Source organism: Leifsonia sp. NPDC102414 (assembly GCF_044765685.1).
In the GTDB taxonomy this organism is placed as follows: Bacteria; Actinomycetota; Actinomycetes; order Actinomycetales; family Microbacteriaceae; genus Leifsonia.
In genome coordinates, this window is sequence record NZ_JBIWKN010000001.1 from 112959 (window position 1) to 228301 (window position 115343).

105 protein-coding genes, 1 tRNA gene and 1 riboswitch (2 of these 107 cut by a window edge) are annotated in these 115343 nt (G+C 68.7%); of the genes, 69 read left to right on the forward strand and 37 right to left on the reverse strand.

Features of this window, described 5'->3' with window-relative positions; translation table 11 throughout:
• The 7 genes from ACIRCZ_RS00500 to ACIRCZ_RS00530 form a co-directional block, all read right to left on the reverse strand.
• On the reverse strand, positions 1-531 hold the 5' portion of the coding sequence (locus tag ACIRCZ_RS00500; RefSeq protein ID WP_402851589.1) for a protein-L-isoaspartate(D-aspartate) O-methyltransferase. 150 nt of this gene lie to the left of the window's left edge; the window shows 531 of its 681 coding nt (coding positions 1-531); the start codon lies at positions 529-531; its stop codon lies beyond the left edge, outside the window.
• A gap of 68 nt (positions 532-599) precedes the next feature.
• Complete coding sequence (locus ACIRCZ_RS00505) at positions 600-1634, reverse strand: N-acetylglucosamine kinase (protein ID WP_402848475.1); 1035 nt, start codon at positions 1632-1634, stop codon at positions 600-602.
• Complete coding sequence (locus ACIRCZ_RS00510; RefSeq protein WP_402848478.1) at positions 1622-2893, reverse strand: 6-phospho-beta-glucosidase; 1272 nt, start codon at positions 2891-2893, stop codon at positions 1622-1624. The genes ACIRCZ_RS00505 and ACIRCZ_RS00510 overlap by 13 nt, the downstream gene beginning before the upstream one ends.
• A gap of 2 nt (positions 2894-2895) precedes the next feature.
• A complete protein-coding gene (locus ACIRCZ_RS00515) occupies positions 2896-3798 on the reverse strand; it encodes a carbohydrate ABC transporter permease (protein WP_402848480.1) in 903 nt (300 codons plus the stop codon).
• The gene (locus ACIRCZ_RS00520) at positions 3795-4772 is read right to left on the reverse strand and encodes a carbohydrate ABC transporter permease (RefSeq protein WP_055891947.1); all 978 of its coding nucleotides are present in this window, start codon (positions 4770-4772) and stop codon (positions 3795-3797) included. Before ACIRCZ_RS00520 ends, ACIRCZ_RS00515 begins: the two co-directional genes overlap by 4 nt.
• Positions 4773-4776: 4 nt before the next feature.
• Positions 4777-6114 carry an ABC transporter substrate-binding protein gene (locus ACIRCZ_RS00525; protein ID WP_055891950.1) on the reverse strand — a complete coding sequence of 446 codons (1338 nt, stop codon included), beginning with the start codon at positions 6112-6114 and terminating at the stop codon, positions 4777-4779.
• A 95-nt stretch (positions 6115-6209) separates the two neighbouring features.
• Positions 6210-7391, reverse strand: coding sequence for an ROK family transcriptional regulator (locus tag ACIRCZ_RS00530; protein ID WP_055891953.1), 1182 nt, complete (start codon positions 7389-7391; stop codon positions 6210-6212).
• Positions 7392-7538: 147 nt separating this feature from the next.
• Here ACIRCZ_RS00530 and ACIRCZ_RS00535 point away from each other — a divergent pair, with 147 nt between their 5' ends.
• Complete coding sequence (locus ACIRCZ_RS00535; protein ID WP_402848485.1) at positions 7539-7928, forward strand: RidA family protein; 390 nt, start codon at positions 7539-7541, stop codon at positions 7926-7928.
• Positions 7929-8006: 78 nt separating this feature from the next.
• On the opposite strand, the gene ACIRCZ_RS00540 is transcribed toward ACIRCZ_RS00535, so the two are convergent.
• Positions 8007-9002 (reverse strand): SDR family oxidoreductase, encoded by a 996-nt coding sequence (locus ACIRCZ_RS00540; RefSeq protein ID WP_055891959.1) that lies wholly within the window; start codon positions 9000-9002, stop codon positions 8007-8009.
• A 96-nt stretch (positions 9003-9098) separates the two neighbouring features.
• On the opposite strand from ACIRCZ_RS00540, the gene ACIRCZ_RS00545 reads away from it, so the two are divergent.
• A complete protein-coding gene (locus ACIRCZ_RS00545) occupies positions 9099-10286 on the forward strand; it encodes a mechanosensitive ion channel family protein (RefSeq protein WP_402848489.1) in 1188 nt (395 codons plus the stop codon).
• Between the two features lie 22 nt (positions 10287-10308).
• Here the strand turns inward: ACIRCZ_RS00545 and ACIRCZ_RS00550 are convergent, their stop codons facing one another.
• The gene (locus ACIRCZ_RS00550) at positions 10309-11037 is read right to left on the reverse strand and encodes an alpha/beta fold hydrolase (RefSeq protein ID WP_402848492.1); all 729 of its coding nucleotides are present in this window, start codon (positions 11035-11037) and stop codon (positions 10309-10311) included.
• Between the two features lie 236 nt (positions 11038-11273).
• On the opposite strand from ACIRCZ_RS00550, the gene msrB reads away from it, so the two are divergent.
• Positions 11274-11735, forward strand: a complete 462-nt coding sequence (gene msrB / locus ACIRCZ_RS00555; protein WP_055891965.1) for a peptide-methionine (R)-S-oxide reductase MsrB — start codon at positions 11274-11276, stop codon at positions 11733-11735.
• Positions 11732-12268 (forward strand): peptide-methionine (S)-S-oxide reductase MsrA, encoded by a 537-nt coding sequence (gene msrA, locus ACIRCZ_RS00560; RefSeq protein ID WP_055891968.1) that lies wholly within the window; start codon positions 11732-11734, stop codon positions 12266-12268. The genes msrB and msrA overlap by 4 nt, the downstream gene beginning before the upstream one ends.
• 59 nt (positions 12269-12327) lie before the next feature.
• On the opposite strand, the gene ACIRCZ_RS00565 is transcribed toward msrA, so the two are convergent.
• Together ACIRCZ_RS00565 and ACIRCZ_RS00570 are read right to left on the reverse strand one after the other, a co-directional pair.
• Positions 12328-12403 (reverse strand) — tRNA-Arg (locus ACIRCZ_RS00565).
• Positions 12404-12462: 59 nt separating this feature from the next.
• Positions 12463-13083, reverse strand: a complete 621-nt coding sequence (locus tag ACIRCZ_RS00570) for a hypothetical protein (protein ID WP_055891971.1) — start codon at positions 13081-13083, stop codon at positions 12463-12465.
• Positions 13084-13240: 157 nt separating this feature from the next.
• On the opposite strand from ACIRCZ_RS00570, the gene argS reads away from it, so the two are divergent.
• The 8 genes from argS (at position 13241) to prfA (ending at position 24362) form a co-directional block, all read left to right on the forward strand.
• Positions 13241-14920, forward strand: coding sequence for an arginine--tRNA ligase (argS, locus tag ACIRCZ_RS00575; protein ID WP_402848497.1), 1680 nt, complete (start codon positions 13241-13243; stop codon positions 14918-14920).
• Positions 14921-14929: 9 nt separating this feature from the next.
• A complete protein-coding gene (locus ACIRCZ_RS00580) occupies positions 14930-15721 on the forward strand; it encodes a DUF2993 domain-containing protein (protein ID WP_402848500.1) in 792 nt (263 codons plus the stop codon).
• Between the two features lie 173 nt (positions 15722-15894).
• Positions 15895-17310 (forward strand): diaminopimelate decarboxylase, encoded by a 1416-nt coding sequence (lysA, locus tag ACIRCZ_RS00585; RefSeq protein WP_402848503.1) that lies wholly within the window; start codon positions 15895-15897, stop codon positions 17308-17310.
• Positions 17307-18680 (forward strand): homoserine dehydrogenase, encoded by a 1374-nt coding sequence (locus ACIRCZ_RS00590; protein ID WP_055891983.1) that lies wholly within the window; start codon positions 17307-17309, stop codon positions 18678-18680. The genes lysA and ACIRCZ_RS00590 overlap by 4 nt, the downstream gene beginning before the upstream one ends.
• Positions 18680-19786: a threonine synthase gene (gene thrC / locus ACIRCZ_RS00595; RefSeq protein WP_402848506.1), complete on the forward strand. Its 1107-nt coding sequence runs from the start codon at positions 18680-18682 to the stop codon at positions 19784-19786. The genes ACIRCZ_RS00590 and thrC overlap by 1 nt, the downstream gene beginning before the upstream one ends.
• Positions 19783-20742, forward strand: a complete 960-nt coding sequence (thrB, locus tag ACIRCZ_RS00600) for a homoserine kinase (protein WP_055891991.1) — start codon at positions 19783-19785, stop codon at positions 20740-20742. Before thrC ends, thrB begins: the two co-directional genes overlap by 4 nt.
• 219 nt (positions 20743-20961) lie before the next feature.
• Positions 20962-23175 carry a transcription termination factor Rho gene (gene rho / locus ACIRCZ_RS00605; protein WP_402848509.1) on the forward strand — a complete coding sequence of 738 codons (2214 nt, stop codon included), beginning with the start codon at positions 20962-20964 and terminating at the stop codon, positions 23173-23175.
• 110 nt (positions 23176-23285) lie between these two features.
• Positions 23286-24362 carry a peptide chain release factor 1 gene (prfA, locus tag ACIRCZ_RS00610; RefSeq protein WP_055891997.1) on the forward strand — a complete coding sequence of 359 codons (1077 nt, stop codon included), beginning with the start codon at positions 23286-23288 and terminating at the stop codon, positions 24360-24362.
• A gap of 84 nt (positions 24363-24446) precedes the next feature.
• On the opposite strand, the gene epsC is transcribed toward prfA, so the two are convergent.
• Both epsC and cysK read right to left on the reverse strand, forming a co-directional pair.
• Complete coding sequence (gene epsC / locus ACIRCZ_RS00615) at positions 24447-25019, reverse strand: serine O-acetyltransferase EpsC (protein ID WP_402848513.1); 573 nt, start codon at positions 25017-25019, stop codon at positions 24447-24449.
• A gap of 6 nt (positions 25020-25025) precedes the next feature.
• Entirely contained in the window at positions 25026-25964 is a 939-nt protein-coding gene (gene cysK, locus ACIRCZ_RS00620; protein WP_402848516.1) for a cysteine synthase A, read from the reverse strand.
• Positions 25965-26076: 112 nt separating this feature from the next.
• Between cysK and prmC the strand changes: the two genes are divergently transcribed.
• Positions 26077-26955, forward strand: a complete 879-nt coding sequence (gene prmC, locus ACIRCZ_RS00625) for a peptide chain release factor N(5)-glutamine methyltransferase (protein WP_402848519.1) — start codon at positions 26077-26079, stop codon at positions 26953-26955.
• A 12-nt stretch (positions 26956-26967) separates the two neighbouring features.
• On the opposite strand, the gene ACIRCZ_RS00630 is transcribed toward prmC, so the two are convergent.
• Positions 26968-27912 (reverse strand): TetR/AcrR family transcriptional regulator, encoded by a 945-nt coding sequence (locus tag ACIRCZ_RS00630; RefSeq protein WP_402848522.1) that lies wholly within the window; start codon positions 27910-27912, stop codon positions 26968-26970.
• A 120-nt stretch (positions 27913-28032) separates the two neighbouring features.
• On the opposite strand from ACIRCZ_RS00630, the gene ACIRCZ_RS00635 reads away from it, so the two are divergent.
• Both ACIRCZ_RS00635 and ACIRCZ_RS00640 read left to right on the forward strand, forming a co-directional pair.
• A complete protein-coding gene (locus ACIRCZ_RS00635) occupies positions 28033-28965 on the forward strand; it encodes an ATP-binding cassette domain-containing protein (protein WP_402848525.1) in 933 nt (310 codons plus the stop codon).
• Complete coding sequence (locus ACIRCZ_RS00640) at positions 28962-29780, forward strand: ABC transporter permease (RefSeq protein ID WP_055892016.1); 819 nt, start codon at positions 28962-28964, stop codon at positions 29778-29780. Before ACIRCZ_RS00635 ends, ACIRCZ_RS00640 begins: the two co-directional genes overlap by 4 nt.
• An 80-nt stretch (positions 29781-29860) precedes the next feature.
• Here ACIRCZ_RS00640 and ACIRCZ_RS00645 read toward each other — a convergent pair whose 3' ends face one another.
• Positions 29861-30502, reverse strand: a complete 642-nt coding sequence (locus ACIRCZ_RS00645; protein WP_402848529.1) for an HAD family hydrolase — start codon at positions 30500-30502, stop codon at positions 29861-29863.
• 62 nt (positions 30503-30564) lie between these two features.
• On the opposite strand from ACIRCZ_RS00645, the gene ACIRCZ_RS00650 reads away from it, so the two are divergent.
• The 13 genes from ACIRCZ_RS00650 (at position 30565) to ACIRCZ_RS00710 (ending at position 41457) form a co-directional block, all read left to right on the forward strand.
• Positions 30565-31287, forward strand: coding sequence for an L-threonylcarbamoyladenylate synthase (locus ACIRCZ_RS00650; RefSeq protein WP_055892026.1), 723 nt, complete (start codon positions 30565-30567; stop codon positions 31285-31287).
• Between the two features lie 3 nt (positions 31288-31290).
• Positions 31291-32559: an MraY family glycosyltransferase gene (locus ACIRCZ_RS00655; RefSeq protein ID WP_055892030.1), complete on the forward strand. Its 1269-nt coding sequence runs from the start codon at positions 31291-31293 to the stop codon at positions 32557-32559.
• Positions 32556-33086, forward strand: coding sequence for a hypothetical protein (locus ACIRCZ_RS00660; RefSeq protein ID WP_402848534.1), 531 nt, complete (start codon positions 32556-32558; stop codon positions 33084-33086). Before ACIRCZ_RS00655 ends, ACIRCZ_RS00660 begins: the two co-directional genes overlap by 4 nt.
• Before the next feature lie 172 nt (positions 33087-33258).
• Positions 33259-34056: a F0F1 ATP synthase subunit A gene (atpB, locus tag ACIRCZ_RS00665; protein ID WP_055892038.1), complete on the forward strand. Its 798-nt coding sequence runs from the start codon at positions 33259-33261 to the stop codon at positions 34054-34056.
• Between the two features lie 51 nt (positions 34057-34107).
• Complete coding sequence (gene atpE, locus ACIRCZ_RS00670; protein WP_055892042.1) at positions 34108-34332, forward strand: ATP synthase F0 subunit C; 225 nt, start codon at positions 34108-34110, stop codon at positions 34330-34332.
• A gap of 35 nt (positions 34333-34367) precedes the next feature.
• The gene (locus ACIRCZ_RS00675; RefSeq protein ID WP_055894311.1) at positions 34368-34922 is read left to right on the forward strand and encodes a F0F1 ATP synthase subunit B; all 555 of its coding nucleotides are present in this window, start codon (positions 34368-34370) and stop codon (positions 34920-34922) included.
• Positions 34922-35716 carry a F0F1 ATP synthase subunit delta gene (locus ACIRCZ_RS00680; RefSeq protein WP_402848537.1) on the forward strand — a complete coding sequence of 265 codons (795 nt, stop codon included), beginning with the start codon at positions 34922-34924 and terminating at the stop codon, positions 35714-35716. The genes ACIRCZ_RS00675 and ACIRCZ_RS00680 overlap by 1 nt, the downstream gene beginning before the upstream one ends.
• 23 nt (positions 35717-35739) lie before the next feature.
• Entirely contained in the window at positions 35740-37377 is a 1638-nt protein-coding gene (gene atpA / locus ACIRCZ_RS00685; protein ID WP_055892049.1) for a F0F1 ATP synthase subunit alpha, read from the forward strand.
• A gap of 45 nt (positions 37378-37422) precedes the next feature.
• Positions 37423-38322 (forward strand): F0F1 ATP synthase subunit gamma, encoded by a 900-nt coding sequence (locus tag ACIRCZ_RS00690; protein ID WP_055892052.1) that lies wholly within the window; start codon positions 37423-37425, stop codon positions 38320-38322.
• Between the two features lie 41 nt (positions 38323-38363).
• A complete protein-coding gene (atpD, locus tag ACIRCZ_RS00695) occupies positions 38364-39827 on the forward strand; it encodes a F0F1 ATP synthase subunit beta (protein WP_055892055.1) in 1464 nt (487 codons plus the stop codon).
• A gap of 2 nt (positions 39828-39829) precedes the next feature.
• On the forward strand, positions 39830-40090 hold the full coding sequence (locus ACIRCZ_RS00700; protein ID WP_055892062.1) for a F0F1 ATP synthase subunit epsilon: 261 nt from the start codon (positions 39830-39832) through the stop codon (positions 40088-40090).
• A gap of 1 nt (position 40091) precedes the next feature.
• Complete coding sequence (locus ACIRCZ_RS00705; protein WP_055892065.1) at positions 40092-40649, forward strand: ATP-binding protein; 558 nt, start codon at positions 40092-40094, stop codon at positions 40647-40649.
• A gap of 1 nt (position 40650) precedes the next feature.
• Positions 40651-41457 carry a YaaA family protein gene (locus ACIRCZ_RS00710; protein WP_402848544.1) on the forward strand — a complete coding sequence of 269 codons (807 nt, stop codon included), beginning with the start codon at positions 40651-40653 and terminating at the stop codon, positions 41455-41457.
• Positions 41458-41998: 541 nt separating this feature from the next.
• On the opposite strand, the gene ACIRCZ_RS00715 is transcribed toward ACIRCZ_RS00710, so the two are convergent.
• Both ACIRCZ_RS00715 and ACIRCZ_RS00720 read right to left on the reverse strand, forming a co-directional pair.
• Complete coding sequence (locus ACIRCZ_RS00715; protein WP_402848547.1) at positions 41999-42652, reverse strand: DNA-3-methyladenine glycosylase I; 654 nt, start codon at positions 42650-42652, stop codon at positions 41999-42001.
• Positions 42649-43146 carry a methylated-DNA--[protein]-cysteine S-methyltransferase gene (locus ACIRCZ_RS00720; RefSeq protein ID WP_055892072.1) on the reverse strand — a complete coding sequence of 166 codons (498 nt, stop codon included), beginning with the start codon at positions 43144-43146 and terminating at the stop codon, positions 42649-42651. The genes ACIRCZ_RS00715 and ACIRCZ_RS00720 overlap by 4 nt, the downstream gene beginning before the upstream one ends.
• 114 nt (positions 43147-43260) lie before the next feature.
• Between ACIRCZ_RS00720 and ACIRCZ_RS00725 the strand changes: the two genes are divergently transcribed.
• The 4 genes from ACIRCZ_RS00725 (at position 43261) to ACIRCZ_RS00740 (ending at position 48800) form a co-directional block, all read left to right on the forward strand.
• Positions 43261-44232, forward strand: a complete 972-nt coding sequence (locus ACIRCZ_RS00725; protein ID WP_055892075.1) for an aldo/keto reductase — start codon at positions 43261-43263, stop codon at positions 44230-44232.
• A 145-nt stretch (positions 44233-44377) separates the two neighbouring features.
• The gene (locus tag ACIRCZ_RS00730) at positions 44378-45079 is read left to right on the forward strand and encodes a TetR/AcrR family transcriptional regulator (RefSeq protein WP_402848552.1); all 702 of its coding nucleotides are present in this window, start codon (positions 44378-44380) and stop codon (positions 45077-45079) included.
• Positions 45080-45087: 8 nt separating this feature from the next.
• Positions 45088-46821: an ABC transporter ATP-binding protein gene (locus tag ACIRCZ_RS00735; RefSeq protein WP_402848555.1), complete on the forward strand. Its 1734-nt coding sequence runs from the start codon at positions 45088-45090 to the stop codon at positions 46819-46821.
• Entirely contained in the window at positions 46818-48800 is a 1983-nt protein-coding gene (locus tag ACIRCZ_RS00740; protein ID WP_055892081.1) for an ABC transporter ATP-binding protein, read from the forward strand. The genes ACIRCZ_RS00735 and ACIRCZ_RS00740 overlap by 4 nt, the downstream gene beginning before the upstream one ends.
• Before the next feature lie 29 nt (positions 48801-48829).
• Here the strand turns inward: ACIRCZ_RS00740 and ACIRCZ_RS00745 are convergent, their stop codons facing one another.
• The 3 genes from ACIRCZ_RS00745 to ACIRCZ_RS00755 form a co-directional block, all read right to left on the reverse strand.
• Entirely contained in the window at positions 48830-50218 is a 1389-nt protein-coding gene (locus ACIRCZ_RS00745; RefSeq protein ID WP_402848559.1) for an NAD(P)/FAD-dependent oxidoreductase, read from the reverse strand.
• A 106-nt stretch (positions 50219-50324) separates the two neighbouring features.
• Positions 50325-51737 carry an aspartate aminotransferase family protein gene (locus ACIRCZ_RS00750; RefSeq protein WP_402848562.1) on the reverse strand — a complete coding sequence of 471 codons (1413 nt, stop codon included), beginning with the start codon at positions 51735-51737 and terminating at the stop codon, positions 50325-50327.
• Positions 51734-52216 (reverse strand): Lrp/AsnC family transcriptional regulator, encoded by a 483-nt coding sequence (locus ACIRCZ_RS00755; RefSeq protein WP_055892090.1) that lies wholly within the window; start codon positions 52214-52216, stop codon positions 51734-51736. The genes ACIRCZ_RS00750 and ACIRCZ_RS00755 overlap by 4 nt, the downstream gene beginning before the upstream one ends.
• Before the next feature lie 88 nt (positions 52217-52304).
• On the opposite strand from ACIRCZ_RS00755, the gene ACIRCZ_RS00760 reads away from it, so the two are divergent.
• The 10 genes from ACIRCZ_RS00760 to ACIRCZ_RS00805 all read left to right on the forward strand — a co-directional run bounded on the left by ACIRCZ_RS00760 (position 52305) and on the right by ACIRCZ_RS00805 (position 70242).
• Positions 52305-53738 (forward strand): gamma-aminobutyraldehyde dehydrogenase, encoded by a 1434-nt coding sequence (locus ACIRCZ_RS00760; protein WP_402848566.1) that lies wholly within the window; start codon positions 52305-52307, stop codon positions 53736-53738.
• A gap of 118 nt (positions 53739-53856) precedes the next feature.
• Positions 53857-55293, forward strand: coding sequence for a gamma-aminobutyraldehyde dehydrogenase (locus tag ACIRCZ_RS00765; protein WP_402848569.1), 1437 nt, complete (start codon positions 53857-53859; stop codon positions 55291-55293).
• Positions 55294-55326: 33 nt separating this feature from the next.
• Positions 55327-56547 carry an FHA domain-containing protein gene (locus ACIRCZ_RS00770; protein ID WP_402848572.1) on the forward strand — a complete coding sequence of 407 codons (1221 nt, stop codon included), beginning with the start codon at positions 55327-55329 and terminating at the stop codon, positions 56545-56547.
• Positions 56544-57380, forward strand: a complete 837-nt coding sequence (locus ACIRCZ_RS00775; protein ID WP_055892103.1) for a protein phosphatase 2C domain-containing protein — start codon at positions 56544-56546, stop codon at positions 57378-57380. The genes ACIRCZ_RS00770 and ACIRCZ_RS00775 overlap by 4 nt, the downstream gene beginning before the upstream one ends.
• Before the next feature lie 144 nt (positions 57381-57524).
• Complete coding sequence (locus ACIRCZ_RS00780) at positions 57525-58952, forward strand: serine/threonine-protein kinase (protein ID WP_055892108.1); 1428 nt, start codon at positions 57525-57527, stop codon at positions 58950-58952.
• Entirely contained in the window at positions 58925-64906 is a 5982-nt protein-coding gene (locus tag ACIRCZ_RS00785) for an Ig-like domain-containing protein (protein WP_402848577.1), read from the forward strand. Before ACIRCZ_RS00780 ends, ACIRCZ_RS00785 begins: the two co-directional genes overlap by 28 nt.
• 110 nt (positions 64907-65016) lie before the next feature.
• Positions 65017-65988, forward strand: a complete 972-nt coding sequence (locus ACIRCZ_RS00790) for an AAA family ATPase (RefSeq protein WP_402848580.1) — start codon at positions 65017-65019, stop codon at positions 65986-65988.
• Positions 65985-67328, forward strand: a complete 1344-nt coding sequence (locus ACIRCZ_RS00795; RefSeq protein ID WP_055892117.1) for a DUF58 domain-containing protein — start codon at positions 65985-65987, stop codon at positions 67326-67328. The genes ACIRCZ_RS00790 and ACIRCZ_RS00795 overlap by 4 nt, the downstream gene beginning before the upstream one ends.
• Positions 67328-69664 carry a transglutaminase domain-containing protein gene (locus ACIRCZ_RS00800; protein WP_055892120.1) on the forward strand — a complete coding sequence of 779 codons (2337 nt, stop codon included), beginning with the start codon at positions 67328-67330 and terminating at the stop codon, positions 69662-69664. Before ACIRCZ_RS00795 ends, ACIRCZ_RS00800 begins: the two co-directional genes overlap by 1 nt.
• A 23-nt stretch (positions 69665-69687) precedes the next feature.
• Positions 69688-70242, forward strand: coding sequence for a hypothetical protein (locus ACIRCZ_RS00805; RefSeq protein WP_235500386.1), 555 nt, complete (start codon positions 69688-69690; stop codon positions 70240-70242).
• A 259-nt stretch (positions 70243-70501) separates the two neighbouring features.
• On the opposite strand, the gene ald is transcribed toward ACIRCZ_RS00805, so the two are convergent.
• Complete coding sequence (ald, locus tag ACIRCZ_RS00810) at positions 70502-71617, reverse strand: alanine dehydrogenase (RefSeq protein ID WP_402848585.1); 1116 nt, start codon at positions 71615-71617, stop codon at positions 70502-70504.
• 380 nt (positions 71618-71997) lie between these two features.
• Here ald and ACIRCZ_RS00815 point away from each other — a divergent pair, with 380 nt between their 5' ends.
• The 4 genes from ACIRCZ_RS00815 (at position 71998) to ACIRCZ_RS00830 (ending at position 76179) form a co-directional block, all read left to right on the forward strand.
• Positions 71998-73182 (forward strand): PotD/PotF family extracellular solute-binding protein, encoded by a 1185-nt coding sequence (locus tag ACIRCZ_RS00815; RefSeq protein WP_402851592.1) that lies wholly within the window; start codon positions 71998-72000, stop codon positions 73180-73182.
• Positions 73182-74381: an ABC transporter ATP-binding protein gene (locus ACIRCZ_RS00820; RefSeq protein ID WP_402848588.1), complete on the forward strand. Its 1200-nt coding sequence runs from the start codon at positions 73182-73184 to the stop codon at positions 74379-74381. Before ACIRCZ_RS00815 ends, ACIRCZ_RS00820 begins: the two co-directional genes overlap by 1 nt.
• On the forward strand, positions 74381-75304 hold the full coding sequence (locus ACIRCZ_RS00825) for an ABC transporter permease (protein ID WP_402848591.1): 924 nt from the start codon (positions 74381-74383) through the stop codon (positions 75302-75304). The genes ACIRCZ_RS00820 and ACIRCZ_RS00825 overlap by 1 nt, the downstream gene beginning before the upstream one ends.
• 122 nt (positions 75305-75426) lie before the next feature.
• On the forward strand, positions 75427-76179 hold the full coding sequence (locus ACIRCZ_RS00830; protein ID WP_402851595.1) for an ABC transporter permease: 753 nt from the start codon (positions 75427-75429) through the stop codon (positions 76177-76179).
• A gap of 81 nt (positions 76180-76260) precedes the next feature.
• Here ACIRCZ_RS00830 and ACIRCZ_RS00835 read toward each other — a convergent pair whose 3' ends face one another.
• From ACIRCZ_RS00835 to gabT, 6 genes are all read right to left on the reverse strand, one after another.
• Entirely contained in the window at positions 76261-77061 is an 801-nt protein-coding gene (locus ACIRCZ_RS00835; protein ID WP_402848594.1) for an energy-coupling factor transporter transmembrane component T family protein, read from the reverse strand.
• Positions 77058-78704 carry an ABC transporter ATP-binding protein gene (locus ACIRCZ_RS00840; protein ID WP_402848597.1) on the reverse strand — a complete coding sequence of 549 codons (1647 nt, stop codon included), beginning with the start codon at positions 78702-78704 and terminating at the stop codon, positions 77058-77060. Before ACIRCZ_RS00840 ends, ACIRCZ_RS00835 begins: the two co-directional genes overlap by 4 nt.
• Complete coding sequence (locus ACIRCZ_RS00845; protein WP_402848600.1) at positions 78701-79339, reverse strand: ECF transporter S component; 639 nt, start codon at positions 79337-79339, stop codon at positions 78701-78703. The genes ACIRCZ_RS00840 and ACIRCZ_RS00845 overlap by 4 nt, the downstream gene beginning before the upstream one ends.
• Positions 79336-79980 carry a YkoF family thiamine/hydroxymethylpyrimidine-binding protein gene (locus ACIRCZ_RS00850; protein WP_402848603.1) on the reverse strand — a complete coding sequence of 215 codons (645 nt, stop codon included), beginning with the start codon at positions 79978-79980 and terminating at the stop codon, positions 79336-79338. Before ACIRCZ_RS00850 ends, ACIRCZ_RS00845 begins: the two co-directional genes overlap by 4 nt.
• A 61-nt stretch (positions 79981-80041) precedes the next feature.
• A riboswitch (TPP riboswitch) is annotated at positions 80042-80151 on the reverse strand.
• A 65-nt stretch (positions 80152-80216) separates the two neighbouring features.
• Positions 80217-81212, reverse strand: coding sequence for an asparaginase (locus tag ACIRCZ_RS00855; RefSeq protein WP_402848606.1), 996 nt, complete (start codon positions 81210-81212; stop codon positions 80217-80219).
• Positions 81209-82570, reverse strand: coding sequence for a 4-aminobutyrate--2-oxoglutarate transaminase (gene gabT / locus ACIRCZ_RS00860; protein ID WP_402848609.1), 1362 nt, complete (start codon positions 82568-82570; stop codon positions 81209-81211). The genes ACIRCZ_RS00855 and gabT overlap by 4 nt, the downstream gene beginning before the upstream one ends.
• A gap of 37 nt (positions 82571-82607) precedes the next feature.
• Between gabT and ACIRCZ_RS00865 the strand changes: the two genes are divergently transcribed.
• Entirely contained in the window at positions 82608-83081 is a 474-nt protein-coding gene (locus ACIRCZ_RS00865) for an OsmC family protein (protein ID WP_402848612.1), read from the forward strand.
• A 95-nt stretch (positions 83082-83176) separates the two neighbouring features.
• Here the strand turns inward: ACIRCZ_RS00865 and ACIRCZ_RS00870 are convergent, their stop codons facing one another.
• The gene (locus ACIRCZ_RS00870; RefSeq protein WP_402848615.1) at positions 83177-83422 is read right to left on the reverse strand and encodes a hypothetical protein; all 246 of its coding nucleotides are present in this window, start codon (positions 83420-83422) and stop codon (positions 83177-83179) included.
• A 67-nt stretch (positions 83423-83489) separates the two neighbouring features.
• On the opposite strand from ACIRCZ_RS00870, the gene ACIRCZ_RS00875 reads away from it, so the two are divergent.
• Positions 83490-84005 (forward strand): CGNR zinc finger domain-containing protein, encoded by a 516-nt coding sequence (locus tag ACIRCZ_RS00875; RefSeq protein WP_055892156.1) that lies wholly within the window; start codon positions 83490-83492, stop codon positions 84003-84005.
• Here the strand turns inward: ACIRCZ_RS00875 and ACIRCZ_RS00880 are convergent.
• From ACIRCZ_RS00880 to ACIRCZ_RS00890, 3 genes are read right to left on the reverse strand one after another with little or no spacing between them, the layout of a single operon-like run.
• A complete protein-coding gene (locus ACIRCZ_RS00880; RefSeq protein ID WP_055892159.1) occupies positions 83974-84732 on the reverse strand; it encodes a 1-acyl-sn-glycerol-3-phosphate acyltransferase in 759 nt (252 codons plus the stop codon). The two genes, ACIRCZ_RS00875 and ACIRCZ_RS00880, sit on opposite strands and share 32 nt — an antisense overlap.
• Before the next feature lie 59 nt (positions 84733-84791).
• Positions 84792-85658, reverse strand: a complete 867-nt coding sequence (locus tag ACIRCZ_RS00885; RefSeq protein ID WP_055892162.1) for a hypothetical protein — start codon at positions 85656-85658, stop codon at positions 84792-84794.
• A gap of 8 nt (positions 85659-85666) precedes the next feature.
• A complete protein-coding gene (locus ACIRCZ_RS00890) occupies positions 85667-87013 on the reverse strand; it encodes an aminotransferase class III-fold pyridoxal phosphate-dependent enzyme (RefSeq protein ID WP_402848620.1) in 1347 nt (448 codons plus the stop codon).
• Between the two features lie 83 nt (positions 87014-87096).
• On the opposite strand from ACIRCZ_RS00890, the gene ACIRCZ_RS00895 reads away from it, so the two are divergent.
• The 5 genes from ACIRCZ_RS00895 (at position 87097) to ACIRCZ_RS00915 (ending at position 92555) form a co-directional block, all read left to right on the forward strand.
• A complete protein-coding gene (locus tag ACIRCZ_RS00895) occupies positions 87097-88062 on the forward strand; it encodes an FKBP-type peptidyl-prolyl cis-trans isomerase (RefSeq protein ID WP_402848623.1) in 966 nt (321 codons plus the stop codon).
• 45 nt (positions 88063-88107) lie between these two features.
• Positions 88108-89190, forward strand: coding sequence for a 1-deoxy-D-xylulose-5-phosphate reductoisomerase (locus ACIRCZ_RS00900; RefSeq protein WP_402848626.1), 1083 nt, complete (start codon positions 88108-88110; stop codon positions 89188-89190).
• A 76-nt stretch (positions 89191-89266) separates the two neighbouring features.
• Positions 89267-90598, forward strand: coding sequence for an RIP metalloprotease (locus tag ACIRCZ_RS00905; RefSeq protein WP_055892173.1), 1332 nt, complete (start codon positions 89267-89269; stop codon positions 90596-90598).
• Between the two features lie 55 nt (positions 90599-90653).
• Positions 90654-91808 carry a flavodoxin-dependent (E)-4-hydroxy-3-methylbut-2-enyl-diphosphate synthase gene (gene ispG, locus ACIRCZ_RS00910; protein WP_200949579.1) on the forward strand — a complete coding sequence of 385 codons (1155 nt, stop codon included), beginning with the start codon at positions 90654-90656 and terminating at the stop codon, positions 91806-91808.
• A gap of 69 nt (positions 91809-91877) precedes the next feature.
• A complete protein-coding gene (locus ACIRCZ_RS00915; RefSeq protein WP_402848632.1) occupies positions 91878-92555 on the forward strand; it encodes an SGNH/GDSL hydrolase family protein in 678 nt (225 codons plus the stop codon).
• 38 nt (positions 92556-92593) lie between these two features.
• Here ACIRCZ_RS00915 and ACIRCZ_RS00920 read toward each other — a convergent pair whose 3' ends face one another.
• The gene (locus ACIRCZ_RS00920) at positions 92594-94021 is read right to left on the reverse strand and encodes an RNB domain-containing ribonuclease (protein WP_402848635.1); all 1428 of its coding nucleotides are present in this window, start codon (positions 94019-94021) and stop codon (positions 92594-92596) included.
• Positions 94022-94114: 93 nt separating this feature from the next.
• On the opposite strand from ACIRCZ_RS00920, the gene ACIRCZ_RS00925 reads away from it, so the two are divergent.
• Both ACIRCZ_RS00925 and ACIRCZ_RS00930 read left to right on the forward strand, forming a co-directional pair.
• The gene (locus ACIRCZ_RS00925; protein ID WP_402848638.1) at positions 94115-95881 is read left to right on the forward strand and encodes a proline--tRNA ligase; all 1767 of its coding nucleotides are present in this window, start codon (positions 94115-94117) and stop codon (positions 95879-95881) included.
• Between the two features lie 130 nt (positions 95882-96011).
• Complete coding sequence (locus ACIRCZ_RS00930; RefSeq protein WP_402848641.1) at positions 96012-96989, forward strand: endonuclease domain-containing protein; 978 nt, start codon at positions 96012-96014, stop codon at positions 96987-96989.
• Here ACIRCZ_RS00930 and ACIRCZ_RS00935 read toward each other — a convergent pair.
• Positions 96986-97774: a DUF1206 domain-containing protein gene (locus ACIRCZ_RS00935; protein WP_055892195.1), complete on the reverse strand. Its 789-nt coding sequence runs from the start codon at positions 97772-97774 to the stop codon at positions 96986-96988. The genes ACIRCZ_RS00930 and ACIRCZ_RS00935 overlap by 4 nt on opposite strands.
• Before the next feature lie 106 nt (positions 97775-97880).
• Between ACIRCZ_RS00935 and nusA the strand changes: the two genes are divergently transcribed.
• The 4 genes from nusA (at position 97881) to rbfA (ending at position 102782) form a co-directional block, all read left to right on the forward strand.
• On the forward strand, positions 97881-98888 hold the full coding sequence (gene nusA, locus ACIRCZ_RS00940; RefSeq protein WP_055892198.1) for a transcription termination factor NusA: 1008 nt from the start codon (positions 97881-97883) through the stop codon (positions 98886-98888).
• A gap of 149 nt (positions 98889-99037) precedes the next feature.
• The gene (locus tag ACIRCZ_RS00945; RefSeq protein ID WP_402848645.1) at positions 99038-99316 is read left to right on the forward strand and encodes a YlxR family protein; all 279 of its coding nucleotides are present in this window, start codon (positions 99038-99040) and stop codon (positions 99314-99316) included.
• Between the two features lie 83 nt (positions 99317-99399).
• On the forward strand, positions 99400-102243 hold the full coding sequence (gene infB / locus ACIRCZ_RS00950) for a translation initiation factor IF-2 (protein ID WP_402848648.1): 2844 nt from the start codon (positions 99400-99402) through the stop codon (positions 102241-102243).
• 101 nt (positions 102244-102344) lie between these two features.
• On the forward strand, positions 102345-102782 hold the full coding sequence (gene rbfA / locus ACIRCZ_RS00955; RefSeq protein WP_055892204.1) for a 30S ribosome-binding factor RbfA: 438 nt from the start codon (positions 102345-102347) through the stop codon (positions 102780-102782).
• 75 nt (positions 102783-102857) lie between these two features.
• Here rbfA and ACIRCZ_RS00960 read toward each other — a convergent pair whose 3' ends face one another.
• Entirely contained in the window at positions 102858-103736 is an 879-nt protein-coding gene (locus tag ACIRCZ_RS00960) for an A/G-specific adenine glycosylase (RefSeq protein WP_402848652.1), read from the reverse strand.
• A 56-nt stretch (positions 103737-103792) separates the two neighbouring features.
• On the opposite strand from ACIRCZ_RS00960, the gene ACIRCZ_RS00965 reads away from it, so the two are divergent.
• Positions 103793-104380 (forward strand): hypothetical protein, encoded by a 588-nt coding sequence (locus ACIRCZ_RS00965; RefSeq protein ID WP_402848655.1) that lies wholly within the window; start codon positions 103793-103795, stop codon positions 104378-104380.
• Positions 104381-104404: 24 nt separating this feature from the next.
• Here ACIRCZ_RS00965 and ACIRCZ_RS00970 read toward each other — a convergent pair whose 3' ends face one another.
• Positions 104405-105406, reverse strand: a complete 1002-nt coding sequence (locus ACIRCZ_RS00970; protein ID WP_402848658.1) for a ketopantoate reductase family protein — start codon at positions 105404-105406, stop codon at positions 104405-104407.
• A gap of 69 nt (positions 105407-105475) precedes the next feature.
• Positions 105476-106951: a DHA2 family efflux MFS transporter permease subunit gene (locus tag ACIRCZ_RS00975; RefSeq protein WP_402848661.1), complete on the reverse strand. Its 1476-nt coding sequence runs from the start codon at positions 106949-106951 to the stop codon at positions 105476-105478.
• An 80-nt stretch (positions 106952-107031) separates the two neighbouring features.
• Here ACIRCZ_RS00975 and ACIRCZ_RS00980 point away from each other — a divergent pair, with 80 nt between their 5' ends.
• The 6 genes from ACIRCZ_RS00980 to ACIRCZ_RS01005 are packed head-to-tail and all read left to right on the forward strand — an operon-like array spanning position 107032 to position 111610.
• Complete coding sequence (locus ACIRCZ_RS00980; protein WP_055892218.1) at positions 107032-107646, forward strand: TetR/AcrR family transcriptional regulator; 615 nt, start codon at positions 107032-107034, stop codon at positions 107644-107646.
• A complete protein-coding gene (gene truB, locus ACIRCZ_RS00985; RefSeq protein WP_402848665.1) occupies positions 107643-108551 on the forward strand; it encodes a tRNA pseudouridine(55) synthase TruB in 909 nt (302 codons plus the stop codon). The genes ACIRCZ_RS00980 and truB overlap by 4 nt, the downstream gene beginning before the upstream one ends.
• Positions 108548-108916 (forward strand): hypothetical protein, encoded by a 369-nt coding sequence (locus ACIRCZ_RS00990; RefSeq protein WP_055892223.1) that lies wholly within the window; start codon positions 108548-108550, stop codon positions 108914-108916. The genes truB and ACIRCZ_RS00990 overlap by 4 nt, the downstream gene beginning before the upstream one ends.
• A 59-nt stretch (positions 108917-108975) precedes the next feature.
• Positions 108976-109452 carry a hypothetical protein gene (locus ACIRCZ_RS00995; protein WP_055892226.1) on the forward strand — a complete coding sequence of 159 codons (477 nt, stop codon included), beginning with the start codon at positions 108976-108978 and terminating at the stop codon, positions 109450-109452.
• Positions 109449-110393, forward strand: coding sequence for a bifunctional riboflavin kinase/FAD synthetase (locus tag ACIRCZ_RS01000; RefSeq protein WP_055892229.1), 945 nt, complete (start codon positions 109449-109451; stop codon positions 110391-110393). The genes ACIRCZ_RS00995 and ACIRCZ_RS01000 overlap by 4 nt, the downstream gene beginning before the upstream one ends.
• On the forward strand, positions 110393-111610 hold the full coding sequence (locus tag ACIRCZ_RS01005) for an MFS transporter (RefSeq protein WP_402848671.1): 1218 nt from the start codon (positions 110393-110395) through the stop codon (positions 111608-111610). The genes ACIRCZ_RS01000 and ACIRCZ_RS01005 overlap by 1 nt, the downstream gene beginning before the upstream one ends.
• Positions 111611-111694: 84 nt before the next feature.
• On the opposite strand, the gene ACIRCZ_RS01010 is transcribed toward ACIRCZ_RS01005, so the two are convergent.
• The gene (locus tag ACIRCZ_RS01010) at positions 111695-112636 is read right to left on the reverse strand and encodes an ROK family protein (protein WP_402848674.1); all 942 of its coding nucleotides are present in this window, start codon (positions 112634-112636) and stop codon (positions 111695-111697) included.
• A gap of 98 nt (positions 112637-112734) precedes the next feature.
• Here ACIRCZ_RS01010 and ACIRCZ_RS01015 point away from each other — a divergent pair, with 98 nt between their 5' ends.
• The 3 genes in view from ACIRCZ_RS01015 to ACIRCZ_RS01025 are tightly spaced (at most 23 nt apart) and all read left to right on the forward strand, a layout consistent with a single transcriptional unit that may run on beyond the window.
• Entirely contained in the window at positions 112735-113685 is a 951-nt protein-coding gene (locus ACIRCZ_RS01015) for a sugar-binding transcriptional regulator (protein ID WP_055892237.1), read from the forward strand.
• Positions 113686-113698: 13 nt separating this feature from the next.
• Positions 113699-114730 carry a deoxyribose-phosphate aldolase gene (gene deoC, locus ACIRCZ_RS01020; RefSeq protein WP_055892240.1) on the forward strand — a complete coding sequence of 344 codons (1032 nt, stop codon included), beginning with the start codon at positions 113699-113701 and terminating at the stop codon, positions 114728-114730.
• Between the two features lie 23 nt (positions 114731-114753).
• Positions 114754-115343, forward strand: the start of a protein-coding gene (locus ACIRCZ_RS01025) for an aldehyde dehydrogenase family protein (RefSeq protein ID WP_402848679.1). Its footprint extends 919 nt past the window's final position; 590 of the gene's 1509 nt are visible here — the first part of the coding sequence; it begins with the start codon at positions 114754-114756; its stop codon lies beyond the right edge, outside the window.

Below are 115343 nucleotides of genomic sequence, written 5' to 3' on the forward strand. Positions count from 1 at the left end.
GAGCTGGTCGAGCCAGGCCAGCGGCACGGACGGGCCTGTCGCCGCGGCGACGATGGCGTCGTACGGAGCGCCTTCTGCCCAGCCGAGCGTGCCGTCGCCGGTGACGACGTTCACCCGGTAGCCGAGCGCTTCGAGCGTCGCCGCCGCGGTGACGGCGAGGTCGGGGTGCCGTTCGACGCTGACGACGCGGTGTCCGAGTTCGGCGGCGACGGCGGCCGCGTATCCGGAGCCGGTGCCGATGTCGAGCACGGCGTCCTCCGGCCCGATCCGTGCCGCCTCGAGCATCAGTGCCACGATGTACGGCTGCGAGATGGTCTGGCCGTCGCCGATCGGGAGCGGGTGGTCGTCGTAGGCGTACCGTGCCTGCTCGTCCGGCACGAACAGGTGCCGCGGCACGCGTCGCATCGCGTCGAGGACCCGCTGGTCTTCGATCCCGCGGGGGACGAGTTGCTGCTCGACCATCCGCCTGCGTTCGTCGGCGAATTCGGTGTTCGTACCGCTATTGAACCACCGCGGGCACGGCGGCGACAGGCGCGGCGGCGACAGGCACGGCGGCGACAGGCGCGCCCAGCGCGCCCGCCGACGCCGTCGTCATCCGTTCAGCCCGCGACCGGCAGCGCGGCCTGCCGCGACGCCAACTGCTCGCGTGCCGCCGTCAGCGCCGCCGCGTCCGCGCCCGCCGCCTCCAGGGCGAGCAGCCCGGCTCCGAGGATCGGCGCAGCCGTCACCAGCTCGATGTGGGCGAGCGGCGCCCGCTCGGCCAGCCCGGCCTCGACCGCGTTCAGCAGTCTGGCGTCCCGTGCGCCGATCACTCCGCCGCCGAGCACCACGGGCACCGGCCGGTCGAGCAGGTCCAGTCTGCGCAGCGTCGTGGCCGCGAACACGACGATCTCTTCCGCCTGCCGGTCGACGAGCGCGCCGGCCACCGCATCCCCTGCCCGCGCAGCGTCGAGCACGGAGGGCGCGATGCGGGAGAGGTCGCTGTTCGGGATGCGCCCGAAGTGCAGCGCCTCGATGACCTCCGTGACGCCGCCCAGCCCGTACACCGCCGGGATGTCCGTGGTCAGCCTGGTCGCCAGACCCCGCCCGTCCACCGCGCGGGCGGCGTGCCACAGCGCCTGCTCTCCGAGGTGCCAGCCGCCTCCCCAGTCGCCGGACATGATGCCGAGCGACGGATACCGCACCACCTCGCCGTCGGCGCGGACGCCGACGCAGTTGATGCCGGTGCCGCAGACCACGGCCACCGCATCCTGTTCGCTGGTCCCTGCGCGCAGCAGCGCGAACAGGTCGTTGTCGACCACCGCGTCCGCCCAGGCGAATCCCGCGATGCCCTCTCGGAACGCTGCGACCTCGGCGGGGAGGTCGAGGCCGGACAGGTAGATGTTCGCGGCGGCGATCGGGCGGACCCCTGTTTGCGCAAGCAGGTCATCGATCAGCCCGTCGACCAGGACGGCCGCCTCCGACATCCCGATGATGTGCGGGCTCGACGTCGTTCCGCGCGCGCTCGCGATCACGGTGCCGTCGAGCTCGATCGCGACCGCGTCCGTCTTCGACCCTCCACCGTCGACCGCGATGGCGATGGGCAGCGCAGCGCTCGCGCCGCGCTCGTCGTCCGCCCGGCTCACTTCGCCCACGACAGGTGGTCCCTGTTCCTGGCGATGAGCAGGTCGGTGAGCTTCTCCGCCTTCTCGTACTGTCCGACCAGTGGATGCGCGAGCATCGCCCGCACCACCCGCTCGCGCCCGCCGTGCACTGCCGCGTCCAGCGCCAGCCGCTCGTACCCGGCGACGTGCGAGATGAGCCCGCGCAGGTCGTCGGGCAGCGGGTCGATCGGCAGCGCTGTCACGCCGCCGGCGCCGACGGTGGCCGACACCTCGATCACGTGGTCGTCCGGCAGGAACGGCAGGGAGCCGTCGTTGCGCAGGTTGACCACCTGCGTGTCCCCGCGGTCGCTGGTGAGCGACGCGATCAGGTCGACGGCGGCCTCCGAGTAGAAGGCGCCTCCGCGCTTCGCGAGCTGCTCCGGCTTGGTGTCGACGGACGGGTCGGCGTAGAGCTCCAGCAGCGCGCGCTCCACCTCCTGCACGGCCTCGGCGCGGGTGGGGGAGCCGAGCTGTTCGCGCAGCACCTCGTCGTGGGCGTAGTAGTAGCGCAGATAGTAGCTGGGCACCGTGCCGAGCATCGAGATCAGGGAGGCAGGCAGCTCGATCTCGGAGGCGAGCTCGTCGAGGTGGGTCGCCAGGAGGCCGGGGAGCGCATCCTTGGTGCCCGACGAGTCCGTCACGAATGCCGCGCGCTCCCAGGTGAGGTGGTTGAGCCCCACGTGGCCGAGCGTGACCTGAGTGTGGTCGACGCCGAGCAGGTTCGCGAAGCGGCGCTGGAAGCCGATGGCAACGTTGCAGAGGCCGACAGCGCGGTGGCCCTCCTGCAGCAGGGCGCGGGTGACGATGCCGACGGGGTTGGTGAAGTCGACGATCCACGCATCCGGTTTGGCGTGGGCGCGCACGGCGTCCGCGACGCGCAGCACGACAGGGACCGTGCGCAGCGCCTTGGCGAAGCCGCCGGGCCCCGTGGTCTCCTGCCCGATGCAGCCGCACTCGTGCGGGAACGTCTCGTCCCCGTGGCGCGCTGCCTGACCGCCGACACGGAGCTGGATCAGCACGGCGTCCGCGTCGGAGACCCCGGCGACGAGGTCGCTCGTCGGCACGATGCGTCCGGTGTGCCCTGCCGCGCGGAACATCCGCTCGCTCATCCCGCCGACCAGCCGCAGCCTGTCGGGGTCGGTGTCGACGAGCCACAGCTCTTCGATGGGGAGGATGTCGCGCATCCTGGCGAACCCGTCGATGAGTTCTGGAGTGTAGGTGGATCCTCCACCGACGACTGCGAGTTTCACTGCTATCCCTTCACGCCTGTGAGTGTGATGCCCTCCACGAATACGCGTTGGGCGAAGAAGAAGATGAGGACGACGGGGATGGTGACGAGCATCGTCATGGCCATCGTGAGCCCCCAGTCGGTGCCGTGCACCCCGCGGAACGACGCCAGGCCGTACGCGACGGGCCAGGCCGCCGGGTTCTCCGACGTGTAGAGCAGGGGGCCGTAGTAGTCGTTCCACGAGTTGAAGAACATGAAGATCGCCGTCGCCGCGATGCCGGGCTTCGCCATCGGAAGCACCACCCGCCAGAGCACGCCGAACTCGCCGTTGCCGTCGATCCGTGCTGCGTCGGCGTACTCGCTCGGGATGGTGAGGAAGAACTGGCGAAGCAGGAAGATCGAGAACGCGTCGCCGAGAAGGTTCGGCAGGATGAGCGGCCAGAGCGTTCCGGTCAGGTTGAGCTGCGACCACATCACATAGATCGGGATAGCCGTGACCTGCGGAGGGAGCAGCATCGCGATGATGATCACGGTGAACAGCACGCCCGAACCGCAGAACTTGATCTTGGCGAGGGCGTACGCGGCAGGAACGCTCGACACCAGCATGAAGACGGTGGCGAGGATCGCGTACAGGGCGGAGTTGCCGAACCACTGCAGCAGCGGCACGGTCGTGAACACCTTCACGTAGTTGTCCCACTGGAACGGCTGCGGCCAGATGGATGCGGTCAGCGTCTGCTCGCTCGACATCAGCGAGGTGAGGAACACGAACACGATCGGGGCGGCGAACAGGATGCCGAGCGCGACCAGCACGATGTGCTCTGCGATCCAGGCGAGCACCCTGCGGCTGCGAAGTGACCGAGGGGTCGGGATTCGCCCCTGCCGCTTGGCGGGCGCCGCTGGCGGCTTGGTCAGGGTTGCGGAGGTCATTGTGCGCCTTCCGGGGTGAACGCCTTGAACCGGCGAAGCAGGAGGATGAGGATGACGGCGGCCACGACGAACAGGAGCACCGCGAGGGCGGAGGCGTAGCCGAGCTGGTACGTGCCGAAGCCGCGGACGTAGAGCCACTGGGTGTACGTCAGCAGGGAGCCGTCCGGATAGCCGAGGTTGTTGCTGATGCCCTCGCCGATCACCGCCTTGCCTGAGGCGACCCCGGAGGCGACCGCCGCCTCCGTGAAGTACTGGATCGCCGCGATCACCCCGGTGACCACCGAGAACAGCAGGACGGGCGCGATGCTCGGCATCGTCACGTAGCGCACCTTCTGCAGGCCGTTGGCCCCGTCCAGGGATGCTGCTTCGTACTGCTCCTTCGACACGTCGAGCAGGGCGGCGAGGAAGATGATCATGATGTCGCCCATCACCCACACCCCGAGGAGCACGAGCGACGGCTTCGACCAGGCAGGGTCGTTGAACCACAGCGGACCCTGGATGCCGAAGAACTTCAGCACCTGGTTCACCGGGCCGGTGCCGGGGTTGAACAGGAACACGAACGCCACGACGCTCGCGACGGGCGGAACGAGAGCTGGGAGATAGAACAGCGTGCGCCAGAACCCGGATGCGCGCTTCGCCCTGGCGAGGAGCCCGGCGATCAGCAACGCGAAGGCCACCTTCACCGGCACCCAGATCACCACGAACCAGAGCGTGTTGAGGGTGGCCTGCCAGACGTTCGGGTCCTGCGTGAAGAGGTACTGGTAGTTGCGCAGGCCGATCCACTGCGGAGACGACACGAGGTCGAACCGGGTGAACGAGTAGTAGACGGACGCGATCAGCGGGTACACGAAGAAGATCACGAGGCCGAGGAGCGCTGGCGCGAGCAGCGCCAGCGTGACGAGCTTGCGCTTGGTGCGTGCCCGCGAGGGGCGGACGCGTGCCGCCCGCCCCTCGCGGATTGCCGTTGACGTCATGACCTTACGGACCCGTCGTCAGCGCGAGAGCGTCGTTGATCTGCTTGTCGACGTTCTTGAGACCCGCCTGCAGGTCGCCGCCCTGGCTCTGGTACTTGTTCCAGAAGTCCTGGAACGACTGCTGGTATCCGGCGCCGAGCGGGCTGGCGGGGGTGGTGGCCACGTTCGGGCTGGATGCGACGTCGAGGAACGTCTTGTACTGGTCGGAGACCTCGAGCTTCGGCGAGTTGAGCGCGTCCTTCGTGGTCGGCACGTTCTTGAGGCCGTTGGCGAGCTTGACGACCGCATCCGTGTCGGTGGTGAGGTACTTCAGCAGCGCCCAGGCGAGCTCCGGGTTCTTGGAGCCCTTCGAGATGCCGATGATGTTGCCCGTCATGTATCCGCCGCCGTACAGCTCGGTGTGGTCGTCGGCGGTCGGGAACGGAGCAGTGCCGTAGTTCAGCTTCTTCGCCTGGTCGGCGATGAACGCCGTGCGGTACTCACCGTCCATGTTCATGGCCACCTGGCCGGTCTGGAAGGCGTTGTCCGCTGAGAACTCCTGGCCGAGACCGGAGGTGAAGGTGTTCAGCTTGTCCCAGCCGATCTTGTCGACGTATGCCTTCTGCCACTCCATCAGCTCTGTCCAGCCCGTGCTGGAGCTGATCGCGCTCGTGCCGTCGGACTTGAGCCAGTCGGCTCCCGCCGCTGGGCCGTAGTGCGCCGCCGCGTTCTCGTACCAGCCCATGGTCGGGTTGAAGCCCAGGGTCTTGATCGAGCCGTCCGGGTTGAACGTGGTCAGCTTGTCCGCCATCGTCTCCAGCTCGGACAGGGTCTTCGGCGGAGCGGTGAAGCCGGCAGCGGAGAGCAGATCCTTGTTGTAGTAGAGGCCGTAGACGTCGGCGAGCATCGGCATCGCGCAGCGAGTGCCCTTGAACTCGGTGTACGACTTCACGGTGTCGGAGAACTGGCTCATGTCGACGCCGTCGCGCTCGATCACCTTGTTGAGGCTGCGGAAGGCGCCGTTGGAGCAGAAGTTGCCGACGATGTCCGTCGAGTACGACAGGCCGACATCCACCTTGCTGCCGGTGGCGATGGCCTTCTGCAGCTTTTCGTCGTCCTGGCCGGAGTGCACCTCGACTTTGATCTTCGGGTTCTTCTTCTCGAAGTCGTCGACGACCGACTGGATGACCTTGGCCTCTCGGTCGGAGAAGAAGTGCCAGAACGAGACGGTGCCGGACAGCTCCTTCGGGGTGTTCGCCTCGAAGGAGGCGCTGCTGCCTCCGCCGGAGCACCCGGCGAGGGCCAGGGCCGCCGCCGCGGCGACCGCGACGGTGGCGATGATGTGACGTTGACGGTGTTTCACGGGTGGTTCCTCACTGATTCCGGTTCGTGATGCGTTCGATGGACGGGTGATGCAGTGGTGCGGGTGCTGCGGTGGAGCGTTGCCGGTGCTCCGCGCTAGGCGGAGATCCTCGACACTTCGGCGAAGAGCGCGTTGCGCACCTCCGCGAGCAGGTGTTCCCGCGCGCCGCGGAGCACGGGGTGCGCAGGCACCCCTGTCGCGACGACGGTGGACGACCCCCAGGAGGCGCGGAGCTCTGCGCTGACGAGCTCGGCGAGCGCGTCGCCGCCCGCACGTCCTGTCGGGCCGCCGAGCACGACCAGCTCTGGATCGAGCAGGGCGAGCACGGGGACCACCCCGACGGCGATGCGCGGCGCCAGTTCGGCGAGCAGCGCATCCCTGGCGGGGGAGGAGGGGATGGCCTCGACGGCGGCGGTGTAGTCGGCGGCGCGCATCCCGTGGCGTTCGGCGAGGCGGGCGACGGTCGGCCCGCCGATCAGGTCCTGCAGGTCCTGGGCGTCCTGGTCGAGCTCCGCGGCGGCGCGGGGGATCGGAAGGTAGCCGATTTCGCCCGCCCCTCCCGACGCTCCGCGGTGGACGGAGCCGCCCTGGTCGACGGAGAGGCCGAGACCGTCTCCCATCCAGAGCAGCGCGAAGCCGCCGGTGTCTCGGCCGACGCCGTCCGTCCGCTCGGCGATGGCGGCGAGGTTCACGTCGTTGTCGATGTGGACGGTGATGCCGAGCGCTGCTTCGAGGTGCGCTGTGATGCCCTGCATGGGCCAGCCTGGAAGCGTCTCGATGAAGGTCAGCTCGTCCGTGCGCGGATCGAGCGCGCCCTGCACGCCGATGCAGACAGCGCTGACGCTCTCGCCGGCGACCCCTGCCGCCTGGCAGGCGCCGTCGATCGCCTCGCGAACGTCGGACTCCGGAGTGCGGTCGGCGTCGGAGACCCGAAGCGGCGTCTCGGCGATGGGATGCTCTGTTCCGCTGGCATCGACGACCGTCGACCGGATGGTGGTGGCGTCGATGTCGATGGCGACGCCGAGCACGCGATCGGTGCGGACGGCGTAGCTGGCCGCGTTCGGGCCGCGTCCACCTGACACTTCGCCGACGGCGTGGATGAGTCCCGCCGTCTCCAGCCGGGAGACCATCTGGGCCGCTGTCGGCTTCGAGAGGCCGGAGAGCTCGCCGATCCTGTTGCGGGTGAGCACACCGTGCTCGAGTAGCAGGGACAGGGCTGTGCGGTCATTGGTCTCGCGGAGCCAGGACGGGGTCCCCGGCACAGGTCTGGTGGCCATCGCGCACATCCCTTCGTTGGAACAATCGTGCGTGGTGAATGTATCAGGAAAGTTTCTTAATAGTAAAGAGGCTGTTTCGATGTCGGCGGTCTCCGCCACGATGGATGCACGTCCAGATGGATGCACGCAGCTGTGAGGGGAGCCGTCATGACCGCACGACCAACGCCGATCGACCCGCCGGGCCTGCACGCCAGTCCGGCCTTCGCCCAGGGGATGCTCGCCCAGACAGGGCCGACGCTCTACGTCGGAGGGCAGAACGGCACAGACGCCGAAGGCACCCTGCTCGACGGCCTCCAGGCGCAGACCGAGCAGGCGCTCCGCAACGTCCTGGCCGTGCTCGCAGAGGCCGGCACGGGGCCGGAGCACGTGGTCAAGCTCACGATCTACCTGGCCGTCGGCATCGACCCCGGCGAGGCGTACGCGGCGACCGGCGCGGTGTGGGGAGCGCACCGCACCGCAGTGACGGTGCTCGCAGTCACGCCGGCGCGACCTGGCGCACTCGTGGAGATCGAAGCGGTGGCTGTGCTGCCCGACTGATCGGCATCGCCCGACGGAGCCGGGTCACCGGACGGAGCCGGCTCACCGGCCCGAGCCGGTTCACCGGCCCGAGCCGGCTCACCCGAAGGCGCGGGCGTGCTCCACGAGACGGTCGAACGACGCATCCAGATCGGGGTCGAGACGCTGCCTCGACGCGTCGGCGAGGAACCACTCGACGATCTCGCCTGCACCCGTCGCGAACGGCACGCGCGCCCGGAACTCCGGCACGAGCGCCTTCACCTTGCTGTTGTCGAAGACCATCGAGTTGGCCTTGTCGCCGATGAGCCCAGGACCCAGCTCCGGCACGACGGCGGCGATCGACGCGCTGGAGACGTGCACCAGCTCCGCCTCGACGCCGAGGCCCTCCGCCAGATAGCAGTAGATCTGGTTCCAGGTCGGCGCCTCGTCGGACGTGATGTGGAACGCCTCACCGACCGCCTCCGGGCGCCCGAGCAGGCCGACGTACGCCACCGCGAAGTCGGTGTTGTGCGTGATGGTCCACAGGCTGGTGCCGTCGCCGTGCACCACGACGGGCGCTCCGCGACGCATCCTGGCCAGATCGGTCCAGTGCCCGCTGGTCGGGATGGAGGTGCGGTCGTAGGTGTGCGACGGACGAACGATCGTGACGGGGAATGCGCGCTCGCGGTACGCCTCGACCAGCAGGTCCTCGCAGGCGATCTTGTCGCGCGAGTACTGCCAGAACGGGTTGCGCAGCGGCGTCGACTCCGTGACGGGCAGGCGAGACGGTGGCGTCTGGTACGCAGACGCCGAACTGATGAACACGTACTGCCCGACTCTGCCCTCGAACAGCCGGAAGTCGGTCTGGATGTGCTCTGGCGTGAACGCCAAAAACTCCGACACAACGTCGAAGCTGCGCTCGCCGAGCACGGCGTGAACGCTCTCCGGCTCGCGGATGTCCGCGTGCAGCACTTCCACCCCATCCGGCAGCGGCCGCACCCCGGAACTGCCGCGGTTGATGACGGTCACCTCGTGTCCCGCCTCGAGCGATCGGGCGACACAGGCGGAGCTGATGACCCCCGTACCGCCGATGAAGAGTGACCGTGTCGCTGCCATGCGTGCTCCTCGCTTCGTCGTCGATTTCCCCCAGAGGTCTCAGCGTAGCCCGCGCGTACACTCCGGGGCACACCCGATCCTCCGAAGGGAGCACCCGTGTTCGTCCTGCGTTCCTGGCCAGGTCTCGCCATCGCCTGCGTCGCCGCGATCATCGCCGCCGTGCTGGTCACCGCCGTCGTCGGAGGCATCTTCCGCGCCATCGCGCGGCGGAAGGGGTGGGCTGCCATGCTGATCGCGCGGGCGCGCATCCCGTTCGGCATCCTGCTGATGGTGATCGTGCTGTGGATCGCGGTGGCCATCACCCTGCCCGCCGATGTTCCTGCGGGGTGGAGGGACGCGATCCACCACACCTTCCTCATCCTCACCATCGCCGCGGGCGTCTGGTTCGCGGCGGCGCTCGCGGTCTACGTCGAGGATCTGGGGCTCGCCCGCTATCGGCTGGATGTGCCGGACAACCGCTACGCGAGGAAGGTGCGCACGCAGGTGCTCATCATCCGGCGGCTCACCATCGTGGCGGCGGTCGTCGTCGGTCTCGGCGCGATCCTGCTGACCTTCCCCGCTCTGCAGGCGGCGGGGGCGAGCATCCTGGCCTCTGCCGGCGTCATCGGGATCATCGCCGGTGTCGCAGCCCAGTCGACGCTCGCGAACCTGTTCGCCGGGCTGCAGCTCGCGTTCAGCGACGCCATCCGGATCGACGACGTGGTGGTGGTGGAGCAGCAGTGGGGGACCATCGAGGAGATCACCCTCACCTACGTGGTCGTGCACATCTGGGACGACCGCAGGCTGGTGCTGCCCTCCAGCTACTTCACCACCAAGCCGTTCGAGAACTGGACGAGGCAGCACAGCGAACTGCTGGGCTCCGTCGAGTTCGACCTCGACTGGCGGGTGTCGCCAGGCGGGATGCGCGCTGAGCTCAACCGGGTGCTCGCCACGACCGATCTGTGGGACGGCCGCACCGGGGTGCTGCAGGTGACGGATGCGGTCTCCGGCTGGGTGCGCGTGCGCGTTCTGGTGACGGCGCGGGATGCTCCGACCCTGTTCGACCTGCGCTGCCTGGTGCGCGAACGCCTCATCGACTGGATGCAGCGCTACAGTTCAGCATCGCTCCCGCGCACCCGCGTGGAGATGGTGGAGCCGCCGGAGCAGCAGACCCCTCCGCCACGCGCCAGAGCGCAGCAGGAGGCCCGCCTCTTCAGCGGCACCCCGGACGGGGAGCAGCGGGCGGCGCAGTTCACCGAGTCCATCCCGATCCTCCGCGAGGAGGACCTGGACGGCACCCGATGACCAGCGCGCCGTCGCCTCCTGCTCAGCTCACCGCATCCACGGCGGCGAGGATCGCGTCGAGCGCCGCCTGCGGCTGCGACACCATCGACACGTGCGACGCGGCCACCTCAGTGATGGTCGAGCCTGCACGTTCGGCCATGCTGCGCTGGGTCGCGGGCGGGATCACCTTGTCCTCGGTGCCGACGACGGCCCAGCTCGGCAGGCTGCGCCAGGCCGGCGCTCCGACAGGCGTGGTGTTCGCGCCGAGGGTGATCGGGCGCTGGCCGGCGACGATGAGCAGCCTGTCGGCCTCCGGAAGGTCCTGCGCGAACGCGGTGTGCACTGTCGCCGGCTTGAGGAACGCCTCGGCGTCGCCGTCCGGCGAGCCTGGGTAGCCCGCGATGTCGAGCACCGCCGTCGGGTCGGGCACGTCGAGCGCGGAGCCGGAGCCGCCGAGGATCGAGAACACGGTCTCGCCCTCCTCGGGGATGAACGCATCCACGTAGACGAGTGCCTTCACGTCGCCTCCGCCGAGCCCTGCGCCGCTGATCACCACGCCGCCGTACGAGTGGCCGACGAGCACCACCGGCCCCGTCGTGCGCTGGGCGACGAACGAGGCGACGTACGCGGAGTCGCTGATCGGGTTGCGCAGGAGGTTGGTGGGCGCGAGCACGTCGAAGCCCTGCTGCTGCAGGGACGTGGCGACGGCGTTCCAGCTGGAGGCGTCGGCCCAGGCGCCGTGGACGAGGACGATGGTGGGTTTCGCGGACATGGAAGTTCCTTCGTTCGTGCCGGTCCGCGGCCGCTCCGATCGGGCTACCGCGTCGTCAGCGGTGGGTGTGATGGTGATGGAACGTGCACAGACTAGCCCCGCGGGATGAACGCCTGGTAGAGCATCCATTGCCAGCAAACCCACAGTTTCACCGGGACCAACCGCGCGGCGGTCCGTGTTCTATCCACTGACGGCCCAGCAGCCAGCTGCGCCGGAACCCCGTCGAGGAGGACCACGTGTCACACGATTACCGCAAGACCCAGGATGCCGTCTCCCGCCTGACCCCCGAGCAGTACGCCGTCACGCAGCAGGAGGCCACGGAGCCCGCTTTCCGCAACGAGTTCTGGAACAACAAGGAGGCAGGTCTCTACGTCGACATCGTCTCCGGTGAGCCGCTGTTCGCCTCGGTGAACAAGTACGACAGCCGTTCCGGCTGGCCGAGCTTCACTGTGCCTGTCGACCCGGCCAACATCGTCGAGAAGCGCGACAGGACCTTCGGCATGGTCCGCACAGAGGTCCGCTCGGCCCACGGAGACAGCCATCTCGGCCACCTGTTCGACGATGGCCCAGCAGAAGAGGGAGGATTGCGGTACTGCATCAACTCCGCCGCCCTCCGTTTCATCCCGCTCGCCGACCTCGACACCGAGGGATACGGCGACTACCGTCACCTGTTCGAGAATGAGGAGGTCACCCGATGACCGACGCAACACCCACAACGCCTCGCACCGAGAAGGCCGTCCTCGCAGGCGGCTGTTTCTGGGGAGTGGAGGACCTGATCCGCAAGCGCCCCGGCGTGCTCGACACCCGCGTCGGCTACACAGGCGGCGACGTGCCGAACGCGACGTACCGCAACCACGGCACCCACGCCGAGGCCCTGGAGATCATCTTCGACCCGTCGAAGATCAGCTACCGCGACCTGCTGGAGTTCTTCTTCCAGATCCACGATCCGTCGACGAAGAACCGCCAGGGCAACGACGTGGGCACCAGCTACCGCTCGGCGATCTTCTACGAGAACGACGAGCAGCGCCGCATCGCTGAGGACACCATCGCCGACGTCGACGCCTCCGGTCTCTGGCCCGGCCCCGTCGTCACCGAGGTCGAGCCCGCCGGCCCGTTCTGGGAGGCGGAGCCTGAGCACCAGGACTACCTGGAGCGCATCCCGTGGGGGTACACCTGCCACTACGTGCGCCCGGACTGGAAGCTCCCGCGCCGCGAGGACGTCGCGTCGTAGCGCGCACCGCGTCGCACGCACAGAGGCCGCCCCGGAATCGGGACGGCCTCTGTGGTTTCTGGTGCCCCCAGTAGGATTTGAACCTACGGCCTTCTGCTCCGGAGGCAGACGCTCTATCCCCTGAGCTATGGGGGCCAGGGAGTGCCCATCCAGGCTAGCATCCCGCACGCGCGCCCTGTGACGCGCTCCCGCGCCTACTTCGGCACGTTGGCGAGGATGTCCTGCAGCAGGGGAGCGGCGTCGCCAGGTTCGAAGAATGCCGTCGACTCGGCGACGATCCAGTATGCGCCGCGGAAGACCTGCACCTGGCCGGCGGTTCCCTGCTTGAAGTAGCCCTCGACCTCCGGGGGAACGCCGTACGTCGGCACGGGGGTCGCGGCGGTGACCGCGGCGTTCTTCAGGCCTTCGAGCTCGCTCGCAGGCGGCTGCGCGATCGCGACCTCGATCACATCGCCGCTGGTCTGGTTCTGCCACGCGCAGGTGGCGCCCTTCCAATCGGCGATCTGTTTCTCGAGGCTGCCGTCCTTGGGCTGGTAGCCGGGGTCTGCGCCGAAGTTGGGGTTGTACGCGTACAGCTGGTCGGCCGTGACGATCTGGTCGCAGGTGAGCGTCACCGGCGTCGGCGGGTCGGTCGGCTTCTGTGTCGGCGTCGCGCTCGGCGCCGACGTACCCCCTGCGTTGTTCTGCGCCGGTGGCGTCGTCGCGTCGCCCGAGCTCTTCGACGGGGCGGCGCACGCGCTCAGCGCCAGCGTGCAGGCGAGGATCACCGCGACGGGCGCGGCGGCTCGGAGGGCGGTGCGGTGGTGCTTGGCCATGCGGTTTCGTTCTCCGTCGGATGGTCGGGATTCGATGAGAGAGGATGCGCGGCGGCGCACATCGCGACGACCCTATCAAGCCTCCTGGTGAGGACCGGCCGCCGTGGCCTGTTCGTTAGGCAATCGATGCAGCCGGTGCCCGGTAGAATCGTTCACCGTGACTCCTGCTGACCTCTCCGCCGCCCTGCTCGACATCGTGACCTCCGTTGTCGACGCGCGACGACAGGGAGCCGGCGACGACGCGGCGCCCGTCGTCGTCACCATCGACGACGTTCCCCTGGAGCGCCCGAAGAACCGCGACCACGGCGACTGGGCGTCCAACGTGGCCATGCGTCTCGCCAAGAAGGTGGGCGCCAACCCGCGCGAACTCGCCACCGAGATCGCCGAGGCCGCCGCATCCATCGACGGTGTCGCCTCCGCGGAGGTCGCCGGTCCAGGGTTCATCAACTTCCGGTTGGATGCTGCTGCCGCCGGTCTGCTCGCGAAGACCATCGTCGAGGCCGGTGACGAGTACGGCAACGGCCACCTCTACGACGGCCTGCTGGTCAACCTGGAGTTCGTCTCCGCCAACCCGACCGGCCCCATCCACATGGGCGGCGTGCGCTGGGCGGCCGTCGGGGACAGCCTCGCCCGCATCCTGCAGGCCGAGGGCGCGGACGTCACCCGCGAGTACTACTTCAACGACCACGGCTCGCAGATCGACCGGTTCGCCCGCAGCCTGCTCGCCGCATACCTCGGAGAGCCGACCCCGGAGGACGGCTACGGCGGAGCGTACATCGGCGACATCGCAGCGCAGGTGGTCGAGCGCTTCGACGGCGACCTCTCCGCTCTGTCGCGCGAGGAGCAGCAGGAGGTGTTCCGCTCCGTCGGCACCGAGCTGATGTTCGCCGAGATCAAGGAGAAGCTGCACGGCTTCGGCGTCGACTTCGACGTCTACTTCCACGAGGACTCGCTGCACGAGTCCGGCGCCGTCGAGCGCGCGATCGAGCGCCTGCGCGAGCAGGGTCACATCTTCGAGGAGGACGGCGCCGTCTGGCTCCGCACCACCACGTTCGGCGACGACCGCGACCGCGTCATCATCCGTTCCAACGGCGAGCCCGCGTATATCTCCGGCGACCTCGGCTACTACCTGAACAAGCGCGAGCGCGGCTTCGAGCAGAACCTCATCATGCTCGGCGCAGACCACCACGGTTACATCGGCCGCCTGATGGCCGCCGTCGAGGCGTTCGGCGACGTCCCCAACGTCAACCTGCAGATCCTGATCGGCCAGATGGTCAACCTGGTGCGCGACGGCGAGCCTGTCAAGATGTCCAAGCGCGCGGGCACCATCGTCACCCTCGACGACCTGGTGGATGCGGTGGGCGTGGATGCCGGCCGTTACGCCCTCGTGCGCTCCTCCAGCGACTCGCAGCTCGACATCGACCTCGACCTGCTGAGCAAGCGCAGCAACGAGAATCCCGTCTTCTACGTGCAGTACGCGCACGCCCGCACCCGCTCCGTCGCCACCAACGCGGCAGCAGCGGGCGTGGACCGCAGCGCGTTCGCGCCGGAGCTGCTCACGCACGAGAGCGAGTCCGCCCTGCTCGGGGGTCTGCAGGAGTTCCCGCGGATCGTCGCCCAGGCGGCCGAGCTGCGCGAGCCGCACCGGGTCGCCCGCTACATCGAGGAGCTCGCCGGGCTGTACCACACCTGGTATGCCGCGACCCGCGTCATCCCGCTCGGCGACGAGCCCGTCACCGACCTGCACCGCACCCGCCTGTGGCTGAACGACGCCACCGGCCAGGTGATCCGCAACGGCCTCGGACTGCTCGGGGTCTCCGCTCCGGACAGAATGTAGCTCCGAACGATGACAGACGTGCAGTCCACCGACGTGATCGCCGGCACCGTCCCGCCGCCCAAGCGGCGGCGTACGCTGCGCCTGGTGCTCTGGATCCTCATCCCGATCGTCGCGCTCGTCGCACTGTTCTTCATCGCGGACGCCATCGTGCGCTCTGTGGCTGAGCAGCGCATCTCCGCCGAGGTGGAGAAGAGCCTGCCCGCAGAGGTGAAGGGCGACGTCTCGACGCACATCGGCGGCGTCTCGGTGCTGCAGCAGTATCTGAGCGGCCGGTTCGAGAAGGTCGTGCTCGACGCCCCGAAGCTGGCGGTCAACGGTTCGCCTATCGACGCGACGATCACGGCCACCGGCGTCCCGTCCGACTTCTCCAAGCCCGTCCAGTCGATCGCTGGCTCCCTGACGATCTCGCAGACCTCGCTCAACAAGCTCGTCACCGTCCCCGGCGTCGACGGCGACCTCGCCCTCGGCAATGGAACGCTGAGCTACGACGGCACCGCGTCGCTCCTCGGCCTGCCGATCGGCTACCAGGTCACCGTCGCCCCGGAGGCGGCGGGCAAGACCGTGAACCTGCAACCGGTGGATGCGAAAGTCACCACGGGCGGCTCAGGCGCCCTCGACCTCTCCACGCTGGTCAAGGCGCTGACCAACCGCGGCCCGATCCCGGTCTGCGTCGCCCAGTACCTCCCGGACGGCGTCCTGGTGAACGACATCGCGATCACGAAGGGCTCTGCCACCGTGACGCTGAACGCCGAGCAGTTCGTGGTGAACGAGAAGTCACTGAAGAGCAAGGGGAGCTGCTGAGGCGGTTCAGCCGGTCTGCTCATCTGCACGTCTGCCGCACGGTCGTAACACGGACGAACCCACCGTCCTGCCCCCGATAGACTTCCGGTACTTCTCCACCGGCTTCAGGGACCAATCCGGGTCCGCTCGCCTCCGAGAGATCCCCACTCGATTCATTCCGTGAGGTTTTCCCTGTGGCTTCTGTGTCCAATCCACTCGCCCCCGGCTGGCTCGCCGTGCCCGGCGACGCCAACGACCTGCATCCCGGCCTGTGGTCGCGCACCGTGGCCAGACAGGACGGGGAGCTCGTCGTCGGCGGTGTCATCGCCACCGAGCTGGCCGCCAGGTACGGTACCCCCGTCTACATCGTCGACGAGGTGGATGCGCGGGAGCGCGCCGCCGAGGTCCGTTCCGCTCTCGCCGGCGCCTTCGAGCGCGTCGGCGGCTCTGCGAAGGTGTACTACGCGGGCAAGGCGTTCCTCAGCATCGAGGTCGCCCGCTGGATGGCGGACGCAGGGCTCAACATCGACGTGTGCAGCGGAGGGGAGCTCGCCGTCGCGCTCGCAGCCGGAGTCGCCCCCGAGCGGCTCGGCTTCCACGGCAACAACAAGTCGCTCGCCGAGATCGACAGGGCCGTCTCGATCGGGGTCGGAGCGATCATCATCGACAGCCTGCAGGAGATCGACAGGGTCGCGGACGCCGCAGACAGACACGGGCGCATCCAGTCGGTGCGGCTGCGGGTCAACAGCGGGGTGCACGCTCACACGCACGCGTTCCTCGCTACCGCTCACGAGGATCAGAAGTTCGGGATCGGTCTTGCGGCAGCGCCGGACGCGGTCGCGCGCATCCGGAGCCGTGGCTCGCTGGACTTCCTCGGGCTGCACTGTCACATCGGCTCGCAGATCTTCGGGTCGGACGGCTTCGCGGAGTCCGCCGCGCGGCTCCTCGCCGTGCACACCGAACTGCTCGCGGACGGACCGGTGCCCGAGCTCAACCTCGGCGGCGGGTTCGGCATCGCGTACACCTCCGTCGACGACCCTGCGCCGATCGGGGAGCTCGCGGAGACCATCGCCCAGACCGTCGCATCGCGCTGCGCAGAGCTGGGCATCCCGCTGCCCGTCGTCGCGTTCGAGCCCGGCCGGTCGATCATCGGCACGGCGGGGCTCACGCTCTACACCGCTGGGACCACCAAGGATGTGCCCGTCGCGTTCCAGGACGACGGGGAGACCGCGATCCGCCGCTACGTGAGCGTCGACGGTGGCATGAGCGACAACGCGCGCCCAGCGCTCTACGGCGCGGACTACTCCGTGCGCATCGCCGACCGGGTGTCGGACGCGCCGGCCGAACTGGTGCGCATCGCGGGCAAGCACTGCGAGAGCGGCGACATCGTCGTGGACGCCGACTACCTGCCCGGCGACGTCGCCCCAGGCGACCTGCTCGCCGTACCGGCGACCGGCGCATACTGCTGGTCGCTCGCAAGCAACTACAACTATCTCGGCAGACCGGCCGTGATCGCCGTCCGCGACGGAGCGTCGCGGGTGATCGTGCGGGCGGAGACCGAAGCCGACCTGCTGTCGAGAGACGCCGCGTACGAAGGAGCACAGGCATGATCGAGTACCGCAACCTCCGGGTGGCCCTGCTTGGCGCGGGCTCCGTCGGCTCGCAGGTGGCGCGGCTGCTGCTCGAGCAGGGCGACGAGTTCGCCTCCCGGATCGGGGCGAAGCTCGAACTGGTGGGCATCGCCGTGCGCGACCTGGATGCGCAGCGCGACGTCGACCTGCCGCGCGAGCTGTTCACCACGGACGCGTCGTCGCTCATCCTCGGCGCCGACATCGTCGTGGAGCTGATGGGCGGGGTCGAACCTGCCCGGGGCTACGTGCTCCAGGCGCTCAACTCCGGCGCGGACGTCATCACCGCCAACAAGGCGCTGCTCGCCACCCACGGCCCCGAGCTGTTCGAGGCGGCGGAGCAGGTCGGCGCCCAGCTCTACTACGAGGCCGCCGTCGCCGGCGCCATCCCGATCATCCGCCCGCTGCGCGACAGCCTCGCCGGCGACAGGGTCAACCGCATCCTCGGCATCGTCAACGGCACCACCAACTTCATCCTCGACCGCATGGATGTGCACGGAGAGTCCCTGGCGGACGCCCTCGCCACCGCCACCGACCGCGGATACGCCGAGGCCGACCCCACAGCGGACATCGGCGGCTACGACGCGGCGCAGAAGGCGGCGATCCTCGCCAGCCTCGCGTTCCACACCACCGTGCCGCTGGAATCGGTCTACCGCGAGGGCATCACCTCCGTCACCACCGCGCAGGTGGACGCCGCCAGGGAGGCGGGCTCCGTCATCAAGCTGCTCGCGATCTGCGAGCGCCTGACCGACCCCGAGACGGGAGAAGAGGGCGTCTCCGCCCGCGTGTATCCCGCGCTGATCAGCCGCGACCATCCACTGGCCGCCGTGCACGGGGCGCACAACGCGGTGTTCGTCCAGGCCGCCGCCGCAGGCGACCTCATGTTCTACGGCGCGGGAGCAGGGGGAGTGGAGACGGCGTCCGCCGTGCTCGGCGACCTGGTCTCCGCCGCGCGCCGGCACGTCGTCGGTGGCCCGGGCGTCGCGGAGTCGACGCACGCGCAACTGCCCGTGCTCGACATCGGCCGCGTCGTCACCCGCTACCAGATCACTCTGGATGTGGCCGACCAGCCCGGCGTGCTCGCCGCCGTCGCGCGCATCCTGAGCGACGGCGGGGTGAGCGTCGAGACGGTGCAGCAGTCGGTGCCGAGCACCACGGGACCTGTTCCGCTCCCCGGCGCCGTCGTCATCGCGGGCAACGCTCCGGTTCACGGCAACGGCGCACCCACCGCTACCCTGGTTATCGGCACCCACGAGGCCGAGGAGGCCGCACTCGCGGCCACCGTGGAGGCTCTCGCGGCGAGCGACGCCGTGACAGCCATCTCATCCGTACTCCGAGTCGAAGGATCGTAATGCCCGAGAAAGCGAATAGTCGTCAGTGGCGGGGCGTCCTGCGTGAATACGCGGACCGCCTGAACATCACAGAGGCCACTCCGATCGTGACGCTCGGCGAAGGCGGCACTCCGCTCCTTCCCGCTCCCGCGCTCTCCGCGCGCACGGGTGCGAACGTGTTCGTCAAGTTCGAGGGCATGAACCCGACTGGTTCCTTCAAGGACCGCGGCATGACGATGGCCATCTCGAAGGCCGTCGAGCACGGTGCGAAGGCCGTGATCTGCGCATCCACAGGCAACACCTCTGCGTCGGCGGCCGCGTACGCGACGCACGCGGGCATCCAGGCCGTCGTGCTCGTGCCGGAGGGCAAGATCGCGATGGGCAAGCTCAGCCAGGCCATCGCGCACAACGCGCAGCTGCTGCAGGTGCAGGGCAACTTCGACGACTGCCTCGACATCGCCCGCGACCTCGCCACCAACTACCCCGTCCACCTCGTCAACTCGGTCAACCCCGACCGCATCGAGGGCCAGAAGACGGCGGCCTTCGAGGTCGTCGAGGTCCTGGGAGACGCACCGGACTTCCACATCGTCCCCGTCGGCAACGCGGGCAACTACACGGCGTACCACCGCGGATACACCGAGGAGCTGCAGCGCGGAGAGGCCACCAAGCTGCCCAGGATGTTCGGCTTCCAGGCAGCGGGCAGCGCCCCGATCGTCCTCGGCCAGCCGGTGAAGAACCCGGACACCATCGCCACCGCCATCCGCATCGGCAACCCGGCTTCGTGGGAGCTCGCGCTCAACGCCCGCGACGACAGCGACGGCTACTTCGGCGCGATCTCGGACGAGCACATCCTCGAGGCGCAGCGCATCCTGTCTGCCGAGGTCGGCATCTTCGTCGAGCCGGCGTCGGCGATCAGCGTCGCCGGACTGCTCGAGCGCTCAGCGGCCGGTGTGATCCCGGCCGGAGCGACGGTCGTCCTCACGGTGACCGGCCACGGTCTGAAGGACCCGCAGTGGGCGCTGCGCACGGCGGACGGCTCCGACGTGCAGCCGACCGTCGTCCCGGTCGACACCACCACCATCGCCGACGTGCTCGGTCTGGTGGCGGCCGAGAAGGCGAACGCGTGACCTTCCAGGCCGCCGACCTGAGCGGCCGTGCCGTCACGGTCAAGGTCCCGGCGACCAGCGCCAACCTGGGCCCAGGCTTCGACACCCTCGGCCTCGCGCTCGCGCTCTACGACGAGCTGCGGGTGTCCGTCCGCGACGAGCCTGGCGCGACCGTCGAGGTCATCGGCGTCGGTGCAGGCGAGGTGCCGACGGACGAGACGAACCTCGTCGTCCGCGCCATCGCGCACACCTTCGAGTCGGTCGGGCTCCCCATGCCCGGCCTCGACCTGGTCGCCCGCAACAGCATCCCGCACGGCAGGGGGATGGGGTCGTCCGGAGCGGCGATCGTGTCCGGCATCATGGCGGCCAAGGGGCTGCTGGAGGGCGTCGTCGACATCGACGCCCAGGGCCTCCTCGCCCTCGCCAACGACATGGAGGGCCACCCGGACAACGTCGCGCCTGCGCTCTTCGGTGGCCTGACGATCGCGTGGGTCACCCCGGAGGGTCCCCGGTTCAAGAAGCTGATCGTGCACCGCGGCGTCTCGCCGCTCGTGCTGGTTCCGCAGCACGTGATGTCGACGGCGCTCGCCCGCAGCCTGCAGCCGCAGTCGGTGCCCCACGAGGATGCGGTCTTCAACGTCTCGCGCTCCGCCCTGCTCGTCGCGGCCCTCATCCAGAGCCCAGAGCTGCTGCACGCAGCAACGGAGGACAAGCTCCACCAGAGCTACCGTGCCTCCGCGATGCCGGAGACCGACCGGCTGATCACGCTGCTGCGCGAGAACGGCTTCGCCGCCGTCGTCTCCGGCGCCGGCCCGTCCGTCCTCGTGCTCTGCAGCGACCCGAGCCAGCGGCTCGCCGCCGCGGAGCTCGCCGCCGCGCACTCGGAGACGCCGTGGCAGGCGCTCATGCTCGCGGTCGACTTCAAGGGCGCGACGGTGACGCAGTTCGCGAAACAAGCGGACACGCCGGCCGCCTAGCGTCAAGAGCAGCCCGGCAACAGTGGTAAACTGTGCGTGCACCCGCAGAAACCTCTCCATGAGCGAATCTGATCTTCGGGTGATTTCTAGCAATCATGCCGTCACTCCTACCTGTGCACCCGAGTACCTTTCGGTGACACCACAGAAGCGGTAGTTCATGTGACGAGTGCTCCAGAACGACGGCGAGAATCGCGCGTCGGGGGAAAGGAATCCTCTTCAGTGACTGATGTCGAACTCCACGCCGGGGGCGTGGACACCAGCGACCTGACCTCCCTCAAGGTGGCAGAGCTTCAGGCTCTCGCCGCCCAGTTGGGACTTCAGGGAGCGACCAAGCTTCGCAAGGGCGAGCTCGTTGCGGCCATCGCCGCAGCGCGCACGGAGGCCGCGGGTTCCGCGACCGCCGACGCCCCTGCTGCCGACTCCGCGGACGCACCCGTGGCCGGGCAGGAGAATGCACGCGCAGCATCCCAGGTGCTCATCGAGCCGCTCATCGCAGAGCCGGTCTCCGCTGAGCCGCACGTCGGCGAGGCCGTCCTGCCGGACGCAGCGCCCGCCGAGCAGGCGCCGCGTCGCCGTGGCTCCCGCCGCGCATCCAGTGCGGACGGAACGGGCATCGCAGCAGCGACGCACGTCAACACCGGCGCCACCGGCGTCGAGTCGCTCATCCCCGATGTGGATGCGCTGCTCGACTCCGCGCTCGCCAATCGCGAGTCCGCTGCTCAGCAGGCGACGGCTGGCGCAGAGGGCGACAAGCAGGCGGAGCAGGGCCAGGGTCAGGGGCGCAACCGCCGCCGCGGACGGGGTCAGGCCGGCGACCAGAACGCCCAGCAGGACCAGGGCGAGAAGGCCGAGAACGGTGCAGCCGCGCAGGACGCTGCTGACACGCAGGCCCAGGGCGACGCCCAGGGCGAAGGCGACCAGCAGCCCCGCCAGGGCCGCAACCGCAATCGGAACCGGAACAAGAACTCCCAGAACCAGGGCGGCCAGAACGGTCAGAACCAGGGCGGCCAGCAGGGCGGAGACGGCCAGCAGGCGCAGAACCAGCAGAGCCAGGGTCAGCAGGCCGACCGCGACGACCAGAAGCAGGGCGGCCAGAACGGCCAGCAGAACCGCAACGGTCAGCAGAACCGCAACGGCGGCCAGGACGCGAACCAGGCGGACGACCGCTCCGGCCGCAGCCGCTACCGCGACCGCAAGCGTCGCGGCGGCGTCGGCGCGGACGACTTCGAGCCGGAGATCAGCGATGACGACGTCCTCATCCCCGTCGCCGGCATCCTGGACGTGCTCGACAACTACGCCTTCGTCCGCACCTCCGGCTACCTGCCTGGCGCGAGCGACGTCTACGTCTCCCTCGGCCAGGTCAAGAAGTACAACCTGCGCAAGGGCGACGCCGTGGTCGGTGCAATCCGCCAGCCGCGCGAGGGCGAGAACAACGCCCGCCAGAAGTACAACGCGATCGTCAAGGTCGACTCGATCAACGGCCAGACCATCGAAGAGGCCGCCGGTCGCGTCGAGTTCGGCAAGCTGACCCCGCTCTACCCGCAGGAGCGCCTGCGCCTCGAGACGGAGCCCGGCAAGCTGACCCAGCGCATCATCGACCTCGTCGCCCCGATCGGCAAGGGCCAGCGCGGCCTCATCGTCGCGCCCCCGAAGGCCGGCAAGACGATCGTCATGCAGCAGATCGCGAACGCCATCACCACGAACAACCCAGAGGTGCACCTCATGGTCGTCCTGGTGGACGAGCGTCCCGAAGAGGTCACCGACATGCAGCGCACGGTGAAGGGCGAGGTCATCGCCTCCACCTTCGACCGCCCTGCGGAGGACCACACCACGGTCGCCGAGCTCGCCATCGAGCGCGCGAAGCGTCTGGTGGAGCTCGGTCACGACGTCGTCGTGCTGCTCGACTCGATCACCCGCCTGGGACGCGCATACAACCTGGCTGCTCCGGCATCCGGTCGCATCCTCTCCGGTGGTGTCGACGCCTCGGCGCTGTACCCGCCGAAGCGCTTCTTCGGCGCGGCCCGCAACATCGAGCACGGCGGATCGCTCACGATCCTCGCCTCTGCTCTCGTGGAGACCGGGTCCAAGATGGACGAGGTCATCTTCGAGGAGTTCAAGGGCACCGGCAACATGGAGCTCCGCCTCTCGCGTCAGCTCGCCGACAAGCGGATCTTCCCCGCTGTCGACGTCAACGCATCCGGCACCCGCCGCGAAGAGATGCTGATGGGCGCCGACGAGGTCAAGATCACCTGGAAGCTGCGTCGTGCCCTCGCCGGCCTCGACCAGCAGCAGGCGCTCGAGATCGTGCTCGGCCGCCTCAAGGAGACCTCGAGCAACGTCGAGTTCCTGATGCAGGTGCAGAAGTCGATGCCGGCGCCGGCCAACGGTCACGGCACCGCGCACTCGCACGGCCACGAGAACGACCACCGCTAGCTGAGGAGTGCCCGCCGACGTCGCCGCGCGCGATTGTCGACGGGCACTTTTCCGTTCCCGGACACGCTCGTCCCCCTCCAGAAAGCCCGACCCTTCCAGAAAGAAGTCCCATGTTCGAATCGGTGAACAGCCTGATCGCCGAGCACGACGACCTGCAGGAGCAGCTCGCCGACCCTGAACTGCACAGCGACCCCGTGCGCTCCAAGAAGGTCAACCGGCGCTACGCAGAGCTCAGCCGCATCGTCGCCGCGTACCACCAGTGGAAGCAGCTCGAGGACGACCTCGCCGCTGCCAAGGAGCTCGCGGCGGAGGATGAGGCGTTCGCCGAGGAGGTCCCAGGACTCGAGGCGAGCCTGGAGGAGTCGGGGGAGAAGCTGCGCAGGCTCCTCATCCCGCGCGACCCCAACGACAGCCGCGACGTCATCATGGAGATCAAGATGGGCGAAGGCGGGGCGGAGTCCGCGCTGTTCGCGGCCGATCTTCTCCGGATGTATCTGCACTACGCGGAGTCCAAGAAGTGGAAGACCGAGATCCTGGAGCAGACCTCCAGCGACCTCGGCGGCATCAAGGACGTCCAGCTCGCGATCAAGGGCTCGTCCAGCGATCCGGCGGAGGGGGTCTGGGCGCACCTCAAGTACGAGGGCGGCGTGCACCGTGTGCAGCGTGTCCCGGCGACCGAGTCGCAGGGGCGCATCCACACGTCGGCAGCCGGCGTGCTCGTCTTCCCCGAGGTGGACGAGCCGGAGGAGGTCGAGATCAACCAGAACGACCTCAAGATCGACGTCTACCGGTCGAGCGGCCCCGGCGGCCAGTCGGTGAACACCACGGACTCCGCCGTGCGCATCACGCACCTTCCGACGGGCATCGTCGTCGCCATGCAGAACGAGAAGAGCCAGCTGCAGAACCGCGAGGCAGGGATGCGCGTGCTGCGCGCCCGCGTGCTCGCCCGCCAGCAGGAGGAACTGGATGCGGAGGCCGCCGCCGTCCGCAAGAGCCAGATCCGCACGATGGACCGTTCGGAGCGCATCCGCACGTACAACTTCCCGGAGAACCGCATCGCGGACCACCGCACCGGGTACAAGGCGTACAACCTCGACGCCGTCATGAACGGCGCCCTGGAGCCCGTCATCGACTCCTGCATCGCCGCCGACGAGGAATCCCGCCTCGCCGACCTCGCCACCGACTAAAGAATCGACTCCGAAGTTGTTCAGGCGACACGCCGATGGCGAGCCTGAACAACCTCGGAGTCGATTGCGTGGGGACGGGCCTGGTCAGATGTAGATGGCCGGGTCGATCCAGTCGTCGCCGGGGATCTGCTCATGGCCCGTTCGCGGGCGCGCGCGGGCGGGGACGCCGGTGAGGACGGAGCCCTCAGGGGCGTCGTGGATGACGACGGCGTTCGCGCCGACGACACTGTGCGCCCCGAGCGTGATCGCGCCGAGCACCTTCGCACCGGCTCCGACGATCACGCCATTGCCGATGGTGGGATGCCGCTTGCCGTGACCTCTGCCCTTCCCGCCCAGCGTGACGCCGTGGTAGAGCATTACGTCGTCGCCGACGAACGTGGTCTCGCCGATCACCACGCCCATCCCGTGGTCGATGAAGAAGCGTCGGCCGATCGTCGCGCCCGGGTGGATCTCGATGCCGGTCAGGAACCGGGTGAACTGCGAGAGGAACCTGGCCGGCATCTTCAGGCCGGACCGCCACATCCGGTGCGCCAGACGGTACGACCAGATCGCGTGCAGCCCGGAGTACGCCGTGAAGACCTCGAAGCCGCTGCGCGCCGCAGGGTCGTGCTTGCGCGCGTTCGCGATGTCCTCACGGACGCGGGAGATGAACGCCAACGCCGGTCAGTCCAGCAGGTCGGCCCAGAGCGGGGTCGAGATGTAGCGCTCACCGGTGTCGCACACGACGGCGACGATGGTCTTGCCCGCGTTCTCCGGCCGCTTGGCCAGCTCGAGCGCCGCCCAGACGATCGCGCCCGACGAGATCCCGGCGAGGATGCCCTCCTCGCTGGCGAGCTTCTTGGCGATGTCGATCGCGTCGTCGAACGACGCGTCGATGACCTCGTCGTAGACGGTCGTGTCGAGGATCTCCGGCACGAAGTTGGCGCCGATGCCCTGGATCTTGTGCGGTCCGGGCTTGCCGCCGTTCAGGATGGGGGAGTCGATCGGCTCGACGGCGACCACCTGCACACCGGGCTTGCGCTCCTTGAGCACCTGGCCGACGCCGGTGATGGTGCCGCCCGTTCCGACTCCGGCGACGAAGATGTCGACGCCGCCGTCGGTGTCCTCCCAGATCTCCTCGGCCGTCGTCGCGCGGTGGATGGCCGGGTTGGCCTCGTTCGCGAACTGCTGCGCCCAGATGGCGTTCTCGGTGGTCGCGACGATTTCCTTGGCCTTCTCGACCGCTCCGCGCATCCCGTCGGGACCGGGGGTGAGGACGATCTGTGCACCGAACGCGCGCAACAGCACGCGGCGCTCCTTGCTCATCGTCTCCGGCATCGTGAGGATGACCGTGTATCCGCGGGCAGCGCCGACCATCGCGAGCGCGATGCCGGTGTTGCCGCTCGTGCCCTCCACGATCGTGCCGCCGGGGCGCAGCGCCCCTGCCTTCTCCGCCGCGTCGATGATGGCGACGCCGATGCGGTCCTTGACGCTGCCGGCCGGGTTGTAGAACTCCAGCTTGGCGAGCACGGTCGCCCCCGTGCCCTCCGCGATGCGATTGAGCTTGACGAGCGGGGTCTTCCCGACCGCTTCGGTGATGTTGTCGTAGACGTGACCTGTCATGGCTCTTCCTCGTTGACGCTGGTGGACGGTGTGAAAGCCTTACAACTCTATTCCGTCCGGGAGGGCAGCGGCCTGTGTGACGCCGCCTGACGTGCCGTAGGCTCGATGGGCCATGTCATCCGCAGCGCCAGCAGAGCCCACCGTCCGCGCCGTCCGCGACGAGGTCGTCGCGCTCCTCTCTCGCGCGGGCGTCCCCGACCCCGAGGTGGACGCCGACCTGCTGGTCGGCCACGTGCTCGGAGAGGGGCGCGGGAGGGTGCAGGCCCTCATCCACCTGGATGCGACGGTCGGGGATGCGGACGCGTCGCGCATCAGGGAACTGGCACAACGCCGCGCCACCAGGGAGCCGCTGCAGCACATCACAGGGAAGGCGCCGTTCCGCTCGCTGGAGCTCGCCGTCGGCCCCGGCGTGTTCGTGCCGCGACCGGAGACCGAGCATGTCGTGCAGTTCGCGATCGACGCGCTGCGCGCCGTGCCGAGTCCTGAGCCGATCGGCGTCGACCTCGGCACCGGAAGCGGGGCGATCGCGCTGGCGATGGCGACGGAGGTGCCGCACGCGCGCATCCACGCTGTCGAGAACTCGCCGGAGGCCTTCATCTGGGCGAAGCGCAACGTCGAGGAGTCCGGCGCGACCAACGCCCGTGTCGTGTTCATCGACCTGGCGGACGCGCTGCCGGAGCTCGACGGGACAGTCGACGTCGTCATCTCGAACCCGCCGTACATCCCCGCGGAGGCCATCCCGCGCGACCCGGAGGTGCGGCTGTACGACCCGCCTGCCGCGCTCTACGGCGGACAGGACGGGCTGGATGTGGTGCGCACGATCTCGCGCGTCGCCCGGCGCCTACTGCACGAGGGAGGGACGCTCGTGCTGGAGCACGGGGAACTGCAGGGCGCGGAGATCCGCGAACTGCTCACCGCGGACGGCTGGCGCGCCGCCGCGACGCACCGCGACCTCACCACGCGCGACCGCACCACGACGGCAGTCCGCTAGCGCTCCGCTCCGCTAGCCGCGGTCGCGCGCTCGGCGCTCCTCCTCCTTGGCCAGCCGCTCGCGCACCTTCGCGATGACCTCGCGCTCGCGCTTGCGCGCCTCCCGCAGCCGGGATTCCGCCTCTCTGCGCGCCTTGGCCGCCTCGCGGATCGCCTTGTCGTTCGGCACCGGCTCCGGGCGCGGCTCGTACGCCACGACCTCTTCGCCGCTGCGCCGCGACGCCACGTAGTGCTCGATGCCGTCCAGGATGCGTTCGAGCCCGAACGCGAAGTCGTCCTGCTCGTCCTCGCCCTCCGCGTCGCTGTATACGCCGGACAGCACCAGCGGTGCCAGGTTCGGGAATCGCTCCGGTGTGACCAGCTCCGCGAGGGCGGCGGTGAACGCCTCTCCGCGCTTCGGCGGGCCGTCGACCTGCCGCGACCTGGTCACATCCCGCTCAACGACGGCAGTGGCACGCGCATACGAGCTCAGCAGCAGCGCCGTCGACATCTTCTCCGGCTCGGTGAGCGGCAGGTCCTTCATCACCCGAAGGCCCCAGTCGAGCACCGCGAGGTTGTTCGGCATGAGCGGCATCCCGGAGATCGGGATGTCGGGGAACCACGGATGCGCCTGGATGACCTGGATGCTCGCCATCGCCCAGAGGCGCAGGCCGCTGCGCCAGTCCGTGTCCTCATCCTCTGGCGGGATCGGTACGGCGCAGACCGCGTCCTGCATCAGCGCGAGCACGTCGTCCTTGCTGGTGACATAGCGGTAGAGCGACATGGTGGTGAAGCCGAGTGTCGTCGCGATCTTGCTCATCGAGACGGCGGAGAGGCCCTCGTCGTCGGCGAGCTGGATCGCCGCATCCACAATCCGTTCGATGCTCAGCTCGCGCTTCGGCCCGCGCTGCGGACGCTCGGCGACGCCCCAGCTCAGCGCGACGGCGCGGGGGAGTGCTTCTTCGACAGCATCGGCCATGTCGCGCCCTTTCGGTTGTTGACACCCATCCTAGAACTGTGTATACCTTAAACAAAACCGTGTGCAGCATAAACAGTTTGCGTCGTACTCAATAAGACTCGACGCGGAAAGGAACCGATCATGACAGCTCAAGCGATCCAGATCGCCGGTCTCCGGAAGTCGTTCGGCGACCAGCGGGTGCTGGACGGCATCGACCTCACGGTCGCGGCGGGAAGCGTCTTCGCGCTTCTCGGGCCGAACGGCGCGGGCAAGACGACGCTCATCAACATCCTGTCAACGCTGGTCGCGCCGGACGACGGCGCTGCGAGCGTCTGCGGCCACGACGTCGTCCACGACAGAGAGGGCGTCAAACGCTCGATCAGCCTCACCGGCCAGTCCGCGGCCGTCGACGATGTACTCACCGGCGAGGAGAACCTGCGCATGATGGCGCGGCTCTCCGGATACACGGCGGCCGGCGCCCGCGCGCGGACGGCCGAGCTCATCGAGCGCTTCGACCTCGCCGACGCCGCCCGCAAGCGCGTCAAGGCGTACTCGGGCGGGATGCGCCGCAGGCTGGACCTCGCGCTCAGCCTGGTCGCCACGCCTCCCGTCATCTTCCTCGACGAGCCGACCACCGGCCTCGACACGCGCAGCAGGCAGGCGCTCTGGGCGATGATCCTCGACCTCGCGGCCCAGGGCATCACCATCCTCCTCACCACGCAGTATCTGGAAGAGGCCGACCAGCTCGCCGACCGCATCGCCGTGATCGACCGCGGCGTCGTCGTGGCGGAGGGAACCGCGGCGGAACTCAAGTCGCGCGTCGGGGGAGAAGTCGTCGAGCTGAGGGACGCGGACGACGAGATCGTCCGCGAACTGCCGACCGACGGCACCGTCCACGGACTGCGCGCCGCCATCGACCAGTTGGATGCGGCCGCCCTGCCAGGCGCGAGCGTCAGCATCCGCAAGCCCAGCATGGACGACGTGTTCCTCGCACTCACCTCCGGCGCAGCGACGCCGGCAGCCATCGCATCCACCGCATCCCGTGCAGCAGAAGAAATGGAGGTCACCCGATGACCGTCGCACTGGAGACCCGCACCACCGCCACCCAGGTCGCCACCGTCGACCGCGCCGTCTCCCGCCTGACCAGCACCGTTGTGTTCATCGGCAGGAGCCTGCGCCACACCGTCCGCAACGTCGAAGCTCTCACGATGGCGATCCTGCTCCCGATCATGTTGATGCTGCTGTTCACCTACGTGTTCGGCGGCGCGATCGACGGCGGGGGAGACTACGTGAACTACGTGGTCCCCGGCATCATCCTGCTCTGCGCGGGGTTCGGCTCGTCGAGCACAGCGGTCGACGTCGCCGACGACATGACGAACGGCATCGTCGACCGGTTCCGCACCATGCCGCTGCACGCCAACGGGGTCATCACCGGCCACGTGGTGGCGAGCCTGGTGCGCAACCTGCTGGCGACGGGCGTCGTCATCGGCGTCGCCCTGGCCGTCGGCTTCCGGCCGACCGCGAACGTCGCGGAGTGGCTCGGGGCGATCGGCGTCATCGCGCTGTTCATCCTCGCGATCACCTGGCTGTACGCTGCCATCGGCCTCGCTGCCAAGAACCCGACCGCGGCGAACGGCTACGGATTCGCCCTGCTGTTCCTGCCGTACCTGTCCAGCGCGTTCGTGCCGACGGACACGATGCCGAGCTGGCTGCAGTGGATCGCGGACAACCAGCCGATCACGCCCATCATCGAGACCATCCGCAGCCTGCTCTTCGGCACGGATGCCGGCACCAGGCCGCTCTGGGCGCTCGGCTGGTGCGTCGTCATCATCCTCGGCGCATACCTCTGGGCCGCCTGGCAGTTCCGCCGCAAGGCCGGCCGCCGCTGACCCCCTCCCCGAACAATCGAGCCGGGACTTGTGCACGCGACACGCCGAAGGCAGGCGTGCACAAGTCCCGGCTCGATAGTTCAGGAGGCGGGACGGGTGCGGGTGGCGAACGCGTGGATGGCGGCGCGGAGGCCGTCGGTGTCGAAGGTGCCGTCGTCGCGCTTGGTGAAGTGGAAGGCGTGCATCCCGGCCTCGCGGGCGCCCTCGACGTTGGCGAGGGAGTCGTCGAACAGGATCGCGTCGCCGGCTGCGACCCCGAAGCGGCCGAGCGCGCGGGTGTAGATGCGGCGCTCCGGCTTGCGGGCGCCGAGCACGGCGGAGACGAGGTCGTTGCCCTGCAGCACGTCGACGATCTCCGGCGTCAGCACGGGGAGCGAGTCCTTGAACGGGATCGGGTTGTTCGACAGCAGCGACACCGTGCCGAGGGTCGCGGCCTCGTGCAGAGCGTCGATCGAGCCCTGGATGGGCGTCATGGCGGCCTTCCTGGCCTCCTGCCACTGCTCGAGGGTGAGGCGGGCGCCTGTAACGTCGGCGAACGCATCCAGGTACTCTGCGCTGGTCGAGTACTCGCCGATCTCGGCCGCGCGCTCGAAGCCTCCCGCCCACCAGCTCGACGCCAGATGGTATTGGCTCACGCCGCCCAGGCTCGCCAGCGCAGGCAGGCGCTTGTGGAAGTCGTAGTCGTAGAGGGTCTTGTCGCAGTCGAAGAAGTAGACATCCATCACGACAAGTATCGACCTCCAGACAGGGAACGCCCTGATGGCTCAACTATCATGGTTCCGACATGGCTCCCATCTACGACTGCTCGGTCGACTCCGAACTCCTTTCCGGCATGAGGCTGGCTCGCGCCGCCATCGGGCGGGGCGAGCTCGTCGTCATTCCGACGGACACCGTTTACGGCGTCGCAGCAGACGCCTTCAACCCCGCCGCCGTCCAACGGCTGCTGGATGCGAAGGGTCGCGGCCGCCAGTCGCCTCCGCCTGTCCTCATCCCCGGCATCCCCACCCTGGCCGCGCTGGCAGAGGACGTCCCGCAGGCCGTGACCGACCTGGTCCAGGAGTTCTGGCCAGGCGGACTCACCGTCGTGCTTCCCGCCCAGCCGTCGCTGGTCTGGGACCTGGGCGAGACCAGAGGCACCGTCGCCCTGCGGATGCCGAGCGACACCATCGCGCTCGAACTCCTCTCCGAGACCGGCCCGCTCGCCGTCTCGTCCGCCAACCTCACCGGCCGCCCCGCCGCCCGCACCGCCGCGGAAGCAGAGGCCATGCTCGCCGACTCCGTCTCCGTGTACCTCGACGGGGGAGAGGCGGGCGCCGGTTACGACCGCGTCGACGGCAAGGACAGCTCGTCCACGATCGTCGACGCGACTGCGCTGGCCGCGGGAACGGGAAAGCTCCGCATCCTGCGTCACGGCGTGATCTCGGCGGAGCAGATCCGTGCCGTCGTCGGCGACCAGCTCGCGGACGACAGCGTGGAGGAGCCCACCGAGACGTCGACGGACGCCTGAGCCGTGACCCTCCTCCTCGCCCTCGCGCTCATCTCGGCCGTCATCACGTTCGGGATGTCGCTGGTCGTCTACAAGCTGAGCCTCAAGTACCGGCTGTACCCGAAGATCCGGGCACGGGATGTGCACACCAGGCCGACCCCGAGGCTCGGCGGCATCGCGATGTTCCTCGGCATCCTGGTGGCGTTCGGCGTCGCCTGGCTGCTGTCGAGCCAGTTCGGCGTCCTGACGCTGATCTTCTCGGACTCCGGGCCGATCCTCGCGATCCTCGGCGCCTCCCTGCTGATCGTGGTGATCGGCGTCGCAGACGACATCTGGGATCTCGACTGGATGACCAAGCTCGCCGGTCAGTTCGTCGCCGCGGGCCTCGTTGCCTGGCTGGGCGTGCAGATCTACTCGCTGCCGATCGGCGGTCTGACGGTCGGGTCGCCGGTGATGAGCATCATCATCACGCTGTTCGCGATCGTGCTGGTGATGAACGCCATCAACTTCATCGACGGCCTCGACGGTCTCGTCGCCGGCGTCGCGCTCATCGCCAACGGCTCGTTCCTGGTCTACACGTATCTGTTGCAGCGCGAGATCAGCCCGCAGAACTACTTCAGCCTCGCCGGGGTGATCGCTGCGATCCTCGTCGGCGCGTGCGCCGGATTCCTTCCGCTCAACTGGCACCCGGCGAAGATGTTCATGGGGGACGCCGGCGCGCTGCTGATCGGCCTGCTGATGGCGACATCGGCCATCTCCGTCACCGGCACGATCAACCCGGAGGCGCTGCAGACGCTCGGCAAGTCGTCGCTTGTCCCCGCGTTCATCCCGATCATCCTGCCGTTCGCCGTGCTGATCGTGCCCCTGCTCGACTTCGGACTCGCCGTCATCAGGCGGCTTCGCGCAGGCAAGTCGCCGTTCAGCGCCGACCGCAAGCACCTGCACCACCGCCTGCTCGACATGGGGCACACGCACCTGCACGCCGTGCTGATCTTCTACGGCTGGACGGCCGTGCTGTCGATCGGCTGCCTGCTTTTCTTCTTCGACCCGTACTGGATGGCGATCGTGTTCATCGCCGTCGGCCTGGTTGTCTGCGCCGCGTTCACGCTCGCCCCGCTGAGCCGCAGGAAAGCCAACGAGGCCGCGGCGGAGCTCGCGCCGGCCGGCACGGACGAAGCGGACGCCACCGCCCGCTACGACCAGCTCGACGCCGCGAGCGAGCACGCCCCCGGCACCGCTCCGACCTCCGCACAGACCACCACCCCCGCACCGCTCAGCAAGGAGACACGATGACCGACCACGACGGCGGAACCCCCGCCGACGGCCGGCCCGCCGAACCAGTCACGCCGCCCGCCGCTGCACCAGCCGCACCGCCCGCCCAGCCGTCCTCGACGCCCATCCTCAAGGACGTGCTCAAGTACGGCCTCATCCTCGCGGTGATCATCGCCGTGGTCGGGATGATCCTCGGCGGCGTCTTCGCGGGATGGATCGGCGTCACCAGCGCGCTCATCGGCACCGCGATGGCCGTCGTCTTCCTCAGCATCACCGCCCTGAGCATCCTGATCGCCAACAAGTTCGTGGGCACCGACCTGTTCGTCGGCCTCTTCTTCGGCATCGTCCTCGGCGGCTGGCTCCTGAAATTCGTGCTGTTCCTGGTGCTCGCGTTCGTGCTCAGGGACCAGCCGTGGATCAACCCCGTCGTGCTGTTCCTCAGCCTCATCGCCGGGGTGATCGGCTCGCTCGTCGTCGACATGATCGTCGTCTTCCGGTCCCGCGTGCCATACGTCAGCGACGTCACGCTGCCCGGCGAGAAGCGCTGAGCTGTGTCCGATTCGTTACCCTGCGAAAACTCTTGTAGAGTTGTGGTGATTCCCCACCCGCATAGCGCCTCAGGCACCATTTGGCGCATGATCCCGGGTGTCCAAATGTTCGTCGCTGCGAGAGCTTTGGCTCGACGCCCCGAAACAGGAGATAGCGCTGTTAGCTAACGCTGTGAACCTGCTGGTCCAGACCGCAAGCTCCGATGATGGCAGCTTCCACGGTCCGTCGATCGATGAGTTCTTCCCGCCCGCAATCTTTTCCATCGGTGGCTTCGAGGTCAACCGGATCATGGTCATCCGCTTCATCGCGGTGCTGGCCATCGTCCTGATCTTCTGGCTCGGCACCCGTCGCATGAAGATCGTCCCAGGACGATTCCAGTCCGTGGTGGAGATGGGACTCGACTTCGTTCGGGTCAACATCGCAGAGGACCTGCTCGGCAAGAAGGACGGCCGTCGCTTCCTGCCGATCCTCACCACCATCTTCTTCATGGTGCTGTTCATGAACCTGACCGGCATCATCCCCGGTCTGAACATCGCAGGCACCTCGGTGATCGGCGTTCCGCTGGTGCTCGCGATCGTCGCGTACATCTCGTTCATCTACGCAGGTATCAAGGCGAGCCCTGGCAACTTCTTCAAGAACTCGCTGTTCCCGCCCGGTGTGCCGAAGGCGCTCTACATCATCGTCACGCCGATCGAGTTCATCTCGACCTTCGTCCTGCGTCCGATCACCCTGACGCTCCGACTCCTGATGAACATGGTCGTCGGCCACCTGCTCCTCGTGCTGTTCTTCAGCGCGACGGCGTTCTTCCTCTTCACCGCCGGAAGCTGGTGGTCGCTCTTCGGAATCGGCACCTTCGCGTTCGGCTTCGCATTCACCCTGTTCGAGATCCTGGTCGCAGTCCTCCAGGCCTACGTCTTCGCACTGCTCACGGCTGTCTACATTCAGCTCGCAGTCGCCGAGGAACACTAATAACGTTCCGCGCACTCGCACGGAACGCCATCACGGAAGGAAACACATAACGTGGACATCGCTGCTATCTCCGGCAACATTGCCACCGTTGGATACGGTCTCGCGGCCATCGGCCCGGCCATCGGCGTCGGCATCGTGGTCGGCAAGACCATCGAGGGCGTCGCTCGCCAGCCCGAGCTCGCCGGCCGCCTCCAGGTTCTGATGTACATCGGTATCGCATTCACCGAGGCGCTCGCGTTCATCGGTATCGCTACCTACTTCATCTTCACCTCCTAATCAGCCCTCTTTATCTCTCTCAGTAAGGAGGAATGATGCTCCACGGTGTGGTTATCGCCGCAACGGAGGCACCGCGTAATCCGCTCATCCCCGAGTGGTACGACGTCATCGGTTCGCTGATCTGCTTCCTCATCATCCTGTTCTTCTTCTGGAAGCTCGTGCTTCCGCGCGTGAAGAAGCTCCTGGATGAGCGTGCAGAGGCGATCGAGGGCAACATCGCGAAGGCCGACGAGGCTCAGCACAAGGCCGAGGCGCTCCTCGAGGAGTACACCGCTCAGCTCGCCGACGCGCGCGCCGAAGCGGCCAAGATCCGTGAGCAGGCTCGCACCGACGGTCAGAAGATCGTCGCCGAGGCGAAGGACAACGCGACGGTCGAGGCCGCCCGCGTCACCGCCAACGCCCAGGCGCAGATCGAGGCTGAGCGTCAGTCCGCCGTCGTCGCTCTCCGCAGCGAGGTCGGCTCGCTCGCGATCGACCTGGCCTCCGGTGTCATCGGTGAGGCTCTCAACGACGACAAGAAGTCGCAGGCGATCGTCGACCGCTTCCTGGCCGACCTGGACGCCAGCGAAAAGGCAGGGTCGAACAAGTAATGGGAAGCGCCTCCAGAGAAGCACTGGCCAGGTCCGTGTCGGCTCTCGCCGCGCAGGGCTCCAAGGCCGATCTGGCGACGGCCGAAGACCTGTTCGCCGCAGGACGAGTCGTCGCAGACTCCGCCCAGCTCCGAGCAGTGGTCAGCGATCCATCGGCAGACCCCGCAGGCAAGACGGCGCTCGTGCAGCGCGTCTTCGGCTCGCTCTCGGCTCCGGCCGTCGAGCTCCTCGGCGTGATCGCCGCTGAGCGCTGGTCGGGTCAGAACGACGTGCTCGCCGCGATCGAAGAGCTCGGTGTCCGGTCGATCGCCCAGTCGGCGCCGAAGGGCGTCGACATCGCAGCAGAGCTGTTCGCGTTCGGGGGAGCCGTGACCTCCGACGCACAGCTCGAACTCGCGCTGCGCAGCAAGCTCGCGGACCCGACGGCCAAGAGCGAGCTGGTCGAGCGTCTGCTCAACGGCAAGGCGTCCGTCCAGACGGTCGCCATCGTGCGCCAGCTCGTGCTGCAGCCGCGCGGTCGCAGCATCCGCGAAGGTCTTCGCGAAGCCGCCCGCGTCGTGGCAGCCCAGTCCGGCCTCACCGTCGCGACGGTCTTCACCGCGAAGCAGCTCCCCGCTGCGCAGGCCGAGCGCCTGCAGGCTGGGCTCGCAGCGAAGTACGGACAGAAACTCAAGATCAACCAGGTCGTCGACCCCACCATCCTCGGTGGGCTGCGTGTGCAGATCGGCGACGACGTGATCGACGGCAGCATCGCCTCGCGCATCACCGATTTACGACTTCAGCTGGCGGGCTGACCGCCCCAAGATAGGGAACAACGATGGCAGAACTAACGATCAGCCCCGACGAGATCCGGGACGCGCTCAAGGACTTCGTCACCAAGTACGAGCCCACGAAGGCCGCGACCACCGAGGTCGGACACGTCATCGACGCGTCCGACGGCATCGCGCACGTCGAGGGTCTCCCCGGCGTGATGGCGAACGAGCTCATCCGCTTCTCCGACGGCACCCTGGGCCTCGCCCAGAACCTCGACGAGAACGAGATCGGCGTCGTCGTCCTCGGTGAGTTCGACGGCATCGTCGAGGGCATGGAGGTGACCCGCACAGGCGAGGTCCTCTCCGTCCCCGTCGGAGACGGCTACCTCGGCCGCGTCGTCGACCCGCTGGGCAAGCCCATCGACGGTCTCGGCGAGATCGCGTCCGAGGGTCGCCGCGCACTCGAGCTGCAGGCGCCTGGCGTCATGCAGCGCAAGAGCGTGCACGAGCCGCTGCAGACCGGTATCAAGGCGATCGACGCCATGATCCCCGTCGGCCGTGGCCAGCGTCAGCTCATCATCGGCGACCGCCAGACCGGTAAGACGGCCATCGCGATCGACACGATCATCAACCAGAAGGCCAACTGGGAGTCCGGTGACGTCAACAAGCAGGTTCGCTGCATCTACGTCGCCATCGGCCAGAAGGGCTCGACCATCGCCTCGGTGAAGGGCGCGCTCGAGGACGCAGGCGCGATGGAGTACACCACCATCGTCGCAGCTCCTGCCTCCGACCCCGCCGGCTTCAAGTACCTCGCTCCGTACACCGGCTCGGCCATCGGCCAGCACTGGATGTACGGCGGCAAGCACGTCCTCATCATCTTCGACGACCTGTCGAAGCAGGCTGAGGCATACCGCGCCGTTTCGCTCCTCCTGCGTCGTCCGCCGGGACGCGAGGCATACCCCGGTGACGTGTTCTACCTGCACTCCCGCCTGCTCGAGCGTTGCGCCAAGCTGTCCGATGAGCTCGGCGCAGGCTCGATGACCGGACTCCCGATCATCGAGACCAAGGCGAACGACGTCTCGGCGTACATCCCGACCAACGTGATCTCGATCACCGACGGTCAGATCTTCCTGCAGTCCGACCTCTTCAACGCCAACCAGCGTCCGGCGGTCGACGTGGGTATCTCGGTCTCCCGTGTCGGTGGCGACGCGCAGGTGAAGTCGATCAAGAAGGTCTCCGGCACGCTCAAGCTCGAGCTGGCGCAGTACCGCTCGCTCGAGGCGTTCGCGATGTTCGCATCCGACCTCGACCAGGCCAGCCGTCGTCAGCTCGCCAGGGGCGCACGCCTCACCGAGCTGCTCAAGCAGCCGCAGTACTCGCCGTTCCCCGTCGAGGAGCAGGTCGTCTCGATCTGGGCAGGCACCAACGGCAAGCTGGACGAGGTCGCCGTCGAAGACGTGCTGCGCTTCGAGTCCGAACTGCTCGACCACCTGCGTCGCAACACGGACGTCCTGAACGTCCTGCGCGAGACCAACCAGCTCTCCGACGAGACCGTCGCGACGCTCGAGGCAGAGGTCGACAAGTTCAAGCTCGAGTTCCAGACCGGTGAGGGCAAGCCCCTCGCCTCGGTCGGGCGCGAAGAGTTCGAAGCGATCGCCGAAGAGGATGTCAACCAGGAGCGCATCGTCAAGGCGAAGCGCTGAGCCGCGGCACCGCCCGGCGACAGCAGATAGTTACCTAGGAGAGACATGGGAGCGCAACTTCGGGTCTACCGGCAGAAGATCAAGTCTGCCCAGACGACCAAGAAGATCACTCGGGCCATGGAGCTGATCTCCGCCTCACGCATCCAGAAGGCGCAGGCGAGAGTCGCTGCGTCGTCGCCGTACGCCCGCGCCATCACGCGCGCGGTGTCGGCGGTGGCGACGTACTCGAACGTCGAGCACGTCCTCACCACGGAACCGGAGAAGATCGAGCGCGCAGCGATCGTCATCTTCTCCTCCGACCGTGGCCTCGCAGGCGCGTTCAACACGAACGTGCTCAAGGAGTCGGAGAAGCTCGCTGAGCTGCTCCGCAGCCAGGGCAAGGATGTCGTCTACTTCCTGGTCGGACGCAAGGCGAGCGGATACTTCAGTTTCCGCCGCCGCGCGTTCGAGCGGGTCTGGACGGGCGGAACGGACGCTCCGGAGTTCGAGCAGGCCAAGGAGATCGCTGACGCGATCCTCGAATCCTTCCTTCGCGACGCGTCGGACGGCGGCGTGGACGAGATCCACGTCATCTACAACCGCTTCGTGAGCATGCTCACGCAGGAGCCGGAAGTCGTCCGTCTGCTCCCGCTCGAGGTCGTGGAAGGCGTCGAGGAGCCGGGCGACAAGCAGATCCTCCCGCTCTACGAGTTCGAGCCAGACGTCGCAACCGTGCTCGACTCGCTCCTCCCGGTGTACATCGAGAGCCGTATCTTCAACGCCATGCTGCAGTCGGCCGCTTCGAAGCACGCCGCGACGCAGAAGGCGATGAAGTCCGCGAGCGACAACGCGGACAAGCTCATCACCGACTACACCCGCCTGGCCAACAACGCGCGCCAGTCCGAGATCACCCAGCAGATTTCCGAGATCGTCGGCGGTGCGGACGCACTGAGCTCCGCCAAGTAACTCGGACGACACACGTTTAGCAAACGAGAAGAGAAGACACCATGACTACCGCAACCGCCGAAGCCCAGGCTTCGACCGCGCAGCCGGCAGGCGTCGGGCGCATCGCCCGCGTCACCGGCCCTGTGGTCGACATCGAGTTCCCCCACGACTCGATCCCTGGCATCTACAACGCCCTCAAGACGACGATCACCATCGGCGAGGAATCGACCGAGATCACGCTCGAGGTCGCACAGCACCTCGGCGACGACCTCGTCCGCGCCATCGCGCTCAAGCCGACCGACGGCCTGGTCCGCGGCGGAGAGGTCCGCGACACCGGCGCACCGATCTCGGTGCCCGTCGGCGACGTGACCAAGGGCAAGGTGTTCAACGTCACGGGCGACGTTCTCAACGCAGAGCCTGGCGAGACCATCGAGATCACCGAGCGCTGGCCGATCCACCGCCAGCCGCCGGCGTTCGACCAGCTCGAGTCGAAGACCCAGCTCTTCGAGACCGGCATCAAGGTCATCGACCTCCTCACCCCGTACGTGCAGGGTGGAAAGATCGGCCTCTTCGGTGGTGCGGGCGTCGGCAAGACCGTCCTCATCCAGGAGATGATCCAGCGCGTCGCGCAGGACCACGGTGGTGTGTCGGTGTTCGCTGGTGTCGGCGAGCGCACCCGTGAGGGCAACGACCTCATCCACGAGATGGAGGAGGCGGGCGTCTTCGACAAGACGGCCCTCGTCTTCGGCCAGATGGACGAGCCGCCGGGAACGCGTCTGCGCGTCGCCCTGTCCGCGCTGACAATGGCGGAGTACTTCCGCGATGTCCAGAAGCAGGACGTGCTGCTCTTCATCGACAACATCTTCCGCTTCACGCAGGCAGGCTCCGAGGTCTCCACGCTGCTCGGCCGCATGCCGTCCGCCGTGGGTTACCAGCCGAACCTCGCCGACGAGATGGGCCTCCTCCAGGAGCGCATCACCTCGACCCGTGGACACTCGATCACCTCGCTGCAGGCGATCTACGTCCCCGCCGACGACTACACCGACCCGGCTCCGGCGACCACGTTCGCCCACCTCGACGCCACCACGGAGCTCTCCCGTGAGATCGCGTCGAAGGGTCTGTACCCGGCCGTCGACCCGCTGACCTCGACGTCGCGCATCCTCGACCCCCGCTACTTGGGCGCCGACCACTACCGCGTCGCCACCACGGTCAAGCAGATCCTCCAGAAGAACAAGGAACTGCAGGAGATCATCGCCATCCTCGGTGTCGACGAGCTCTCCGAGGAAGACAAGATCACGGTGTCGCGTGCGCGCCGCATCCAGCAGTTCCTCTCGCAGAACACCTACATGGCGAAGAAGTTCACCGGTGTCGAGGGTTCGACGGTTCCGCTCAAGGACACCATCGAGTCGTTCGACGCCATCGCCAAGGGCGAGTTCGACCACGTGGCGGAGCAGGCGTTCTTCAACGTCGGCGCGATCACCGACGTCGAAGAGAAGTGGGCTCAGATCCAGAAGGAGAACGGCTAACAATGGCTGTCCTCAATGTCAGCGTCGTCGCCGCCGACCACGAAGTGTGGTCGGGCGAGGCGAGCATGGTCGTCGCGAAGACGGTCGAGGGTGAGATCGGTATTCTCCCCGGCCACGAACCGCTTCTGGCCATCCTCGCCTCCGGCGAGGTGCGTGTGACCCTGAACGGTGGGGAGTCGATCAAGGCCCAGGCCGACGATGGCTTCCTCTCCGTGGAGAACAACACGGTCACGGTGGTGGCCCGCCAGGCGGAGCTCGTCTGACATGACCGAGCAGCCCGTCATCGTCGATCGTCAGTTCGGCGACGTCCGCGTCCCCATCCTGATCGCGATGGCGGGCCTGCCCGGCTCCGGCAAGTCGACCATCGCCGAGATCATCGGCGCTCGCCTCGGCGCGACCACGGTGTCGGTCGACCCGATCGAGGTGTCGATTCTGCGCGCCGGCATCGACTCCGACCAGCCGACCGGCCTCGCGGCCTACCTCGTGGCCGAGACGATGGCTGAGCAGGTGCTGCAGTCCGGGCACTCCGTGATCGTCGACGCGGTGAACGCCGTGGAGCCCGCCCGGTTGCAGTGGCGCGACCTCGCGGAGCGCTCTGGCGTGAAGCTGCGCGTCATCGAGGTCGTCTGCTCGGACGACGAACTGCACCAGTCGCGCCTCGCGAAGCGTCAGGGTCTCACGGCCGCGTACGCCGTGGAACAGAGCGTCGACGAGTACGACGAGTGGAGGGGCGCGTGCGCCACCCTGCCGCGCGTGACGATCGACACGGCAGCCCCGCTCGGCCAGAACGTCGAGATCGCTCTCGACTTCCTGGTGGCCTAGGTTGCTCATTCTCCTTCCGCCCTCCGAGACCAAGCGCGACGGGGGAGCGGAAGTCCCGCTCGACCTCGACCGACTACGTTTCGGCGCCCTCAAACCGGTCCGCAGGAGCGTGCTCGCCGCTGTCGCTGCGCTCTCCAGGAACCGCGAGCACAGCATCCAGGCGTTGAAGCTCGGTCCCAAGCAGGCCGCCGAGGTCGACCGGAACCGCGCGATCCGTTCGTCGGCGACCATGCCCGCGCTCCGCAGATACACCGGCGTGCTCTACGACGCACTGGATGCGGAGAGCCTGACGGACGACCAGTGGGCGTTCGCGGGAGCGACGGTGGTGGTCCAGTCCGCGCTGCTCGGTCCGGTCGCGGCGACCGACCTCATCCCTGCGTACCGGCTGTCGTTCGACTCGCGCCTGTCGCTCGAGAAGGGCGTCGCGACGCTGAAGAAGCGGTGGGCGCCCGCCGTGGCTGCGGTGTTCGACGCGCATCCCGGGCTGATCATCGACCTGCGGTCGGAAGGCTACGCCGCGCTCGGACCCATTCCTGAGCGGCCGGATGCCCACTACGTGCGCGTGCTCGCCAGGGACGCAGGCGGCCACGTCCGCGCGCTGAACCACTTCAACAAGCAGGCGAAGGGTCTGCTGACCCGCGCGCTGATCGAGGCTGGCATCGACTTCGCGACCACGGACGAGCTGCTCGCCTGGGCCGCGGCGGAAGGCTACGAGTTGCGGAAGGCGGACGACGCCTCAGGCGACCTGGAGCTGATCGTGCCAGAGGTGGCGGGGGAGCCCGGCAAGTTGATGGCTGTGCTCCGCTGAGTCCTTGCCAGCCGCTGAGTGCGCCGGGCGTGCGCGCGGCGGCCGATCCGCGCAGTGGACGTGTGCGGGACGGGAAGCGGGCGTGGGCCCGGTGTCGAAATTGTGCGTGAATCAGTGGTGGAGTTTCAAAAACTGAGATATGCTCAATGGTAGGTGAAGCGTCTCGGATAGCTTCGCATCGGGTAATGCGAGCAATGAGGAGGAGCCAGCCAGCCAACGGGGTGATGGGGGGCGTTCGAAGTCGAACGGTCGCTTCATCTCGTTTATCAGTCGGGCCGACGTCACGGAAACCCGGCGTGATCCCCTCACGCCGATCTCCCAGGCCGGATGCGCGATGACACACTAGTTTCCGCCTGCGGTCGGGCACGTGCGGAGGTGTCATCGCGAGCGAGAATCCGGCGCTTCGAAACGAGTACCGTCGTCGGCCCGACCCTCTTCCGCTGGTCGGCTCATGAGCGCGCTGGTCGTACCGCCTTCGCTGGACGGACCCGGCATCCCGCTGGCATGGGCCTTGTGGTCGGGTGAGCGCCCCGCGCCGGCGTCAGGCGCGGAAGCAGCCTTCGAAGTGGTCGTCGACCATGCCGGTGGCCTGCATCAGGGCGTACATGGTTGTGGGGCCGACGAAGCGGAAGCCGCGGCGACGAAGCGCTTTGCTGAGTGCTGTCGACTCAGCGGTGACAGCTGGCACCTCCGACCAGGCGCGCGGCCGACGGTGGTCCGTCGCTGCGGGCGCGAAGCTCCACATCAGGTCGTTCAGCGGCACATCCAGGGCGAGCACGGCGCGTGCGTTGGAGATGGTGGCGGTGATCTTGCCCCGGTGGCGGATGATCCGCGCATCCTGGAGCAGCCGCTCGACGTCGTCCTCGGTCATGGAGGCGACCGCCTCGACGTCGAACCCGTGGAAGACCTCGCGGAACGCCGGTCGCCTGCGCAGGATGGTGATCCAGGAGAGGCCGGCCTGGAAGCCCTCGAGGCAGAGCTTCTCGTACAGTGCACGGGAGTCGCGCTGCTCGCGGCCCCACTCCTCGTCGTGATAGCGGCGGTACTCGGCGTCGCTCGCCGACCAGGAGCACCTGGCCAGGCCGTCGTCCCCGACGACGACAGCACGACTCGCCGAAACAACGGGACTCGCCGGGTCGGCAGGGCTGGCGGGGACGGGTGCTGGCTGTGTTGGTTCGGTGGTCGCAGAGGTCATGCTGCCAGCATGATCCCTTCGTGGGTGAGCAGCCACAGCTTGGTGGGGATGCCGTCGCCTCCGCTGTAGCCGGTGATCTTGCCGGACGACGACAGCACGCGGTGGCAGCCGATGATGATCGGGATGGGGTTCGCGCCGACGGCTCCGCCGATCGCGCGACCGGAGCCGGGGCGGCCGATGCCGTGGCCGAGCTCGCCGTAGGAGGTGAAGGTGCCGAACTCGAGGTCGGCGAGCTGCTGCCAGACCGCGCGCTGGAACTCCGTGCCCTCGAGGGTGACCGGCAGGTCGAAGTCTTTGCGATCGCCGGCGAAATACTCCTGCAGTTGCAGTTCGGCGCGTTCGAGGACCTCGGTCGTGCGCTCAGGGTGCTCTTCGAGGGGGAGGTGCCCTGAACGTTCGATGGAGAGGGAAGTGATGGCGTGACCATCGCTGGTCAGCTCGATGCGGCCGATCGGACTCGGCATCCGTGTGAGATAGGCGAAGGAAGTGCTCATGAGAAGACTCTACGGCGGGCCACCGACGTGTTCTCGCGGAAAACGGACATGGGGGATAAGTCGTCCGACCTCACCGGTTGTGGAGGGATCGGCAGCGCTGCATAGACTCGGAGCATGGCAGAAATCGACTACCGTCCTCTCGGAAACTCGGGGCTCATCGTCTCGACCATCGGCCTCGGCTGCAACAACTTCGGGCGGGAAGGGACCGCATCCGAAACCCAGCAGGGCACGGACGCGGTGATCGGCGCGGCGATCGACGCCGGCGTCACGTTCTTCGACACCGCGGACATCTACGGCAAGGAGCGCGGGCTCTCCGAGACCCTGATGGGCACGTCGCTGGCCGGGAAGCGCGACAAGATCGTGCTCGCCACCAAGTTCGGGATGGACATGGCGGGCAGCAACGGACCCGACTGGGGCGTGCGCGGCTCGCGTCGCTACATCCGGCTCGCCGTCGAGGCGTCGCTGCGACGGCTCCGCACCGACTGGATCGACCTCTACCAGTTGCACCAGCCTGACCCCATCACCCCGATCGAGGAGACGCTGGCGGCGCTCGACGACCTCATCACCGAGGGCAAGATCCGCTACATCGGTCACTCGAACCTGGCCGGCTGGCAGATCGCGGAGGCGGAGTTCACCGCCGAGCTGAACGGGCATCCGAAGTTCATCTCGTCGCAGAACGAGTACAGCCTGCTCGTGCGCGACGCCGAGCGCGAGGTGCTTCCTGCCGTCAACCAGTACGGGCTCGGCTTCCTGCCGTACTTCCCGCTCTACAACGGCCTGTTCACGGGGAAGTTCTCGCGCGATGGCGGCCCGGCAGACAGCCGCATCATGATGATCAGGCGACACCTCGTCGACAACGCTCCGTGGGATGCGATCGAGCGCTACCAGGCGTTCTGCGACGAGCGCGGCGTGACCATGCTGGCGGCGACGTTCGCCTGGCTGCTCGCCCAGCCCGGCCTCACCAGCGTGATCGCCGGAGCCACCAAGCCGGAGCAGATCACCGCGAACGCGGAGGCCGCCACCGCCTGGCGCCCCAGTGCGGAGGACCTCGCGGCCATCACCGACATCTTCACCCCTTCCGCCTAGCCGCTTTCATCCCATCGAGCCCAGGCTCTCGCCGCTCGCACCGGCGGTGGGACCTGGGCTCGACTGCGTTGGGAGACACTCTGTTCGCTCACAGCGAACGAATTCGTCGTTGTGAGTGAGTACTCACTCCGCGTAGGATCAGCGCGTGGATCTGACGGACGACGAGCTGAAACGTACGCCCCGCGCCCAGCCCCTGAGCGTGGAGGACAGGCGCGCGATGATCGTCGACGCGGTCATCCCGCTGCTGGTCGAACACGGGCGCGGCGTCACGTCGAAGCAGATCGCCGAGGCGGCTGGCATCGCCGAGGGCACGATCTTCCGGGCGTTTGGGGACAAGGAGACGCTGGTGCAGGCCGCGATCGAGAAGTACCTCGATCCTGAGCCGCTCCGGGATGCTCTCCGCGCCATCGACCCCGCCCTCCCGTTCGAGCACAAGATCCGCGCCGTGCTCTACCTGCTGCGCGAGCGGTTCGAGAGCGTCATGCGCATCATGGCCGTCGTCGGCCCGCAGCGCCCGCCCGTCCCGCAGGAACGGGGCCAGTTCGTGGCCATCATCGGCCGGCTGCTCGAGCCGGAGGCCGACCGGCTGAACTGGCCGCCGGAGCGCGTCGCCCACCTCCTGAGACTCATCAGCTTCTCGTCTGCTTTCCCCGCCCTCAACGAGGGGATCGAGTTCAGCATCGACGACCTCGCCCGCTTCGCGATGGTCGGCATCGCCGGAGAACCGCTCGACGTCGCCGACTTCCCCGACCTAGCCGACCTTCCCACCGCGGATTCCGGCTACGCGCCGGAGACAGACCCGACAACACGCACCGCACCAGTAACACAGCCCGCATCCGCACCCTAGGAGATCCCATGCTTCTCAAACTCCTCGGCCGGTTCCTCCGACCGCACTGGCCGCTCCTCGTCGGGGTGGTGGTCTTCCAGCTCGCCCAAGCGCTGCTGTCGCTGTGGCTGCCGACGTTGAACGCCGACATCACAGACAACGGCATCGCCAAGGGCGACACCAACTACATCGTCTGGGTCGGCGCAGGGATGCTCGGGGTCACCCTCGTGCAGGTCGCCTGCTCCATCACCGCGGTGTACTTCGGGGCGAAGGTCGCCATGCGGGTCGGTCGCGACCTGCGCGGCTCGATCTTCCAGAAGGTGGGCGAGTTCTCCGAGCGCGAGGTGTCGAAGTTCGGCGCTCCGTCGCTGATCACCCGCAACACGAACGACGTGCAGCAGGTGCAGATGCTGGTGCTGATGACCTGCACGCTGCTGGTCTCCGCGCCGATCCTGGCGATCGGCGGCATCATCCTCGCGATGCAGCAGGACATCCAGCTCTCCTGGCTGATCGCGGTCAGCGTCCCCATCCTGCTGGTGGCCGTCGGGCTCATCATCTCGCGCATGGTCCCGCTGTTCCGCAAGATGCAGGAGCGGATCGACAGGGTCAACCGGGTGCTGCGCGAACAGCTCACCGGCATCAGGGTGGTGCGCGCGTTCGTCCGCGAAGACATCGAGTCCAGCAGGTTCCAGAAGGCGAACGCGGACGTCACGGACACCGCACTGCGCGCGGGGCGGCTGTTCGCGCTGATGTTCCCGATCGTGATGCTCGTGCTGAACGTCTCGAGCGTCGCGGTGATCTGGTTCGGCGGGTTCCGCATCCAGGACGGGTCGATGCAGATCGGCACGCTGACGGCGTTCCTGCAATACCTGATGCAGATCCTGATGGCGGTGATGATGGCGACGTTCATGGCCGTACTCGTGCCGCGTGCCGCCGTCTGCGCCGACCGCATCGGCGAGGTGCTCGGCACCGAGTCGTCGGTGCGCATCCCGGAGTCCCCGATCACCGAGCTGGACGCGCACGGCACCCTGGAGTTCGTCGACGTCGGCTTCTCGTACCCGGGAGCGGAGCAGCCGGTGCTGAGCGACGTGACCTTCCTGGCGAAGGCCGGGCAGACCACGGCGATCATCGGAAGCACCGGTTCCGGCAAGACGACGCTGGTCAACCTCATCCCGAGGCTGTTCGACGCGACGAGCGGTATCGTGCTCGTCGACGGCGTGGATGTGGCGGAGCTCGACCCCGACCTGCTCTGGTCGCGCATCGGGCTGGTGCCGCAGAAGCCGTACCTGTTCTCCGGCACGGTCGCATCCAACCTGCGCTACGGCAAGCCTGACGCGACGGACGAGGAACTGTGGCAGGCGCTGGAGATCGCGCAGGCGCGCGACTTCGTCCAGGCGATGGGGGAGAAGCTGGACGCACCGATCGCCCAGGGAGGCACGAACGTCTCCGGCGGTCAGCGGCAGCGGCTCGCCATCGCACGCGCCCTGGTGAAGCGTCCGGAGATCTACGTGTTCGACGACTCGTTCTCCGCGCTCGACACGGCGACGGATGCGCGACTGAGGCAGGCGCTGTCGCGTCAGGTCTCCGACGCGACCATGATCGTCGTCGCGCAGCGGGTGTCGACCATCGTCGACGCCGACCAGATCATCGTGCTGGAGGACGGCCGCGTGGTCGGCCGGGGAACGCACGACGAACTCCTGCAGTCCAATGAGACGTACGCCGAGATCGTGTCGTCGCAGCTCACCGCGGAGGAAGCAGCATGAGCGAGAACACCGAAACAGAGGAGCGCGTCCCCGCGCGTCCGCCCGTCCGCCGAGGCCCTGGCGGCGGAGGTCCGTTCGGCGGGATGCAGGGGCCGGTCGAGAAGTCGATGAACTTCGGCCCGTCCGCCAAGCGGCTCGTCGGCCGGCTGCGGCCGGAGGCGATCGGCATCGCGTTCGTCACACTGCTCGCCGTGGTGAGCGTCGTGTTCGCGGTGCTCGGGCCGAAGCTGCTCGGCAACGCGATCAACCTCGTCTTCGCCGGAGCGCTGTCGTCGCAGTTCCCGAAGGGTGCAACGCAGGAGCAGGTGATCGCCGGGCTGCGCGCATCGCACCAGTCCCAGCTCGCCGACCTGCTCTCCGGCACGACCTTCACCCCCGGCGCCGGCATCGACTTCACCGCGGTCGGCGGCGTTCTGATGTGGGTGCTCGCCCTCTACATCCTGTCGTCGGTGTTCAGCTACCTGCAGGCGTACGTGCTCAACGGGATCACCCAGCGCACGGTGTACCGTCTGCGCGAAGAAGTGGAGGCGAAGATCCACCGCCTCCCTCTGCGCTATTTCGACGGGATGCAGCGCGGCGAGCTGCTGAGCCGGGTCACCAACGACATCGACAACATCTCGCAGACCCTGCAGCAGTCGATGAGCCAGCTGCTCACCTCCCTGCTCACCGTCGTCGGCGTGATCGTGATGATGTTCGTCGTCTCCCCGCTGCTCGCCGTGATCGCGCTCATCACCATCCCGCTGACGCTGATCATCACCACGGTGATCGCCAAGCGGTCGCAGAAGCTGTTCGTCGCCCAGTGGAAGAACACCGGCGAGCTGAACGGTCAGATCGAGGAGGCGTTCACCGGCCACGCCCTGGTGAAGGTGTTCGGCCGTCACCGCGAGGTGGAGGAGCAGTTCCGGCTGAAGAACGAGGAGATGTACCGGGCGAGCTTCGGCGCTCAGTTCATCTCCGGAATCATCATGCCCGCGATGATGTTCGTCGGGAACCTGATGTACGTCGTGATCGCGGTCGTCGGCGGTCTGCAGGTGGCGAGCGGCGCGATGCAGCTCGGTGACGTGACCGCGTTCATCCAGTACTCGCGTCAGTTCACGCAGCCGCTTACGCAGCTCGGCTCGATGGCCAACCTGCTGCAGTCCGGCGTCGCATCCGCCGAGCGCGTGTTCGAGCTGCTGGATGCGGACGAGCAGTCGAGCGACCCCGCCGACCCGGAGAGCCCGCAGGGCACCAAGGGACGCCTGGCGTTCGAGGACGTCTCGTTCCGTTACACGGAGGACAAGCCGCTGATCGAGGACCTGTCGCTGGTGGCACAGCCTGGGCAGACGGTCGCCATCGTCGGCCCGACCGGCGCTGGCAAGACCACGCTGGTGAACCTGATGATGCGGTTCTACGAGTTGGACTCCGGACGAATCACGCTGGACGGCGTCGACATCGCGTCGATGACCAGGCGCGACCTGCGCAGCCGGATGGGAATGGTGCTGCAGGACACCTGGCTGTTCAACGGGACGATCCGCGAGAACATCGCGTACGGCCGGCCGGACGCGACGGAGGAGGAGATCCTCGACGCTGCCCGTGCCACATACGTCGACCGGTTCGTGCACTCGCTGCCGGACGGCTACGACACGGTGCTGGACGACGAGGGCGGCAACGTCTCCGCCGGTGAGAAGCAGCTGCTGACCATCGCGCGGGCATTCCTCGCCAGGCCGAGCGTCCTCATCCTGGACGAGGCCACGTCGTCGGTCGACACCCGCACCGAGGTGCTGGTGCAGAAGGCGATGGCGGCGCTGCGCACCGACCGCACCTCGTTCGTGATCGCCCACCGTCTGTCCACGATCCGGGATGCGGACCTCATCCTGGTGATGGAGGCCGGCCGCATCGTGGAGCAGGGCACGCACAACGAGCTCCTCGCGGCAGGCGGCGCGTACTACACCCTCTACAACGCCCAGTTCGCCGCCCCCGTCTCCGACGAGGCCTGACCCCGGTCCCCTCCACCCCGGGGAGGGGGTCAGTGGCCGGTGAGGGGGGCCATCAGGCGGGCGGCGATGGATGGGCGGCCGGTGACGCGCTCCTCGAGGTCGGCGAGCTCTGTGCCGACGAGGCCGGCGTTCGCGCCGGCGAAGCGGAGCGGCTCCGGCTCCCACTGCGGGGAGCGGTGGCCGACCCAGGGGAGAGCCGTCAGCGCGGTGCGGCGGCCGCCGATCAGATCGGCGATCGTGCGCCCGGCGAGGTTGGTGGTGCTGAGGCCGTCGCCGACGTACCCGCCCGCCCACGCCTCTCGCGCATCCCGGTCGTAGCCGACGCTCGCGTGCCAGTCGCGCGGGACGCCCAGCGGGCCACCCCAGTGGTGCGTGATGCGTGCGCCCGCCGCGTCCGGGAACAGCTCGAACAGAGCGCGCATGAGGTGGTCGCGCACGCGAGGGGCACGGTCGTACTCCGGCAGGATCGTGCTGCCGAGGTGGTAGCGGGCGCCCCGGCCGCCGAACGCGAAGCGGTTGTCCGCTGTGCGCTGCCCGTAGATGATGAGGTGCCGGAAGTCGGCGAAGGTCTGGCCGTGCTCGATGCCGATGCTGTCCCAGACGTCGTCGGAGAGCGGCTCGGTCGCGATCATCAGCGAGTACAGCGGCAGGATGCGCCTGCCCACCTGAGGCAGCTGCGAGCCGTACCCCTCTGTCGCGTTCACCACGGTGCCGGCCCTGACCGTGCGCACCAGTCCGCCGGAGACCGTGGTGACGACGCCGTCCGTCCAGGACGTCGCCTCGGTCTTCTCCGCGATGGTCGCACCGCGCGCCTCGACGACCCTGGCGAGACCGCGCACCAGTTTGGCCGGGTGGATGCGCGCGCAATCCGGCGTGAACGTCGCGGCGACCGCATCCGTCGCCCCGAACCGGCTGCGCACGGTATCCGTGCCGAGGATCGACACCGTGTCGACGCCGAACTCCGCCGCCTCGGCGTACTCCGCCCGTGCCGCGGCGAGCTGGACGCGCGAGCGGGCGAAGGTGATCGTCCCCCCGCGGACGTAGTCGCAGTCGATGCCTTCCTTCTCCGAGACGCGGCCGACCTCGCCGACCGTGTCGATCATCGCGCGGCGCTGGGCGACGGCAGCGGCGAAGCCATAGCGGGCCTCCAGCGCGGAGGCCGACCAGGGGAAGAGCGCTGAGCACCAGCCGCCGTTGCGGCCCGAGGCGCCGAACCCGGCGACCTCCTTCTCCAGCAGCACGATGCGCAGCGACGGGTCGGCCTCCTGCAGGTAGTACGCCGTCCACAGTCCGGTGAGGCCGGCGCCGACGATCGCGACGTCCGCCTCCACGTCCTCGCCCAGCCCCGGACGGGGACGGAACCCGTCCTCCGCCTCACTGATCGACTCGAACCAGTACCCGACCCGCTCGTACCCCACGCGCGTCCCCTCTCGTCTCGCCAAAAGATCGAGCCCGGACTTATGCAGGCGACACGCCGTGAAACGCATGCACAAGTCCGGACTCGATCGTGTGTGTGGTGGGTGGTTACAGGTGGTTCTCGGCCTCGGTGAGGACGGACTCCAGGATCTGACGGATCTCGGTGAACTCGGCAGGGCCGATGGTGAGCGGCGGGGCGAGCTGGACGACGGGGTCGCCACGGTCGTCCGCGCGGCAGTACAGACCGGCCTCGAACAGCGCCTTCGACAGGAAGCCGCGGAGCAGTCGCTCCGACTCGTCGTCGTCGAACGTCTCCTTGGTCGCCTTGTCCTTCACCAGCTCGATGCCGAAGAAGTAGCCGTCGCCGCGCACATCTCCGACGATCGGCAGCGCGAGCAGCTTCTCCAGCTCTGCGCGGAACAGCGGCGAGTTCTCGCGGACGCGCTCGTTGAGCTTCTCCTCCTCGAAGATGTCGAGGTTCTCCATCGCGACAGCGGCGGAGACGGGGTGACCGCCGAACGTATAGCCGTGGTAGAACGACGTGTTGCCGTGCTTGAACGGCTCGTACAGCTTGTCGCTGATGATCGTCGCGCCGATGGGGGAGTATCCGCTGGTCATCGCCTTCGCGCAGGTGATCATGTCCGGAACGTAGCCGTACTCGTCGCAGGCGAACATGTGGCCGATGCGGCCGAAGGCGCAGATGACCTCGTCGCTGACCATCAGCACGTCGTACTTGTCGCAGATCTCGCGCACACGCTGGAAGTATCCGGGGGGCGGAGGGAAGCATCCGCCGGAGTTCTGCACCGGCTCGAGGAAGATCGCGGCGACGGTCTCAGGACCCTCGAACTGGATCATCTCCTCGATGCGGTTCGCCGCCCACACGCCGAACTGCTCGACATCGTCCGTCGGTGCGCCCATCTCGCCTGCGCGGTAGAAGTTCGTGTTCGGAACGCGGAAGCCGCCGGGCGTCAGGGGCTCGAACATCTCCTTCATGGCGGGGATGCCCGTGATCGCGAGGGCGCCCTGCGGGGTGCCGTGGTACGCGACGGCGCGGGAGAGCACCTTGTGCTTGGTGGGGCGGCCCTGCAGCTTCCAGTAGTACTTGGCGAGCTTGAACGCTGTCTCGACCGCCTCGCCTCCTCCGGTGGAGAAGAAGACGCGGTTGAGGTCGCCGGGCGCGTAGTGCGCGAGGCGGTCGGCGAGCTCGATGGCATTCGGATGCGCGTACGACCAGATCGGGAAGAACGCCAGCTCCTCCGCCTGCTTGGCCGCGGCAGCAGCGAGCCGCTTGCGCCCGTGGCCCGCGTTGACCACGAACAGCCCGGAGAGGCCGTCGATGTACTTCCGGCCGCGGGAGTCGAAGATGTGGTGGCCTTCGCCGCGCGTGATGATGGGGACTCCGTGGCCGTCCTCCATCACCGACTGGCGCGCGAAGTGCATCCAGAGGTGGTCCTTCGCCTTGGCCTGGAGGGCGTCCTCGTCGGCCGTCGAGATGGCGGGGTTTTCTGTGGTGATTGTCATCGTGTTCCCCAGTTGTAGAACTGTTTGTGGAGTTTGAGATAGACGAACGTCTCTGTCGAGAGCACGCCCTCGATGGTTCGGATCTCGGAGTTGAGCATGGTGATCAGATCCAGGTCGTTCTCGCAGACCACCTCGGCGAGGATGTCGAACGTCCCCGCCGTGAGGACCACGTAGTCCACGGACGGCATCGCCGCCAGCTTGTCGGCGACCGCCCTTGTGTCTCCTGTCACCCGCACGCCGATCATCGCCTGCCGGTAGAACCCGAGTTGCATCGGGTCCGTGACGGCGACGATCTGCATGACCCCCGACTCGGTCAGCTTCTGCACGCGCTGGCGCACAGCCGCCTCGCTGAGACCGACGGCTTTGCCGATCTCCGCGTATGAGCGACGGCCGTCGACCTGCAGCTGCTCGATGATCGCCTTCGAGACGTCGTCGATCTGGACAGGCTTGGCGGCAGTGACTGCCCGAGGGGAACTCATGGAGCGATTCTGTCAGTGAGATGACCTTCGGGCAAGCGAATCCGCACGAATCTGTACCGTTTTCTATCGAAATCAGTAGACTTCCGGCATGACAACGCGAGAACTCCGCAATTTCGTGAACGGCTCCTTCACCGATTCGAGGTCCGACGAGCGCCTTCCGCTCATCGACCCGGCGACCGAGGAGGTCTACGCGACCTCACCCGTCTCGACGGCGGACGACGTCGCCGACGCATACCGCGCGGCACAGGATGCGTTCGAGACCTGGGGCGAGACGACACCCAGCGAACGGCAGCTGGCCCTGTTCAGGATCGCCGACGCGATGGAGCAGCGCGCTGAGGAGTTCGCAGACGCCGAGTCGCAGGACACCGGCAAGCCCCGTGCCACCCTCGTCGACGACGAGATCATGCCGTCCGTCGACCAGATCCGCTTCTTCGCAGGAGCGGCGCGCAACCTCGAGGGCCGCTCGGCCGGCGAGTACATGAAGGACCACACCTCCTTCGTGCGCCGCGAGCCGATCGGCGTCGTCGGCCAGGTGACGCCGTGGAACTACCCGCTCAACATGGCGGTCTGGAAGTTCGCGCCTGCGCTCGCCGCCGGGAACACGACGGTGCTGAAGCCCTCGGACACCACGCCGCTGTCCACGCTGCTGCTCGCCGAGGTCGCCTCCGAGTTCCTTCCCGCCGGCGTGCTCAACGTCATCACGGGAGACAGGAACACCGGCGCCGCGATGACGGCAGACCCCATCCCGCAGATGATCTCGATCACCGGTTCCGTTCGGGCGGGGATGGAGGTGGCGCGCGCGGCGTCGTTCGATCTGAAGCGCGTGCACCTGGAGCTCGGCGGCAAGGCGCCCGTCATCGTGTTCGACGACGCGGACATCCAGCAGGCCGTCGAAGGAATCGTGGCGGCCGGATACTTCAACGCCGGCCAGGACTGCACGGCGGCGACCCGCCTGCTGGTGCAGGAGGGCATCCACGACGAGTTCGTCGCAGCCCTCACCTCATATGCCCGCGACAACGCCAAGACGGGAGCGCCACGAGAGGACGGCATCCTGTTCGGCCCTGTCAACAACGCCAACCAGCTCGCCCAGGTGAGTGGCTTCATCGACAGGCTGCCCGACCACGCGACCGTGCAGCTCGGCGGCCACCGGCAGGGCGACAAAGGCTACTTCTACGAGGCGACCATCGTGTCCGGCCTCCGCCAGGACGACGAGGCGGTGCAGAACGAGATCTTCGGTCCGGTGCAGACCGTGCAGAAGTTCACCGACGAGGCGGAGGCGCTGCGCCTGGCGAACGGCGTGCAGTACGCCCTGGCATCCTCGGTCTGGACGAAGGACCACGGCACCGCGATGCGCTTCGCGAAGAACCTGGACTTCGGATGCGTGTGGATCAACACGCACATCCCGATCGTCGCCGAGATGCCGCACGGAGGCTTCAAGCACTCCGGCTACGGGAAAGACCTGTCGATGTACGGCTTCGACGACTACACGCGCATCAAGCACGTGATGTCGTACATCGGCTGAGGCGGAGCGCAGGACACTCGGGTATGGTCGCCTCGTCGGGTCATGAGCCCGGCGGGCGACGCCGTTGTCGTGCAACAGCCGCGTGCCCAGGAAACAGCGCGAACGTTGGAGGAATGCGATGAGCATCCGTGAACTGAAGAACTTCGTCGGCGGCGACTACGTCGAATCGAGGGCGACAGAACGCCTCGACATCGTCGACCCTGCGACAGAGGAGGTCATCGCAACGACGCCGATCTCCACCGAGGAGGACGTCGCGGATGCGTACCGCGCGGCAGCCGGGGCGTTCGAGACCTGGGGAGACACCACGCCGAGCGAGCGCCAGCTGGCCCTGCTCAAGTTCGCCGACGCACTGGAGGAGCGAGCAGAGGAGCTCGCCGACGTGGAGATGCGCGACACCGGCAAGCCGCGCGGCGGCATCGTGCCGGACGAGGTCGAGCCGATGATCGACCAGGTGCGCTTCTTCGCGGGCGCCGCCCGCAACCTCGAAGGCAAGTCGGCGGGGGAGTACCTCAAGGACCACACCTCGTTCGTGCGCCGCGAGCCGATCGGCGTGATCGGGCAGGTGACGCCGTGGAACTACCCGATGATGATGGCCATCTGGAAGATCGCGCCGGCCCTCGCCGCAGGCAACACCGTTGTCCTGAAGCCGAGCGACTCGACACCGTCGTCGTCGCTGCTGCTGGCCGAGATCGCCTCCGAGTTCTTCCCGGCGGGAGCGTTCAACGTCGTCACGGGCGACAGGGACACCGGCCGTGCGCTCGTCGCCGACCGCATCCCGCAGATGGTGTCGATCACCGGGTCCGTCCGGGCCGGGATGCAGGTGGCAGGGTCGGCGGCGCTCGATCTGAAGCGCGTGCACCTGGAGCTCGGCGGCAAAGCGCCCGTCGTGGTCTTCAACGACGCGGACATCGCGGCGGCGGCGGAGGGCATCGCCAGTGCCGGCTTCTACAACGCGGGGCAGGACTGCACGGCGGCCACCAGAGTCCTGGTGCAGGACGGCGTGCACGACGAGTTCGTGGCGGCGCTCGCCGAGTACGCCCGCGACAACGCGAAGACGGGAGGACCGCGCGAGGACGGCGTGTTCTTCGGAGCGCTGTCGAGCGCCGACCAGCTCGCCAAGGTGGAGGGCTTCATCGACAGGCTGCCCGACCACGCCACGCTCGCGCTCGGCGGTCACCGCCAGGGCGACAGGGGATACTTCCACGAGGCGACGATCGTCTCCGATGTCGTCCAGGACGACGAGGTGGTGCAGGACGAGATCTTCGGCCCGGTCATCACGGCGCAGAAGTTCAGCGACGAGGCGGAGGCGCTGCGTTTCGCGAACGGCGTGCAGTACGGGCTGGCCTCGTCGGTGTGGACGCAGAACCACGGCACAGCGATGCGCATGGCGAAGGGACTCGATTTCGGCTGCGTCTGGATCAACACGCATATCCCGCTGGTGGCCGAAATGCCGCACGGCGGGTTCAAACACTCCGGATACGGCAAGGATCTCTCGGCGTACGGCTTCGAAGATTACACTCGGATCAAGCACGTCATGAGCTACATCGGCTCGTAACCCACCACGACCACATCCATGGGAGGAACCTCGGTGTCTCCTGGGTACGTCAGGTACGCGCCGGTCGCTGGCCCGTCGAGGTGGCTGCTGATCGCAGGAAAGCGGTTCGTCGCGGCCGTGGAGAGCTCGGTCGCCGACGCGATCGTGGACACGGTGTGGTGGCTGGCCGACTCCGAGCTGGCGACCATCGAGTCCGTGGTCGGCGCGTTCCCCCTGGTGGGCCAGGATGCGGTGCGCTCGTTCGCGGTCGCAGAGCTCACCGAGCCGAACGCGGCCGGCGAGGTACTGGTGACGGCGGTCGTGCGCGGCACGGCGGCCATCGATGTCTTCTCCGTCGGCGGGTCCAGGAGGTTCTCCGCCGGGGGTGTGCAGCCGTGGGTGCTCGCCGAGTTCCGGTCGGTGATCGGGCTGGTGATCGGTGGGGACGACCTGCCGACGGGCCCCGTCGCCCGGCTCAGCGTCGGCTCGCTTCCCGTCGGACTCGGTGTCGTGGACGGCGAGCTGCTGACCTGGACGCTGTCGCCGATCGAGCGGGTCGAGCGCACGGCGCCTGGGCGGTACGTCGGCGGTGGATCGGGGCAGGGCCACGGACAGGGGCAGGACGCAGCGCAGCAGGAGCGGGCGCCAGGCGATCCGGATGCCGACCACGTCTCCGACGAGACGATCATCAGGGCCAGGCTCGGGGCGAGCATCTTCGCCCACGAGACGGAGGTGTCGCCCTCCGGGCCCGTCGTCGCCGCCCGGCACGAGCTGCAGGGCGCTGTCGACATCGAGCCGCCCTCCGACACGCCCGAGCCGTATACGAACGCATGGACGGATGACACGGCGGCGGCGACGCAGCCCGTGATCCTCCCTCCCGCGCCGTCGCAGTACGCGATCCGGCTCGCATCCGGAGAGGTCTTCGAGCTCGACCTGCCCGTCCTGATCGGCAGGAGGCCGACCGCTCCGCGCATCGACTCCGGGGCTCCTCCGCGGCTGGTGGCGGTCGCGTCGCCTGATCACGAGGTATCGTCGACGCACGTCAGGATCGAGCAGGAGGGCGACGCGGTGGTCGTCACCGACCTGCGCTCCACCAACGGCACCGTGGTCACTTCTGCCACGGGGAACGAGTCACGCCTCCGGCCAGGACAGTCCGTCGTCGTGCTCTCCGGCACAACCGTGGAGATCGGCGACGGTAATATCATCGAGATCGTTGCCGCAGGCGGACGCGCTGGCGACGACGCATCCGAACCGACTAGAAGAGGACGCGAGTGACCCAGATCGGTCGCAGCAACAGACGCCACACCGTGGCCGTGCCTGGCGATTCCGACGCGCAGATCAGCCTCGCCTGGGCGGCGCTGAGCGACAAAGGCTATCGAAGGTCCGTCAACGAGGACAGCCTGCTCGCGCGGTCGCCGATCTTCTCCGTCGCGGACGGGATGGGCGGCCACACCGCAGGCGACTTCGCCAGCACGGCGGTCGTCACCAGGCTCGCCGAGCAGGTCTCGGTCGACTTCATCGGCCAGGAAGCCCTCACCAGTGCGCTACGCGCCGCTGTCGACGACATGGGTCGCGGCGTCGGCCACACCGACCTGGGAACCGGCACAACCGTGACGGGCATCGCTCTGACCCTCGTCGACGGCGCCCCGTACTGGCTGGTGTTCAACATCGGCGACTCGCGGGTGTACAGCTACCACGACGGAACGCTGGAGCAGGTCACGGTCGACCACTCGATCGTGCAGGAGCTTCTCGACTCCGGCGCCATCACCCCCGCGGAGGCGGAGGTGCACCCGCACAGCAACGTGATCACCCGCGCCGTCGGCTTCAACGAGGACCCCGTCCCGGACTTCTTCCTCATCCCGATCGTCGCCGGCTCGCGGCTGCTCGTCTGCTCGGACGGGCTCACCAAGGAGCTGACGGAGCACGGCATCCGGTACTTCCTCGGCGAGGGCGCCTCCCCACTGGATGCGGCCCAGCAGCTGATGGATGCGGCCCTCGGCAACGGGGGAAGGGACAACGTCACGGTCGTGGTCGTCGACGTGCTCGCGACGCCGGAGAGCGGGCCGCACGGCGACGGGGTGCCGAGGCGGACCGCGCGACGGCACTGAGCGCGGCCACGCCGACCGTCCGGACTGTCCCCCGAGTTGGGGGTGCGCATCCTGTCCCCAGTCCGGGACCAGGCCGAGTCCCCTCAGCGGGTGCTGCCTACAATTGGGGGACCGTTTTGAGCTTCGACCGACCCGGGAGGCGATATGGCCCGGCGCTTGCCGTCACAGCCGCCTAACCTTCCCGGCTTCTCGTACGTCCGCGTGCTCGGCTCCGGCGGTTTCGCCGACGTCTTCCTCTACGAGCAGAACATGCCACGCCGTCAGGTCGCGGTCAAGGTCATGCTCGCCGAGGTGGTGACGAGCCAGGTCAAGCAGATGTTCCAGGCCGAGGCCAATCTGATGGCCCAGCTGAGCACCCATCCGTCGATTCTCACCGTCTATCAGGCGAGCGTGTCCGCCGACGGCCGCCCGTATCTGGTGATGGAGCTGTGCTCGTCGGCGATCGGCCAGCGCTACCGGATGGAGCCGCTCCCTGTCGCGGAGGCGCTGAGCATCGGCGTGCGGATCGCGAGCGCCGTCGAGACGGCGCACCGCGCAGGGGTGCTGCACAGGGACATCAAGCCGTCGAACATCCTGACCACCGCGTACGGGCATCCCGTGCTGAGCGACTTCGGCATCGCGGCGACCCTCGGCGATGCGGAGGTCACGGAGGCGATCGGGCTGTCCATCCCGTGGTCGGCGCCCGAGGTGCTGCTCGACGAGACGAGCGGGACCATCGCCAGCGAGATCTGGGCGCTCGGCGCGACGATCTACTCGCTGCTCGCCGGCCGGTCGCCGTTCGAGGTGGCAGGCAAGGAGAACACGTCGTCCGAGCTGATCTCCCGGATCACGAAGGGCAGGCCGCAGCCGATCGGCAGGGTGGATGTTCCGCCTCGGCTGGAGCAGGTGCTGCAGAAAGCGATGGCGAAGAAGCCGTCCGCCCGGCAGCGCAGCGTCATCGAGTTCATCAGGGAGCTGCAGGCCGTCGAGACCGAGCTCGGCCTTCCGCAGACGCCGATCGAGGTCGCGATGGACGACTGGGCGCTCGCGACGGCAGACGACCCGGAGGACAGGACCCGTGTGAAGGGCCTCGTCTCCGTCGATCCGTCCGTCGCGCGCAGGCGCAGAAGGAACGCGTCGGCCGCCACGGTGGTGCGTGCTCCCACGCGGACCGTCGTGCGGGAGAGCGCAGGCAGCATGCCGAGCACAACGGCACCTCCGCCCGCCAGGTGGTCGAGGGCGCTCGTGCTGTCGCTCGTCGCCTGCGCCGTGCTGGTGGTAGCCCTCGCCGTGACGGCGACGTTCGTGCTGGTCAGGGTGTCGTCGAGCGGCGAGATCCCCACCGTGCGCGATCTGTCCGGCCGGGTCTCGTCCGGCACCATCGTGTTCAGCTGGACCGATCCAGGGCTTCAGCCGGACGACACATACCAGGTCGCGGTCGGCGATGAGCCGCCGAGCAGTCAGCACGCCACCGAGTTCAGGGTGGATGCGAAACCGGGTGAGACCGTGTGCGTCACCGTCACGGTCAATCGGGACGGGAAGACGGGCGAGCCGAGCGGCCAGAAATGCGTGCAGAGGGCGGACAGCCCGTGATCGGAGCCTGGATCGCGGCGCACAAGTCCCTGGTGGCGACGGCGACGAGCAGCACCGCCGTCGTCGCTCTGGTGACGACGCTCGCCGTCGTCTCCGGCGGCTACAGCGCCCAGCACATGCAGCTGGGGGATGCGGCGGTCTGGGTGTCGAGCGACGCCAAGAAGTCGCTCGGCAGGGCCAACACCGAGATCGACAAGCTGAACTCCGTGGTGACGGGCACCGGCGAGGCGGTCGACGTGGCGCAGGACGGCTCGAACGTCCTGCTGCTGGACAGGGAAACGAACACGCTCGCCGTCGTGGACCCCGCCACGAGCGAGGCGGGCAAGTCGGTGGCGCTTCCTCCCCGGTCGCCGCGCGTCGACATCTCCGGCGACCATGTCTCGCTGCTGTCGCAGGCGACCGGTCAGCTCTGGCTCACGACGGTCTCGCAGCTCGACCAGTTCAACGCGGGGTCCGGCTCGACCATCGACCTCGGCGGCAGGACCGTCGCCGCGATGGATCCCGCCGGCGCCCTGTTCGCCTACCTGCCGGACACCAGGACGGTGACCAGGATCGACGTGACGGGCGCCGAGCCGTCGACCACGTCGCAGAAGGTGCCAACGAAGGGCGACGGCGCTGCGGTGACACTGACCGTCGTCGACGGGAAGTGGGCGCTCTTCGACCCCGATCAGAGCACGCTCTATCTGGCCGGCCGCACGGTCGACCTCTCCGGGCTGCTCTCCACGGGAGACGACCCCGTCCTGCAGCAGTCGTCCTCCTCCGGAGACGCGGTGTGGATCGCGACGAACAACGGGCTGATCAGGGTGCCGTTCGACGGGTCGAAGCCGTCACGCGCGTTCGCGGACGCCTCAGGAGCCCCTGCTGCACCGACGACGGTCGGCGACTGCACATACGCCGCGTGGAGCGGGGGAACGGCGTGGAGCTCGTGCGACGCATCCGGTGCGGGCAAGGCGTCGACGCTTACCAGCGTGCCGGGCGGAGCAGCTCTCGCGTTCCGGGTGAACAAGGACAGGGTGGTCCTGAACGACGGCAAGTCCGGCATCTCCTGGGCGGTGCAGAGCGGCAACGCGCGCATCGACAACTGGGATGAGCTGGTCGCCAAGAAGAACACCAAGGAGCTGGTCGACCAGTCCAGGCAGGACACGACGCCGCAGTACGAGAAGCAGCAGCAGCCACCCGTCGCCGTCGACGACCAGTTCGGAGCGCGACCTGGGCGAGTGACCCCGCTTCCCGTGCTGCTGAACGACTACGACCCGAACGGCGACGTGCTCACGATCGACTCGTTCACGAGCATCCCGGAGGAGCAGGGCACGCTGGAGCTGACGAACAGCAACCAGCAGCTCCAGATCACGCTGCCGGACACGGCGAGCGGCCTGATCGCGTTCGACTACACGATCTCCGACGGCAGGGGAGGCACGGCTTCGGCGCACGTCGTGGTGTCCGTGCGCCTGCCGACCGAGAACTCTCCACCGGTATGCGTCCGGGCGGCGAAGGCCGTCGTGCAGGCAGGCGGACGCGTCACCAGCTCGGTGCTCGGCGACTGCTACGACCCGGACGGCGACTCGTTCTTCCTGGCAGCGGCGACCGTCCCAGGTCCGGACACCGTGACCTTCACGCCGCAGGGCCAGGTCGCGTTCTCCGACCACGGTCAGGGCGGCGACCTCAAAGACGTGAACCTGGTGGTGTCCGACGCGCTCAGCCAGGGAACGGGCACGCTTGCCGTGACGGTGCGCGCACCTGGCCAGGTGCCGATAATCGCCGACCCGTTCGCCGTGCTCGCGTACCAGGGGCAGGAGGTGACAGTTCAGCCGCTCGCGCACGTGCGGGGAGGCAACGGCACCGTGCGGCTCAGCAACGTGCCGAGCAAGGCGGACGCGACGATCACGCCCGACTACCAGGGCGGAACCTTCCGCTTCGACTCCGACCAGGTCGGCACGCACAACATCGAGTACACCGTCTCGGACGGCGTCGTCACGTCGACGGGGACCGTTCGCATCGACGTGAAGGCCCCTCCCGGCGCGAAGACGGCCCCGATCGCCGTGCCGCACACCGCGTTCATCAGGGAGCAGACCACCCAGGACGTGGACGTGCTGTCCACCGACATCGACCCGTCCGGCGGCGTGCTGCTGGTCACCGGCGTGACCGCCCCTGCCCCGGCGAGCGGCGTGCGCGTCGAGATCCTCGGCCAGCGCACCCTCCGCGTGACGCTGAACCGGCCTCTCGACGCCCCGCTCGACTTCCACTACCAGCTCAGCAACGGGCTCGCGGACGCGGTCGGGACCGTGACCGTGGTGCAACTTCCCCCGCTGACCGTCCACCAGCCGCCGATCGCTGCACCGGACAGCGTCTCGGTCCGCGTCGACGACGTCGTGGACATCCCCGTGCTGGCCAACGACATCCAGCCGGATGGGGACAAGCTCACGCTCGACCCGACGCTGGCGACCCCTCTGCCGTCCGGCGCCGGCCTGCTGTTCACGAGCGGGAGCCAGCTGCGCTATCTCGCGCCGTCCAAGCCGGGAAACTTCACCGCGGCGTACAAGGTCGTCGGAGAGGACGGCCAGTGGGCGACAGCAGAGGTGAACATCGCCGTGCGGGAACGCGACGAGGCGACGAACAATCCTCCTGTCCCGAAGACGGTGACGGCGCGCGTGCTCGCGGGCGATACCGTCCGGGTCACCATCCCGCTGTCCGGCATCGACCCTGACGGGGACTCCGTGCAGCTCATCGGTCAGGAGACCAACCCGCAGAAGGGCGCCGTGATCGCGTCAGGGCCGGACTGGATGGACTTCCAGGCCGGTGACTACGCTGCGGGCACCGACACGTTCAGCTACGCCGTGGTGGATGCGCTCGGCGCCCGCGCCACAGGAACGGTCAGGGTCGGCATCGCCCCGCGCGTCGACGGAGCGCGCAACCCGGTCGCCGTCGAGGACGACGTGACGACCCGCCCTGGCAAGACCCTCAACATCCAGGTGCTGGCCAACGACAGCGACCCGGACGGGAGCCCGCTGACCGTCACCAAGGTGTCGTCGCTCGACGGCAAGGCCAAGGCCAAGATCAGCGGCGACATCGTGGTCGTCACCGCGCCGAAGGCAGAGGGCACATACGGCTTCCTCTACACGATCCAGAACCAGCGCGGAGGCACGAGCGAGAACTTCGTGCGCGTGACGGTGAGCGCGAACGCCCCTCCTGCGAGGCCGATCGTCGCCGACACCTCGCTCGGGCTGTCGGACATCCTCGGCAAGGACAGGGTCAATGTCAACGTCCTGGCGAACGTGTTCTTCGCTGATGGACCGGTCTCCAGCTTGAAGCTCCAGCTCGTGCCAGGCTACGGAACGAGCGCGCAGGTCACGGCGAACAAGCGGATCAGGATCACGATCGGTGCGAAGAGCCAGATCATCCCGTTCAAGGTGAGCAACCCGGACGACGAGTCCGTCTCCGGGTACGGTTTCGTGCACGTCCCCGGATACAACGACGCGCTGCCGCAGCTGAAGCGCGGCGCCGCCGATCTCGCGGTGGTCAGCGAGAAGACGCTGACCATCCATCTCAATGACTACATCGTGGCCGTCGGAGGGCGGAAGGTGCGGCTCACGGACGCCGCGACCGTCAGGGCGACCCACGCCAACGGCGACGACCTGGTGGTCAACAACGACACCCTGCAGTACACCAGCGCCGCGCGGTACTTCGGGCCGGCGTCCATCTCGTTCCAGGTGACGGACGGCACATCGGCCGGCGACCCGAACGGCAACGTCGCGACCATCGTGCTGCCGATCCAGGTCGCGCCGCGACAGAACCAGCCACCGGTGTTCACCGGCGCGCTGATCGATTTCGAGCCAGGCCAGTCGAAGACCGTCGACCTCGCCAAGCTCACCAGCTACCCGTATGCGAAGGACCAGAACGAGCTGGTCTTCAGCATCCAGGATCCGAAGCCCGCTGGGGTGTCGACGTCGCTCGACGGCAACAAACTCACGATCGCCGTGGCGGCCGGAACGGCGAAGGGTGCGCATCCGTCCATCTCCATCGGCGTGCGCGATGCGGTCAACGCCGGCCAGGCAGGACGCATCGACATCAACGTGGTGCCGTCGACCAGGCCGCTGGCGAGCCCGCAGTCCGACACCGTGATCGCCCCGCGCGGCCAGACCACCTCCGTGGATGTTCTCGCCAACGACAAAGCGACGAATCCGTTCCCAGACAAGCCACTGCGCGTCGTCGGCGTGCGCGGCGTAGGGAGCAGCGATCTGCCGAGCGGCGTGACCATCACGCCGAGCGCGGACAACTCGACGCTGAGCATCCAGGTCTCCGCGACGGCGGCTCCCGCCGACGCGACGGTGCAGTACGAGGTCGCGGACGCGACGAACGACCCTGACCGCTACACCTGGGGGACCGTGACGGTGTCGGTGCAGGACAAGCCCGCTCCCGTCTCGAACGTCCAGATCACGGCGTTCGCCGACCGGTCGCTCACCGTCTCGTGGATTCCCGGCGCGTTCAACAACTCGCCGATCACCGGATTCGAGGTGACCGTCGCGAACGCGGGCACCGGCCAGGTGCTGTCGACCACGCCGTGCGCGACGACGAGCTGCGCGGTCGGCACTCCCGGCAACGGCCCGGACAACGCGGTCACCGTCACGGTACGCGCCAAGAACGCACTCGGGCTGTCGGATCCCACCGCGTACACGGAACCGGTCTGGTCCGACGTGATCCCCGGCGCGCCGTCCGGGCTGTCCTCCCTCCCGCTCGACCACGGACTCCGGATCAGCTGGACCAAGCCGGCGGATGTGCCCGGAGCCAGCCCGATCTCCTCCTACCTGGTGTCGCTCGCCGGGCAGACCGTGCCGTTCGCCGTGCAGCGCGGAGACGCCCCTGGCGCGCAGTACTCGCTGAACATCACGGACGCAGGCATCGCGAACGGTGCGGCCATCGGCTTCTCCGTGTCCTCCCGCAACGACTTCTACGCCGGACGCACGAGCTGGAACCAGAGCCAGAGCAGCGGTGTGCCCGCCGGCGCTCCGCTGGTCGTCGGCGCCGGACCGGTGGCGACACCGAGCCAGACGGACGGGTCGACGGCGACGCTGAGCTGGCCGACGGTCTTCGGCGACAACGGCAAGGCGATCACCCGGTACTTCGCCGGCGTCTTCCAGGGCTCCGCGATGCCGAACTGCAGCGTCAGCGGCGTCGAGTCCGGCAACCCGGTGCTGCAGGTCGACCCTCGGTCGTCGTCGTTCATCTCGACGGCGAGCACGAGCACGACCTTCCAAGGGCTGCAGCCGAACACGAGCTACAACTTCGTGGTCTACGCGTACAACGGCCAGGGATGCACGCGCAGCAACGTCGTGACGGCCACGCCGAGGCAGGCGCCTGGCACGCCGACCGCCGTGAGCGTGTCCGGCCCCGTTGCCAACGGGGCGAGCCGCTACGACTTCCGCCTCGACAGCGTGACCTACCGTGCCGGCAGCGGCGCCAACCCGGTCGTCACGTACCGGCTGACCGGCGCAGGCGTGGACGAGACGGCCTCGATCCAGGGCACCTCCGGGATACTGACAGGGACGGGTGTGAACCACTACGGCGTCGCCCTGACGCTGACCATCCTGCGGGTGTGCGAGTTCTACCCGGACGGCAGCAGGCTCTGCAACGACCAGAGCGGCGGGCAGGTCAGCGTGCCGCTCGGCGTCCCTGTGTCGACCGAGCTCGGCGGCGTGCGCTTCACGACGACGACGGACACGACCACCGATCCGGCCACGACCAGCTACGCGTACACCTGGACCTCGTGGCCGACCGGGGCGTACGACAGCGTGACATACACCTGCGACGGTGGGGTCACCCAGACGCCGATGCCGGCCGTGGGGCAGACCGCATCCTGCGCCCCCGTCGATCCGAGCTTCCCGCTCGTGGTCACGGTGAACGTCGGCGGCGCCGCGTACACCCAGAGCTACGCGAGTGCTGCCGTCCCGCAGGGCTAGGAACGGTCATACTGAATGACAATGCCCGCAATGCCAGAACCCCCGCACTTCCAGTACCCCCGCAGTTCCAGAAACGACCGAGCCGAGAACCAGCAGCAGAGAGGCCACGCATGACAATGACCCCTGAGCAGGCGACCTGGTTCTCCGGCGTCTTCGAGCGGCTGGTGTCGAACATCGACAAAGTGCTCCTCGGCAAGGCGCACATCATCCGGCTGTCGCTGACGGCGCTGTTCAGCGAGGGCCACCTGCTGCTTGAGGACTTCCCAGGCACGGGCAAGACCTCGCTGGCCCGCGCCATCGCGCAGAGCGTCCGCGGAACGAGCAACCGCGTGCAGTTCACCCCCGACCTGCTCCCCGGCGACATCACCGGCGTCAACATCTTCGACCAGCGCACGGGCGCTTTCGAGTTCCACCGCGGCCCGGTGTTCGCGAACATCGTGCTCGCGGACGAGATCAACAGGGCGAGCCCGAAGACCCAGTCCGCCCTGCTCGAAGTGATGGAGGAGGAGCAGGTGACGGTCGACGGCGTCCGCCACCAGGTCGGCGCCCCGTTCATGGTCATCGCCACGCAGAACCCGATCGAGCAGGCCGGAACATACCGGCTGCCGGAGGCCCAGCTCGACCGGTTCCTGATGAAGGCGTCGATCGGCTACCCGGACCACGAGGCGACTCTGCGCATCCTGGAGGGCTCGGAGCACCGCGCCCACGAGATCGTCGTGCCGGAGGTCATCTCGGCTGCCACGGTGGTGGAGATGGCGGGGATGGCGCGCACCGTCCACGTCGACCCGACCATCAACGACTATGTCTCCCGCCTGGTGGATGCGACCCGCACCGCCGACGAGATCCGTCTCGGCGTCAGCGTGCGCGGCGCCCTGGCACTCGTGCGCGCCTCCAAGACGCTCGCCGCGTCCGCCGGCCGGTACTACGTGACGCCCGACGACGTGAAGGCACTCGCTGAGCCCGTGCTCGCACACCGGCTGGTGCTCGACCCTGAGGCGGAGTTCGAGGGCGTCTCCGCCTCGAGCGTCGTCGCCCAGATCCTGATCGAGACGCCTCCACCAGGGGATCGGGTCGCCGTGTGAGCACGACCGTCAGTCGCACCCAGGCGGAGCTCACCAACGCCAGGGCGAGGATCGTCGGCACCAGGGACGGTTTCCTGGCCGACGCGATCGTCGTCGTCGTTCGGTCGACCTCGGCCGCGTGGCGCGCGGTCTCCGGCGTCGCCCGCAGGGTGGGCTCCGTCGTCACACCGCTCGGCTGGGCGCTCGCCGTCGTCGCGATCCTCGGACTGACCTCCGGCTACGTCTACGGCTGGCTGGAGGCGGTCGTCGTCGGCTGGAGCGCTGTTGCCCTGCTGGCGGTCGCCTCCGGTTACCTGGCAGGGCGCAACGCGTATCGCGTCCAGCTCGCGCTTCCGTCGAACCGCGTGGTCGTCGGCGAGAAGGCGCCAGGAGAGGTGATGGTGCGGAACCCCGGCAGGCGCAGGCTGGCCAGCGTGCGGGTGGAGGTGCCGGTCGGGCACGGACTCGCCGAGTTCGCATCCCCGTCGCTCGGCGGAGGGGAGACGCACTCGGATGTGTTCCTCGTCCCGACCACGCGCAGGGGCATCGTGCCGATCGGGCCGGTGCGGACCGTGCGGGCAGACCCCGTCGGCGTCGTGCGGCGCGAAATGGTGTGGGCGGAGTCGCTCGACCTGTTCGTGCATCCGCGGACCATCGCCATCCCGAGCATGAGCACCGGGTTCGTCCGCGACCTGGAGGGAGCGCCGACCCGCGACCTGACCGCGAGTGACATCGCCTTCCACGCGCTGCGCGAGTACGTCCCTGGCGACGAGCGCCGGAACATCCACTGGAAGTCGACGGCGAAGACCGGCAGCTACATGGTGCGGCAGTTCGAGGAGACGCGACGCAGCCACCTGCTGGTGGCGCTCAGCCTGTCGAGCTCCGACTACGGCAATGACGAGGAGTTCGAGCTCGCGGTCAGCGCGGCCGGCTCGCTCGGCGTGCGCGCGATGCTCGACTCGCGCACCGTCTCCGTGGTGGCGAGCGCCAGGACGCCCGACTTCGCGAAGAAGATCGTGCACACGGTCCGGCGGCTCAGCATCGTGAACAGGGGCAGGCTGCTCGACGATCTGGCGGGGGTGGAGCTGGCGCCGACCGCTCTGCGCCTGCCGGAGCTCGCGCAGATCGCGGCGGAGGAGTCGACGGGAACCTCCATCGCCTTCCTCCTCTGCGGCTCGACCGTGACGGCGACGCAGCTGCGTGCGGCTGCATCGCACTTCCCGCTCGGGGTCGACGTGGTCGCCGTCGTCTGCGACGAGGGTGCCGTCCCAGCGCTGCGAAGGGTGTCCGACCTGAGCGTGCTCACGATCGGCTACCTCGAAGATCTGCAGAAGAGCCTCGCGAAGCGGATGGCCACCTGATGGCCGCCGACCGTCCCGCCCGACAGCGGCTGCGCGTCTCCGGCGTCGCCGTCGACACGGCGTTCGCCATCGTCGCCACCGGCCTCGCCGCCTTCGCGTTCTGGCCGGTGTACCAGTCGACCGCGTTCGCGATCATGCTGGGCGTGACACTGCTGGTCGGAGCGGTCATCGCGGTGCTCGGCGCCGTGTTCCGCTGGCCGAGCATCGTGATCGCACCGCTGGTGGTGGTCGTCTACCTCGGCCTCGGGGTGCAGCTCGCCGTGCCTGGCGAGGCGACGGCGGGCGGGCTCCTTCCGACGGCGCAGGGGTTCGGCGACCTGGTGCGCGCCACCTGGCTGAGCTGGAAGCAGCTCGTCACCATCTCGCTGCCTGTCGGGTCGTACCAGGCGCTGCTGGTGCCCGCGTTCATCCTCACGCTGATCGCGGTCGTCGCCACCGTGTCGACAGCGCTGCGCTCTCCGCGGGGCGAGCTGGCGGCCCTGCCGCCGATCCTGCTCATGCTGGCCGGCATCCTGCTCGGGTCGGGCACCTCCGCCGTTCCGCTGTGGCTGGCGCTCAGCCTGTTCGCCGTGCTGCTGGCGTGGATGATCCGGTTCCGGCTGCGACGGCGTGCTGCGTCCGTGCTCAGCCTCACCGAGCAGAGCGGCGTGGTCGTCGAGTCGGCCCGCGACCGGCGGCTGACCGTGGGCCGCACGGTGGTCGGCGCCGCCGTGATCGTCGCCATCGCGGGGGTCGCAGGCACTGCCGCATCCGTGCTGGTCCCGCCCTCCACCGAGCGGCAGGTGGTCAGGACGGCCGTCGAGCAGCCGTTCGACCCCCGCTCGTACCCGAGCCCGCTGAGCGGCTTCCGCTCCTATCTGGAGCCGGCACGCGCCGACCTGCCGATGCTCACGGTCGACGGCCTGCCCTCCGACAGGCGGCTGCGCATCGCGACCCTCGACACCTACGACGGCGTGACGTACTCGGTGGGCACCGACCAGCTCTCCAGCGCCTCAGGATCGTTCACGCGCGTGCCGTACCGGATGGACCAGGCCGGCGTCGTCGGGAAGCGGGACACCATCTCGGTGACCGTGCGCGACTACCGAGGCCCGTGGATCCCCGGCAGCGGCCAACTGCAGCAGATCACCTTCCACGGCTCCGCGGCTCCGACGCTCTCCGGCGCGTTCTTCTACAACGACGTCACCGGCACGGGCGCTGTCACCCGCGGCCTGTCGACGGGCGACAGCTACACGATGGATGCGGTGGTCAAGCCGGAGGTGACGGCCGCCGGTCTCGCCACGGCCGCCCCCGGCAGCGCGATCGTCCCGAAGCCCGCGATCATCCCGGACGAGCTGGCGCAGACGCTGCAGAAGTACACGGCGGGCGTGACGGGCGCTGGCGCGAAGCTCGCAGCAGCTCTCGACGGTCTCGCGGCGGACGGCTACATCAGCCACGGCATCGGAGCGGACGAGCCGCCGAGCCGCTCCGGGCACGGCGCAGACCGCATCACGGAACTGCTCACGGACATGCCGATGCTGGGCGACCAGGAGCAGTACGCGGTGACCGCCGCCCTGATGGCCCGCCAGCTCGGCTTCCCTGCCCGCGTGGTGGTCGGGTTCGTCGCTCCGAAGGATCAGGCGAGCTCGGCCAGGGTCACCTTCACCGGCTCAGACATCTCGGCGTGGATCGAAGTGCAGACGACGGACGGCTGGGTCACGGTCGACCCGACCCCGCCGATCCGCCCTGTGCCGCCGAAGCAGCCGGACCAGCCGACCCAGATCACCCGTCCGCAGACCAACGTGCAGCCCCCTGTCGACGACACTCCTGCGCAGCCGGACGATCCGCCCCAGGCGCAGGTCGACAAGAGCAACACCCCGCAGCCCAACCCGGTGCTGGATGCGCTCATCGCCGTGCTCACGATCGTCGGCTGGACGGTGCTCGGCCTCGCCGTCCTCTCCGCGCCGTTCCTCGCCGTGCTCGCCGCCAAGTGGCGCCGCAGAGCACTGCGGCGCAGGGCGCCGACCTCGGTGGAGCGGATCGCGGGCGGCTGGCGCGAGTTCGCGGACACCGCGGTCGACCACGGATACGATCCGCCGCCTGCCGCGACCCGGAAGGAGTTCGCGGGGACCATCGGCGGCTCGCGGGCGAGCGCCCTGGCAGCGGTCGCCGACCGCGCCGTCTTCAGCCCGATCGCCCCCACCCAGGAGGAAGCCGACACGGTCTGGAAGGCCGTCGACGAACTGCGCGGCCAGCTCGGCAAGCGCGACACACGGTGGAAGCGGATGCTGGCGGCGGTTTCGCTCCGCTCGCTCGGCTACCGTGGGTGGAGAGGCAACGGAAGGAAAGGCAGACGATGAACTGTCGGGTGTGTGGCAGCGAATTGTCGGACGGTACCCTGTTCTGCGGCAACTGCGGGAGCTCGGTCACGGCGGCGCGGGTTCGCCCTCCCGCGGTCGCGGATGCGCGGCCCTCCGACACCTCCATCGTGGAGCGCCTGCCCAAGCCGGCGGTCGCCGGCCGGTTCCTCGGCGCGGCGGACGCCCCGCAGGAGGACGAGGCGCCCGTCCTGGTCGAGGACATCGAGTCCGCGCCTCCCGCAGAGCCGTCCACGGTCACGTACACGCTCAGTTTCTCCACCGGCCCGAGCGTCGAGGTGTCTGGCGGCGGACTGATCGGGCGGCGTCCGATCACCCAGCCGGGGGAGCAGGTCGACCAGCTGATCACCGTCGACGACCCCGCCAGGAGCGTGTCGAAGACGCACCTCGAGTTCGGCATCGAGGCGGGGGAGCTGTGGATCTGCGACAGGTACTCCGGAAACGGGACGGTCGCGCATCCACTGGGCGGCGTCGCGCGCCTCTGCGAGGCCGGCCGCCGCTACCGCGTCACCCGTGGAACGCGCGTCGAGATCGGCGACCAGTGGTTCGACGTCAGCTGACCTGAGGTCGCGCCCCCCGCGCTCGTACACCCGCGGTCTCCCACCCGCGCTTGCCCACCCGCGGACTCCGTTGGACCGGAGATTCCGGCGCATCCAGCCGTCTTCTCCTTCCGAACGGACACCGCGACGGCGTGTCGCGCGAGAACTCCTGCGGAGCGCTCACGTAGGAGTTTGTCCGCGACACGCCGATCCGGACTCCGTAACGCAGGAGATCCCGGCCGAAAGGGCCGGGATCTCCTGCGTTACGGAACGGCGGCCGCTAGGCGAGCGCGTCGGCGACGGTGGACGACGACAGGCCGTGCGCCTCGGCCACGGCGGCGTTGGTGACGCTTCCGGCGTGCACGTTGAGGCCTAGGGCCAGCGAGGCGTCTGCGGACAGCGCGTCGCGCCAGCCGCGGTTGGCGATGGCGCGGGCGTATGGCAGCGTGGCGTTCGTCAGCGCGTACGTCGAGGTGTGCGGCACGGCGCCCGGCATATTCGCGACGCAGTAGAAGAGCGACTGGTGCACGGTGAACGTGGGGTCGGCGTGCGTCGTCGGGTGCGAGTCGGCGAAGCAGCCACCCTGGTCGACCGCGATGTCGACGAGCACACTGCCCGGCTTCATCCGGGAGACCAGTTCGTTGCTGACGAGCTTCGGCGCCTTCGCGCCTGGCACGAGCACGGAGCCGATGACGAGGTCGGAGGCGACCACAGCCTTGTCGATCTCGAAGCTGTTCGACGCGATGGTCTTGATGCGGCCGGAGTACAGCGCATCCAGTTCGCGCAGCCGGGCGATGTTCGTGTCGAGCACGGTGACCTCGGCGCCGAGGCCGACAGCGACGGATGTGGCGTTTGTGCCCGCGACGCCGCCGCCGAGCACGGTGACGACGGCCGGGTGGGTGCCCGGCACGCCGGGGATGAGGAGGCCGGGTCCGCCGTTCGGCTTCAGCATCGTGTTCGCGCCGACGATCGGGGCGAGCCGGCCGGCCACCTCGCTCATCGGGGCGAGAAGGGGGAGCGCCCTGGAGGGGAGCTGGACGGTCTCGTACGCGATCGCGGTGACCCCGGAGTCGATCAGCGCGCGGGTCAGCGCTTCCTCAGCGGCGAGATGCAGATAGGTGAACAGCACGAGCCCCTGACGGAAGTAGCCGTACTCGCTCTCGACAGGCTCCTTGACCTTGAGCACCAGGTCGGCGATCTGCCAGGTGGATGCGGCGTCCGGCAGGATCGTCGCGCCGGCGGAGACGTAGAGCTCGTCCGGGATCGAGGAGCCGACCCCCGCCTGCGTCTCCACGTACACCTCGTGTCCGTTCGCCACGAGGTCGTGCACGCCGGCCGGGGTGATCGCCACCCGGAACTCGTTGTTCTTGATCTCGCGGGGGATCGCGACCTTCATGGGGCTCCTTACACATCGACGTGGTGATTCGATCATCACCCTAACCTGAAGTGACCGACGATTTCGACTGTCTGACGGTCGAATTTGTGCTGATTTCGTGAATTCTCAGCGAGGTGGGGACGAATTCCGCCAGCCCGGACTCGCCAAACGAGGCCCCGCGACGGTTTCCCCGGCGAAATGGTCGATTCGGAACGGATTTCGTGAAGATTATGTTTCCGAATGGACGTTTTGCCCATCGGATGATGCGCTGCGCACCGGCCGTGTGCCAGGATCGACCCACCGCACGGCACACCGGTGTGCGCGGCGGGTTGTTGTGCGTGATCGTGTTCGACCCCGAAGGAGCACCACTCGTGAATTCCAGGCAGCTTCCGCAAGACCCGATGATCCAGAAACTGGTGCAGTCCGCCAGACGTTCGCAACTGACCAGGCGCGGTCTCCTCGCCGGTGCGGGCGCGAGTGCAGCGGCACTGGCCCTCGCCGCGTGTTCGACAGGAGGGGCGTCGAGCAAGCCGACGGCCGCCAAGGACGTCTCGTCGACGGACAAGACCATGACCTGGGCCAACTGGCAGGCGTACCTCGACCAGGACGACAACGGGAAATACCCGACGCTGGAGGCGTTCCAGAAGCAGTCGGGCATCACGGTCAAGTACGACGTCGCGGTCGACGACAACAACACCTACTACGCCAAGGTCAAGGACCAGCTCGCGCTCGGCAAGGACATCGGCGCCGACACCGTCTGTCTCACCGACTGGATGGTCGCCCGCCTCATCCGCTTCGGCTATGTGCAGTCCTTCGACGAGTCGGCCATCCCGAACAAGAAGAACCTCTCGCCTGCTCTGCAGGACGCGGACTTCGACCCCGGTCGCAAGAAGTCGCTCCCTTGGCAGAGCGGCTTCGCAGGGATCTGCTGGAACAAGTCGAAGCTCCCGAACGGCCTCAAGTCCGTCGACGACCTGTGGAAGCCGGAACTCAAGGGCAAGGTCGGCGTGCTGAGCGAGATGCGCGACACGATGGGGCTGCTGATGCTGCAGCAGGGCGTCGACATCTCCAAGAAGTTCAGCGACGACGAATACAACAAGGCCATCGACAAGCTGACCAAGGAGGTCAGCGACGGCCAGATCCGCAACATCAAGGGCAACTCGTACCTCAACGACCTGAAGAGCGGAGACACCCTCGCCGCGATCTGCTGGTCCGGCGACATCACCCAGCTGAACGCCGAGGCCGGAGGCAACTGGGAGTTCATCCTCCCTGAGGCGGGTGGAACCCTCTGGAGCGACAACTTCGTCATCCCGATCGGCTCCCCGCGCAAGGCCAACGCCGAGAAGCTGATCGACTACTACTACCAGCCGGAGGTCGCAGCGGAGGTCGCCGCCTGGGTGAACTACATCACCCCGGTGGTCGGCGCCAAGGAGGCCGCGATCAAGATCGACCCCGACCTCGCGGACAACCAGCTCATCTTCCCCGACGACAGCACCCTCTCGAACGCGCACATCTTCCGCACCCTCACCCCGGCAGAGGAGCAGAAGTACCAGGCGGCGTTCCAGAAGGTCATCCTGGGCGCCTGATGGCACGCGGAGCGTTCGCCGAGTCCGGCGCCGACCTGCAACTGGTCGGGATTAAGAAGCGGTTCCCCGGGTTCACGGCGATCGAGAACCTCGACCTGACCATCCCGGCAGGCTCGTTCTTCGCACTGCTCGGGCCGAGTGGATGCGGGAAGACCACCACTCTGCGCCTCGTCGCCGGCCTGGAGGAGCCGACAGAGGGCCAGATCATCATCGGCGGCAAGGACGTCACCAAGACCAAGCCGTTCCAGCGACCGGTCAACACGGTGTTCCAGAGCTACGCCCTGTTCCCGCACATGACCATCCTGGAGAACGTCGCCTTCGGGCTTCGCCGCCGCAAGATCGGCGATCCTGTCGCGAAGGCGCACGAGGCGCTGCGGCTGGTCGAGCTCGACCACCTCGCCGCGCGCAGGCCGGCGCAGCTCTCCGGCGGCCAGCAGCAGCGCGTCGCGCTCGCCCGCGCCGTGGTCAACCGTCCTGCCCTGCTGCTCCTGGACGAGCCGCTCGGCGCTCTCGACCTGAAACTGCGGCGCCAGATGCAGCTCGAGCTGAAGTCGATCCAGACCGAGGTCGGCCTCACCTTCGTGCACGTCACGCACGACCAGGAGGAGGCCATGACCATGGCAGACACCGTCGCCGTGATGAACAAGGGCGAGATCGAGCAGATGGGCGCGCCCGCCGTGCTCTACGAGCTGCCGGCCACCGTTTTCGTCGCCAACTTCCTCGGCCAGTCGAACCTGTTCGTCGGCCCGATCCTGGATGGCGGAGGGGACGTCCTCGGCGTCGACGTCGCGGGCCAGCGCATCCAGGTGCCGCGCTCACGTGCCCAGCGCCACACCGGAAACGTCACGGTCGGCGTCCGTCCGGAGAAGCTGACGCTGCACCCTGACCCCTCCGGCATCCCGTCCGGGGCGAACCTGCTCGGCCCCGGCCGTGTGATCGACGTCTCGTTCAGCGGCGTGAGCACTCAGTACCTGGTGGATGTGCCTGGGGCCGGAACGATCGTGGTATTCGCGCAGAACCTCTCCAGCGGACCCGTCGCCTCCCTGGGCGGAGAGGTGTGGATCGCCTGGGACCCGTCGCACACCTTCGTGCTCGCCGACGAGCCGCCGGCGGACGGCAGGTTCGCGGACGACTCCGACACCCAGATGATCGCGACCCAGGCCAAGGAGCGCATGCTGACGGAGCTCGAGGAGGCCTGATGGCGCTCGCTGCCTTCTCGACGGCCGCGCCGCCGACCCAGGATCAGGAGCCTGCGCAGCGCCGCAGGAGCGGCATCGCCCTGGTGCTGCTGCTGCCCGGCGTGCTGTACCTGGTGCTGTTCTTCCTCACGCCGCTGGCCTCGCTGATCATCACGTCGTTCCAGACCCCGGTCGTCGACGGCGACATCGGCCAGTACCAGGCCGCCTTCCAGTGGCAGAACTACACGGATGCGATCGCCGAGTACTGGCCGCAGATCATCCGGTCGTTCGTCTACGCGATAATCGCCACGGCGGCCGCCCTGGTGATCAGCTACCCGCTGGCGTACTTCATCGGCGTGAAGGTGCGGAAGTACCCCCTGGTGCAGAACCTGCTGATGACCCTCGTCATCGCGCCGTTCTTCATCAGCTTCCTGCTCCGCACGCTGGCCTGGAAGCAGCTGCTCTCCGACGACTCCTGGTTCACCAGCTCGCTGAAGGCGCTGTCGATCCTGCCTCCGGACGCGCACGTCACCGGCACGGCGTTCTCTGTCATCTTCGGTCTGACGTACAACTTCATCCCGTTCATGACCCTGCCGCTCTACTCGACGCTGGAGCGGCTGGACGTCCGCTATCTCGAAGCGGGCTCCGACCTGTACGCGAGCGCGTGGACGACGTTCCGCAAGATCACCATCCCGCTGTCGATGCCCGGCATCGTGTCCGGGACGCTGCTGACGTTCATCCCCGCTGCCGGTGACTACATCAACGCTTCCCAGGACTTCCTCGGCGGCGCGGACACCTCGATGATCGGCAACGTCATCGAGACCAACTTCCTGGTGCTGCAGAACTATCCGACGGCCGCGGCGATGTCCGTGGTGCTGATGGCGGTCATCCTGGTGATCGTCGGCGTGTATGTGAAGCGCAGCGGAACGGAGGACCTGCTGTGAGCACCACCACGACCACGACGCGCCCGTCTGGCCAGGCGGCCCGGCCGGGCCCGAACCGCCCGGCGCGCCCTGCGCGGTTCCGCTTCAAGGGTCTCGGCCTCGGCGTCTACGCGTTCCTCGCGCTGGCGTTCCTGCTCATCCCGATCGTCTACACGTTCATCTACTCGTTCAACGACGCGCTCAAGAACAACATCGCCTGGCGCGGGTTCACCTTCCGCAACTGGACGAACGTGTGCGACGCGGCAGGGATCTGCGACGCGTTCATGGCGAGCATCATCATCGGCATCATCGCGACGGTCGTCGCCACGGTGCTCGGCACGATGATCGCGATCGCCCTGATGCGCTACCGGTTCCGTTTCCGCTCGCAGACCAGCCTGCTGCTGTTCCTGCCGATGGCGAGCCCGGAGGTAGTGCTCGGCGCCGGGCTCGCGGCCCAGTTCCTCAGCCTGGGCGTGAACAAGGGGTTCGGCACCATCATCATCGCCCACGTGATGTTCTGCATCAGCTTCGTGGTGGTCACGGTGAAGGCGCGCGTCGCGAGCCTCGATCCTGCGCTGGAAGAGGCCGGCCGCGACCTCTACGGCTCTCCGGTCGCGGTGTTCTGGCGGATCACCTTCCCGCTGCTGCTCCCCGGCATCCTTTCGGCGGCGCTGCTGTCGTTCTCGCTCAGCTTCGACGACTTCATCATCACCAATTTCAACGCGGGCGCCGTCACCACGTTCCCGATGTACATCTACATCGCGGCGTCGCGCGGCATCCCAGCGCAGGCGAATGTGATCGCGTCCGCGGTGTTCATCATCACGATCCTCGTGGTGCTGATCACCCAGCTCACGGCGGCCGCCCGCGCGAAGCGGTTGGCCAAGAACGTGGGCTGATCCCCTGAAGACCCCCAAAGGCGAAACGGCCCGGCAGCACCCAGCTGCCGGGCCGTAACGTCGTTCAAAGCGTCTGAATGTTCAGAACAGGGCGCCAGGCCCGCGCAACACTCCGGATGCGCCTGCCGCGGCCAGGATCGCGCCGAGCGTCACGAGCACCACGATCGCGAACCACACGTCTGCGCGACCGAGCGGCACCGGCTGCCAGACGGTCCGTGGCGTGCGTCCGAGCCCTCGCAGTTCGAGGGTGTGCGCGACGCGCTCCCCGCGGCGGATCGAGCCGACGAGCAGCGCGAACACCGACGCGACCAGTCGCCGCAGGCGTGCCGTCGGGCGTCCCGTGCGTCCGAGCGGGCATCGGACGAGCTGCGCCTGCCGGATGGTCGTCCACTCGGCGCCGAGGTCCTGCAGCATCCGGTAGCCGGCGAGGATCGCGTATGCGACTCGCACGTTCAGTCTCGCCTGCTGATGCAGGCTGTTGACGAGGGCGACGCCGTCCGTCGAGGAGAGGAACGCGACCGCGAGCAGCCCGGTGAGCATGGTGCGCCCTGCGAGCGCGAGGCCGACGAGGATTCCTTCCGAGGTGACCCTGAGCATCCCGGCCTGCCAGAGCACCTCGCCCGGCCGGGTGAGCACGTTCACGACGAACACGCTGAACGCGAAAAGCAGGAACGGGGCGAGCGAGCGGGCGAGGGATGCGACGGGCATCCTGGCGCCGATGGCCGTGGCGGCGAAGGCGACGAGGAACAGCACGGAGGGGGTCACGGGATCGAGCACGAACATCACGGTGAGCGACACCACGAGCATCAGCAGCAGCTTCACGCTCGGGTTGCGCCGCGCGAGCGGGGAGTCGGACACCGTGCGCGCGAATGCGGCGGTCACGACGAGACCCGCGCGCGGTCGACGGCGGCGACGGCCTCGCGCAGCTGCCAGGCCGTCTCGCAGCGCCCGGCGAACCAGCGGAGCAGCCGGGACGGATGCACGCCGGCCGCTTCGAGCAGGTCCGGTCGCCGCAGGGCGGTGAGCAGGTCGCCGTCGTAGAGCACACCGCCGTCCGCGATCACGATCACCCGGTCGGCCAGTGCGGCGACCACGCGGAGGTCGTGGCTCGCGAACAGCACGGCCCGCCCTCCGGCCGCGGTCTCGCGGAGTACGTCGGCGACGGTTGCGGTGTCGCGGCGGTCGAGCCCGAACGTCGGTTCGTCCGCCAGCAGCACGGAGCGTCCGTGCGCGAGCATCGCCGCGAGGCTCAGCCGCCGCTTCTCGCCTCCGGAGAGCTGATGCGGGTGCCGGTGCGCGAGGGAGGAGAGGCGGTGTCTGGCCAGCGTGCGCGCGACATCCAGGCGCTGGACGTCGCGTGCATCCAGGCCGTACATGAGTTCGCGCTCGACGGTGCCGGCGACGAACTGGTGCTCCGGGTTCTGGAAGACGAGCCCGGGCCGCTCTCCGTCGACCCGCCCGGCGAGCGGGCGGAGCAGCCCGGCGAGGGTGCGAAGCACCGTCGACTTGCCAGCACCGTTCGCGCCGAGCACGGCGACGATCTCCCCGGCGTGCATGGCGAGGTCGACGTCTCCGACCACGGGAGAGCTCCGATGGCCGACGCTCAGCGCGCTGGCGGTGAGGAGCGGCGCACCGAGCGGGCCGGCGGCGTCCTCCGTCGCGGGTCCGTCGTCCGTCCGGACCGGGATGCACGACTCCAGGAAGGCGTCGAACGTCCCGTCGGCCAGCCGCCCTGCCTGGCCGGTGACGGCCTGCAGCTCGGTGTTGAGCGGCAGCCAGCAGCCGAGGGCGTGCAGGGTCGCCGCGTTGGCGGAGAGGACATCGGCGGTCGGGCCGTCCATCAGCACCGTCCCATCGTCGTCAATGGCGACGGCGCGCTCCGGCAGGCCGGACACCCCGGCGTCGCCGGCGAACTCGTCGAGCCGGTGCTCGACCAGCACGACGGCGGGGCGCGTGTCTCGCACGGCGGCGTCGACCGCCTGCCGCACCGCGTGCACGCCCCGCGCATCCAGCATCGAGGTCGGCTCGTCGAGCAGGAGCACGGCCGGGTGCGCGACGATGGCTGCAGCGAGAGCGACGCGCTGCAACTCGCCGCCCGACAGCTCGGCCGTGGCGCACCCGGCCAGCGCCGTCGCTCCCGCAATGCGGAGGGCCGCGAGCACGCGGTCGTGTATCTCGGCGGGGGGAACAGCCGCGTTCTCCAGGACCAGGGCGAGCTCCGCATCCACCTGGGGCAGGCAGACGCCGGCCGACGGGTCCTGGCCGACAGCGCCGATGATGGGAGAGCGGTCCACGACGGGGCTCGCCTCTGTGACGCTGTCGCCGATCCGCACGGTGCCGTCGAGCGTGGCGTTGACGCTGTGCGGGATGCTGCCGGAGAGCACCTGCAGCAGCGTCGACTTGCCGGAGCCCGACGGCCCGAACACCAGCACCCGTTCTCCAGCCCCGACCACGAGATCGACGCCGCGCAGCACGGGATGCTCCTGTCGCGCGTACCGGACGCCGACGCCGTCGACGGCGATCACCTTACCGCCGCCGTGTCCCGTCCGATGGCGAAATTGTCGACCGCGCCCGTGCGCGCGATCGCCAGCACGAGCACCTTGGCGAGCAGGCCGCCGACGATGGCGCCGGAGAGCATCTGGATGACGAATCTCGTCCAGAACAGATCGGTGCCGTACCAGCCCGACCGGAACGCCGAGTAGAAGAACACCGCGCCGGCGCCCAGCGCGCCGGACAGCATGTACCGCACCCAGCCGTAGCTCCGGTAGCGTCCGGCCGCGAACGGCAGCTCGCTTCCCGCGCCCTGGATGGCCGCGGCGATCAGCAGCGTCGGCCCGACCGCCGAGCCGAGGAACACCACCTCGATCACCGAGGCGATCACCTCGGAGACGACCCCGGCGAACGGCCGCCGCACGATCGCGATGGCGAGAGGGGCCACCAGCAGCCAGCCGCCGAGCAGCACGTGCTGCACGAGATCGCCGAACGGCCCTGCCAGCGCGGACAGGGCGATCCAGCCCTGCACCAGCGCCCAGTAGAGGAAGCCGAAAACCACCCCGAGCACGACGACGAGCATGAGGTCGCGCAGCGACCACCTGGTCGCGCTGCCGGGTGCAGCGGTGTTGCGTGCAGCGCTGTCGGGTGCAGCGCTGTCGCCGCTCATCGGGACGCCTCCGCGGTGCGGGCGATGCTCGGGCTGTTCACGGACACGGTGGCGTGCGTCGTCACGTGCGCGACGGTACGGCCGACGCTCGCCCACGCCGCCGTGATGGTCGCGAGGATGTCCGCGACATCGCCGGAGAGCCTCGTGACGTAGTGGTCGCTGCCGACGAACGTCCCGCTCGCCTTCGCGTCGTCGATGGCCGCGTAGATGTCGCGCATGTGGTCGGCGCTGCGCTCTGGACTGCCGTGGTCGTCCAGCGGGTACAGCGCCCACTGGGCGACAGCATCCACGCCCGTCGTCGGCACGGTCAGGGGAGCCTCGGAGAAGACCGGGGGGCGGTCCGGCCGCTCGCAGGTGATCTCGCCTGGGCAGCCGCGGGAGAGCATGACGGTGGCGACGACGTGGCGGCCGCCGCGCGACGCGGCGGCGATCAGGCCGCTGACGTAACGAGCGATGTCCTGCTCGGCCCCGGTGACCCAGGTGCTGATGGGGTCGGTCTCGACGGTCAGACCGTCGCGCGGCGTCTCGGCGATGGCGCCCAGGATGACGTCGACGAAGTCGTCGGCCATCACCGAGAGTGTGATCCGTCCGCCGACGCCGAATTCGCGCAGCTCGACGGATGGGGTGGGTTCGTTGTGCACTGTCGTGCCCTTCCTGTCGGAGGTGGGGCACGGGAAACGCCGGCGCGCGGGCGCGCACCGACATGCGAGAAATCAGCCTCCCTGCGCTGGCATGATCCAGATCAGGTTCGACGGTCGAAGCGTGTGACGCTTCCTCTCAGCCCGGTTCACCGGACTCCCGTGTTCGTGACCACCCTAGCGTGGTCACGAACACGGGTGCACGACGGCACCGGGTGCACGACGGAACCGGATGCGCATCAGGCGTACGACGCGCGGATCTCCCCGACCTGCACGCCGCGGCCGAGCACGGCGAGGTCGAGCCGGGGTGCGACCGCTGCGACCGCTTCGCGCTCGACGGCGCCCGCGTCGGCCAGCAGGGACAGCGCGACGATGGTCGCCGCCCGCAGGCTGCCGTCGAGGACCTTGAGCGCGACCGTGGTGCCATCCGGCGCCGCCATGACCATCACGCCCTCCGCGCCGAGCTTGGCGAAGATGCCGAGCTCGTCGATCACGATGGTGTTGGCGCGGCCGTGGCCGTCGATGGCCCAGCCGTTGGCGAGCACGGCGTTCTTGAGGCTCGCGGCGTTGCGGTAGAGCGCGAACGGGGAGCCGTCAGACGCCGTCGCGATGCGCTGGATGCCGCGGGCGAGGGTGCTGAGCGCCATCGCGAAGACCGGGGCGCCGCATCCGTCGACGCCGGTCGCGACGACCTTGTCCCCTGTCAGCCGCTCGACCACATCCCGCACCTGTTGCTGCATCGGGTGCTGGGGGTCGAGATAGCTCTCAGTCGGCCAGCCGTTGACCATGCAGGCGAGCAGCATCGCGGCGTGCTTGCCAGAGCAGTTCATGAACAGCGGGCGCTTCACTTCGCCTGCGCGGATCGCGTCGTCTCGCGCCGCGGAGTCGAGCGGCCAGTCGTTCGGGCACTGCAGAGCGTCCTCGGTGAGCTGCGCCTGTGCCAGCAGGCCGCGCACGACGGACAGGTGCGCCGGCGTTCCACCGTGGCTGGCCGTTGCCAGCACAGCGGCGGCACCCTCCAGCGGGACGCCGGAGCCCATGACCGCGATGGCCTGGAACGGCTTCAGACTCGACCGGGGGAACACGGGGGCGTCCGGTGCGCCGAGCGACCGGACGACGGCGCCGTCCGGGCCGAGCACGATGGCGGAGCCGAGGTGGCGGGACTCGACGAACCCGCTGCGCTCGACCACAGCCAGCTCGACGGCCTCCTGTCCGGTGAAGACCGCGGGGCTCACAGCGCTGCGAAGGCGTCGTCGAGCACCTGCACGGCGTCGGCGATCAGCGCGTCGGAGACGGCGAGGCTCGGCAGGAAGCGCAGGACGTTCCCGTACGTCCCCGCGTTGAGCACGAGCACGCCGTGCTGCGCTGCATACGCCACGATGGAGGTGACCGCCTCGGCGTTCGGATCCTTGGTGGTCGCGCCGGTGCCTGGCTGGACGAGCTCGATGGCCAGCATCGCGCCGATGCCGCGCACGTCGCCGATGATGTCGTACTTCTCCTGGAGTGCGAGCAGCGCCGGCTTGAGCGCCTTCTCGATGCGCTTGCCCTCGTCGAGCAGGTCGTTCTTCTCGATCGACTCGAAGACCGCGACCGCCGCGGCAGCCGCGACCGGGTTGCCGCCGAAGGTGCCGCCGAGGCCGCCTGGCTGAGCGGAGTCCATGATCTCGGCGCGGCCGGTGACGGCGGCGAGCGGAAGGCCGCCCGCGATGCCCTTGGCACTCAGCACCAGGTCGGGGACCAGGCCGAAGTGCTCGCTGGCGTAGTACGCGCCGGTGCGGGCCATGCCGCTCTGGATCTCGTCGGCGATGAACACCACGCCGTTGGCCGTGCACCACTCCTGCAGGGCAGGGAGGTAGCCGTCCGCCGGGACCATGAAGCCGCCCTCGCCCTGGATCGGCTCGACCACGAGGCAGGCCAGGTCGGATGCGCCGACGACCTTCTCGAGGTATGCGATGGTGCGCGCCGCTGCCTCGGCCCCGCTGAGGCCGTCGTGATACGGGTACGAGCTGGGGGCGTGGTAGACGTCGCCCGCGAACGGGCCGAAGCCGGTCGCGTACGGCATGGCCTTGAAGTTCATGGCCATCGTGAGGTTGGTGCGGCCGTGGTATGCGTGGTCGAGCACGGCGACGGCGCGGCGGCCGGTGTGCTTGCGGGCGATCTTGACGCCGTTCTCCACGGCCTCAGCGCCGGAGTTGACCAGCACGGTCTTCTTGGCGTGGTCGCCGGGGGTGTGCTCGGCGAGCAGCTCGGCGACGCGCACGTACTCCTCGTACGGAGTGATCGTGAAGAGCGTGTGGATGACGTCCTGCAGCTGGGCGGCAGCCGCATCCACCACGGAGGTCTCGGTGTGGCCGACCGTCGTCACGCCGATCCCGGCGCCGAAGTCGACGAACTGGTTGCCGTCGACGTCGACCAGGATGGCGCCGTTCGCCTTGGCGATGTAGACGGGAAGGGTGGACGAGACGCCGGTGGGGACGACAGCCAGACGTCGCTGGTGCAGTTCCTGGGACTTCGGGCCGGGTACGGCCGTGACGATGCGGCGTTCTTGCGCAACGCTGTAAACGGGCGCGCTTGTGCTCAGAGTGTCGGTCATGATGTGACGAGTTTAGCTCCGGTGGCAGAATCGGACCATGAAGCTCGAGCACAGCTACGCGATCGACCTGGAATGGACGGGCAACCGGGGGAGCGGCACCAGCGGCTACAAGGACTACGGGCGCGAACACGTCATCACCACCGAGGGCAAGCACGGCATCGAGGGGTCCGCCGACCGCGCCTTCTTCGGCGACCGCGACCGCTGGAACCCGGAGGAGCTGCTGCTCGCGGCCCTCAGCCAGTGCCACATGCTCAGCTACCTCGCCGAGGCCGCGCGTGCCGGAGTGGTGGTCGTCGGTTACACCGACGCGGCGACGGGCGTCATGGAGCAGACCAACGACGGGGGCGGCCACTTCACCAGCGCGACCCTGCGCCCGCTGGTGACCATCGCCGACCCCGCCCAAGCCGAGCTCGCCGCGTCGCTGCACGCCCCCGCCGCCGCCAAGTGCTTCATCGCCGCTTCCGTGAACTTCCCCGTCCACCACGTCCCCGAGCTCCTCACCCTCGCCTGACGATCGAGCCGGGACTCGTGTACGCGAAACCCTGGCGTGTCGCGTACGCAAGTCCCGGCTCGAATGCTGCGGGAGGTGGGGAGAGGGGGAGCGGGTCAGGCGCAGCCGAAGCGGGCCTGAGGGACGGCGGCGGCGGCGGGAGCGGGCGCCGAGGCTGGGGCGGGCGCTGCGGCGCTCTCGGACTCCGCCCAGCGGTGGATGGCGGCGGCCCAGCGGCCGTCGCGGGTGAGCGGCGGTGGCTGCTCGGTGCCGGAGTCGCGGCGCCTGCGCAGCATGGCCTGTTCGCGTTCGCGCTCGCCGAGTTCGGCGATCGACGTCAGCCACAGTGTGAGCGGATGCATGATAACCACCTAACTTGTTTTGATGGTTAGAGCATACCGTAACCAGTTATCGAGTTACAATGGTTACATGCGTACGAATGCACCCGAGCTGGGCGCCGACCTGCTGGTCGACTTCCTCAACACCTACGACGTGGAGGACGACGTCGACGCCATCGACGACGCCGCCGGATTCGCGGCGTGGGCAGAGGCGCGCGGCGTCGAGCCGGGGGATGCCGCGGAGACCAAGCGGGTGCGGGATGCGCTGCGCTCGGTGGTCGACGGAGAGGCCGCCGACCTGCCCTCCGTCGAGCTGGAGACGATCTGCGGGGAGCGCTCCGTCTGGCTCACCGCCCGCACCGCGGCGCAGGCGGCCGTCGCGAGCTCGCTGGTACTGAGCATCCAGGGCAAGCTCGAGCGGGTGAAGCTCTGCGGAGCAGACGATTGTCGTTGGGCGTTCTACGACAAGTCCCGCAACGGTTCACGCACCTGGTGCAGCATGGGCGTCTGCGGCAACAGGCAGAAGGCCCGCACCTACCGCTCGAAGGCGGGGGAGACCGAGGCGGAGCCCGAGCCTACCGCCGCTCGGGATGCAGAGCCCGCTTGACCCGCTCCACCGCGTTCGCGGGCGGCGCCTCGTTGTAGCGCTCCGCCAGCTCCTGCCCGGTGAGCCCGTGGATGGCGGCCATGATCTCGTCGGTGGCCTGGCGCCGCGCGCGTCCCGACTCCGCCGAACCGTACTTGCTGACGTCGATCGGCTCGCCGAACTTCACGGTGAACTTCCGGATGCGCGGCACCTTCGCCCCGACCGGCTGCAGCTCGTTCGTTCCGATCAGCCCGACGGGAACGACCACCGCCCCTGTCGTGAGGGCGAGCCAGGCGACGCCTGTCCGTCCTTTGTAGAGCCGTCCGTCCAGCGACCGCGTGCCCTCCGGATAGAGGGCGAACGCCGCGCCCGTCTCGATGATGCGCTTGGACTGGTCGAGCGCATCCTGCGCGGCCTGCCCAGCGCCACGCTCGACGCCGACAGCGCCGATCGCGGTGAAGAAGGTGCGGGACAGCCAGCCCTTGAAACCGGTCCCCTCGAAGTAGTGCGACTTGGCGAGGAACTGCACGCGCCGCGGCGCCATCAGCGGGATCACGATGCTGTCGATGAAGGACAGGTGGTTGCTCGCCAGGATGATCGCTCCCGTGCGCGGCACGTTCTTGCGCCCGATGATCGTCGGCCGGTAGAGCAGCCGGGCGATGGGCGCGATGACCGTGCGGCCGAGCAGGTAGACGAAGCCGGGCTTCTTCACCTCGGTCGTCCCAGCGTCGGGTTCGGTCGTCGTCACGGATACGAGCGTAGTCGCGGGTGTATGCCGCGCGCGGAATGCGCGAGAGGCCAGTGGGATCAGCCGCCGTCGAACGGCCGGAGCGGCGCGCAGCCGAATCCGCCGGCGTAGACCAGGCAGGCCGGAACGAAGCCGCTGAACCGCACGGCGAGCGGCGAGCCGAACCACGCGTTGTACAGCCGCGAGAAGTTGAGGTTGCCGAACGTGGAGCACGCTCCTGCCGGGCCGGTCGGTTTGGCGAGAGTCTCGGCGTTCGGCTGGTACGGCGTGTAGTTGTAGAGGTTGGCCGTCGCCTGGTTGGCGATGGTCACTCTGCTCGTGCCGCAGGCGGCGTTCGGGTGGTACTGGATGGTGTTGTCGCCGACCTGGTACCGCCAGTCGCCCGGATGCACGGTGTACTCCCGGAACTGCCAGGCAGCCCGGTACACCTGGTTGAAGAACCCGAAGAACTTCTTGTCGCACTCCGCGGTGTCGGGGCAGGCGTATCCCGTCGCCTTCTGATACCCGGATGCGCTGGGCGCGGTGAGCAGCGACTGCTCCTTCTGCAGCAGCACCAGCAGCACCCGCGGGCTGATCGTGCACGCCGTTGCCACACGGGCGATGATGCTGCTCGCCCGCTCGTCCCGCTGACCGCGGATCGCCGTGCAGCGGTCCTTCGACGCTGCGACGTTCGGGGTGTCGATGCGGTAGCGCGACAGACAGGGCACCCCGTCCGTCGGCTTGCAGGTGCGCGCGTCGAGGAACTCCTGGATGTCGGCCTGCGTCATCGCGTTCGGGTTGAAGAAGCTGTCGTCGCTGATGATGTCGCCCGGGTCGAACGACGGCTTCTGTTCCGCGAACACGCCGACGGCGGGCACCAGGGTGAAGACGGCGGCCAGGGCGGCCACCCCCGCGATGGCGCGCCAGCGTCGGCGAAGGAATCCCACGGTCAGGCTCAGCCGAAGGTGGCCAGTGCTTCTTCGATCACGGTCGCAGCGTCGTCGATGAGCTCCTCGCTGATCACGACCGAGGGGAGCAGGCGCAGGACGCTGTCCCAGCTTCCTGCGTCGAGGGGGATGACGCCGTTGGCGGTCGCGTGCGCGAGAACGGCCTTGAGCGCATCCGGGTTGGGGGTCTTGGTGCCGGGCACGACGAGCTCGATGCCGAACATCGCGCCCTTGCCTCGCACCTCGCCGACGACGGCGAAGCGGTCGGCCCAGTCGCCGATGCGTGCCCAGAGCGCCCTCTCGACCCGCTGCGCCTCGGCCAGCAGGTCCTCCTTCTCGAAGACGTCGAACACGGCGAGAGCGGCGGCGGTGGAGACCGGGTTGCCGCCGAACGTGCCTCCGATGCCGCCAGGCTGGACCGCATCCATGATCTCGGCGCGCCCGGTGACCGCCGCGAGCGGGAAGCCGCCGGCGATGCCCTTGGCGCTGGTGATGAGGTCGGGGACGACGCCGTGGTGCTCGATTGAGTACCAGGTGCCCGTTCGGCCGATTCCGGCCTGGATCTCGTCGGCGACGAAGACGATGCCGTTCTCCGTGCAGAACTCCGAGAGCCGCTTGAAGTATCCGGGGGCCGGGATGATGATGCCGCCGTCGCCCTGGATCGGCTCGACGAACAGGGCGGCCAGTTCGGTGGCGCCGATGTGGGTGTTGATGTAGTCGATGGTGTGCTCAGCGGCCTCTTCGCCTGTCATCCCCTCCGGGTCGCGGAACGGGTAGCTGATCGGGACGCTGTAGATCTCGCCGGGGAACGGGCCCATGCCTGCGCGCTCCGGCCAGGGGCGGTACGTCATGGCCATGGTGAGATTGGTGCGGCCGTGGAAGGCGTGGTCGAGAGCCGCGATGGCGCGACGGCCGGTGAACTTGCGGGCGATCTTGACGGCGTTCTCGACCGCCTCCGCTCCGGAGTTGACCAGGATGCTGTGCTTCTCGAAGTCTCCTGGCGTGATCTCCGCCAGCCTCTCGGCGACCCGCACGTAGTTCTCGTACGGGGTCACCGTGAACAGCGTGTGCGTGAGCTTCGAGGCCTGCTCGAACGCCGCTGCAGCGACCTCGGGATGCGCGTGGCCGATGGTCGTGACGCCGATGCCGCAGCCGAGGTCGATCAGCCTGTTGCCGTCCACGTCGACCAGGATCGCGCCGGAGCCGGACTCCATGTAGATGTTCGCGAGGGTCCCAGCGCCGCGGCTGACCGACGCGACCCTGCGCTCCTGCAGCTCGATCGAGCGGGGGCCGGGGAGGGCGGTGACGAGGTTGCGGGTCTGCGGAACGGAGAATTCGCGAGTCATGTGCTCCATCGTATGCGGCGCTCGCTGTCAGGTTCGGCAAAGGCGGATGAGGCAGACTGGGTACCCCTGCCCGCATTCCGGAAAGAATCACCGTGCGCAAATCCCTTTCGATCGTCACCGCCGCCCTCGTCGTGGCCGGTCTCGCCGCCTGCAGTTCCGGCGCGCCGAGCGAGTCAGCGACACCGGCGGCGAACGCCTGTCAGAACATCCAGGCGGGTGACACCTCGAAGTCGATCAAGGTGGAAGGGAAGTTCGGCGCGACGCCGAAGGTCACCATCCCGACTCCGCTGAAGACCACGGACATCGAGCGCAGCGTCGTCATCAAGGGCGACGGCGCCGAGGTCAAGGGCGGCGACTCGATCGGCATCGCCCTCGCCGCGTACAACGGAACGACGGGCAAAGAGCTGACCCCCGCGGCCGGCTTCGACGGCCAGCCGTCGCAGTCGATCAAGGTCGACGACAAGGCGTTCGTGCCAGGGCTCGTCCGTGCCGTGGAGTGCCTGCCGCTCAAGTCGCGCGTGGTGCTCACCGCCACCACCAAGCAGGCCTTCGGAGACGTCGACGTCTCCTCGCTCAAGCTCAAGGCGACCGACCCCGTCGTCTTCATCGCCGACCTCCTCGACAAGGAGCCGACAAGGGCGAACGGAAAGTCCGTCACCCCGCCCGCCGGCTTCCCGACCGTGAAGCTCGGCAAGGACGGCGCACCGACGGTGACCATCCCGAAGACCGATCCGCCCACCGAGACCAAGATCGGCGTGCTCAAGCAGGGCGACGGCGCCGTGGTGAAGGCGACGGACACGGTCACCATCCAGTACTCCGGACTGCTCTGGCGCAACAGCCAGGTCTTCGACTCGACCTGGACCAAGGGCCAGCCGTACTCGAGCGTCGCTTCGCAGTTCGTGCCCGGCTTCACCAAGGCGCTCGTCGGACAGAAGGTCGGCTCGCAGGTGATCGTCATCATCCCGCCGGCCGACGGTTACGGCGCGCAGGGCAATGGCGACATCAAGGGCACCGACACGATGGTGTTCGTGGTGGACATCCTGAAGGCCGTGAGCTAGAGCGGTTGTGACAGCTCTGCGCCCGCGGTTCCGTAGGCTGGACCCGTGCGCAGAGTCATCATCCTCGGTTCCACCGGTTCGATCGGCACCCAAGCCCTCGACGTCATCGCGGCGAACCCCGACCGCTTCACCGTTGTCGGGCTCACCGCAGGCAGCAACGCGGACGAGCTGGCCGCCCAGGCCGAGCGGTTCCAGGTCGCCGAGACGGCGCTCGGCGCCGACGACTCCGAGCGCCTGGTGCGCGGTGTCGAGGCGGACGTCGTGCTCAACGGCATCACTGGATCGGTGGGCCTCGGCCCGACGCTCGCCGCACTCGAGACGGGGGCGAGCCTCGCGCTCGCCAACAAGGAGTCGCTGATCGTCGGAGGCGCCCTCGTGAAGGCGGCGGCCGCGCCGGGGCAGATCGTGCCGGTCGATTCCGAGCACTCCGCGCTCGCGCAGGCGCTGCGCTCCGGGACTGCCGGCGAGGTCCAGCGGCTGGTGCTGACCGCATCCGGCGGCCCGTTCCGCGGCCGCAGCCGCGCCTCCCTCACCGATGTGACGCCCGGGGAAGCGCTCGCGCACCCCACCTGGGACATGGGGCTCGTCGTCACCACGAACTCGTCGACGCTCGTCAACAAGGGACTCGAGATCATCGAGGCGCACCTGCTGTTCGACGTGCCGTACGACAGGATCGAGGTCACCGTGCATCCCCAGTCGGTCATCCACTCGATGGTCGAGTTCGTGGACGGGTCGACCATCGCGCAGGCGTCCCCACCCGACATGCGGCTTCCGATCTCGCTCGGCCTGGACTGGCCGAACAGGGTGCCGGGCGTCGGCGTCCCTCTGGACTGGTCGGCGGCGCACAGCTGGACGTTCGAGCCGCTCGACAGCGATGCCTTCCCCGCGGTGGCACTCGCGAAGCGCGTCGGAGAGGAGGGCGGGACGTACCCCGCCGTGTTCAACGCCGCCAACGAGCAGGCGGTCGCGGCGTTCCACGCCGGAGCCATCGGCTACCTCGACATCGTCGACACCGTCGAACGGGTCGTTGACGCGCACCGGCCGGACGGCGAGCTCACCCGCGAGAGCCTCGCAGAAGCGGAGCGCTGGGCGCGGGATGCGGCCGACCGGCTGATCGCCGCCGGCTGATCGCCGCCGCCTGATCGCCGCCGCCGCATAGCGTTCCCCCTGCTGGTTCCAAGCTGCGCGCCATTACTCTGTAGCCGTGGAATCCGTACTGCTCTTCGTGCTCGGCGTCGTCATCATCCTGGTGGGCGTCGCGCTGTCGATCGCGCTGCACGAGATCGGTCACCTGGTTCCCGCCAAGCTGTTCGGCGTCAAGGTCACGCAGTACATGATCGGCTTCGGCAAGACGCTGTTCTCGTTCCGCCGCGGTGAGACGGAGTACGGCGTCAAAGCCATCCCGCTCGGCGGCTACATCTCGATGATCGGGATGTTCCCCCCTGGCAAGGAGGGCGGTGCGGGCCGCAACGCCACCACCGGGTTCATGCAGGCGATGGCCCAGGATGCGCGCACCGCCAGCGCCGAGACCGTGCTGGTCGGCGAGGAGGACCGCACGTTCTACAAGCTGCCGGTGTGGAAGCGCATCATCATCATGTTCGGCGGCCCGTTCATGAACCTGCTCATCGGCGTCGTGCTCTTCGGCGTGCTGCTGATGGGCTTCGGGACGCCGCAGCAGTCGACAACGGTGGCCACGGTGAGCCAGTGCGTCCTCGCATCGAACAGCACCCGCCAGACCTGCGAGGCGAGCGACCCTGCCGCTCCCGCCGCCGCTGCGGGGATCAAGCCGGGCGACACCATCGTCAGTATCGACGGCACGCCGATCACCAGCTGGGCCCAGTCCACGAAGATCATCCGCGACTCCGCCGATCGCACGCTCTCCGTCGTGATCAAGCGCGACGGCGAGGAGAAGACCCTCGCGGTGACTCCCAGGACCAACGCGGTCGCCAAGACCGACGCATCCGGAGCCGTCGTGAAGAACGCGGACGGCACGGTCGCCACCGTCACGGCAGGGTTCGTCGGCATCGGATCGCTGCAGGAGCTCGTGCCGCAGCCGATCACCTCCGTGCTGCCCGCCGTCGGTGCGCAGACCGGGGCGGTCGTCGGCGTGATCATCCACCTTCCGCAGCGCATGGTCGATGTCTGGAACGCCGCGTTCGGCTCCGGCGAACGCGACCCGAACGGCCCGGTCAGTCTCGTCGGCATCGGGCGGGCGGCCGGAGAACTCACCGCTCTCGACGGCGTGCCGGTGATCGACAAGGTCTACACGATGATCGGGATCCTCGCCTCCCTGAACATCGCGCTGTTCGTCTTCAACCTCATCCCGCTGCTTCCGCTCGACGGCGGCCACATCGCCGGAGCGGCCTGGGAGGGCATCCGGCGCGCCTTCGCCAAGCTGTTCAAGCGTCGCGACCCCGGCCCCGTCGACATGGCCAAACTGATGCCGCTGACCTTCGCGGTCGTCATCGTCCTCGGCGGCATGAGCGTGCTGCTGATGTACGCGGACATCGTCAAGCCGATCAACCTGTTCGGCTAGGCAGCGCACACTCCGCGCCCAGCCGGTTCCCAAACAGCCGCGTAGGATTGGGGACGTGGCAGCAATCAATCTGGGGATGCCGAAGGTTCCCGAAACACTCGCACCCCGACGCAAGTCCCGTCAGATCAAGGTCGGCAAGGTCCTCGTCGGAGGAGACGCGCCCATCAGCGTCCAGTCCATGACGACGACGCCGACCACGAATATCAACGCGACCCTGCAGCAGATCGCCGAGCTCACCGCATCCGGCTGCGACATCGTGCGCGTCGCCGTGCCGAGCCGCGACGACGCGGAAGCGCTGCCGATCATCGCGAAGAAGAGCCAGATCCCGGTGATCGCGGACATCCACTTCCAGCCCAACTACGTGTACGCGGCCATCGACGCCGGATGCGCGGCCGTGCGCGTGAACCCGGGCAACATCCGCAAGTTCGACGACCAGGTGGGCAAGATCGCCGCCGCTGCCAAGGCGGCTGGCGTCTCGCTCCGCATCGGCGTGAACGCCGGCTCCCTGGAGCCCAGCCTGCTGCAGAAGTACGGCAAGGCCACCCCGGAAGCGCTCGTGGAGAGCGCCGTCTGGGAGGCGAGCCTGTTCGAGGAGCACGACTTCCACGACTTCAAGATCTCGGTCAAGCACAACGACCCCATCGTCATGGTCAAGGCGTACCGGCTCCTCGCCGAGCGCGGCGACTGGCCGCTGCACCTCGGCGTGACGGAGGCGGGGCCGGAGTTCCAGGGCACGATCAAGTCGGCCACGGCGTTCGGCATCCTGCTCTCCGAGGGCATCGGAGACACCATCCGCGTCTCGCTGTCGGCACCGCCTGCGCAGGAGGTCAAGGTCGGCCTGCAGATCCTGCAGTCGCTCAATCTGCGCGAACGCAAGCTCGAGATCGTCTCCTGCCCGAGCTGCGGACGCGCCCAGGTGGATGTGTACAAGCTCGCCAACGACGTCACCTCGGGGCTCGAGGGCATGAGCGTTCCGCTGCGCGTCGCCGTCATGGGCTGCGTCGTCAACGGGCCGGGCGAGGCACGCGAGGCCGACCTGGGGGTCGCCTCCGGAAACGGCAAGGGCCAGATCTTCGTCAAGGGCCAGGTCATCAAGACCGTGCCGGAGGCCGAGATCGTGCAGACCCTGATCGACGAGGCCAACCGGATCGCCGCCGAGATGCCGGACGCCACCTCGGGCGAACCGACCGTGACGGTCGGCGCGCACTAGGCCACGCAAATCCTCATCTCCACAGGCCCGTCATAGGCGACGCATAGCCGCGCGATCTACCGTGCGGTCATGGGCGTCTCCCTGGTGGTCAGACTGTCGGCCTTCTCGGCCGGGCTGGCGCTCGCGTTCGTGTCCGTCGCATCCGGTGCCGAGGCGGCGCCCGCGATCGTCTCCCGCGTCACGGACGCGACGGCGGACGGCCCCGTGGTCGTCGCGATCGGCGACTCGATCATGGAGGGACACGGCCTCGACCCGTCCGACGCCTGGCCGGCGCTGCTGGCGGGGGAGGACGGCTGGCGGCTCAGCAACCTCGCCAGCGACGGCTCGGGCTTCGTGACGGTCGGCGACAACGGCGACACCTTCGCCGACCAGGTGCACGCTGCCGTGTCCCTGCATCCTGCGGTCGTCATCGTTTCCGGCAGCAGCAACGACCTGGGCGAATCGGATGCGGCGATCGCGCGGGCGACGGACGGTGCGCTGACCGCCCTGAGGGCCGCCCTTCCGCACGCCGAGATCCTCGCCGTGAGCCCGGTCTGGAACGACACCGCCGAGCCTGACCAGTTGCGCACGATCGGCGCCGATGTGGTCACGGCCGCCCGGACGATCGGCGCGATCGACCTCGACATCGGCCAGCCGCTCGATGGACAGCGCGACCTCCTCCAGGCCGACGACGTGCATCCGACAGCGGAGGGCCAGGCCGTGATCGCCGCCGCCGTCGAGCGGGCACTCGGGCGGCCGGCGGCCTGACCGCGGCCGCGGGACCGGAGGCGCGGGACCCGGCGCCGTCAGACGGCGACCAGCTCCACCTTGCCGTTCGGGATGCTCACCGACAGCAGGCGAACGCGCACCACCGTGCCCGGCAGCACGGTGTCCGGCCTCGGCATCGAGGCGACGACGGCCGGGTCGGCGAGTTGCACCGTCATGTCGCCGTTCCTGATCGCGAGCACGGTGGCGTCGAACTCGTCGCCGATCCTGCCGCTGAGCAGGGCGGCCTCCACCCTGTCCACGCTCGCCGCGCCGAGCTGGGACGCCACTCGCGACGTCGCCCCCATGATCGCAGGCAGCTCTCCGAGCGACGCCGTCGCCCACTCCGGTGGTGTCCGCCCTGCGCACAGCGCCTCGCAGATCACCAGCACCCAGCGGTCGACGAGCCTCCGCAGCGGGGCCGTCGTGTGCGCATACGGTGCGGCGACGGCCGACTGCAGCGGTTCGGCAGGCGCAGTGCCGTCCATCACGACGTAGCCAGCGCCACGGAAGAGCCCTGTGGCCGCCTGCATCACCGCGAGGGCTCGGGGGTCGTGGTGGTCCAGCGTGCGCAGATACTCGCCGTAGGAGACGTCCTGGGGCCAGGGGAGGCCCAGTGCGGTGGTCTGGGCGCGGAACGCGGCGACGGCGTCGTCGGTCGGCGGCGGCATCGTGCGCAGAATGCCGACGCGCGCGTCCAGCATCAGCCGGGCGGCCGCCATCCCGGTCAGCAGCGAGATCTGCGCGTTCCACTCCTCGACGGGCAGCGGCGCCCGCCGTTCGAGCGTGTACGCGCCGTCACGGAAGACGATCTCCTCGTCCGGCGCGTTCAGGCTGGCGCCACCTCGCTCCCGCTCGCACTGGATGCGCAGCAGCCCCACCTCGCGCAGCAGCAGGAGCGTCTCCGGTCCTGAGCCGTCGTCGATGGCGGCCTGCGCCTCCTGATACGACCACTGGCGGCGCGACCGGATGCCGGCTCGCGCGACGGAGACGGCCAGCTCCTGCCCGTCCTCGCCGAGCGTCAGTTCCCAGACGAACGCCCCGCGATCCACCCCGGGGAGCAGGGAACCGGCGTGCTCTCCGATCGCGGCAGGGTGCAACGGGATGCGTCCGTCCGCCGCGTAGACCGTCTGGCCTCTGGTGCGCGCCTCCGTGTCGACGGCGCCGCCGGGACGCACGAGCGCAGGGACGTCGGCGATGGCGTAGCGCACGAGGAAGCCGTCGCCAGCCCGCTCGATGTGGACGGCCTGGTCGAGGTCGGTCGATCCGACGGGGTCGACCGTGAGGAACTCGACCGCGGTCAGATCGCGGTCGGGCAGCGAGATCGTGCTCGCCGCCGCTTCCGCCTCCCTGTCGACGGGCGCAGGGAAGCCGTCCGGCAGGCTCAGCGCCGTGCGGAGCACAGCCAGCGCCGTCGCGAGCTCGCTCTGAGCGGCGGACGCGGTGACGTGCGTTCTTCGGTCAGGCATACGGCCACCCTATGCCGGGGTGGATGCGCGTCCAGTGGCCGGCATCCACGTGCTGAAACATCGGCCACTGTCGCCGACGTCTAACATGGAACGGTGCCTACACGCCTGACGAACTATTTCCTCCGCACCCTCCGTGAAGACCCCTCCGACGCCGAGGTCACCAGCCACAGGCTGCTGGTTCGCGCCGGATACATCCGGCGCCAGGCGCCAGGCATCTTCGCGTGGCTGCCGCTCGGCCTGCGCGTGAAGGCCAAGATCGAGGCGATCATCCGCGAGGAGATGTCCGCGGCGGGGGCGCACGAGGTGCACTTCCCCGCCCTGCTGCCGCGCGAACCGTACGAGGTCACCGGCCGGTGGGAGGAGTACGGCGACGGCCTGTTCCGCCTGCAGGACCGCAAGGGCGCCGACTACCTGCTCGCGCCGACGCACGAAGAGGCGTTCACGCTGCTCGTGAAGGACCTCTATTCGAGCTACAAGGATCTGCCCCTGGCGATCTACCAGATCCAGGACAAGTACCGCGACGAGGCACGCCCCCGCGCCGGTCTCCTGCGCGGCCGCGAGTTCACGATGAAGGACGCGTACACGTTCGACTACACGGATGCGGGGCTCGACGCCAGCTACCAGTCGCAGCGCGACGCGTACGAGCGCATCTTCACCAGGCTCGGGCTCTCGTACGTGATCGTGCAGGCGGACGCCGGCGCGATGGGAGGCTCCCGCAGCGAGGAGTTCCTGCACCCGACCGCGGTCGGCGAGGACACCTTCGTGCGCTCGGAGGGCGGATACGCGGCCAACGTCGAGGCGTTCACCACGCTCGCGCCCCCGGCGCGCTCGTACGAGAAGCTGACGCCCCAGGAAGTGCTCGACACTCCGAACACGCCGACCATCCAGACTCTGGTCGACGTGGCGAACGAGAAGCACCCCCGGCCCGACGGCCGCGCCTGGACCGCAGCGGACACGCTCAAGAACGTCGTGCTCGCGGTGACGCACCTGGACGGCACGCGGGAGCTGGTCGTCGTCGGCCTGCCCGGTGACCGCGAGGTCGAGCTGAAGCGTGCGGAGGTGGCCTTCGCGCCCGGCGAGGTCGAGCCGGCGACGGAAGCGGACTTCCAGAAGCACCCCGGCCTCGTGAAGGGCTACATCGGCCCGTGGGGTGTTGACGGCGCCGTGCTCGGCGAGGAGTCGGCCACGGGCATCCGGTATCTGGTCGACCCTCGTGTGGTGGACGGCTCCGGCTGGATCACCGGCGCGAACATCGACGGCAAGCACGTCTTCGGCCTGGTGGCCGGCCGCGACTTCGCCTGGGACGGCACCGTGGAGGTGGCCGAGGTCAAGGAGGGCGACCCTGCACCGGACGGCTCAGGTCCCGTCGAGCTCGCCCGCGGGATGGAGATCGGTCACGTCTTCCAGCTCGGGCGCAAGTATGCCGACGCGTTCGGCCTTAAGGTGCTGGACGAGAACGGCAAGCTCGTCACGGTCACGATGGGTTCGTACGGCATCGGCGTCACGCGCATCCTGGCGATCATCGCGGAGGAGAACAACGACGACAAGGGCCTGATCTGGCCGGAGTCGGTCGCGCCGTTCGACGTGCACGTCGTCGCAGCCGGCCGCGATCAGCTCGCGTTCGACGTGGCAGAGCAGGTGACGGCCTCGCTGGAGGCCGCCGGCCGCGAGGTGCTGCTCGACGACCGCCCGAAGGTCTCGCCCGGCGTCAAGTTCGGCGACGCGGAGCTCATCGGCGTTCCGCACGTGCTCGTGGTCGGCCGCGGCGCGGCGGACGGCGAGGTCGAGCTCTGGGACCGCCGCACCGGCTCCCGCGCGACGCTCCCCATCGCCGACGCGCTCGCCGCCCTGGGGGCGTAGCGCGCGACTCGTGCTAAAGGTGCGGTCTCGCGTGCCGCGACCGCACCTTTCGCACGAGTCCACAGGGCGGGTTGTCCACAGAAGCCGAGGCCGCGCGGGCTCGGCTGTCCATTTCGGCAACGGTGGATGCATGACTCAGCCACGCGCACTCCCACACCAACTCGTCAACGCACCGTTCGCCACCGCTGTGGCCATCGCGCTCGATGTGGCGCCGCGACGCCTCCGAGCGCTGGATGTGCAGCATCCGTTCCGCGGGGTCAACAGCACGAGCGCGGTCGAGACGATGCTGGAGCGGGCGACGGCATACCGGTCACGGATGCTGCCGGGCCAGGTCTTCAGCCACGAGACCGCCGCCGCCGTGTACGGGATGCCGTTCTCTGGCGCCGAGCGGGGGACCGAGCTGCACGTGAGCGTTGCCTTTCCGCGCACCCCGCCGCGCACCAGAGGCGTTCGCGGGCACAGCATCAGCGTGGTCGACCAGCGGAGCGTCCGCGGGCTGCCCGTCTGCTCCCCTGTACAGGTGTGGCGGCAGCTCGCCGCTTCGTTGTCCGGACCGGAGCTGACCGCTGTCGGCGACCACATCGTCGGCGCTCGGGCGCGCCATGCGCTGGCGACGATAGACGAACTGCGCGCGACCGCTGCCGTGCCGAGTCGCATTCCCGGCGCTGCTGCGCTGCGCTGGGCGGCCGAGCGCATCCGGTTCGGAGCGGACTCGCGGCCGGAGACCCTGCTGCGGCTGGCGTTGGTCGAGGCGGGGCTGAGGGAGCCCGCCGTGAACCCGCCCGTCTTCGTCGGAGCGCGGCTCGTGCATCCCGATCTCGTCTACTTCGACGAGCGGTTGATCCTGGAGTACGAGGGCGACGGTCACCGCACGGACGCCGCGCAATGGCACGCCGACATCGGGCGGCACGATGCGATGGTCGACTCGGGGTGGCGCGTCGTCCGCGTCACGCGATGCGAGCTGTTCGCGGATCGCCCGGCGTTCCTGCTGCGCGTGGCCGAGCTGCTGTCCGCTCGTGCGGTCGGCGCGGTGCGGCGGACGTCTCGTGCACAAGGTGCGGTGCGTGCGCTCCCGACCGCACCTTTTGCACGACGCGTGCCGGGCTAGAGGCGGACGGCGACCGCGCGCACGCACCAGAACACGCCGTAGGCGATCAGGCCGACGGCGATCAGGATGAGCAGGAAGACGCCGAACGGGAGCTGGGTCAGCGACTTCAGCGCGCCGTCGAGGCCGCTCGCCTTGCCGGGGTCGAACGTCACGGCGCCGGCGACCACGAGGCCGCCGACGATGCCGAGGGCGACCCCCTTGGAGATGTAGCCGACGCGGCCGAGGGTCGTGGTGACACCGGCCAGTGCGTTCGGGGGAAGGCGGAGGCCGCGCTCGAAGCGGTGGGTGGCCCCGTTGACGATGAAGCCGATGCCGACCCCGACGATCGCGAGGCCGATGGCGGCGAGCAGGAACACGCCGCCCGGCAGCGAGAGCAGGCGCGAGCTGGCGGACGTCTCGGACGAGGACGCGTCCGACCGGCCACCGGCCGCGATGCCGATCGCGGTCACGGCGAGCACGGCGTACACGACGCCCTTGGCGATCTCCACGACGCGGGTGGTCGCCTTGGGTGCAACGATCGTCTGCAGGATCTGCCAGAGTGCGAGCGCGATCAGACCGACGATCACCGCCCAGACGACGAACAGGCCGCCAGGCACAGCGACGAGCGCCTGCAGGGCGCCGGACTGGTCGGCGTCGCCGCCCCCTCCAGCGCCGAAAGCGACCGCCAGGGCGATCGCGCCGATCAGGATGTGCAGGATGCCGATGGCCGCGTTTCCGACCCTGGCGAGGATGCGGACAGCCGGGATGCGCTCGACGCGCCTGGCCGCAGACGTGGGGGAGGTCATGATCCGAACGGTACCCCCGTTCCGGCCGGTCGGATCATCGGGTACCGTAGTTAGTCGAGTCCGTCGCGCTGAACGCGACGGCGAGATCTGAATAGAGGAGGCCGGCATGGACATCGACCTCAGCGTCTTGCGTCTCATGGAACGCGAGCGAGAGATTCCCTTCGACGAGCTGGTGCAGATCATCGAGCAGGCGATTCTGACCGCCTACCTGAAGCACACGGACCAGGCCGACCACCGCCACGGGCACACGGAAGAGCCGCCGGCCGCCAGGGTGCACCTGGACAGGAAGACCGGTCACGTCACCGTCTACGTCCCGGAGAAGGACGAAGAGGGCAACGTCATCGGCGAGGCGGAGGACAGCCCGAGCGACTTCGGCCGCATCGCAGCGTTCGCCGCGAAGCAGGTCATCAACCAGCGACTCCGCGACATCGCGGACGACGCGGTGCTCGGCGAGTTCCGTGGTCGGGAGGGCGACATCGTCGCCGGCGTCATCCAGCAGGGTCCCAACCCGAGGATGATCCACGTCGACCTCGGCAGCGTCGAGGCGATCCTGCCGCCGGAGGAGCAGGTGCCAGGCGAGGAGTACACGCACGGGTCGCGCATCCGGGTGTATGTGACCAGTGTGTCGAAGGGGCTGAAGGGTCCGCAGATCACGGTCTCGCGCACCCACCCGGCGCTCGTGCGCAAGCTGTTCGCGCTCGAGGTCCCCGAGATCGCCAGCGGTGTGGTCGAGATCGTCTCGCTCGCCCGTGAGGCCGGTCACCGCACCAAGATCGCGGTGCGCGCGACCGAGCCCGGCGTGAACGCCAAGGGCGCGTGCATCGGCGAGCTCGGCCAGCGGGTCAGGGCCGTGACCGCAGAGCTGAACAACGAGAAGATCGACATCGTCGACTACTCGCCGGATCTGGCAACGTTCGTGTCCAGTGCTCTGTCGCCCGCCAAGGTGACCAGCGCCTTCGTCATCGACGAATCGCTGAAGGCCGTCCGCGCGCTCGTGCCCGACTACCAGCTTTCGCTCGCCATCGGCAAGGAGGGCCAGAACGCCCGTCTCGCCGCCAAACTAACGGGCGCGAAGATCGACATCCAGCCGGACTCGATCCTGGACAAAGAATGAGGTCGGGATGGATGACGATCTTCGCGCCGTGCCGACGCGACGGAGTCGTGGCGACACGGTTGCCGCAGGCACACGAGCACATCATCCAGCCCGACTCGATCCTCGACAAGGAGTAGCCGCGCAGGACCTGGGTGGTGCGCGGGTGTAAGATGGAAGCTGTTAGAACGTGCGTCGGATGCCGTTCTCGCGCTCCCCGGTCCTCACTTCTGAGGGTCGTCGCCCAGAACTCGAAACTCGTGGTGGACCATTCCGCCACGCTTCCTGGGCGAGGTGCGTGGCTGCATCCGGTCGTCGGGTGTCTCGACAAAGCCTTGCAGAGGCACGTCTTCGGGCGGGCCTTGAAGGTCGACGGGATGCTCGATACGACGGCCATCCAGGCCGCACTTGAAGAGAACAGGCTGAACGGCACAGTGAACTCAAATGAGTGACAACTAATGAGCGGCTCGAAATGAGACCCGTCCGTAACTAACGGTCTGCCCTGCTAGGGGTAGACCCCCTAGACAGGAGAATTGTGGCTGCCAAACCACGCGTACACGAGGTCGCTACCGAACTCGGAGTAGACAGCAAGATCGCTCTTGCGAAACTGAAGGAAATGGGCGAGTTCGTCAAGGGACCGTCCTCCAGCATCGAACCGCCTGTGGCGCGCAAGCTTCGCGCCGCCCTCGAGGCGGACGGCTTCACGGCCGACAAGGCTGCCGCGGCAGCATCCACAGAGCAGAAGGCTGCTGCGCCCAAGTCGGGTGCCGCGAGCTCTGCTCCCACGCCGGGTGCGACGCGCCCGTCCTCCGCACCCAACCCGGGTGGCACCGCTCCCAAGCCGGCAGCTCCGCTGTCCGTCGCAGAGCGTCAGGCCCTCGCGGAGCAGAAGGCAGCAGCCGAGAAGGCGGAGGCCGACAAGGCAGCTGCAGACGCCAAGGCGAAGGCCGCACAGGATGCTCCGGCAGCCGCGGCCACGACGGAAGCGCCTTCGGACGCCGTCAAGCCGAACACGCCGCGCCCCGCAGGTGGAAACGCCGCGGGGAGCAGCGGCATCCCGCGTCCTGGCGCTCCGCGTCCGGGCAACAACCCCTTCGCATCCAACCAGGGCATGGGTCAGCGCCCGAGCGCTCCCCGTCCTGGCAACAACCCGTTCGCGAGCTCGCAGGGCATGGGTCAGCGACCGACGCCGGGCAACATCCCGCGTCCGACGCCTCCGCGTCCAGGATCGCCGCGTCCCGGCGCTCCTGGTGCAGGCGGAAACCGTCCCGGTCAGCGTCCAGGCGGCGCAGGCGGAAGCCGTCCGGGCTTCCAGCAGCGTCCGGGTGGCGGCGGAGCGGGAGCCGGCGCAGGCGCAGGCGGCGGCTTCCAGCGCCCCGGCGGCGGCTTCGGCGGCCCGCGTCCAGCAGGTGGCGGAGGCGGCCGAGGCCGTGGACCTGGCGGAGGAACCGCCGGTGCGTTCGGTCGTGGTGGCGGCAAGAGCAAGGCTCGCAAGTCGAAGCGTGCCAAGAGGCAGGAATTCGAGCTGAGGGAAGCTCCGTCGCTGGGCGGCGTGAGCGTTCCCCGTGGCGACGGCAACACCGTCGTCCGGCTGCGCCGCGGCGCATCCATCTCGGACTTCGCCGACAAGATCGACGCCAGCCCCGGAAACCTGGTCACCGTGCTGTTCCACCTCGGTGAGATGGCGACGGCGACCGAGTCCCTGGACGAGGCAACGTTCGGCGTGCTGGGCGAAGAGCTCGGCTACAAGGTGCAGATCGTGTCCCCGGAGGACGAGGACAAGGAGCTGCTCGAAGGCTTCGACATCGACCTCGACCAGGAGCTCGAGGACGAGACGGACGAAGACCTCGAGATCCGCCCGCCGGTGGTCACCGTCATGGGCCACGTCGACCACGGTAAGACCCGTCTTCTCGACGCGATCCGCAATGCCAACGTCGTCGCAGGCGAGGCAGGTGGCATCACCCAGCACATCGGTGCGTACCAGGTGTGGACGGAGCACGAGGGCATCGAGCGTGCCATCACCTTCATCGACACGCCAGGTCACGAGGCGTTCACCGCCATGCGTGCCCGTGGTGCGCAGGTCACCGACATCGCGATCCTCGTGGTCGCGGCGGACGACGGCATCATGCCGCAGACCATCGAGGCCTTGAACCACGCCCAGGCGGCCGGTGTGCCGATCGTGGTCGCGGTCAACAAGATCGACAAGCCGGACGCCAACCCGGCCAAGGTGCGCCAGCAGCTCACCGAGTTCGGGCTGGTCGCGGAGGAGTACGGCGGAGACGTCATGTTCGTCGACGTGTCCGCCAGGAACGACATCGGCATCCAGGACCTCCTGGACGCGGTGCTGCTCACCGCGGACGCCGGTCTCGACCTGCGCTCCAACCCCAACAAGGATGCGCGCGGTATCGCGATCGAGGCCAAGCTCGACAAGGGCCGCGGTGCTGTCGCGACCGTGCTCATCCAGTCGGGAACGCTGCGCGTCGGCGACTCGATCGTCGCCGGAACGGCTAACGGCCGCGTCCGTGCGATGGTCGACGAGAACGGCGACGCCGTCCACGAGGCCTTCCCGTCGCGTCCCGTGCAGGTGCAGGGTCTCTCCAGCGTTCCGCGTGCAGGTGACACCTTCCTCGTCACAGAGGAAGACCGCACCGCGCGTCAGATCGCCGAGAAGCGCGAAGCAGCAGAGCGCAACGCCATGCTGGCGAAGTCGCGCAAGCGCATCTCGCTCGAGGACTTCACCCGTGCTCTGGAAGAGGGCAAGGTCGAGGCGCTCAACCTCATCATCAAGGGCGACGTGTCCGGTGCCGTGGAGGCCCTGGAAGAGTCCCTGATGAAGATCGAGGTCGACGACTCGGTCCAGCTCCGCATCCTGCACCGCGGCGTCGGCGCGATCACCGAGTCGGACATCGACCTGGCGACCATCGACAACGCGATCGTGATCGGCTTCAACGTCCGCCCGGACGTCAAGGCCCGCGAGCGTGCCGCCCGCGAGGGTGTGGATGTGCGCTTCTACTCGGTCATCTACAACGCGATCGACGACATCGAGAACTCCCTCAAGGGCATGCTCAAGCCGGAGTTCGAAGAGGTCCAGTCCGGTGTCGCCGAGATCCGCGAGGTGTTCCGCTCCTCCAAGTTCGGCAACATCGCCGGTGTCATCGTCCGCTCCGGAACGATCACGCGCAACGCCAAGGCGCGCGTCATCCGCGACGGCGTGGTGGTGGGAGACAACCTCACCATCGAGTCGCTGCGTCGCTTCAAGGACGACGTCACCGAGGTGCGTACGGACTTCGAGGCCGGTATCGGACTCGGCAAGTTCAACGACATCCAGATCGGCGACGAGATCGAGACGACCGAAATGCGGGAGAAGCCCCGCGTCTAGGCATGGACAGGAGGTCCGGAGGGTTCGCTCTCCGGGCCTCCTCCCATCCCGGCACGTGGCATCACGGCACGTGGCATCACGGCAGGTGAAGGAGAGACAACATGGCTGATCCGGCACGCGCGAGGAAGCTCGCGGACAGAATCAAGGTCATCATCGCCAAGCGGCTCGAGCGCGGCGTCCGCGACCCGCGTATGGGCTTCGTGACGATCACCGATGTGCAGGTGACCGGCGATCTGCAGCACGCCTCGGTCTTCTACACGGTGTACGGCACCGACGAGGAGCGCACGGACACGGCGGCGGCGCTTGCTGCGGCCACCGGCATGCTGCGCAGCGAGGTGGGCAAGAACATCACAGCGCGCCTGACCCCGTCGCTGGAGTTCATCCTGGATGCGATCCCGGAGAACGCGGCGCACATCGAGGACCTGCTGCGCGAAGCGCGTCAGCGCGACACCGAGGTGGCCGGGCTGGCCGCCGGTGCCGCGTACGCGGGCGACGAGGACCCGTACGTCAAGCCCCGCGACGAAGACGAAGAGGACTAAGAACACATTCGAGCCGGGACTTGTGCACGCAGCGCTTCGGCGTGTCGCGTGTACAAGTCCCGGCTCGATTGTGTTTTAGGGGAGGGTGTAGCCAGCATCGACGGCGACGGCGAGGCCGTCGGCGAGGAGGCCGGCCAGGGCGCGGTCGCGCTGGGCGGCGTCCGGCCAGACGGCTTCGATCTCGGCGGCGGAGACCGGGATGTGCGAGGCGCGCAGCTCGGCCAGGATGCGGCCGCGCACCTGCCGGTCGCTTCCCTCGTACTTCTTCTGCACGGCCTTCTTCTGGCCGGCGTACTCCGGATAGCCGGCCTGCCGCCACGCGCACACCTCCGCGAGCGGGCAGACGTCGCAGCGCGGCGTCCTGGCGACGCAGACCAGTGCGCCGAGCTCCATCATCCCGGCGTTGAACGCCGCAGAGGCCGCGCGGTCTGCCGGGAGCAGCGCATCCATCGCCGCCAGGTCGCGTTTTCCGGGAGGGCCAGGCTCGCCCTGGCCGTCGACCGCGCGGGCGATGACCCGGCGGATGTTCGTGTCGACCACCGGGTGATGGTGGCCGTAGGCGAACACCGCGACCGCACGCGCCGTGTAGTCGCCGATGCCGGGGAGGGCGAGCAGCGCATCCACGTCGTCCGGCACGACGCCGTCGTGATGTTCGGTGATGGCGACCGCGCAGGCGTGCAGCCACAGGGCGCGGCGCGGGTAGCCGAGCGACTGCCACGCGCGCACGGCCTCGCCCGGAGGGACGGCGGCGAGATCGGCCGGGGTCGGCCAGCGCGTCAGCCACTCCTCGAGGCGCGGGATCACCCGGTTCACCGGGGTCTGCTGCAGCATGAACTCGCTGACCAGGGTGCCCCAGGCGGTGAACCCGTCGCGGCGCCACGGCAGGTCGCGGCGATTGGCGTGGAACCAGTCGATGACGGAGGAGGAGAACGTGTCGAGCTCCGCATCCGCCATCGTTCCAGCGTAATCGTTGCGGGGCGTTCGACAGGTTCGCGGCTTAGGCTCGTGCCATGAAGCTTCCACCGACGCCGCGCGTCCTGTTCCTCCGCGAACTGGTCGGCGAGGTGACGCGCAGTTACGGGCACGGACGCACCATGGTGGCCGTCGACGGCACGACGGACACCGCACCGTTCGCCGACGACCTCGCCGAGGTGTTCCGCGAGGCGGGGTATGACACCTTCCGGTCGTCGATGACCGACTTCCACCGCCCGCGTGCCGAGCGCACCAGGCTCGGGCCGGAGTCCGACCTCGACTACTACCGTTCGTCGTTCGACTACGTCACGTTCCGGCGGGTGCTGATCGACCCGTACCGGATGGCGGGAAGCACCGGTTTCCAGACCGCGGCGTTCGACGAGCGACGGGATGTGCCCATCGAGAGCCGCTGGGAGACCACCGGTCAGGATGCGGTGCTCGTGGTCGACGGCGAGTTCCTGCTGCGGCCGGAGCTGCGCGGCATCTGGCACTACTCCGTCGCGCTGGTGAACACGCCGCAGGACCCGGTATACGAGAACGACGCCGAGCCGCGGATGTGGGCGAGCGCTCTGGTCGACGACAGCGACCCCGACGTGCCGCGGCGAGTGTTCGCGGACAGCTGCTGACCCCGCCGATGGCGGGCGCGGCGGTTACAGCAGCGCGCGCATCCGGTCGGCGACGACGGCGGGTTCGATGAACGCGCGCGTGCGCTCGACCTCGTGCACTAGGTCGACGATGGCGGCGTTGATCGGCGCCTCTCGCCCGAGCTCGTGCGCTTCGCCGACGATCGCGCCGTTGAGGTAGTCGATCTCGGTGAGCTGGCCGCGCCGGATGCTCTGCAGCGTCGATCCAGGGTTGGGAGTGGCGCCCATCCGGCGCCGCATCGTCAGCGGCACCAGCTGGCCCGCCCAGAGTGGAGCCGCGGCGACGAACCGCAGGATGCCGTTGCTGAGGCCCTGGATGCTGCCGTAGCGGATGCCACGGTCGAAGCCGATCCTGACGGCCTCGCGCATGCTGGCCGTCACGATGCGGCGCAGCGCGCGGTCGCCGAGCGTGTCCTGCGCGCTCAGCCCGGTGATGGCCGGCATGGCGTTGATCTGGTTGACGATGAGCTTGGTCCACTGGGCGCCGTCGAAGTTGGCGACGGCGAACGTCGGCATGGCGGCGTCGAGGACGCGGGTGGCGAAGACGGCGGACTCCGGCGGCTCGCCGCTGCCGGCCCCGATGTAGGTGTTGGCCGCCGTGGTGACGCTGACGCGGCCAGGGGAGAGGAAGCTTGCAGCGTAGAGGGCGAGGGCACCGACGCAGTCCGAGCCTGGCAGCATGGTCGCGGCCTGGCGCAGCCCGGTGAGCCCGTTCTGCACGACGACCACGGGGATGCCGCCGAGGAGGTGCTGGTTCTCGCGGATGGCGGCGGCCGCATCCTGTGCCTTGGTGCACAGGAAGGCGAGTTCCGGCTGGATGCGCAGGATCTCGTCTGCGTCGATCCTGGCCGTGTGCGAGCCCCACGCCCCGTCGAGGCGGAGCCCGTCCGCGCGGATCGCGTCGAGCTGCGCCCCGCGCGCTGTCACCTCGACCTGGTGGCCGACGCGATCGAGCAGGGCTGCGATGGTGCCGCCGATGGCTCCCGCTCCGATGACGCCGATCCGCATCCCCCCACCCTAGCCGCGGGCGGGGGGATGCGATGCCGGGAGCCGACTGCGCGCTCGCGGCGCAGCGCGCTAGTCGACCAGTGCGGCGGCCTGCGCGGAGCCCTCGGCGGCGACCGCCTCGGTGATCTCGGCTTCCGCGTCCTGACGACGGCGGCGGACGATGCCGGACGGCAGCGCGAGCGAGATGACGGCGGCGACAGCGAGCACACCGGCGCCGACCCAGATGGCGGGGATGGCCGCATCTACGTAGCCGGTCGGGGTGAGGGTTCCGCCCGCGCCGGTGAACACGGCGGTGAGCACGGCGATGCCGAGGGCGACGCCGATCTCGCGGAGCGTGGAGTTGGTGCCGGACGCCTTGGCGTGGTCGGCCGGCTTCATGTTCGCGAGCACCGCGGTGGAGCTCGGCGCGAACACCAGGCCCATGCCGATCCCTGCGAGGGCGAACGGCGGCCACATCGACGAGTACGCGAGGTCGGCGGACAGGGTCAGCGCGATCCAGGCCATCGCGACGGCGAGGAAGGTGAGGCCGAGGAGGATCGGCAGCCGAGTGCCCGTGCGCCCGGAGACGAGGCCGGTGAGCGGCGCGACGACCATCGGCGCGAGCGTCCACGGCATCGTCATCACCCCCGCCTCGAGCGGCGTGTGGCCCTGCACCACCTGCAGGAACTGGATGAGGATGAACACCGCCCCGAAGATGCCGAAGCTGAACGTCACGCCGACCAGGTTGGCCACGGTGAAGCTGCGGTCGCGGAACAGTCGCAGCGGCAGCAGAGGGGCGGATGCCCGGCCCTCCCAGAAGACGAACGCCACCAGCAGGGCAGCACCGGCGATCAGGGCGCCGAGCACTTCGAAGCTGTCCCAGCCGGCATCGTTGCCACGCACGATCCCGAACACGATGCCGAGGACGCCCGGGCCGGCGAGCAGCAGGCCGACGATGTCGGCGCGGACCCGCTCGCCGAAGCTGTTCGGCAGCGCGGCGAGGACGAGGGGCACGGCGATGATGCCGAGCGGGACGTTCAGCCAGAAGATGGCCTGCCAGTTCCAGCCCTGCACCACGGCGCCGCCGATCAGCGGGCCAGTCGCGACGCCGAGGCCCGCAATGCCTCCCCAGATGCCGATGGCCGCAGGGCGCAGCTTGGCGCTGACGCTGCCGGCCAGGAGGGTGAGCGACAGGGGCATGAGGGCCGCCGCTCCGACGCCCTGCACGGCGCGGGCGAGGATGAGCATCCACGGCTCGGTGGCGAGGGCGCTGGCCGCAGAGGCGAGTGTGAAGATGGCGATGCCGCTGAGGAAGACTGTTCGGCGTCCGAACCGGTCGCCGAGGGCGACGGCCATCAGCATGAAGGTGGCGAAGCTGAGGGTGTACGCGTTGATGACCCACTGCAGCTCCTCGATGGAGGCACTGAGGTCTTTCGCGATCACGGGAAGCGCGCTGGTGACGACGAGGTTGTCGAGGGTCGCCATGAACATCGGGAGCGATGCAGCGACGATGGCCAGCCAGATCGGGATGCGGCGGGCGGTGGATGGGGACGACATGCTGCACATCCTGTCGAGTGAATGGGAATGTTGTTATCGGATGATTACAACATGGTCGAGATTAGTAATCAACTGATAACCTGTCAAGTGTGACCGACAAGATCAGTGAACGCATCCCGTCGGGGGAGCGCAGAGAGCAGATCCTCGCCGCCGCCAGCCTCGTCTTCGGGGAGCGCGGATACTTCGGGGCGACCACCGACCAGATCGCGAAGGCGGCCGGCATCAGCCAGCCGTACGTCGTGCGGATGTTCGGCAGCAAGGAGAACCTCTTCGTCGAGGTGCTCTCCCGCGCGCTCGACAGGCTCCTCGTGACGTTCACGGAGACCATCGACGACTGGAAGGCCGACGGCTCGCCCGACGACCAGATCGCCCGCCTGCTCGGCACCGCATACGTCAACCTGATCGAGGACCGCGGGCTGCTGCTGTCGCTCATGCAGGCGTTCAGCATGGGCCACGACCCTGTGATCGGCGAGAAGGCCAGGCAGGGCTTCATCAGCATCTACCGGCTGCTGCGCGACGACGCCGGCTTCGAGCCGGAGCGCGTCCGCACGTTCCTCGCAGAGGGGATGCTGCTCAACACGCTCCTCGGACTCCGGCTGCCGGAGAAGTACGGGCTGGACGAGGCCGCCACCGAACTCCTCGAGTGCACCTTCCAGACCAAGCTGCAGCTCGTGCTCGACGTCGTGGGCGAGAAGACCGCATGACGGGCTCCGGCATCCTGCTGGTCGACAAGCCGCAGGGCTGGACCAGCCACGACATCGTCGCGCGCACCAGGCGTCTCGCCGGCACCCGCAAGGTCGGGCACGCGGGCACCCTCGATCCGATGGCCACCGGGCTGCTGATCGTCGGCCTCAACTCGTCCACCCGGCTGCTGACCTACATCGTCGGCACGGACAAGGAGTACCTGGCGACCATCCGGCTGGGTGCAACCACCACCACGGACGACGCGGAAGGCGACGTCGTGGAAGAGGCGGCTCCTGATGCGGTCGCAGCGGTCGACGACGACGCCATCCGCTCCGGGATCGCCGACCTCACCGGCGAGATCGAGCAGGTGCCGAGCTCGGTCAGTGCGATCAAGGTCGACGGCAAGCGGGCGTACGCCAGGGTGCGGGCGGGGGAGGAGGTCGTGCTGAAAGCGAGGCCCGTCACCGTCTCGGAGTTCGAACTGCTCGACGTGCGCAGGCTGCCGGCCGCCATCGACCTCGACGTGCGCGTCGTCTGCTCGTCCGGCACATACATCCGCTCGCTCGCCCGCGACCTCGGCGCCGCACTCGGCGCCGGAGGGCACCTCACCGCGCTGCGCCGAACCAGGGTGGGATCGTTCAGGGTGGAGGACGCGCATCCGATCGAGGATGTCGACGTCGCCTCTGCTCTGGTGCCGGCCGCGGAGGCGGCCACGATCCTGTTCGAGCGCTTCGACCTCACGGAGCAGCAGGCCATCGACCTGACGCACGGGAAACGCATCCATGTCGCGGACAGGGAGAATGGGGACGGTGCGCCGCTCGCGGCCATCGCACCGACCGGCCACCTGGTGGGGCTCATCGAGTTCCGCGGAAAGGAAGCAAGAACCCTCGTGAACTTCCCGACAGACGAGATCGCGACCGCATGATCGAGTGGTTCACGACGGTCCAGGTGATCGTGGCCGTCGTCGCAGGCGTGCTCTGCATCGTGCTCGGATTCGCGGGCCGCGTGCCCGGCGACGTCAGCATGGGCGCGCTCGCGCTCGTCGAGGTGCTGCTGGTCGCGCAGCTCATCGTGACGATCGTCGCGCCCGCCGTGGGAAACGAGCCGAGCGGCAGCCTGCCCGAGTTCTACATCTACCTGATCTCCGCGCTCATCCTGCCGCTGGCCGGAGGCTTCTGGGCGCTGATCGAACGCAACAAGTGGTCGACGGTCATCCTGGGCGGCGTGTGCCTCGCCATCGCGGTGATGGTGTACCGGATGGGCCAGATCTGGTTCGTGCAGGGCGCCTGAGCCCCGCACGGGATGCGCGGTGCCTGGCAGCCCGCGCTGCGCGAATAGAATCGTAGGCGATGTCACACCACACCATGTCCGCACGCGACCACTCGGAGGACCCCACCGCGAAGCGGAGGATCACCGGCATCGGACGCGTGCTCGTCTTCGTCTACGGCGTGCTCGCGCTCGCTGCGACGGGGCGCAGCGTCTTCCAGATCATCGACCGCTTCCACGAGGCGCCCGTCGCCTTCACGCTGTCCGCGCTGGCCGCCGTCGTCTACATCGTGGCGACCATCGCCCTGGTCGCTCCAGGTCGCGCCTGGTACCGGGTGGCCTGGATCACCATCACCTTCGAGCTGGTCGGCGTGCTCGTGATCGGCTCGCTCAGCCTGTTCGCCCCCGCGACCCTCGGCCTGCACGACGTGGACCCGTTCGGCCGCGATGCAACCGTGTGGTCTGTGTACGGGATGGGCTACCTGTTCATCCCGCTGGTGCTTCCGATCCTCGGCCTGATATACCTGCGCGGGCACAAGCCGCGGGGAGCGGCATCGTGAAGCTGTTCCGATCGGTGGCGGAGATCCCGGAGGGCTTCGGCCCGAGCGCGGTGACCATCGGCAAGTTCGACGGCGTGCACACCGGTCACCGTGCCGTCATCGGGCGGCTCTGCGAGGTGGCACGCGAGCGGGGGCTCACCCCGACCGTCATCACCTTCGACAGGAACCCGCTCGAACTGCTCGCACCGGAGAAGTGCCCGACCGCCCTCGTCAGCGTCGAGCAGAAGCTCGACCTGCTCGCCGGCACCGGCGTGGAGGCGACGCTGCTCGTCGCGTTCGACCGCGCGCTCGCCGAGCTCTCTCCTGAGGAGTTCGTCAGACACATCCTGGTCGACAGGCTGCACGCGGCCGCCGTCCTCGTCGGAAGCGACTTCCGGTTCGGGCACCGCGGCGCGGGCGACGTCGGCATGCTGCGCGAACTCGGCCAGAAGTACGGCTTCGTCGTGCACCTCATCGACGACGTGCGGCCGGAGCACGGCAGGCGCGTCTCCTCCACCTGGATCAGGGAACTGCTCGCAGACGGAGACGTCGCGCACGCCGGCGAACTGCTCGGGCACATCCCGACCCTGCGCGGCGTCGTCGTGCACGGCGCGAAGCGGGGCAGGGAGCTTGGCTTCCCGACCGCGAACCTGTCGCCGGAATCGGAAGGGCTGATCCCGGCCGACGGCGTGTATGCCGGCTGGCTCACCGACGGGGACGAGCGCTATCCGGCCGCCATCTCGGTCGGCAACAACCCGACCTTCGAGGGCGTTCCGCAGAAGCAGGTCGAGGCGTACGTGCTCGACCGCGACCTCGACCTCTACGACCACCACGTGGAGATCGCGTTCGTCGAGCGCATCAGAGGCATGGTCGCGTACGCGGGCGTCGAGCCGTTGATCGCGCAGATCACGGACGACGTGGACACCGCCAGACGCATCCTGCAGCCCGAGAACGCCAACTGATGGCGGACGCCTCGACGCGACCGCTCTGGCACGGTCGCGCGATCGCGCTCGTCGGCATCCTGCTGGTCGCCAGCAACCTGCGCACCGCCGTCGCAGCCCTGTCGCCGATCTTCGCGGAGATCCGCACGGAGTTCGCCGTCACGAGCGTGGGGGTCGGCCTGCTCGGGATGCTCCCGCCGATCTTCTTTGCGCTGTTCGGCCTGCTCGCCCCGACGCTGACCCGTAAGGCCAGCCTCGAGGGCGTGATGATCGCCGCGCTCTGCGTGATGCTGCTCGGGCATATCCTGCGTGCCACTGCAGGGTCGTTCGCGATGCTGGCCATCGGCTCCGCCGTGACCTTCGCCGGGATGGGCGTCGGCAACGTGCTGCTGCCTCCGCTGGTGAAACGGTACTTCCCCGACCGGATCGGGCTGGTCACCTCGCTCTACGCGACCGTGATGTCGGTGAGCACGCTGCTGCCGCCGCTGATCGCGGTGCCGGTGGCGGACGCATCCAACTGGCACGTGTCTGTCGGGATGTGGGGCGTTGTGAGCCTGCTGGCCATCCTGCCCTGGCTGCGCATCATCCTGACCAGGCGGCCCGTCCACCCCGCGCACGACGTGGAGGTGGAGGCGGCGGAGCCCGCGATGCTCGGCAAGGTGTGGCACGCGCCGCTCGCCTGGGCGATGGCCGTGGTGTTCGCCGCGTCGAGTCTGAACGCGTACGCGATGTTCGCCTGGCTGCCGGAGATCCTGCACGACGTCGCGGGGTCGACGCCGGTGGAGGCAGGAGCGCTGCTGTCGCTGTACGCGGGGATGGGCATCCCGGCCGGGCTGCTGGTCCCGCTGCTGGCCTCCCGGATGCGCAACGTCGCCCTGCTGCTGTATGCGGGCGTCGGCTTCTTCGTCGCCGGCTATCTCGGGCTGATCCTCGCGCCAGGCGCGGCCACGTGGCTGTGGGTGGTGTTCGCCGGTCTCGGGCCGCTGCTGTTCCCGCTGTGCCTGGTGCTCATCAACGTGCGCACGCGGACCCACGAGGGCTCGGTCGCGCTCAGCGGCTTCACGCAGGGGGTCGGATACACGCTCGGTGCCCTCGGCCCGCTCGCGGTCGGCGTGCTGCACCAGCTCACCGGCGACTGGACCGTCGCCCTCATCGTCCTGATCGGCACCGCCATCGCCGCCGCCCTGGCAGGCACCGTCGTCGCCCGCCCGCACGCCCTCGAGGACCACTTCCGCTGATCCCCAGCGATCGGGCAGGGACGTGTGCACGCGACACGCCGGTGAGAGGCGAGCACACGTCCCGGCTCGATTGTGAGGGGACGGTCAGGGGAGGAGGTGCGCCCGGTGGATGAGGGCGGCCGCGCCGATGAGGGGGCCTTCGGAGGAGAGGGCGGAGGGGATGATGCGGACCTTGCGCACGTAGGGGAAGTAGTGGTTCTCGATGACGCGGCGCATGTGGTCGAACAGGTCCGGCGTCGAGTGCGAGAAGCCGCCGCCGATGGCGACGAGCTCCAGGTCGAGCAGCGCTGTCGCCGAGGCGATGGCGCGGCCGACGGCCTCGCCCGTGCGAGCGATGGCCTGGTGCGCCACCTCGTCGCCCGCGGCGTACGCGGCGGCCAGCTCCTCGCCCGTCGTGCCGGTGAAGCCGTGCTGACGGGCCCACGCGACGGTGTGCGGTCCGGAGGCGATGGCTTCGAGCGCGCTGGGGTTGCCGAACGTGTTCTCTCCGACGATCTCGCCGACCTCGACGTGCCCGATGTGGCCGGCGTTGCCCGTCGGGCCTGTGATGACGCGGCCGCCGACGATGAGGCCGCCTCCGATGCCGGTCGAGACGACCATCCCCATCACGTTGTCGACGCCCTGCGCTGCGCCCACCCAGTGTTCGGCGAGCGTGATCGCGACGCCGTCCATCTCCAGCGTGACAGGGATGTCGAGCCCGGCGTCCGCGACGACCCCCGCGATGAAGTCGCGCATCGGGTAGTCGCGCCAGTGCGGCACGTTCAGCGGTGACACCAGGCCCTTGATGCGGTCGATCGGCCCTGCGCAGCCGATGCCGGCTCCGATGAGCACGGCGTCGGCGGGTACGGCGGCGATGGCGTCGCGCACGACTCCGCCGACGGAGGCCTCGAGGTCGGGGACCGTGGCGGTGCGGCCGGTCGGGCGGCGGAAGCGGGTGGATTCGAACAGGCGGCCGTCTGCATCGACGAGCGCGGCTTCGACTTTGGTTCCGCCGAAGTCGACGGCGAGAGCGAGGGGAGTTGGCACGACCCTTACCCTAAAGGAAACCGCCGATGCTCATATGAGCAACATGCGCGCAAGCGTTGCTCGAACGCGCAATCGGTTCCTAAGGTGGAAGCGTGGCCATGAACGACACCGATGAGATCCTCGCCGTGAAAGCCGCTGAGCTGTACTACGAGGCGGGCAAGACCCAGGACGAGATCGGCCTCGCCCTCAGCGTCAGCCGCTGGAAGGTCGGACGGCTGCTCGTCGCGGCGCGCGAGCACGGGTTCGTGCGCATCGAGATCGTGCATCCGAGCGCCAGACGGTTCTCGCTGGAGCGCGAGCTGTGCGGCTTCTACGACCTGCAGGACGCCGTCGTCGTGCCCACCCTCGACGCCGACTCGGATGTGCAGGCCCGCGTCGCGCAGGCCGCCGCCGACTACCTCACCACGCTTCGCCCCGTCCCTCGCACGCTCGGCGTGAGCTGGGGACGCACCCTGCACGCCGTTGCAGCGCGCCTGCGGCCCGGCTGGGCGGTGGGCGTGAACCCGGTGCAGATCAACGGCAGCGTGTCCAGCACGCGCCAGGCCACAGCCGCGGCAGACACCGCCGTCGTGATCGCACGCAAGGCGCAGGGCACAGCGACGCTGCTGCCGAGCCCGGCCATCTTCGAGCACGCGGCCACCCGCCGCGCCATCGAGGCCGACCGCTCTGTGCAGAGCGTGCTCGCGCTGGCGAGGAGCGCATCCGCGTACCTGTTCAGCGCCGGCGTCGTCGACACGAGCTCCGTGCACGTCGACTCCGGCTACCTCACGGCCGACGATGTCGCATCGCTCGCCGACAAGGGCGCGGTCGGCGACGTGGTCGGCCGGTTCATCACGGAGGACGGCCAGGTGGCCGACCCCGAACTCGACGGCAGGACCCTCGGCATCTCGCTGGACGAACTGCGCGCAGCGCGCACCAGCATCGCCGTGATCGCGGGCGAGACCAAGCACAGGGTGGCGCACGCCATCGTGTCGAGCGGGCTCTGCAGCACGATCATCACCGACGAATCCACCGCGAACCACCTGCTCGGCCGCACAGCGGCGAGCTGAAAGAAGGAGTGACGTGACCATCGAAACGACGCCGCCCGTGCGAACCCTCGCACCGGCGGCCAGGGCCGTCGAGGTGCTCGGAGGCGACTTCACCGAAGCCTCCCTGCGCCGCTACCTGAACGGCATTCCGGGGGTCGATGCGGTCGGTCTCGAACAGCGCGCAGCCGGACTCGGCACCCGCTCCATCAAGACCACGAGCAAGGCATGGGCGCTCGACAAGATCATCGAGCTGATCGACCTCACCACGCTCGAAGGCGCCGACACGCCAGGCAAGGTGCGCTCGCTGGTGGCCAAGGCCCTCACCCCGGACCCGAGCGATCTCACCGCGCCCCGCCCTGCAGCCGTGTGCGTCTACGGCGACATGGTGCCGTACGCGGTCGAGGCGCTTGGCGCATCCCACGCGGGCCGCTCTGGGGGCGCTCCCGGCAGTGTGAACGTCGCGGCGGTGGCGACCGCGTTCCCGAGCGGGCGCGCATCCCTCGCCGTCAAGCTGGCGGACACCGCGGACGCCGTCGCAGCCGGTGCCGACGAGATCGACATGGTCATCGACCGCGGAGCGTTCCTCTCCGGCCGCTACGGGCTCGTCTTCGACGAGATCGTGGCCGTCAAGGAGGCCTGCCGCCGCCCGGACGGCTCGTACGCGCACCTCAAGGTGATCCTGGAGACCGGTGAGCTGAACACGTACGACAACGTGCGCCGCGCATCCTGGCTGTCGATCCTGGCCGGAGGCGACTTCATCAAGACCTCGACGGGCAAGGTGTCTCCCGCGGCGACGCTGCCCGTCACGCTGCTGATGCTCGAGGTCGTGCGCGACTGGCACAAGCTCACCGGCGAGGAGATCGGCGTGAAGCCAGCTGGCGGCATCCGCTCGTCCAAGGACGCCATCAAGTACCTCGTGACCGTGGCGGAGACGGTCGGGGAGCACTGGCTCCAGCCGCACCTGTTCCGCTTCGGCGCATCCAGCCTGCTGAACGACGTGCTGCTGCAGCGCCAGAAGCTGACGACCGGGCACTACTCCGGCGCCGACTACGTCACGATCGACTGACCGAAGAGACCGAAGGCAGAACAATGAGTTTTCTCGAATACGCACCAGCGCCGGAGTCTCGGGCCATCCTGAACCTCCGCGACCAGTACGGCCTGTTCATCGACGGCGAGTTCGTCGACGGCAACGGCACCCCGTTCCAGACCATCTCCCCGGCGACGGAGGAGCGAATCGCGACCATCTCCACCGCGAACACCGCCGACGTGGATGCGGCCGTCGCCGCCGCGCGCCGGGCGTACGAGCGCACCTGGTCCAGGATGAGCGGCAGCGACCGCGGCAAGTACCTGTTCCGGATCGCGCGCCTCGTGCAGGAGCGCGCCCGTGAGCTCGCCGTGGCGGAGAGCCTCGACAACGGCAAGCCGATCAAGGAGAGCAGGGATGTGGACGTCCCGCTCGTCGCCGCCTGGTTCTTCTACTACGCGGGATGGGCCGACAAGCTCGATCACGCCGGTCTCGGCCCTGCGCCGCGCGCGCTCGGCGTCGCCGCGCAGGTCATCCCGTGGAACTTCCCGCTGCTGATGCTCGCGTGGAAGATCGCACCGGCCCTCGCCGCAGGCAACACCGTCGTGCTCAAGCCGGCGGAGACCACGCCGCTGACCGCTCTGCTGTTCGCAGA

Bases quoted from the DNA above. Each gene is read 5' to 3' on its own strand.
- ACIRCZ_RS00515 (WP_402848480.1), bottom strand. From the start codon at position 3,798: ATGACCTCCGCAACCCTGACCAAGCCGCCAGCGGCGCCCGCCAAGCGG.
- ACIRCZ_RS00520 (WP_055891947.1), bottom strand. From the start codon at position 4,772: ATGACGTCAACGGCAATCCGCGAGGGGCGGGCGGCACGCGTCCGCCCC.
- ACIRCZ_RS00530 (WP_055891953.1), bottom strand. From the start codon at position 7,391: ATGGCCACCAGACCTGTGCCGGGGACCCCGTCCTGGCTCCGCGAGACC.
- ACIRCZ_RS00535 (WP_402848485.1), top strand. From the start codon at position 7,539: ATGACCGCACGACCAACGCCGATCGACCCGCCGGGCCTGCACGCCAGT.
- ACIRCZ_RS00540 (WP_055891959.1), bottom strand. From the start codon at position 9,002: ATGGCAGCGACACGGTCACTCTTCATCGGCGGTACGGGGGTCATCAGC.
- ACIRCZ_RS00550 (WP_402848492.1), bottom strand. From the start codon at position 11,037: ATGTCCGCGAAACCCACCATCGTCCTCGTCCACGGCGCCTGGGCCGAC.
- msrA (WP_055891968.1), top strand. From the start codon at position 11,732: ATGACCGACGCAACACCCACAACGCCTCGCACCGAGAAGGCCGTCCTC.
- ACIRCZ_RS00570 (WP_055891971.1), bottom strand. From the start codon at position 13,083: ATGGCCAAGCACCACCGCACCGCCCTCCGAGCCGCCGCGCCCGTCGCG.
- ACIRCZ_RS00580 (WP_402848500.1), top strand. From the start codon at position 14,930: ATGACAGACGTGCAGTCCACCGACGTGATCGCCGGCACCGTCCCGCCG.
- ACIRCZ_RS00590 (WP_055891983.1), top strand. From the start codon at position 17,307: ATGATCGAGTACCGCAACCTCCGGGTGGCCCTGCTTGGCGCGGGCTCC.
- thrC (WP_402848506.1), top strand. From the start codon at position 18,680: ATGCCCGAGAAAGCGAATAGTCGTCAGTGGCGGGGCGTCCTGCGTGAA.
- prfA (WP_055891997.1), top strand. From the start codon at position 23,286: ATGTTCGAATCGGTGAACAGCCTGATCGCCGAGCACGACGACCTGCAG.
- cysK (WP_402848516.1), bottom strand. From the start codon at position 25,964: ATGACAGGTCACGTCTACGACAACATCACCGAAGCGGTCGGGAAGACC.
- prmC (WP_402848519.1), top strand. From the start codon at position 26,077: ATGTCATCCGCAGCGCCAGCAGAGCCCACCGTCCGCGCCGTCCGCGAC.
- ACIRCZ_RS00630 (WP_402848522.1), bottom strand. From the start codon at position 27,912: ATGGCCGATGCTGTCGAAGAAGCACTCCCCCGCGCCGTCGCGCTGAGC.
- ACIRCZ_RS00635 (WP_402848525.1), top strand. From the start codon at position 28,033: ATGACAGCTCAAGCGATCCAGATCGCCGGTCTCCGGAAGTCGTTCGGC.
- ACIRCZ_RS00640 (WP_055892016.1), top strand. From the start codon at position 28,962: ATGACCGTCGCACTGGAGACCCGCACCACCGCCACCCAGGTCGCCACC.
- ACIRCZ_RS00645 (WP_402848529.1), bottom strand. From the start codon at position 30,502: ATGGATGTCTACTTCTTCGACTGCGACAAGACCCTCTACGACTACGAC.
- ACIRCZ_RS00650 (WP_055892026.1), top strand. From the start codon at position 30,565: ATGGCTCCCATCTACGACTGCTCGGTCGACTCCGAACTCCTTTCCGGC.
- ACIRCZ_RS00660 (WP_402848534.1), top strand. From the start codon at position 32,556: ATGACCGACCACGACGGCGGAACCCCCGCCGACGGCCGGCCCGCCGAA.
- ACIRCZ_RS00675 (WP_055894311.1), top strand. From the start codon at position 34,368: ATGCTCCACGGTGTGGTTATCGCCGCAACGGAGGCACCGCGTAATCCG.
- ACIRCZ_RS00680 (WP_402848537.1), top strand. From the start codon at position 34,922: ATGGGAAGCGCCTCCAGAGAAGCACTGGCCAGGTCCGTGTCGGCTCTC.
- atpA (WP_055892049.1), top strand. From the start codon at position 35,740: ATGGCAGAACTAACGATCAGCCCCGACGAGATCCGGGACGCGCTCAAG.
- ACIRCZ_RS00690 (WP_055892052.1), top strand. From the start codon at position 37,423: ATGGGAGCGCAACTTCGGGTCTACCGGCAGAAGATCAAGTCTGCCCAG.
- atpD (WP_055892055.1), top strand. From the start codon at position 38,364: ATGACTACCGCAACCGCCGAAGCCCAGGCTTCGACCGCGCAGCCGGCA.
- ACIRCZ_RS00700 (WP_055892062.1), top strand. From the start codon at position 39,830: ATGGCTGTCCTCAATGTCAGCGTCGTCGCCGCCGACCACGAAGTGTGG.
- ACIRCZ_RS00705 (WP_055892065.1), top strand. From the start codon at position 40,092: ATGACCGAGCAGCCCGTCATCGTCGATCGTCAGTTCGGCGACGTCCGC.
- ACIRCZ_RS00715 (WP_402848547.1), bottom strand. From the start codon at position 42,652: ATGACCTCTGCGACCACCGAACCAACACAGCCAGCACCCGTCCCCGCC.
- ACIRCZ_RS00720 (WP_055892072.1), bottom strand. From the start codon at position 43,146: ATGAGCACTTCCTTCGCCTATCTCACACGGATGCCGAGTCCGATCGGC.
- ACIRCZ_RS00725 (WP_055892075.1), top strand. From the start codon at position 43,261: ATGGCAGAAATCGACTACCGTCCTCTCGGAAACTCGGGGCTCATCGTC.
- ACIRCZ_RS00735 (WP_402848555.1), top strand. From the start codon at position 45,088: ATGCTTCTCAAACTCCTCGGCCGGTTCCTCCGACCGCACTGGCCGCTC.
- ACIRCZ_RS00740 (WP_055892081.1), top strand. From the start codon at position 46,818: ATGAGCGAGAACACCGAAACAGAGGAGCGCGTCCCCGCGCGTCCGCCC.
- ACIRCZ_RS00750 (WP_402848562.1), bottom strand. From the start codon at position 51,737: ATGACAATCACCACAGAAAACCCCGCCATCTCGACGGCCGACGAGGAC.
- ACIRCZ_RS00755 (WP_055892090.1), bottom strand. From the start codon at position 52,216: ATGAGTTCCCCTCGGGCAGTCACTGCCGCCAAGCCTGTCCAGATCGAC.
- ACIRCZ_RS00760 (WP_402848566.1), top strand. From the start codon at position 52,305: ATGACAACGCGAGAACTCCGCAATTTCGTGAACGGCTCCTTCACCGAT.
- ACIRCZ_RS00765 (WP_402848569.1), top strand. From the start codon at position 53,857: ATGAGCATCCGTGAACTGAAGAACTTCGTCGGCGGCGACTACGTCGAA.
- ACIRCZ_RS00780 (WP_055892108.1), top strand. From the start codon at position 57,525: ATGGCCCGGCGCTTGCCGTCACAGCCGCCTAACCTTCCCGGCTTCTCG.
- ACIRCZ_RS00785 (WP_402848577.1), top strand. From the start codon at position 58,925: ATGCGTGCAGAGGGCGGACAGCCCGTGATCGGAGCCTGGATCGCGGCG.
- ACIRCZ_RS00790 (WP_402848580.1), top strand. From the start codon at position 65,017: ATGACAATGACCCCTGAGCAGGCGACCTGGTTCTCCGGCGTCTTCGAG.
- ACIRCZ_RS00800 (WP_055892120.1), top strand. From the start codon at position 67,328: ATGGCCGCCGACCGTCCCGCCCGACAGCGGCTGCGCGTCTCCGGCGTC.
- ald (WP_402848585.1), bottom strand. From the start codon at position 71,617: ATGAAGGTCGCGATCCCCCGCGAGATCAAGAACAACGAGTTCCGGGTG.
- ACIRCZ_RS00815 (WP_402851592.1), top strand. From the start codon at position 71,998: ATGATCCAGAAACTGGTGCAGTCCGCCAGACGTTCGCAACTGACCAGG.
- ACIRCZ_RS00820 (WP_402848588.1), top strand. From the start codon at position 73,182: ATGGCACGCGGAGCGTTCGCCGAGTCCGGCGCCGACCTGCAACTGGTC.
- ACIRCZ_RS00825 (WP_402848591.1), top strand. From the start codon at position 74,381: ATGGCGCTCGCTGCCTTCTCGACGGCCGCGCCGCCGACCCAGGATCAG.
- ACIRCZ_RS00845 (WP_402848600.1), bottom strand. From the start codon at position 79,339: ATGAGCGGCGACAGCGCTGCACCCGACAGCGCTGCACGCAACACCGCT.
- gabT (WP_402848609.1), bottom strand. From the start codon at position 82,570: ATGACCGACACTCTGAGCACAAGCGCGCCCGTTTACAGCGTTGCGCAA.
- ACIRCZ_RS00865 (WP_402848612.1), top strand. From the start codon at position 82,608: ATGAAGCTCGAGCACAGCTACGCGATCGACCTGGAATGGACGGGCAAC.
- ACIRCZ_RS00870 (WP_402848615.1), bottom strand. From the start codon at position 83,422: ATGCATCCGCTCACACTGTGGCTGACGTCGATCGCCGAACTCGGCGAG.
- ACIRCZ_RS00875 (WP_055892156.1), top strand. From the start codon at position 83,490: ATGCGTACGAATGCACCCGAGCTGGGCGCCGACCTGCTGGTCGACTTC.
- ACIRCZ_RS00890 (WP_402848620.1), bottom strand. From the start codon at position 87,013: ATGGAGCACATGACTCGCGAATTCTCCGTTCCGCAGACCCGCAACCTC.
- ACIRCZ_RS00915 (WP_402848632.1), top strand. From the start codon at position 91,878: ATGGGCGTCTCCCTGGTGGTCAGACTGTCGGCCTTCTCGGCCGGGCTG.
- ACIRCZ_RS00920 (WP_402848635.1), bottom strand. From the start codon at position 94,021: ATGCCTGACCGAAGAACGCACGTCACCGCGTCCGCCGCTCAGAGCGAG.
- ACIRCZ_RS00930 (WP_402848641.1), top strand. From the start codon at position 96,012: ATGACTCAGCCACGCGCACTCCCACACCAACTCGTCAACGCACCGTTC.
- ACIRCZ_RS00935 (WP_055892195.1), bottom strand. From the start codon at position 97,774: ATGACCTCCCCCACGTCTGCGGCCAGGCGCGTCGAGCGCATCCCGGCT.
- nusA (WP_055892198.1), top strand. From the start codon at position 97,881: ATGGACATCGACCTCAGCGTCTTGCGTCTCATGGAACGCGAGCGAGAG.
- ACIRCZ_RS00945 (WP_402848645.1), top strand. From the start codon at position 99,038: ATGGAAGCTGTTAGAACGTGCGTCGGATGCCGTTCTCGCGCTCCCCGG.
- rbfA (WP_055892204.1), top strand. From the start codon at position 102,345: ATGGCTGATCCGGCACGCGCGAGGAAGCTCGCGGACAGAATCAAGGTC.
- ACIRCZ_RS00960 (WP_402848652.1), bottom strand. From the start codon at position 103,736: ATGGCGGATGCGGAGCTCGACACGTTCTCCTCCTCCGTCATCGACTGG.
- ACIRCZ_RS00965 (WP_402848655.1), top strand. From the start codon at position 103,793: ATGAAGCTTCCACCGACGCCGCGCGTCCTGTTCCTCCGCGAACTGGTC.
- ACIRCZ_RS00970 (WP_402848658.1), bottom strand. From the start codon at position 105,406: ATGCGGATCGGCGTCATCGGAGCGGGAGCCATCGGCGGCACCATCGCA.
- ACIRCZ_RS00975 (WP_402848661.1), bottom strand. From the start codon at position 106,951: ATGTGCAGCATGTCGTCCCCATCCACCGCCCGCCGCATCCCGATCTGG.
- truB (WP_402848665.1), top strand. From the start codon at position 107,643: ATGACGGGCTCCGGCATCCTGCTGGTCGACAAGCCGCAGGGCTGGACC.
- ACIRCZ_RS00990 (WP_055892223.1), top strand. From the start codon at position 108,548: ATGATCGAGTGGTTCACGACGGTCCAGGTGATCGTGGCCGTCGTCGCA.
- ACIRCZ_RS00995 (WP_055892226.1), top strand. From the start codon at position 108,976: ATGTCACACCACACCATGTCCGCACGCGACCACTCGGAGGACCCCACC.
- ACIRCZ_RS01005 (WP_402848671.1), top strand. From the start codon at position 110,393: ATGGCGGACGCCTCGACGCGACCGCTCTGGCACGGTCGCGCGATCGCG.
- ACIRCZ_RS01015 (WP_055892237.1), top strand. From the start codon at position 112,735: ATGAACGACACCGATGAGATCCTCGCCGTGAAAGCCGCTGAGCTGTAC.